This is a genomic window from Sphingomonas metalli, assembly GCF_014641735.1.
GTDB classification, from domain to species: domain Bacteria; phylum Pseudomonadota; class Alphaproteobacteria; order Sphingomonadales; family Sphingomonadaceae; genus Sphingomonas; species Sphingomonas metalli.
On record NZ_BMIH01000003.1, the window covers coordinates 449,099 to 555,657 of the forward strand.

At 68.8% G+C, this 106,559-nt stretch carries 127 protein-coding genes, 3 tRNA genes and 2 other RNA genes (2 of these 132 running past the window's edge); 46 read left to right on the top strand and 86 right to left on the bottom strand.

Annotation, left to right across the window (positions count from 1 at the left end; all coding sequences use genetic code 11):
* From nuoG to IEX18_RS12455, 16 genes are all read right to left on the bottom strand, one after another.
* Positions 1–555, bottom strand: partial view of an NADH-quinone oxidoreductase subunit NuoG gene (gene nuoG, locus IEX18_RS12380; protein WP_188659069.1) — the 5' end (the start) only. Its footprint begins 1,440 nt before the window's first position; only the first 555 of its 1,995 coding nucleotides appear in the window; it begins with the start codon at positions 553–555; its stop codon lies off the left edge, out of view.
* Positions 555–1,859: an NADH-quinone oxidoreductase subunit NuoF gene (nuoF, locus tag IEX18_RS12385; RefSeq protein WP_188659070.1), complete on the bottom strand. Its 1,305-nt coding sequence runs from the start codon at positions 1,857–1,859 to the stop codon at positions 555–557. The genes nuoG and nuoF overlap by 1 nt, the downstream gene beginning before the upstream one ends.
* The gene (locus tag IEX18_RS12390) at positions 1,856–2,557 is read right to left on the bottom strand and encodes a complex I 24 kDa subunit family protein (RefSeq protein ID WP_188659071.1); all 702 of its coding nucleotides are present in this window, start codon (positions 2,555–2,557) and stop codon (positions 1,856–1,858) included. The genes nuoF and IEX18_RS12390 overlap by 4 nt, the downstream gene beginning before the upstream one ends.
* A complete protein-coding gene (locus IEX18_RS12395) occupies positions 2,550–2,765 on the bottom strand; it encodes a hypothetical protein (RefSeq protein WP_188659072.1) in 216 nt (71 codons plus the stop codon). The genes IEX18_RS12390 and IEX18_RS12395 overlap by 8 nt, the downstream gene beginning before the upstream one ends.
* Positions 2,762–3,997, bottom strand: coding sequence for an NADH-quinone oxidoreductase subunit D (locus tag IEX18_RS12400; RefSeq protein WP_188659428.1), 1,236 nt, complete (start codon positions 3,995–3,997; stop codon positions 2,762–2,764). Before IEX18_RS12400 ends, IEX18_RS12395 begins: the two co-directional genes overlap by 4 nt.
* Positions 3,998–4,041: 44 nt before the next feature.
* The gene (locus tag IEX18_RS12405; RefSeq protein WP_188659073.1) at positions 4,042–4,902 is read right to left on the bottom strand and encodes an NADH-quinone oxidoreductase subunit C; all 861 of its coding nucleotides are present in this window, start codon (positions 4,900–4,902) and stop codon (positions 4,042–4,044) included.
* A complete protein-coding gene (locus IEX18_RS12410; RefSeq protein ID WP_373284556.1) occupies positions 4,902–5,468 on the bottom strand; it encodes a NuoB/complex I 20 kDa subunit family protein in 567 nt (188 codons plus the stop codon). The genes IEX18_RS12405 and IEX18_RS12410 overlap by 1 nt, the downstream gene beginning before the upstream one ends.
* Positions 5,459–5,833 (bottom strand): NADH-quinone oxidoreductase subunit A, encoded by a 375-nt coding sequence (ndhC, locus tag IEX18_RS12415; RefSeq protein WP_188659074.1) that lies wholly within the window; start codon positions 5,831–5,833, stop codon positions 5,459–5,461. Before ndhC ends, IEX18_RS12410 begins: the two co-directional genes overlap by 10 nt.
* A gap of 221 nt (positions 5,834–6,054) precedes the next feature.
* A complete protein-coding gene (locus IEX18_RS12420) occupies positions 6,055–6,867 on the bottom strand; it encodes an inositol monophosphatase family protein (RefSeq protein WP_188659075.1) in 813 nt (270 codons plus the stop codon).
* 145 nt (positions 6,868–7,012) lie between these two features.
* Positions 7,013–7,576 carry an elongation factor P gene (gene efp / locus IEX18_RS12425; RefSeq protein WP_188659076.1) on the bottom strand — a complete coding sequence of 188 codons (564 nt, stop codon included), beginning with the start codon at positions 7,574–7,576 and terminating at the stop codon, positions 7,013–7,015.
* 59 nt (positions 7,577–7,635) lie between these two features.
* Entirely contained in the window at positions 7,636–8,232 is a 597-nt protein-coding gene (locus tag IEX18_RS12430) for a M23 family metallopeptidase (protein ID WP_188659077.1), read from the bottom strand.
* 4 nt (positions 8,233–8,236) lie between these two features.
* Positions 8,237–9,232 (bottom strand): L,D-transpeptidase family protein, encoded by a 996-nt coding sequence (locus IEX18_RS12435; protein ID WP_188659078.1) that lies wholly within the window; start codon positions 9,230–9,232, stop codon positions 8,237–8,239.
* A 68-nt stretch (positions 9,233–9,300) separates the two neighbouring features.
* Positions 9,301–9,987, bottom strand: coding sequence for a thiamine phosphate synthase (thiE, locus tag IEX18_RS12440; protein WP_188659079.1), 687 nt, complete (start codon positions 9,985–9,987; stop codon positions 9,301–9,303).
* 55 nt (positions 9,988–10,042) lie between these two features.
* Complete coding sequence (locus IEX18_RS12445; protein ID WP_188659080.1) at positions 10,043–10,951, bottom strand: class I fructose-bisphosphate aldolase; 909 nt, start codon at positions 10,949–10,951, stop codon at positions 10,043–10,045.
* Positions 10,952–10,976: 25 nt separating this feature from the next.
* On the bottom strand, positions 10,977–11,306 hold the full coding sequence (locus IEX18_RS12450; protein WP_229664548.1) for a type II toxin-antitoxin system PemK/MazF family toxin: 330 nt from the start codon (positions 11,304–11,306) through the stop codon (positions 10,977–10,979).
* A complete protein-coding gene (locus tag IEX18_RS12455) occupies positions 11,297–11,533 on the bottom strand; it encodes a ribbon-helix-helix protein, CopG family (protein ID WP_188659081.1) in 237 nt (78 codons plus the stop codon). Before IEX18_RS12455 ends, IEX18_RS12450 begins: the two co-directional genes overlap by 10 nt.
* 194 nt (positions 11,534–11,727) lie before the next feature.
* Here IEX18_RS12455 and IEX18_RS12460 point away from each other — a divergent pair, with 194 nt between their 5' ends.
* The gene (locus IEX18_RS12460; protein WP_373284557.1) at positions 11,728–12,219 is read left to right on the top strand and encodes a TlpA disulfide reductase family protein; all 492 of its coding nucleotides are present in this window, start codon (positions 11,728–11,730) and stop codon (positions 12,217–12,219) included.
* A gap of 15 nt (positions 12,220–12,234) precedes the next feature.
* Here the strand turns inward: IEX18_RS12460 and IEX18_RS12465 are convergent, their stop codons facing one another.
* The 3 genes from IEX18_RS12465 to gap all read right to left on the bottom strand — a co-directional run bounded on the left by IEX18_RS12465 (position 12,235) and on the right by gap (position 14,973).
* Entirely contained in the window at positions 12,235–13,422 is a 1,188-nt protein-coding gene (locus IEX18_RS12465) for a phosphoglycerate kinase (RefSeq protein WP_188659082.1), read from the bottom strand.
* Positions 13,419–13,832, bottom strand: coding sequence for an MOSC domain-containing protein (locus IEX18_RS12470; RefSeq protein ID WP_188659083.1), 414 nt, complete (start codon positions 13,830–13,832; stop codon positions 13,419–13,421). Before IEX18_RS12470 ends, IEX18_RS12465 begins: the two co-directional genes overlap by 4 nt.
* Positions 13,833–13,962: 130 nt before the next feature.
* On the bottom strand, positions 13,963–14,973 hold the full coding sequence (gene gap, locus IEX18_RS12475) for a type I glyceraldehyde-3-phosphate dehydrogenase (RefSeq protein WP_188659084.1): 1,011 nt from the start codon (positions 14,971–14,973) through the stop codon (positions 13,963–13,965).
* Positions 14,974–15,109: 136 nt separating this feature from the next.
* Between gap and IEX18_RS12480 the strand changes: the two genes are divergently transcribed.
* The 4 genes from IEX18_RS12480 to IEX18_RS12495 all read left to right on the top strand — a co-directional run bounded on the left by IEX18_RS12480 (position 15,110) and on the right by IEX18_RS12495 (position 16,535).
* Positions 15,110–15,292, top strand: coding sequence for a hypothetical protein (locus IEX18_RS12480; RefSeq protein WP_188659085.1), 183 nt, complete (start codon positions 15,110–15,112; stop codon positions 15,290–15,292).
* Positions 15,292–15,597, top strand: a complete 306-nt coding sequence (locus IEX18_RS12485) for a cell division protein ZapA (RefSeq protein ID WP_188659086.1) — start codon at positions 15,292–15,294, stop codon at positions 15,595–15,597. Before IEX18_RS12480 ends, IEX18_RS12485 begins: the two co-directional genes overlap by 1 nt.
* A 183-nt stretch (positions 15,598–15,780) precedes the next feature.
* Complete coding sequence (locus IEX18_RS12490) at positions 15,781–16,320, top strand: 5-formyltetrahydrofolate cyclo-ligase (RefSeq protein WP_188659087.1); 540 nt, start codon at positions 15,781–15,783, stop codon at positions 16,318–16,320.
* Complete coding sequence (locus tag IEX18_RS12495; protein WP_229664549.1) at positions 16,317–16,535, top strand: DUF2842 domain-containing protein; 219 nt, start codon at positions 16,317–16,319, stop codon at positions 16,533–16,535. The genes IEX18_RS12490 and IEX18_RS12495 overlap by 4 nt, the downstream gene beginning before the upstream one ends.
* Before the next feature lie 57 nt (positions 16,536–16,592).
* Here the strand turns inward: IEX18_RS12495 and IEX18_RS12500 are convergent.
* The 3 genes from IEX18_RS12500 to IEX18_RS12510 form a co-directional block, all read right to left on the bottom strand.
* Positions 16,593–16,669: transfer RNA gene (locus IEX18_RS12500), tRNA-Asp, on the bottom strand.
* Between the two features lie 63 nt (positions 16,670–16,732).
* Positions 16,733–17,956: an AI-2E family transporter gene (locus IEX18_RS12505; RefSeq protein ID WP_188659089.1), complete on the bottom strand. Its 1,224-nt coding sequence runs from the start codon at positions 17,954–17,956 to the stop codon at positions 16,733–16,735.
* A gap of 53 nt (positions 17,957–18,009) precedes the next feature.
* The gene (locus IEX18_RS12510) at positions 18,010–18,351 is read right to left on the bottom strand and encodes a WYL domain-containing protein (RefSeq protein ID WP_188659090.1); all 342 of its coding nucleotides are present in this window, start codon (positions 18,349–18,351) and stop codon (positions 18,010–18,012) included.
* A gap of 110 nt (positions 18,352–18,461) precedes the next feature.
* Between IEX18_RS12510 and IEX18_RS12515 the strand changes: the two genes are divergently transcribed.
* Entirely contained in the window at positions 18,462–18,956 is a 495-nt protein-coding gene (locus IEX18_RS12515; protein ID WP_188659091.1) for a DUF5872 domain-containing protein, read from the top strand.
* A 51-nt stretch (positions 18,957–19,007) separates the two neighbouring features.
* On the opposite strand, the gene IEX18_RS12520 is transcribed toward IEX18_RS12515, so the two are convergent.
* Positions 19,008–21,131, bottom strand: a complete 2,124-nt coding sequence (locus tag IEX18_RS12520; protein WP_188659092.1) for a prolyl oligopeptidase family serine peptidase — start codon at positions 21,129–21,131, stop codon at positions 19,008–19,010.
* Between the two features lie 111 nt (positions 21,132–21,242).
* Between IEX18_RS12520 and IEX18_RS12525 the strand changes: the two genes are divergently transcribed.
* Positions 21,243–22,637: an MFS transporter gene (locus IEX18_RS12525; protein ID WP_188659093.1), complete on the top strand. Its 1,395-nt coding sequence runs from the start codon at positions 21,243–21,245 to the stop codon at positions 22,635–22,637.
* 7 nt (positions 22,638–22,644) lie between these two features.
* Here the strand turns inward: IEX18_RS12525 and IEX18_RS12530 are convergent, their stop codons facing one another.
* Entirely contained in the window at positions 22,645–24,399 is a 1,755-nt protein-coding gene (locus IEX18_RS12530) for a DUF885 domain-containing protein (protein ID WP_188659094.1), read from the bottom strand.
* Positions 24,400–24,505: 106 nt separating this feature from the next.
* Here IEX18_RS12530 and IEX18_RS12535 point away from each other — a divergent pair, with 106 nt between their 5' ends.
* The gene (locus IEX18_RS12535) at positions 24,506–25,333 is read left to right on the top strand and encodes an alpha/beta fold hydrolase (protein WP_188659095.1); all 828 of its coding nucleotides are present in this window, start codon (positions 24,506–24,508) and stop codon (positions 25,331–25,333) included.
* An 86-nt stretch (positions 25,334–25,419) separates the two neighbouring features.
* On the opposite strand, the gene IEX18_RS12540 is transcribed toward IEX18_RS12535, so the two are convergent.
* Together IEX18_RS12540 and eno are read right to left on the bottom strand one after the other, a co-directional pair.
* On the bottom strand, positions 25,420–25,746 hold the full coding sequence (locus IEX18_RS12540; protein WP_229664550.1) for an FtsB family cell division protein: 327 nt from the start codon (positions 25,744–25,746) through the stop codon (positions 25,420–25,422).
* The gene (eno, locus tag IEX18_RS12545; RefSeq protein ID WP_188659096.1) at positions 25,746–27,026 is read right to left on the bottom strand and encodes a phosphopyruvate hydratase; all 1,281 of its coding nucleotides are present in this window, start codon (positions 27,024–27,026) and stop codon (positions 25,746–25,748) included. The genes IEX18_RS12540 and eno overlap by 1 nt, the downstream gene beginning before the upstream one ends.
* Positions 27,027–27,162: 136 nt before the next feature.
* Between eno and IEX18_RS12550 the strand changes: the two genes are divergently transcribed.
* The 5 genes from IEX18_RS12550 to IEX18_RS12570 all read left to right on the top strand — a co-directional run bounded on the left by IEX18_RS12550 (position 27,163) and on the right by IEX18_RS12570 (position 29,078).
* Complete coding sequence (locus IEX18_RS12550; protein WP_229664551.1) at positions 27,163–27,684, top strand: hypothetical protein; 522 nt, start codon at positions 27,163–27,165, stop codon at positions 27,682–27,684.
* Positions 27,685–27,691: 7 nt separating this feature from the next.
* Complete coding sequence (locus tag IEX18_RS12555; RefSeq protein ID WP_188659097.1) at positions 27,692–28,033, top strand: phage holin family protein; 342 nt, start codon at positions 27,692–27,694, stop codon at positions 28,031–28,033.
* Positions 28,030–28,323, top strand: coding sequence for a DUF3618 domain-containing protein (locus IEX18_RS12560; RefSeq protein ID WP_188659098.1), 294 nt, complete (start codon positions 28,030–28,032; stop codon positions 28,321–28,323). Before IEX18_RS12555 ends, IEX18_RS12560 begins: the two co-directional genes overlap by 4 nt.
* A 4-nt stretch (positions 28,324–28,327) precedes the next feature.
* Positions 28,328–28,762 carry a hypothetical protein gene (locus IEX18_RS12565; protein WP_188659099.1) on the top strand — a complete coding sequence of 145 codons (435 nt, stop codon included), beginning with the start codon at positions 28,328–28,330 and terminating at the stop codon, positions 28,760–28,762.
* A gap of 94 nt (positions 28,763–28,856) precedes the next feature.
* The gene (locus IEX18_RS12570; RefSeq protein ID WP_188659100.1) at positions 28,857–29,078 is read left to right on the top strand and encodes a DUF4170 domain-containing protein; all 222 of its coding nucleotides are present in this window, start codon (positions 28,857–28,859) and stop codon (positions 29,076–29,078) included.
* A 64-nt stretch (positions 29,079–29,142) separates the two neighbouring features.
* Here the strand turns inward: IEX18_RS12570 and IEX18_RS12575 are convergent, their stop codons facing one another.
* The 5 genes from IEX18_RS12575 to carA all read right to left on the bottom strand — a co-directional run bounded on the left by IEX18_RS12575 (position 29,143) and on the right by carA (position 35,190).
* The gene (locus IEX18_RS12575) at positions 29,143–29,778 is read right to left on the bottom strand and encodes a rhomboid family intramembrane serine protease (protein WP_308419345.1); all 636 of its coding nucleotides are present in this window, start codon (positions 29,776–29,778) and stop codon (positions 29,143–29,145) included.
* Position 29,779: 1 nt separating this feature from the next.
* On the bottom strand, positions 29,780–30,256 hold the full coding sequence (greA, locus tag IEX18_RS12580; RefSeq protein ID WP_188659101.1) for a transcription elongation factor GreA: 477 nt from the start codon (positions 30,254–30,256) through the stop codon (positions 29,780–29,782).
* A gap of 77 nt (positions 30,257–30,333) precedes the next feature.
* A complete protein-coding gene (gene carB, locus IEX18_RS12585; protein WP_188659102.1) occupies positions 30,334–33,681 on the bottom strand; it encodes a carbamoyl-phosphate synthase large subunit in 3,348 nt (1,115 codons plus the stop codon).
* 1 nt (position 33,682) lies between these two features.
* Positions 33,683–34,003, bottom strand: a complete 321-nt coding sequence (locus IEX18_RS12590; protein ID WP_188659103.1) for a ribonuclease E inhibitor RraB — start codon at positions 34,001–34,003, stop codon at positions 33,683–33,685.
* Entirely contained in the window at positions 34,000–35,190 is a 1,191-nt protein-coding gene (gene carA, locus IEX18_RS12595) for a glutamine-hydrolyzing carbamoyl-phosphate synthase small subunit (protein ID WP_188659104.1), read from the bottom strand. The genes IEX18_RS12590 and carA overlap by 4 nt, the downstream gene beginning before the upstream one ends.
* A 145-nt stretch (positions 35,191–35,335) precedes the next feature.
* On the opposite strand from carA, the gene IEX18_RS12600 reads away from it, so the two are divergent.
* From IEX18_RS12600 to rpoD, 3 genes are all read left to right on the top strand, one after another.
* A complete protein-coding gene (locus IEX18_RS12600) occupies positions 35,336–35,788 on the top strand; it encodes a GatB/YqeY domain-containing protein (RefSeq protein WP_188659105.1) in 453 nt (150 codons plus the stop codon).
* 99 nt (positions 35,789–35,887) lie between these two features.
* Positions 35,888–37,759, top strand: a complete 1,872-nt coding sequence (gene dnaG / locus IEX18_RS12605; RefSeq protein WP_188659106.1) for a DNA primase — start codon at positions 35,888–35,890, stop codon at positions 37,757–37,759.
* Positions 37,759–39,783 carry an RNA polymerase sigma factor RpoD gene (rpoD, locus tag IEX18_RS12610; protein ID WP_188659107.1) on the top strand — a complete coding sequence of 675 codons (2,025 nt, stop codon included), beginning with the start codon at positions 37,759–37,761 and terminating at the stop codon, positions 39,781–39,783. The genes dnaG and rpoD overlap by 1 nt, the downstream gene beginning before the upstream one ends.
* A 23-nt stretch (positions 39,784–39,806) precedes the next feature.
* Here the strand turns inward: rpoD and IEX18_RS12615 are convergent, their stop codons facing one another.
* The 4 genes from IEX18_RS12615 to IEX18_RS12630 form a co-directional block, all read right to left on the bottom strand.
* The gene (locus IEX18_RS12615; RefSeq protein ID WP_188659108.1) at positions 39,807–40,364 is read right to left on the bottom strand and encodes a putative antibiotic biosynthesis monooxygenase; all 558 of its coding nucleotides are present in this window, start codon (positions 40,362–40,364) and stop codon (positions 39,807–39,809) included.
* A gap of 98 nt (positions 40,365–40,462) precedes the next feature.
* Positions 40,463–40,855 (bottom strand): 50S ribosomal protein L19, encoded by a 393-nt coding sequence (gene rplS, locus IEX18_RS12620; protein ID WP_188659109.1) that lies wholly within the window; start codon positions 40,853–40,855, stop codon positions 40,463–40,465.
* The gene (gene trmD / locus IEX18_RS12625) at positions 40,852–41,586 is read right to left on the bottom strand and encodes a tRNA (guanosine(37)-N1)-methyltransferase TrmD (RefSeq protein WP_188659110.1); all 735 of its coding nucleotides are present in this window, start codon (positions 41,584–41,586) and stop codon (positions 40,852–40,854) included. The genes rplS and trmD overlap by 4 nt, the downstream gene beginning before the upstream one ends.
* Positions 41,583–43,070, bottom strand: coding sequence for a serine hydrolase domain-containing protein (locus tag IEX18_RS12630; protein WP_188659111.1), 1,488 nt, complete (start codon positions 43,068–43,070; stop codon positions 41,583–41,585). Before IEX18_RS12630 ends, trmD begins: the two co-directional genes overlap by 4 nt.
* Positions 43,071–43,142: 72 nt before the next feature.
* Here IEX18_RS12630 and IEX18_RS12635 point away from each other — a divergent pair, with 72 nt between their 5' ends.
* The gene (locus IEX18_RS12635) at positions 43,143–44,048 is read left to right on the top strand and encodes an NAD(P)/FAD-dependent oxidoreductase (RefSeq protein WP_188659435.1); all 906 of its coding nucleotides are present in this window, start codon (positions 43,143–43,145) and stop codon (positions 44,046–44,048) included.
* A 3-nt stretch (positions 44,049–44,051) separates the two neighbouring features.
* Here the strand turns inward: IEX18_RS12635 and rimM are convergent, their stop codons facing one another.
* The 3 genes from rimM to ffh all read right to left on the bottom strand — a co-directional run bounded on the left by rimM (position 44,052) and on the right by ffh (position 46,736).
* Positions 44,052–44,558: a ribosome maturation factor RimM gene (gene rimM / locus IEX18_RS12640; RefSeq protein WP_188659112.1), complete on the bottom strand. Its 507-nt coding sequence runs from the start codon at positions 44,556–44,558 to the stop codon at positions 44,052–44,054.
* 171 nt (positions 44,559–44,729) lie between these two features.
* A complete protein-coding gene (gene rpsP, locus IEX18_RS12645) occupies positions 44,730–45,140 on the bottom strand; it encodes a 30S ribosomal protein S16 (RefSeq protein ID WP_188659113.1) in 411 nt (136 codons plus the stop codon).
* Between the two features lie 96 nt (positions 45,141–45,236).
* Positions 45,237–46,736, bottom strand: a complete 1,500-nt coding sequence (ffh, locus tag IEX18_RS12650) for a signal recognition particle protein (protein ID WP_188659114.1) — start codon at positions 46,734–46,736, stop codon at positions 45,237–45,239.
* A 239-nt stretch (positions 46,737–46,975) separates the two neighbouring features.
* Here ffh and mtaB point away from each other — a divergent pair, with 239 nt between their 5' ends.
* Genes mtaB through IEX18_RS12665 form a run of 3 tightly spaced genes read left to right on the top strand, consistent with a single transcriptional unit; the run spans position 46,976 to position 49,781 of the window.
* Positions 46,976–48,169 (top strand): tRNA (N(6)-L-threonylcarbamoyladenosine(37)-C(2))-methylthiotransferase MtaB, encoded by a 1,194-nt coding sequence (gene mtaB, locus IEX18_RS12655; protein ID WP_188659115.1) that lies wholly within the window; start codon positions 46,976–46,978, stop codon positions 48,167–48,169.
* A complete protein-coding gene (gene ftsY, locus IEX18_RS12660) occupies positions 48,166–49,101 on the top strand; it encodes a signal recognition particle-docking protein FtsY (RefSeq protein ID WP_188659116.1) in 936 nt (311 codons plus the stop codon). The genes mtaB and ftsY overlap by 4 nt, the downstream gene beginning before the upstream one ends.
* A gap of 35 nt (positions 49,102–49,136) precedes the next feature.
* Positions 49,137–49,781, top strand: a complete 645-nt coding sequence (locus tag IEX18_RS12665; protein ID WP_188659436.1) for an inner membrane-spanning protein YciB — start codon at positions 49,137–49,139, stop codon at positions 49,779–49,781.
* Between the two features lie 197 nt (positions 49,782–49,978).
* On the opposite strand, the gene IEX18_RS12670 is transcribed toward IEX18_RS12665, so the two are convergent.
* Entirely contained in the window at positions 49,979–50,590 is a 612-nt protein-coding gene (locus tag IEX18_RS12670) for a superoxide dismutase (protein ID WP_188659117.1), read from the bottom strand.
* Positions 50,591–50,656: 66 nt separating this feature from the next.
* Positions 50,657–51,700: a phage shock protein operon transcriptional activator gene (gene pspF, locus IEX18_RS12675; protein WP_188659118.1), complete on the bottom strand. Its 1,044-nt coding sequence runs from the start codon at positions 51,698–51,700 to the stop codon at positions 50,657–50,659.
* A 167-nt stretch (positions 51,701–51,867) separates the two neighbouring features.
* Here pspF and IEX18_RS12680 point away from each other — a divergent pair, with 167 nt between their 5' ends.
* Genes IEX18_RS12680 through IEX18_RS12725 form a run of 10 tightly spaced genes read left to right on the top strand, consistent with a single transcriptional unit; the run spans position 51,868 to position 55,342 of the window.
* A complete protein-coding gene (locus tag IEX18_RS12680; protein ID WP_188659119.1) occupies positions 51,868–52,011 on the top strand; it encodes a hypothetical protein in 144 nt (47 codons plus the stop codon).
* A 37-nt stretch (positions 52,012–52,048) separates the two neighbouring features.
* On the top strand, positions 52,049–52,720 hold the full coding sequence (pspA, locus tag IEX18_RS12685; RefSeq protein ID WP_188659437.1) for a phage shock protein PspA: 672 nt from the start codon (positions 52,049–52,051) through the stop codon (positions 52,718–52,720).
* A 4-nt stretch (positions 52,721–52,724) separates the two neighbouring features.
* On the top strand, positions 52,725–53,009 hold the full coding sequence (gene pspB / locus IEX18_RS12690) for an envelope stress response membrane protein PspB (RefSeq protein ID WP_188659120.1): 285 nt from the start codon (positions 52,725–52,727) through the stop codon (positions 53,007–53,009).
* A 1-nt stretch (position 53,010) separates the two neighbouring features.
* On the top strand, positions 53,011–53,391 hold the full coding sequence (pspC, locus tag IEX18_RS12695; protein WP_188659121.1) for an envelope stress response membrane protein PspC: 381 nt from the start codon (positions 53,011–53,013) through the stop codon (positions 53,389–53,391).
* A gap of 35 nt (positions 53,392–53,426) precedes the next feature.
* Positions 53,427–53,711 carry a hypothetical protein gene (locus IEX18_RS12700; RefSeq protein WP_188659122.1) on the top strand — a complete coding sequence of 95 codons (285 nt, stop codon included), beginning with the start codon at positions 53,427–53,429 and terminating at the stop codon, positions 53,709–53,711.
* Positions 53,712–53,734: 23 nt separating this feature from the next.
* Positions 53,735–54,061 (top strand): hypothetical protein, encoded by a 327-nt coding sequence (locus IEX18_RS12705; RefSeq protein WP_188659123.1) that lies wholly within the window; start codon positions 53,735–53,737, stop codon positions 54,059–54,061.
* Between the two features lie 11 nt (positions 54,062–54,072).
* Positions 54,073–54,363, top strand: a complete 291-nt coding sequence (locus IEX18_RS12710; protein ID WP_188659124.1) for a hypothetical protein — start codon at positions 54,073–54,075, stop codon at positions 54,361–54,363.
* A 34-nt stretch (positions 54,364–54,397) separates the two neighbouring features.
* Complete coding sequence (locus tag IEX18_RS12715) at positions 54,398–54,640, top strand: hypothetical protein (RefSeq protein ID WP_188659125.1); 243 nt, start codon at positions 54,398–54,400, stop codon at positions 54,638–54,640.
* A gap of 14 nt (positions 54,641–54,654) precedes the next feature.
* Positions 54,655–54,888, top strand: coding sequence for a hypothetical protein (locus IEX18_RS12720; protein ID WP_188659126.1), 234 nt, complete (start codon positions 54,655–54,657; stop codon positions 54,886–54,888).
* 49 nt (positions 54,889–54,937) lie between these two features.
* A complete protein-coding gene (locus tag IEX18_RS12725) occupies positions 54,938–55,342 on the top strand; it encodes a SufE family protein (RefSeq protein ID WP_188659127.1) in 405 nt (134 codons plus the stop codon).
* A gap of 38 nt (positions 55,343–55,380) precedes the next feature.
* Here IEX18_RS12725 and IEX18_RS12730 read toward each other — a convergent pair whose 3' ends face one another.
* Both IEX18_RS12730 and IEX18_RS12735 read right to left on the bottom strand, forming a co-directional pair.
* Positions 55,381–55,686, bottom strand: a complete 306-nt coding sequence (locus IEX18_RS12730) for a (2Fe-2S) ferredoxin domain-containing protein (RefSeq protein ID WP_188659128.1) — start codon at positions 55,684–55,686, stop codon at positions 55,381–55,383.
* Positions 55,683–56,213 carry a J domain-containing protein gene (locus tag IEX18_RS12735; RefSeq protein WP_188659129.1) on the bottom strand — a complete coding sequence of 177 codons (531 nt, stop codon included), beginning with the start codon at positions 56,211–56,213 and terminating at the stop codon, positions 55,683–55,685. The genes IEX18_RS12730 and IEX18_RS12735 overlap by 4 nt, the downstream gene beginning before the upstream one ends.
* 184 nt (positions 56,214–56,397) lie before the next feature.
* On the opposite strand from IEX18_RS12735, the gene IEX18_RS12740 reads away from it, so the two are divergent.
* A complete protein-coding gene (locus IEX18_RS12740; protein ID WP_188659130.1) occupies positions 56,398–57,978 on the top strand; it encodes a SulP family inorganic anion transporter in 1,581 nt (526 codons plus the stop codon).
* A complete protein-coding gene (locus tag IEX18_RS12745) occupies positions 57,975–58,610 on the top strand; it encodes a carbonic anhydrase (protein WP_188659131.1) in 636 nt (211 codons plus the stop codon). Before IEX18_RS12740 ends, IEX18_RS12745 begins: the two co-directional genes overlap by 4 nt.
* Before the next feature lie 21 nt (positions 58,611–58,631).
* On the opposite strand, the gene IEX18_RS12750 is transcribed toward IEX18_RS12745, so the two are convergent.
* The 10 genes from IEX18_RS12750 to IEX18_RS12795 form a co-directional block, all read right to left on the bottom strand.
* A complete protein-coding gene (locus IEX18_RS12750) occupies positions 58,632–60,620 on the bottom strand; it encodes an energy transducer TonB (RefSeq protein ID WP_188659132.1) in 1,989 nt (662 codons plus the stop codon).
* A gap of 50 nt (positions 60,621–60,670) precedes the next feature.
* An RNA gene (gene rnpB / locus IEX18_RS12755) (RNase P RNA component class A) lies at positions 60,671–61,060 on the bottom strand.
* A 12-nt stretch (positions 61,061–61,072) separates the two neighbouring features.
* Entirely contained in the window at positions 61,073–61,762 is a 690-nt protein-coding gene (locus tag IEX18_RS12760; RefSeq protein WP_188659133.1) for an N-acetylmuramoyl-L-alanine amidase, read from the bottom strand.
* 69 nt (positions 61,763–61,831) lie between these two features.
* Positions 61,832–62,689 carry a CheR family methyltransferase gene (locus tag IEX18_RS12765; protein ID WP_188659134.1) on the bottom strand — a complete coding sequence of 286 codons (858 nt, stop codon included), beginning with the start codon at positions 62,687–62,689 and terminating at the stop codon, positions 61,832–61,834.
* Complete coding sequence (locus IEX18_RS12770) at positions 62,686–63,762, bottom strand: chemotaxis protein CheB (protein WP_188659135.1); 1,077 nt, start codon at positions 63,760–63,762, stop codon at positions 62,686–62,688. Before IEX18_RS12770 ends, IEX18_RS12765 begins: the two co-directional genes overlap by 4 nt.
* 26 nt (positions 63,763–63,788) lie before the next feature.
* Positions 63,789–64,154: a response regulator gene (locus IEX18_RS12775; protein WP_188659136.1), complete on the bottom strand. Its 366-nt coding sequence runs from the start codon at positions 64,152–64,154 to the stop codon at positions 63,789–63,791.
* A 102-nt stretch (positions 64,155–64,256) separates the two neighbouring features.
* Positions 64,257–64,685 carry a chemotaxis protein CheW gene (locus IEX18_RS12780; protein WP_188659137.1) on the bottom strand — a complete coding sequence of 143 codons (429 nt, stop codon included), beginning with the start codon at positions 64,683–64,685 and terminating at the stop codon, positions 64,257–64,259.
* Positions 64,682–66,976 carry a chemotaxis protein CheA gene (locus tag IEX18_RS12785; protein ID WP_188659138.1) on the bottom strand — a complete coding sequence of 765 codons (2,295 nt, stop codon included), beginning with the start codon at positions 66,974–66,976 and terminating at the stop codon, positions 64,682–64,684. Before IEX18_RS12785 ends, IEX18_RS12780 begins: the two co-directional genes overlap by 4 nt.
* Positions 66,977–67,058: 82 nt before the next feature.
* A complete protein-coding gene (locus IEX18_RS12790; RefSeq protein WP_188659139.1) occupies positions 67,059–67,715 on the bottom strand; it encodes a histidine phosphotransferase family protein in 657 nt (218 codons plus the stop codon).
* A complete protein-coding gene (locus IEX18_RS12795; protein ID WP_188659140.1) occupies positions 67,712–68,164 on the bottom strand; it encodes a M67 family metallopeptidase in 453 nt (150 codons plus the stop codon). Before IEX18_RS12795 ends, IEX18_RS12790 begins: the two co-directional genes overlap by 4 nt.
* A 9-nt stretch (positions 68,165–68,173) precedes the next feature.
* Between IEX18_RS12795 and IEX18_RS12800 the strand changes: the two genes are divergently transcribed.
* From IEX18_RS12800 to IEX18_RS12820, 5 genes are read left to right on the top strand one after another with little or no spacing between them, the layout of a single operon-like run.
* Positions 68,174–69,124, top strand: coding sequence for an RluA family pseudouridine synthase (locus IEX18_RS12800; protein WP_188659141.1), 951 nt, complete (start codon positions 68,174–68,176; stop codon positions 69,122–69,124).
* Between the two features lie 54 nt (positions 69,125–69,178).
* On the top strand, positions 69,179–70,084 hold the full coding sequence (rpoH, locus tag IEX18_RS12805; RefSeq protein ID WP_188659142.1) for an RNA polymerase sigma factor RpoH: 906 nt from the start codon (positions 69,179–69,181) through the stop codon (positions 70,082–70,084).
* Between the two features lie 7 nt (positions 70,085–70,091).
* Positions 70,092–71,321, top strand: coding sequence for a flavin monoamine oxidase family protein (locus IEX18_RS12810; RefSeq protein WP_188659143.1), 1,230 nt, complete (start codon positions 70,092–70,094; stop codon positions 71,319–71,321).
* A gap of 12 nt (positions 71,322–71,333) precedes the next feature.
* Entirely contained in the window at positions 71,334–72,005 is a 672-nt protein-coding gene (mtgA, locus tag IEX18_RS12815; RefSeq protein ID WP_188659144.1) for a monofunctional biosynthetic peptidoglycan transglycosylase, read from the top strand.
* Positions 71,993–72,595: a CAP domain-containing protein gene (locus IEX18_RS12820; protein WP_188659145.1), complete on the top strand. Its 603-nt coding sequence runs from the start codon at positions 71,993–71,995 to the stop codon at positions 72,593–72,595. The genes mtgA and IEX18_RS12820 overlap by 13 nt, the downstream gene beginning before the upstream one ends.
* 33 nt (positions 72,596–72,628) lie before the next feature.
* Here the strand turns inward: IEX18_RS12820 and IEX18_RS12825 are convergent, their stop codons facing one another.
* The 8 genes from IEX18_RS12825 to IEX18_RS12860 form a co-directional block, all read right to left on the bottom strand.
* Positions 72,629–72,874 (bottom strand): hypothetical protein, encoded by a 246-nt coding sequence (locus IEX18_RS12825; RefSeq protein ID WP_188659146.1) that lies wholly within the window; start codon positions 72,872–72,874, stop codon positions 72,629–72,631.
* Between the two features lie 101 nt (positions 72,875–72,975).
* Positions 72,976–73,299: a YbaB/EbfC family nucleoid-associated protein gene (locus IEX18_RS12830; protein ID WP_188659147.1), complete on the bottom strand. Its 324-nt coding sequence runs from the start codon at positions 73,297–73,299 to the stop codon at positions 72,976–72,978.
* Positions 73,296–74,945 carry a DNA polymerase III subunit gamma/tau gene (locus tag IEX18_RS12835; protein ID WP_188659148.1) on the bottom strand — a complete coding sequence of 550 codons (1,650 nt, stop codon included), beginning with the start codon at positions 74,943–74,945 and terminating at the stop codon, positions 73,296–73,298. Before IEX18_RS12835 ends, IEX18_RS12830 begins: the two co-directional genes overlap by 4 nt.
* Before the next feature lie 157 nt (positions 74,946–75,102).
* Positions 75,103–75,197: signal recognition particle sRNA small type (ffs, locus tag IEX18_RS12840), an RNA gene on the bottom strand.
* A 40-nt stretch (positions 75,198–75,237) separates the two neighbouring features.
* Positions 75,238–75,531: a hypothetical protein gene (locus IEX18_RS12845; RefSeq protein WP_188659149.1), complete on the bottom strand. Its 294-nt coding sequence runs from the start codon at positions 75,529–75,531 to the stop codon at positions 75,238–75,240.
* Positions 75,532–75,634: 103 nt separating this feature from the next.
* On the bottom strand, positions 75,635–75,877 hold the full coding sequence (locus IEX18_RS12850) for a 2Fe-2S iron-sulfur cluster-binding protein (protein WP_308419346.1): 243 nt from the start codon (positions 75,875–75,877) through the stop codon (positions 75,635–75,637).
* A 59-nt stretch (positions 75,878–75,936) separates the two neighbouring features.
* Positions 75,937–76,989: a cysteine desulfurase family protein gene (locus tag IEX18_RS12855; protein WP_188659151.1), complete on the bottom strand. Its 1,053-nt coding sequence runs from the start codon at positions 76,987–76,989 to the stop codon at positions 75,937–75,939.
* Positions 76,986–78,068, bottom strand: a complete 1,083-nt coding sequence (locus IEX18_RS12860; RefSeq protein ID WP_188659152.1) for a cysteine desulfurase family protein — start codon at positions 78,066–78,068, stop codon at positions 76,986–76,988. Before IEX18_RS12860 ends, IEX18_RS12855 begins: the two co-directional genes overlap by 4 nt.
* Before the next feature lie 108 nt (positions 78,069–78,176).
* Here IEX18_RS12860 and IEX18_RS12865 point away from each other — a divergent pair, with 108 nt between their 5' ends.
* The gene (locus tag IEX18_RS12865; protein WP_188659153.1) at positions 78,177–78,833 is read left to right on the top strand and encodes an alpha/beta hydrolase; all 657 of its coding nucleotides are present in this window, start codon (positions 78,177–78,179) and stop codon (positions 78,831–78,833) included.
* 165 nt (positions 78,834–78,998) lie between these two features.
* Here IEX18_RS12865 and IEX18_RS12870 read toward each other — a convergent pair whose 3' ends face one another.
* Together IEX18_RS12870 and IEX18_RS12875 are read right to left on the bottom strand one after the other, a co-directional pair.
* Positions 78,999–79,166 carry a hypothetical protein gene (locus tag IEX18_RS12870; protein WP_188659476.1) on the bottom strand — a complete coding sequence of 56 codons (168 nt, stop codon included), beginning with the start codon at positions 79,164–79,166 and terminating at the stop codon, positions 78,999–79,001.
* Positions 79,163–80,125: a threonine ammonia-lyase gene (locus tag IEX18_RS12875; RefSeq protein ID WP_188659154.1), complete on the bottom strand. Its 963-nt coding sequence runs from the start codon at positions 80,123–80,125 to the stop codon at positions 79,163–79,165. The genes IEX18_RS12870 and IEX18_RS12875 overlap by 4 nt, the downstream gene beginning before the upstream one ends.
* A gap of 140 nt (positions 80,126–80,265) precedes the next feature.
* Between IEX18_RS12875 and IEX18_RS12880 the strand changes: the two genes are divergently transcribed.
* From IEX18_RS12880 to IEX18_RS12890, 3 genes are all read left to right on the top strand, one after another.
* Entirely contained in the window at positions 80,266–81,513 is a 1,248-nt protein-coding gene (locus IEX18_RS12880) for a type III PLP-dependent enzyme domain-containing protein (RefSeq protein WP_188659155.1), read from the top strand.
* Positions 81,514–81,628: 115 nt separating this feature from the next.
* Positions 81,629–82,711 carry a 1,9-bis(guanidino)-5-aza-nonane synthase gene (locus IEX18_RS12885; protein ID WP_188659156.1) on the top strand — a complete coding sequence of 361 codons (1,083 nt, stop codon included), beginning with the start codon at positions 81,629–81,631 and terminating at the stop codon, positions 82,709–82,711.
* 118 nt (positions 82,712–82,829) lie between these two features.
* Complete coding sequence (locus tag IEX18_RS12890) at positions 82,830–83,258, top strand: MAPEG family protein (protein ID WP_188659157.1); 429 nt, start codon at positions 82,830–82,832, stop codon at positions 83,256–83,258.
* A 135-nt stretch (positions 83,259–83,393) separates the two neighbouring features.
* On the opposite strand, the gene IEX18_RS12895 is transcribed toward IEX18_RS12890, so the two are convergent.
* Together IEX18_RS12895 and IEX18_RS12900 are read right to left on the bottom strand one after the other, a co-directional pair.
* Positions 83,394–84,605: a pyridoxal-dependent decarboxylase, exosortase A system-associated gene (locus IEX18_RS12895; RefSeq protein WP_188659158.1), complete on the bottom strand. Its 1,212-nt coding sequence runs from the start codon at positions 84,603–84,605 to the stop codon at positions 83,394–83,396.
* Positions 84,602–86,104, bottom strand: a complete 1,503-nt coding sequence (locus IEX18_RS12900) for an acyl-CoA ligase (AMP-forming), exosortase A system-associated (RefSeq protein ID WP_188659159.1) — start codon at positions 86,102–86,104, stop codon at positions 84,602–84,604. Before IEX18_RS12900 ends, IEX18_RS12895 begins: the two co-directional genes overlap by 4 nt.
* A gap of 82 nt (positions 86,105–86,186) precedes the next feature.
* Between IEX18_RS12900 and IEX18_RS12905 the strand changes: the two genes are divergently transcribed.
* On the top strand, positions 86,187–86,459 hold the full coding sequence (locus IEX18_RS12905; RefSeq protein ID WP_373284560.1) for an acyl carrier protein: 273 nt from the start codon (positions 86,187–86,189) through the stop codon (positions 86,457–86,459).
* Positions 86,460–86,479: 20 nt separating this feature from the next.
* On the opposite strand, the gene trxB is transcribed toward IEX18_RS12905, so the two are convergent.
* Positions 86,480–87,448, bottom strand: a complete 969-nt coding sequence (gene trxB / locus IEX18_RS12910; RefSeq protein WP_188659161.1) for a thioredoxin-disulfide reductase — start codon at positions 87,446–87,448, stop codon at positions 86,480–86,482.
* A 128-nt stretch (positions 87,449–87,576) separates the two neighbouring features.
* Here trxB and IEX18_RS12915 point away from each other — a divergent pair, with 128 nt between their 5' ends.
* From IEX18_RS12915 to fdhD, 3 genes are all read left to right on the top strand, one after another.
* Positions 87,577–89,871, top strand: coding sequence for an FdhF/YdeP family oxidoreductase (locus IEX18_RS12915; RefSeq protein ID WP_188659162.1), 2,295 nt, complete (start codon positions 87,577–87,579; stop codon positions 89,869–89,871).
* Positions 89,868–90,401: a molybdenum cofactor guanylyltransferase gene (gene mobA, locus IEX18_RS12920; RefSeq protein ID WP_188659163.1), complete on the top strand. Its 534-nt coding sequence runs from the start codon at positions 89,868–89,870 to the stop codon at positions 90,399–90,401. The genes IEX18_RS12915 and mobA overlap by 4 nt, the downstream gene beginning before the upstream one ends.
* A 122-nt stretch (positions 90,402–90,523) precedes the next feature.
* Positions 90,524–91,231, top strand: coding sequence for a formate dehydrogenase accessory sulfurtransferase FdhD (fdhD, locus tag IEX18_RS12925; protein WP_229664601.1), 708 nt, complete (start codon positions 90,524–90,526; stop codon positions 91,229–91,231).
* On the opposite strand, the gene IEX18_RS12930 is transcribed toward fdhD, so the two are convergent.
* The 3 genes from IEX18_RS12930 to IEX18_RS12940 form a co-directional block, all read right to left on the bottom strand.
* Positions 91,191–91,264 (bottom strand) — tRNA-Met (locus tag IEX18_RS12930). The genes fdhD and IEX18_RS12930 overlap by 41 nt on opposite strands.
* 45 nt (positions 91,265–91,309) lie before the next feature.
* A complete protein-coding gene (locus IEX18_RS12935) occupies positions 91,310–91,837 on the bottom strand; it encodes a 2'-5' RNA ligase family protein (RefSeq protein WP_188659164.1) in 528 nt (175 codons plus the stop codon).
* Positions 91,834–93,741, bottom strand: coding sequence for a potassium transporter Kup (locus tag IEX18_RS12940; protein WP_188659439.1), 1,908 nt, complete (start codon positions 93,739–93,741; stop codon positions 91,834–91,836). The genes IEX18_RS12935 and IEX18_RS12940 overlap by 4 nt, the downstream gene beginning before the upstream one ends.
* Before the next feature lie 233 nt (positions 93,742–93,974).
* Between IEX18_RS12940 and IEX18_RS12945 the strand changes: the two genes are divergently transcribed.
* Positions 93,975–94,187, top strand: a complete 213-nt coding sequence (locus tag IEX18_RS12945) for a DUF3072 domain-containing protein (protein ID WP_188659440.1) — start codon at positions 93,975–93,977, stop codon at positions 94,185–94,187.
* A gap of 129 nt (positions 94,188–94,316) precedes the next feature.
* Here the strand turns inward: IEX18_RS12945 and IEX18_RS12950 are convergent, their stop codons facing one another.
* The 18 genes from IEX18_RS12950 to gspF form a co-directional block, all read right to left on the bottom strand.
* Positions 94,317–94,940 carry a tetratricopeptide repeat protein gene (locus IEX18_RS12950; RefSeq protein ID WP_188659165.1) on the bottom strand — a complete coding sequence of 208 codons (624 nt, stop codon included), beginning with the start codon at positions 94,938–94,940 and terminating at the stop codon, positions 94,317–94,319.
* Complete coding sequence (locus tag IEX18_RS12955) at positions 94,940–95,326, bottom strand: cytochrome c-type biogenesis protein (RefSeq protein ID WP_188659441.1); 387 nt, start codon at positions 95,324–95,326, stop codon at positions 94,940–94,942. Before IEX18_RS12955 ends, IEX18_RS12950 begins: the two co-directional genes overlap by 1 nt.
* Positions 95,326–95,853 (bottom strand): redoxin family protein, encoded by a 528-nt coding sequence (locus tag IEX18_RS12960; protein ID WP_188659166.1) that lies wholly within the window; start codon positions 95,851–95,853, stop codon positions 95,326–95,328. The genes IEX18_RS12955 and IEX18_RS12960 overlap by 1 nt, the downstream gene beginning before the upstream one ends.
* Complete coding sequence (locus IEX18_RS12965) at positions 95,850–97,760, bottom strand: heme lyase CcmF/NrfE family subunit (protein ID WP_188659167.1); 1,911 nt, start codon at positions 97,758–97,760, stop codon at positions 95,850–95,852. Before IEX18_RS12965 ends, IEX18_RS12960 begins: the two co-directional genes overlap by 4 nt.
* Positions 97,757–98,191 carry a cytochrome c maturation protein CcmE gene (ccmE, locus tag IEX18_RS12970; protein WP_188659168.1) on the bottom strand — a complete coding sequence of 145 codons (435 nt, stop codon included), beginning with the start codon at positions 98,189–98,191 and terminating at the stop codon, positions 97,757–97,759. The genes IEX18_RS12965 and ccmE overlap by 4 nt, the downstream gene beginning before the upstream one ends.
* Positions 98,188–98,295 carry a heme exporter protein CcmD gene (ccmD, locus tag IEX18_RS12975; RefSeq protein ID WP_188659169.1) on the bottom strand — a complete coding sequence of 36 codons (108 nt, stop codon included), beginning with the start codon at positions 98,293–98,295 and terminating at the stop codon, positions 98,188–98,190. The genes ccmE and ccmD overlap by 4 nt, the downstream gene beginning before the upstream one ends.
* Entirely contained in the window at positions 98,292–99,038 is a 747-nt protein-coding gene (gene ccmC / locus IEX18_RS12980) for a heme ABC transporter permease CcmC (RefSeq protein WP_229664553.1), read from the bottom strand. The genes ccmD and ccmC overlap by 4 nt, the downstream gene beginning before the upstream one ends.
* A 97-nt stretch (positions 99,039–99,135) precedes the next feature.
* Entirely contained in the window at positions 99,136–100,200 is a 1,065-nt protein-coding gene (locus tag IEX18_RS12985) for a Leu/Phe/Val dehydrogenase (RefSeq protein WP_188659170.1), read from the bottom strand.
* Between the two features lie 82 nt (positions 100,201–100,282).
* Positions 100,283–100,359 (bottom strand) — tRNA-His (locus IEX18_RS12990).
* Between the two features lie 48 nt (positions 100,360–100,407).
* Complete coding sequence (gspN, locus tag IEX18_RS12995; RefSeq protein ID WP_188659171.1) at positions 100,408–101,133, bottom strand: type II secretion system protein N; 726 nt, start codon at positions 101,131–101,133, stop codon at positions 100,408–100,410.
* Positions 101,130–101,606 (bottom strand): type II secretion system protein GspM, encoded by a 477-nt coding sequence (gene gspM / locus IEX18_RS13000; RefSeq protein WP_188659172.1) that lies wholly within the window; start codon positions 101,604–101,606, stop codon positions 101,130–101,132. Before gspM ends, gspN begins: the two co-directional genes overlap by 4 nt.
* Positions 101,603–102,685, bottom strand: a complete 1,083-nt coding sequence (gene gspL / locus IEX18_RS13005) for a type II secretion system protein GspL (protein ID WP_188659173.1) — start codon at positions 102,683–102,685, stop codon at positions 101,603–101,605. The genes gspM and gspL overlap by 4 nt, the downstream gene beginning before the upstream one ends.
* A complete protein-coding gene (gene gspK / locus IEX18_RS13010) occupies positions 102,682–103,659 on the bottom strand; it encodes a type II secretion system minor pseudopilin GspK (RefSeq protein WP_188659174.1) in 978 nt (325 codons plus the stop codon). Before gspK ends, gspL begins: the two co-directional genes overlap by 4 nt.
* A complete protein-coding gene (gspJ, locus tag IEX18_RS13015; protein ID WP_188659175.1) occupies positions 103,649–104,275 on the bottom strand; it encodes a type II secretion system minor pseudopilin GspJ in 627 nt (208 codons plus the stop codon). Before gspJ ends, gspK begins: the two co-directional genes overlap by 11 nt.
* The gene (gene gspI, locus IEX18_RS13020) at positions 104,272–104,709 is read right to left on the bottom strand and encodes a type II secretion system minor pseudopilin GspI (protein ID WP_188659176.1); all 438 of its coding nucleotides are present in this window, start codon (positions 104,707–104,709) and stop codon (positions 104,272–104,274) included. Before gspI ends, gspJ begins: the two co-directional genes overlap by 4 nt.
* Entirely contained in the window at positions 104,699–105,202 is a 504-nt protein-coding gene (locus IEX18_RS13025) for a GspH/FimT family pseudopilin (protein ID WP_268234950.1), read from the bottom strand. Before IEX18_RS13025 ends, gspI begins: the two co-directional genes overlap by 11 nt.
* A 1-nt stretch (position 105,203) precedes the next feature.
* Complete coding sequence (gene gspG, locus IEX18_RS13030; protein WP_188659178.1) at positions 105,204–105,647, bottom strand: type II secretion system major pseudopilin GspG; 444 nt, start codon at positions 105,645–105,647, stop codon at positions 105,204–105,206.
* A gap of 11 nt (positions 105,648–105,658) precedes the next feature.
* Positions 105,659–106,559 carry the 3' portion of a type II secretion system inner membrane protein GspF gene (gene gspF, locus IEX18_RS13035; RefSeq protein ID WP_188659179.1) on the bottom strand. The gene runs 323 nt beyond the window's last position, so the window shows 901 of its 1,224 coding nt (coding positions 324–1,224); its start codon lies off the right edge, out of view — the gene reads right to left on this strand; it ends in the stop codon at positions 105,659–105,661.

The window sequence follows — 106,559 nt, forward strand, 5'->3', positions numbered from 1 at the left end:
CACCGCCTCTTCGAGATAGGAGGTGATCTGCATGTTCTCGCCGCGATAGATCGCGCCGATCTCCTCCACGCCCGCCACCTCTTCGGCGAAGCGGACGCAGCGAGTGCACTGGATGCAGCGGGTCATGATCGTCTTGACGATCGGGCCCATATATTTCTCGGTCACCGCCCGCTTGTTCTCGGCGAAGCGCGACGCGCCGCGGCCATAGGCGACCGACTGGTCCTGCAGGTCGCACTCGCCGCCCTGATCGCAGATCGGACAGTCGAGCGGATGGTTGATCAGCAGGAATTCCATGATGCCCTCGCGGGCATGCTTCACCATCGGCGAGGTGGTGAACACCTCCTGATTGTCCGCCGCGGGCAGCGCGCACGAGGCCTGGGGCTTTGGCGGCCCCGGCTTCACCTCGACGAGGCACATGCGGCAGTTGCCGGCGATCGACAGCCGCTCGTGATAGCAGAAGCGCGGGATCTCCTTGCCCGCGGCTTCGCATGCCTGGAGCACCGTGGCGCCCTGCGGCACCTCGACCTCGATCCCGTCTACCTTCAGCTTGGGCATTACTCGGCTGCTTCCTGCATCGGCGCCAGATCGCCACCACGTTCACGAATGCGCCGCTCCAGCTCGGGGCGGAAATGGCGGATCAGGCCCTGGATCGGCCAGGCCGCCGCGTCGCCCAGCGCGCAGATCGAATGGCCCTCGACCTGCTTGGTCACCTGCTGGAGCATGTCGATCTCGCCGATCTCGGCGTCACCGGTGCGCAGACGCTCCATCACGCGCCACATCCAGCCGGTGCCCTCGCGGCACGGCGTGCACTGGCCACAGCTTTCGTGCTTGTAGAAATAGGACAGGCGGCTGATCGCGCGGACGACGTCGGTCGACTTGTCCATCACGATAACCGCGGCGGTGCCGAGGCCCGAGCCCACCGCCTTGAGCCCGTCGAAATCCATCGGCGCGTCGATGATCTGCGACGCCGGGACGAGCGGCACCGAGGAGCCGCCGGGGATCACCGCGAGCAGATTGTCCCAACCGCCACGGATGCCGCCGCAATGCTTCTCGATCAGCTCGCGGAAGGGGATGCTCATCGCCTCCTCGACCACGCACGGCTTGTTCACATGGCCGCTGATCTGGAAGAGCTTGGTGCCGCGATTGTTCTCCGCGCCGAAGCTGGAGAACCATTCCGCGCCACGCCGCAGGATCGTCGGCGCGACCGCGATGCTCTCGACATTGTTGACGGTGGTCGGGCAGCCATAGAGGCCCGCCCCGGCCGGGAAGGGCGGCTTGAGGCGCGGCTGGCCCTTCTTGCCCTCCAGGCTCTCGAGCATCGCGGTCTCTTCGCCGCAGATATAGGCGCCGGCGCCGCGATGGACGAAGACGTCGAAGTCATAGCCCGAGCCGCAGGCGTTCTTGCCGACCAGCCCGGCCTCATAGGCCTCGGCCACGGCGGCGAACAGCGTCTCCGCCTCGCGGATATATTCGCCGCGGATGTAGATATAGGCGGCGCGTGCGCGCATCGCGAAGCCGGCGACCAGCGCGCCTTCGATCAGCTTGTGCGGATCATGGCGGATGATCTCGCGGTCCTTGCACGAGCCGGGCTCGGACTCGTCGGCGTTGATGACGAGGAAGCTCGGCCGCTCGGGCGACGGCGCCTTGGGCATGAAGCTCCACTTCATGCCGGTCGGGAAGCCCGCCCCGCCGCGGCCGCGCAGGCCCGACGCCTTGATGACGTCGATGATCTTGTCCTGGCCGAGGTCCAGCAGCGCCTTGGTATTGTCCCAGTCGCCGCGCACCCGCGCCGCATCGAGCCGCCAAGACTGGTAGCCGTAGACGTTGGTGAAGATGCGGTCCTTGTCGGAAAGGCTCATGCGCCCGCCCCCTCCACGGCCGGGGCCGAGCCCCATTCGCCGCGATAATCGTGATTCTCGCTCACCATCGCGGTCAGCGTGGTCGGCCCGCCGACCGGCTCGACCGTGTGGCGGCCGGGCTCCTGCGTGCCGGGCTTGGGCGTCTCGCCCCGCTCGAGCGCGTCGAGGATCGCGATCGTCCGGTCGTAGTCGAGATCCTCGAAATTATCGTCGTTGATCTGGACCATCGGAGCCGAGGCGCAATTGCCCATGCACTCGACCTCGGTCAGCGTGAACAGGCCGTCGGGCGTGGTCTTGCCCTTGATCAGCCCCTTGTTCTTGCACGCCGCGAACACATCGTCCGACCCGCGCAGCATGCACGGCGTCGTGCCGCAGACCTGCACGTGATAGCGGCCGACCGGCGCCAGGTTGAACATCGTGTAGAAGGTCGCGACCTCGTACACGCGCATATAGGGCACGCCGATATAGCGGGCGACGAACTCGATCACCGGCACGGGCAGCCAGCCCTGTGTATGCGTCTCCTCGCCGACCTGGCGCTGGGCGAGATCGAGCAACGGGATCGAGCCCGACTGTTCGCGCCCGGCGGGATAGCGGCCGAGCACTTCCTTCGCCTTGCGCTCGTTCGCCTCGGTCCAGGCGAACGCGCCCCAGCGCGCGCGGACCTCGGCCTCGTCGGGGATCTGTACGGCGTCAGCCATTCTTGACCTCTTGCGTATCGCGGTCGCGCTTGGTCCACATTTGCCAGCTGAGCCAAATCAAGTTTGCAATACTGAGCAGGCCACCGACCTGCGGCACCCAATCCGGTACACCGGAAAGCCAATCCAGCCGCAAGGACGTGGCAAACAGCACCACTATTGCAGTTACCGCCAGTGCAGCGTGTAGCGAGTTGCGGGTGTCCTGAGTCACCGGTCGCACTCCCCGAACACGATATCCATCGCGCCCAGGATCGCGGTCGTATCCGCGAGCATGTGCCCGCGGCTCATGAAGTCCATCGCCTGGAGGTGCGAGAAGGCGGTCGGGCGGATCTTGCAGCGATAGGGCTTGTTGGTGCCGTCCGAGACCAGATAGACGCCGAATTCGCCCTTGGGGCTTTCGGTCGCGACATAGACCTCGCCGGCGGGGACGTGGAAACCCTCGGTATAGAGCTTGAAGTGGTGGATCAGCGCTTCCATCGAACGCTTCATCTCGGCGCGCTTGGGCGGCACCACCTTGCGGTCGTCCGACGCGATCGGGCCTTCCGGCATCTCGGCCAGGCACTGCTTCATGATCCGCGCCGATTGGCGGACCTCCTCCACACGCACCATGAACCGGTCGTAGCAGTCACCGCGGGTGCCGACCGGCACCTCGAAGTCCATCTTCGCATAGACATCATAGGGCTGCTGCTTGCGCAGGTCCCAGGGGATGCCCGCGGCGCGGATCATCGGCCCGGAGAAGCCCCAGGCGATCGCATCCTCGCGGCTGACGATCGCGATATCGACGTTGCGCTGTTTGAAGATGCGGTTGTCGGCGACGAGGCTGATCGCATCCTCGAACAAGCGCGGCAGGCGGGTGTCGAGCCAGTCGGCGATGTCGGTCAGCAGCTTGAGCGGCACGTCCTGATGGACGCCGCCCGGCCGCATGTAATTGTGGTGCATCCGCGCCCCCGAGGCCCGCTCGAGGAAGTTCATGCAATCCTCGCGGATCTCGAACAGCCACAGGTTCGGCGTCATCGCGCCGACGTCCATCACATGGCTGCCGAGGTTGAGCATGTGATTGCAGATGCGGGTCAGCTCGGCGAAGAACACGCGCAGATATTGCGCGCGGATCGGCACCTCCAGGTCCAGCAGCTTCTCGACCGCCAGCACCCAGCTATGCTCCATGCACATGGGCGAACAGTAATCGAGCCGATCGAAATAGGGCAGCGCCTGGATATAGGTCTTGTACTCGATCAGCTTCTCGGTGCCGCGATGCAGCAGGCCGACATGCGGGTCAATCCGCTCCACGACCTCGCCGTCGAGCTCCATGACGAGGCGCAGCACGCCATGCGCCGCGGGATGCTGAGGCCCGAAGTTGATCGTGTAGTTCTGGATGGTCACGTCACCCTCGGTCGGGTGCGCCGGCGTTTCGATACCCAGCACCTCCTCAACATGAGGGTCCATGGCGGTGGTGGCGGGCGCCATCGTCGGGGCGTCGTCGTGAGCGCTCACTGGTTCTGCCCTGCCTGCTTCGAGGGAATCACGTCGGGATCAGCCGGCTTGGGCGTTGCGTCGGTCTCCGCCTTGCCCTTGCCGGTATCCGCGGTGCTGTCGGCGGTCGTCTTGGCATAGGGCTCGCTCGACGCCTTCGGTGGCGTCTTGCCGGCCTCGCTCGTGCCCGCCTTCTGGATCGTATCGGCAGAGAGCGGGGTCTGCGCGCCCTTCTCCTGCGGCAGGGCCGCGCCGGGGGCCGCCTTCTCGTCGCCTGGCAGCGCGTATTCGGCGCCTTCCCAGGGGCTCATGAAGTCGAAGGTGCGGAAGTCCTGGGCCAGGCTGACCGGCTGGGTGACGACCCGCTTCTCCTCCTCGGAATAGCGAAGCTCGGTATAGCCGGTCATCGGGAAGTCCTTGCGGAGCGGATGGCCGCGAAAGCCATAGTCCGTCAGGATGCGGCGCAGGTCGCGATTGCCCTCGAAGATGACGCCGTAGAGGTCGAACACCTCACGCTCGAGCCAGCCGGCGACCGGCCAGATATCGGTGACGGACGGGATCGGATGATCCTCGTCGGTCGCGACATGGACCTGGATGCGGTGGTTCCGGGTCAGCGACAGGAGATTGTAGACGACGTCGAACCGCTCGGCCTGCGCCGGATAGTCGACGCCGGCGATCTCCATCAGCTGCTGATATTCAAGCCCCGGCGTGTCGCGCAGCGCGGTGAGCGCCGCGACGATGCCGTCGCGATGGACGTAGAGCTGGACCTCGCCGACGCGGATCTGCGCGTCGATCAGCGCGGAGCCGATCGCGGCACGCGCCGCGTCGACGGTCGCGTCGTTGAGGTTCGTGGCCCAGGCGGGCGCAGGTGCCAGCATTAGCGTTCGATGCTCCCGGAGCGGCGGATCTTCCGCTGCAACTGCATGATCCCGTACAGCAGCGCCTCGGCGGTCGGCGGACAGCCGGGCACGTAGATGTCGACCGGCACGATCCGGTCGCAGCCGCGCACCACCGAATAGCTGTAATGATAGTAGCCGCCGCCATTGGCGCAGCTTCCCATCGAGATGACGTATTTCGGCTCCGACATCTGGTCGTAGACGCGGCGCAGCGCCGGGGCCATCTTGTTGCACAGCGTACCGGCGACGATCATCACGTCCGACTGGCGCGGCGACGCGCGCGGCGCGGCGCCGAACCGTTCGAGGTCGTAGCGCGGCATGTTGACGTGGATCATCTCCACCGCGCAGCATGCGAGGCCGAAGGTCATCCACCAGAGCGAGCCGGTGCGCGCCCACTGGAACAGTTCCTCGGTCGAGGTGACGAGGAAACCCTTATCGGTCAGTTCGCCGTTGAGGCTGTCGAAAAAGCCCTGATCGGGCGGCACCACCGAGGCGGCGCCCGCCGAGCGAGCCAGTTCGACCGGACCGGAGTGAAGCTCTACTCCCAATCCAACGCTCCCTTCTTCCACGCATAGACGAGGCCAAGCGCCAGCTCGCCGATAAAGATCATCATCCCGATCCACGCCGTCCAGCCGAGCGAGAACACGCTGACCGCCCAGGGGTAGATGAACGCCGCCTCAAGATCGAAGACGATGAACAGGATCGCCACCAGGTAGAAGCGCACGTCATACTGGCTGCGCGGATCCTCGAAGGCGGGGAAACCGCACTCATATTCGGCCAGCTTCTGCTCGTTGGGCTTGTGGGAGCCGGTCAGCCGGCCCACCGCCATCGGCAGGAAGACGAAGGCCGAGGACAGGACGATGGCCACGCCCAGGAACAGCAGGATCGGCAGATATTGCGACAGGTCTACCAAGGTCTCTCTCGCAGGTGCGAACGGATGGGGGACGCTTTAGGCCCGCGCGGCTGACCCGGCAAGGTTTGCGGGCTGTGAGAATAACTCGCAATTAGCCGGTGTTATCCAGCGCCTTCAAAGGCGCCTGACGCGCGATGCCCTCCCCTTCGGGATATGGGCACGCGTGCGCCGCTATACCACTCATCAGCCTCGGTTTTTTCGAGGCGCCGACACGGGCGCGATCAGCGCAGCGCGCCGGCCACCAGCTTGTGCAGCTTGGAGTGGAGCCCGTCATTGGCCGCCAGGTATTCGGCGCGCTCCAGCGCGCGGTCGGCGCCCCGGTAATCGGTGACGAAGCCGCCCGCCTCCTTGACCAGTAGCACGCCGGCCGCGGCATCCCACGGCTTCAGCCCCGATTCCCAGAAGCCGTCAAAGCGACCCGCCGCGACCCAGGCCAGATCGAGTGCCGCCGAGCCGAAGCGGCGGATGCCGGCGACCTGGGGCGCGACCGCACCGAAGATGCGGCTCCACTCGACGAAATCGCCATGGCCGAGGAAGGGGATGCCGGTGGCGATCAGCGCCTCCGACAGGTCGCGCCGCGACGAGACGCGCAGCCGCCCGTCCTGCAGCCAGGCCCCCCGCCCCTTCTCCGCCCAGAAGCTCTCGTCGGTCATCGGCTGGTAGACGAGGGCGGTGGTGATCTCGCGCTTGCCCGAGGGCAGCGGCTCCTCGACCGCGATCGAGATGGCGAAGTGCGGAATGCCGTGAAGGAAGTTGCTGGTGCCGTCGAGCGGATCGATGATGAAACGTGGCTTGCTCGGGTCGCCCGCGACCTCGCCGCCCTCCTCCATCAGAAAGCCCCAGTCCGGCCGGGCCTTGCGCAGCTCCTCGAACAGCGTCTGCTCGGCGCGCTTGTCGGCGATCGACACGAAGTCCGCAGGCCCCTTGCGGCTGACCTGGAGGTTCTGGACCTCGTTGAAGTCCCGCCGCAGCCGCGGCCCCGCCTTGCGGGCGGCGCGTTCGATGACGGTGAAGAGACCGGAATGGGAGGGCATGATGCTTTCCATAACCCCTCTCCTGTGAGGAGAGGGAGGGGCCCGCCGCCGTCAGGCGGTGGGAGGGTGAGGACGGGACGGGCAACTGCCCTCACCCGACCTCGCTTTGCTCGGCCACCCTCTCCCGGAGGGAGAGGGTTGAAGGTCAATCTGCGCGGCGGACGTAGGTCTGTTCGTAGACGTCGACGACGATCCGCGTGCCGCTGGCGATATGCGGCGGCACCATCACACGCACGCCGTTGTCGAGCACCGCGGGCTTGTAGCTCGAGGAAGCGGTCTGCCCCTTCACCACGGCATCGGCCTCGACGATGGTCGCCTCGATCGTGTCGGGCAGCTGCACGCTGATCGCCTCCTCGTCGTACAGCTCCATCACCACGTCCATGCCGTCCTGCAGGAAGGCGGCGGCATCGCCGAGAAGATCGCGGGGCAGGGTCACCTGGTCATAGGTGTCCTTGTCCATGAAGACGAGGCCGTCGCCCTCGGCGAACAGGAACTGGAAGTCCTTGGTGTCGAGGCGCACGCGCTCCACCGTCTCGGCCGAACGGAAGCGGACGTTGTTCTTGCGGCCGTCGCGCAGGTTCTTCAGCTCCACCTGCATATAGGCGCCGCCCTTGCCGGGCTGGGTGTGCTGGATCTTCACGGCGCGCCAGATGCCGCCTTCATACTCGATGATGTTGCCGGGACGGATGTCCACGCCGCTGATCTTCATGGGATAACCCTGTAGGAAAGAGCCGTGGAGCCGCAGCGCGGCTCCGATGCGGAGGCGATCTAGCGGCGCGGCGCGCTTCCGGCAAGCAGCGGGTAGGGATTGACCGGCCGGCCGCCCTCCCACCCGTCGTCGTCCGCCATGCGCGACAGGCCGAAATGGAGATGGTAATTTCCGGCTCCCGCATTGCCGCTGTCGCCGACCCGGCCGATCGTCTCCCCCGCCCTCACCTGCTGGCCTTCGTGGAGGCCGGGCGCATAGCCGGCGAGATGGGCGTAATAATAGCTCCAGCGGCCGTCGGGCGAGCGGACATAGATGGTGGTGCCGCCCGCATGGCTCTCGAAGAGCTTCTCGACCCGGCCTGATGCCGCCGCGACAACGGGGGTACCGCCGGCCGCCATGATGTCGATGCCATGGTGGCTGCGCGCGCCGCCGTCGCGCGGATCGCCGTAATTGTCGGCCACCGCTGTCCGTGCGACGCCGGCGACCGGGACGGCCAGCATGCCGGTCGGTGGAGGCGCGCTCTCCGCCGATCGCGACGCGAGCAGCGTGCTGCGAAGCCGCGGCGTCCCGTGGCCGCCACCGAAACTCGTCATCATCGCGAAGACAGTGCCGACCGCAAGGATCAGGCCCAGCACCACCCAGCCGACCCGGCTCATCGCGTCACGCTTGGAAGATGACCGGCGTACCCGGCTTGACCATCATCGCCAGCCGCGCGGCGTTCCAATTGGCCAGCCGGACGCAGCCGTGGCTCTCGGTCCGGCCGATCAGCGCCGGCTCGGGCGTACCGTGGATCCCGTAGTGCGGCTTGGAGATGTCGATCCACACCACGCCGACCGGTCCGTTCGGCCCGGGCGGCAGCATCGCCTTGTCCGCATCCTTCTTCGCATCCCAGAACAGGTCGGGATTGAAGTGGAATTTGGGATTATAGTCGCTGCCGTTCACCTTCCACGTGCCGAGTGGCAGCGGGTCGTGCTCCGACCCGGTCGTGACCTGGAACTGCGCCACGAGCCTGCCGCCCTCGTCATAGGCGCGCAGCACCTTGTCGGATTTGTCGACGACGATCTTCGCCGCCTGAGGCTGGACGGCATCCACGTTCAGCATGTTGAGCGTGGCGCGCCAGCCCTCCTCCAGCTTGGGATCATAGGAGCGGCTCGTCGGCAATACGTTCGGGAACTCGACCTTGGTGCCGGGCCGCAGATAGGTTTGCGGGCTGTTGAGGGCGACGAGCACCTGCGGCGTGGTATGGAACATCTCCGCCAACTTCTCGAGCGGGCTGCGATAGAAGAGGCCGGGGAGCCTAGCCTGCTGATCCTCGTCCTTGGGAATCGGATTGACATAGGGTCCGGCGAGCACGCGTTCGTTGAGCGTCAGGACCTTCGTCCCCTCGGTTCCCCAATAGGGCCGCAGCGCCTGCATCGTCGCCGCGTCGGGCTCGCCGGTGACCGGCAGGTCGCGCGCCGTCTGGAAGCCCTTGATCGCCGCGGTCAGCGACATGCCGCGACGCCCGTCGATCACGCCCGGCGAGAAGCCCAGGCGATCGAGCACGACCTGCAGCTTGATCAGGTTGCGATCGATCTGCGGCTGCGAGGGTGCCGGCGTCTGGGCGCTGCCGGCAACGGCGACTCCGGCGGCGGCGAAAGCAAGAAGGCGGAGCATGGCATCCCTCATCCGAACTGTTACGCTGTCGGATCGAACGAACGGCTTCCGGCTTTTCTCCCTTGCCATCAGCGCTCCAGCAGCGCGGCAAACGCCTCGACGGCCGCCGCCTCGTCACCGTTCCAGACCGCGCCCGACACGGCGAGAAAGTCCGCGCCCGCCTCCACCAGCGGCCGCGCATTGGCGGGGGTGATGCCGCCGATGGCGACGCAGGGCAGCTCGAACAGGGCGGACCACCAGGACAGGATCACCGGCTCGGGATGGTGCCGCACTTCCTTGGTCGTCGTCGGGTAGAAACTGCCGAAGGCGACATAATCGGCACCCGCCTCGCCCGCGTCCATCGCGAGGTGGCGGCTGTCGTGGCAGGTGACGCCGATCTGTACCGACGGACCGAGCAGCGAGCGCGCCTCGCGCGGGTCGCCATCCTCCTGGCCGAGATGGACGCCGTCCGCACCGATCCGCTTGGCGAGCGAAACCGAATCATTGACGATGAAGGCGACCTCGCGATCGGCGCAGAGCCGCTGGAGCGGCTCGGCAAGCCGCGCCGCCTCATGCTTGTCAACCTGCTTGACCCGGAACTGGAACGCCGCGACCGGCCCGGCGTCGAGCGCGCGGGCCAGCCGCTCCGGGAAAGTCCCGCCGACGTCGAGCGGCGAGATTAGATAGAGCTGGCAGGGCGGCCGGCGCACGTCGCGCTCGAAGGCGGCGGCGAAATCAGGGTCGAGGGGGCCGAGCGGGTCGATGTCGTCGATCATCGCCTTCCCCTAACCGCTGCGGCCGGCCTTGCACAACCGGCCGCAGCGGCGCCGGTCAGGCCTCGCCCTTGTAGATCGCGACGATCCTGTCGAGCATCGCGAGCGCCTCGTCGCGCGGGCGCTGGAAGGTGTTGCGACCGATGATCGAGCCGTTGCCGCCGCCCGCCAGAATGTCGCGCGCGTCCTGATAGACCGCGTCCGACCCCTTGGTGGCGCCGCCCGAGAAGACGACGATGCGGCGGCCGGCGAAGCTCGCCTGGACGACGTGCTTGACCCGATCGGCCTGTGCCGACCAGTCGGTGCCCTCATAGGCCTTTTGCGCGTCCTTCTGCTCGACATGCGCCGTCGGCAGCTTCACCTTGATGATGTGCGCGCCGAGCAGCGCCGCCATGTGCGCGGCATAGGCGCCGACATCGAGCGCCAGCTCGCCGTCCTTGGACAGGTTGCCGCCGCGCGGGTAGCTCCAGATCACCGTGGCGAGACCGGCCGCCGCCGCTTCCTCGCGCAGCGCGCGGATCTGCTCCATCGCGTCGAAGATGCCGTCCGAACCGGGATAGATGGTGAAGCCGATCGCGGCGCAGCCGAGGCGCAGCGCATCCTCGACACTGCCCGTCTGCGCCTGCGCGATCGAGGTGGCCCAGCTGTTCGAACTGTTCACCTTGAGGATCGTCGGGATCTGCCCGGCGAAGCTGTCGGCCCCCGCCTCCAGCATCCCCAGCGGCGCGGCATAGGCGGACAGGCCGGCATCGATCGCGAGCTGATAGTGGTAATGGGGGTCGTAGGCCGGCGGGTTGATCGCGAAGCTGCGCGCCGGGCCGTGCTCGAATCCCTGGTCGACCGGCAGGATCACGAGCTTGCCGGTGCCGCCCAGGCGACCCTGCATCAGGATGCGGGCGAGATTCGCCTTCACCGCCGGGCTGGTGCCTTCATATTTGTCGAGGATCGCCTTCACGGTCGGGGTCATGATCGTCTCCAGAGAAAGATTCGGGTCAAAGGGCCAGCCAGCGGCGCAGCGCCTGATCGACCTGCTCCATGCGGGTTGCAGAGGCGTGACCGATCACGTCGATGATGCGCTCGCGGCGGACCGACGTGATGCGGTCGACCTGCACCTCGCACTCGACCGGCAGGCCGGTATGCTCCTGCGGCGAGATGGCGACGCGGAACAGCGCCTCTCCGCCCACCACGGTGGTCAGGGGGCAGAGCGTGATCGTGCCATGAGCGGCGTTGAAAAGGTCGGCCTGGACGACGACCGCCGGCCGCGGCGCGCCGGTGCCGTCGGGCGAGGTGACGAGCACGATCGCGCCCTGCGCTATTTCCACGCCGCGTCCTCCCGCTCGATGGTCTCCCAGAAAGCATAGTCCGCAGCGACCTCGCGTCGCGAGGCGCGGACCGACTGGCGGCGAGCCTCGCGCCGATAGGCTTCGTCGTAGAGGTCGACATAGCGGCGCACCGCCTCGCGCGCGATGTCGCTCTTGCTCCGGCCCTGGGTGCGCGCGACCGCCGCCAGCCGCTCCTCCAGTTCCGAATCGAGCCTGACGCCGAGCAAACCAACCTCCGTTAAACGTGTTAAACAAAGTAGCAGCAGTGTTCGGCCAACTCAAGAGGCGGATCGCTTCGCCTGTCCATTTGCGGGGCATCGCCGGGACTTGCCGGCTGAGTGTCGGATCCGCGTCGCGGCTCCGCGGGCATCGGCTTGACCATGGCCGCGGCGAGGCGCAGCCTTGCTATCGGGGGACGATAATGATGCGCAGACTGGGACGGGGAATGGCAGTGGCGATGATGTTCGCCGCGCCGGTGCACAGCGGCAGCCTGAAGCTCGACAAGCCCGCGCCCGATGCGGAGCTGACGCTGATCGAGGGCGAGAAGGTTCGCCTGGCCGATTTGAAGGGCCAGGTCGTGATCCTGAACTTCTGGGCGACCTGGTGCGTGCCCTGCCGCAAGGAGCTGCCCCTGCTCGACGGCATCTACCGCCGGCTTCAGCCGCACGGCCTGCGTGTTTTCGCGATCACTACCGAGGATTCGGTGCCGGCCAGCAAGCTCAAGCCGCTGTTCCAGGCGATGGCCATACCGTCCGTGCGGCGGGTCAAGGGTTTCTCGACGATGGTGGAGGCCGTGCCCACCAACTACGTCATCGACCGCAGGGGTGTCGTGCGCCACACCAAGGCGGGCGCCTTCGACATCGACGATATCAACCGGATCATCATCCCGCTCCTCAACGAGGATGCGGGATGACGACCGGCTGGCGGATCAGCGGGCCAGCGCGGCGACCCCGGGCAGTTCGCGCCCTTCCATCCACTCGAGAAACGCGCCGCCGGCGGTCGAGACGAAGGTGAAGTCGCCCGCCACGCCCGCATGATTGAGCGCCGCGACCGTATCGCCGCCGCCCGCGACCGACACGAGGCTGCCGTCCTTGGTCAGCGCCGCCGCGATGCGGGCGAGCGCGACCGTCGCGGTGTCGAAGGGCGTCATCTCGAACGCGCCGAGCGGACCGTTCCACACCAGCGTGCGGCAGTTCTTCAGCGCATCGCCCAGCGACTCGACCGCGGCGGGACCGACATCGAGGATCATCTCGTCGGCCGCGACTTCATGGACATTGACGGTGCGGGTGGGCGGATCAGCCCGGAACTCCTTCGCGACGACCACGTCATAGGGAAGATGCACGGTGCAGCCCGCCGCATCGGCCGCGTCGAGGATCGCCTCTGCCGTCCCCTTCAGGTCGTGCTCGCACAGTGACTTGCCGACATCGACCCCGCGCGCGGCAAGGAAGGTGTTGGCCATGCCGCCGCCGATGATCAGGTGATCGACCTTCGCCACCAAATGCTGGAGAACGTCGAGCTTGGTCGAGACCTTCGCCCCGCCGACCACCGCCGCGACCGGATGCTCCGGATTTCCGAGTGCCTTTTCCAGCGCGCCGAGTTCCGCCTCCATAGCGCGGCCGGCAAAGGCGGGCAGCGCATGTGCCAGCCCTTCGGTCGAGGCATGGGCGCGGTGCGCGGCGGAGAAGGCGTCGTTGACATAGAGGTCGCCCAGCGCGGCGAAGCGCTCCACCACCTCGGGCGCATTCTTCTCCTCGCCGCCGAAGAAGCGGGTATTCTCCAGCACGGCGATGTCGCCGGGCTGCAAGGTGGCGATCGCCGCCTCCGCGCCTTCCCAGTCGATGTAGCGCACCGGCCGGCCGAGCACATGCTCATAGGGCTTGGTCACCATCGCCAGCGACATGTCGGGATGGGGCTGCCCCTTGGGACGGCCGTAATGGGCGAGGACCAGCACGATCGCGCCCCGGTCGGCCAGCTCGCCGACGGTCGGCACGGTGGCGCGCAGGCGCGTGTCGTCGGTCACCGCGCCGTCCTGCATCGGCACGTTCAGGTCCTCGCGGACCAGCACGCGCTTGCCGTGGATGTCGCCCATGTCGTCCAGCGTCTTGTAAGCGGTCATGCTCGATCCTCGATGATGATGGGGTCGCCGACGGCGATGGTGCCGCCCTGCAGAACGCGCGCGCATGCACCGCCGCGCCAATCGGGTGTCAGCGCCGCGCGCAGGCCGGGGGCGAGCGCCTCCATGCGTTCGCAGGGATTGCACTCGCGGGTCACCTCGATCAGCACCGTCGCACCGATCCGCAGGCGCACACCGTCCGCCTGGGGCAGGTCGAGCCCCTCGACCAGCAGGTTGGCGCGCCGCTCCTGCCAGGCGATGTTGCGCCCGACCTCGGCCATCGCGGCCTCCCAGTCGATCCGCTCGATCAACGTCACCTGACGGCGACCGCGGCCGCCGGGCTTCACGGCGCCGCGGAAATCGCCCTGTATTCCCCCGTCGACCGACACCGTCACCGTCTCGACGGTCTCCATGGGACCCTTGGGGATGCCGTGGCGGGCGATACCCGCCAGCGTACCGGCTGCACGCGACGGCGCTGCAACGGAACGGGAGTCCCGCGGGCGATCGCCTTCGGTCGATCCCGTCACCGTGCCGCTCGCCGCCCTAGAGGAACTTCGCGATCGCGGTCGCGGTATCGACCATGCGGTTCGAGAAGCCCCACTCATTGTCGTACCAGCTGACGACGCGGACCAGCTTGCCGTCGAGCACCGCCGTCTCCAGGCTGTCGACCGTGGAGGAGGCCGGCGTGTGCTGGATGTCGATCGAGACCAGCGGATCCTCCGAATATTCAAGGACGCCCTTGAGCGGGCCGCTCTCGGTAGCGGCCTTCAGGATCTGGTTCACCTCGTCACGGGTCGTGTCGCGCTTGGGGGTGAAGGTCAGGTCGATCAGGCTGCCGTCCGGCACCGGCACGCGCACGGCCGACCCGTCCAGCTTGCCCTTCAGCTCGGGCAGAACCTCGCCCACCGCGCGGGCCGCGCCGGTGGTGGTGGGGATGATCGACATCGCCGCCGCGCGGGCGCGGCGCAGGTCCGGATGGATCTGGTCGAGGATCTTCTGGTCGTTGGTATAGGCGTGGACGGTGGTCATCAGGCCGCGCTCGATCCCGATCGCGTCGTTCAGCACCTTGGCGACGGGCGCCAGGCAATTGGTGGTGCACGAGGCGTTGGAGATGATTGTGTGCCCGGCCTCAATCTTGTCGTGGTTGACGCCATAGACGACGGTCAGGTCGACATTCTTGCCCGGCGCGGAGATCAGCACCTTCTTGGCGCCGGCGTCGAGATGCTTCTGGCACGAGGCGCGATCGGTGAAGAAGCCGGTGCATTCGAGCACCAGATCGACGCCCAGTTCGGCATGCGGCAGATTGGCCGGATCGCGCTCCGCGGTGACGCGGATGCGCTTGCCGTCGACGACCAGATCGCTGCCCTCGGCCGTCACCGTGCCGGGCCAGCGGCCATGGACGCTGTCGCGGCTGAACAGCCAGGCGTTCGACTTGGCATCGGCCAGGTCGTTGATCGCGACCAGTTCCAGCGCATCGCCGCCCCGCTCCAGCATCGCCCGGGCGACCAGGCGGCCGATCCGACCGAAACCGTTGATTGCAACCTTCACCGTCATCGCTGGGTCTCCCGAGAATGGCGCGCCCTTCAAGGGCAAAGCCGGGTTGCGGCGGCTCTTGCGGGGGGCGATGCCATCCTGTCAACCGCCCGGAAACGCCTTGCCGCCCGCAGGCGTCGTGCCTATCCGGGGCAAAATGAGCGAGACTCCTCCTGCCGTTGAGCGGATCGAACGCGCGATCGCGCGAATCGAGCGCGCGGTCTTGGCCCGCGCGGCCGAGGCCGAGTCGCTGGCACGCCGCCACGCCACGCTGAAGACGCGGATGGCCGAGGCGGTGGCGGCGCTCGACGAAGTGATCGCGCGGACGGGAAGCCGCTGATGGCGACGGTGACCATCCAGGTCGGCGGGCGCCCGCACACGATTGCCTGCCGGCCCGGCGAGGAGGCGCGGGTGCAATTGCTCGGCCGGATGCTCGACCAGCGCTGGAGCGCTGCCGATCGCGCCGCGGCGGGCCAGCCCGAACGGGCGATGCTGTTCGTCGCGCTGATGCTCGCCGACGCGCTGGAGGAAGCCGAGTCGCGCCCGCCGGTCGGCGCCGCGATCGGCGAGGCGGCGCTGGAGCGGCTGGCGGACCGGCTCGAAAAGCTGGCGGAGACCCTTGAGCAAGCGCCGCCCGCGCCCTAAGTCTGTCGGCGGCGGGTACTGCCCGGTGCGAGCCTTTTTTATCCCTGAGGCTATTCATCATCCATGGGGGCTGTCCCTGCGCAGATCCTGGTCTGACGTACATGGTCCCCACCTGACGTACTGGGCGTCAGTGGATACAATGGCCAACGGCCATGGCGGTCCCGCCACCCGCCCCTCCCTGCCATGAGCGACAAGCGCCTGCTCCGCGCCCGGCTTCGGGCCGCGCGTGCCGAGATGGTCGAACGGCACCCCGCCCGGCCGCTGGACGTGCCGGACGCCTTCATCCTCGCCCTGCGACCCGGACTCGTCGTCGCCAGCTATGTTCCGCTCGGCGGCGAGGCCGATCCCGCATCGCTGGAGGCGGCGGCTTGGGCACAGGGATGTGAAATCGCCCTGCCTTTCGTCGTCGACCGGGCCACGCCGATCCGCTTTCTGGCGGCGGAAGCCGGGCTGGTGGACGGGCCCTTCGGCCTGCGCCAGCCGCCGGCAGACGCCGCCGCGCGTATCCCGGACATCATCCTCACCCCGCTGGTCGGCTTCGACCGGCGCGGCAACCGATTGGGCCAAGGAGCGGGCCATTACGATCGCGCCTTCGCCGAGCATCCGCACGCCTGGCGCGTGGGCATCGCCTGGAGCGTCCAGGAAGTGCCGGCGCTCACCCCCGATCCGTGGGACGTACCGCTCCACGCGATCCTCACCGAATGCGAATGGATCACGCCATGACCCCCGAAGACCCGAGCTGGCGCAAGCCCGTGGGCGCGCTCGCCATCCTGGCCCTCATCGCCTTGTGGGTGGTGGCGGTAACCAGCCTGTCGGGCCTGGTGGGAAGCTGGCACTGGGCCTTGCAGCTCGCCTTCTACGTCGTCACCGGGATCGTCTGGATCACCCCGACGCGGCCGCTGCTGCAATGGATGGAGACCGGGCGCTGGCGCCCGTAGGCGGGCCGCCGGACGACAGGATCTGGGGCGATTTCGCGGCCATTCCGACAAGGGGAATGGCGCGAGTGACGGGGCTCGAACCCGCGACCTCCGGCGTGACAGGCCGGCGCTCTAACCAACTGAGCTACACCCGCTTGGAAGCGAGGCCGGCCAACTAGGCGAGGGTTCGGGGGGTGTCAACGACCCAATGAAGTTTTTTACCCCTCGCCCCCGCCCCGCTGCCCGCGACGTCCCCTTTGCTGGTGGACGAGCGTGCCGTGCTCGAACAGGAAGCCGGCGATGTCGGGCTTGCCGGCGGCGCCCAGCACGGTCTGGATGATGATCAGGAGCGGCACCGCCAGCAGCGCGCCCAGCGTGCCCCAGACCCATCCCCAGAAGCTCAGCGAGACGAGGATCAAGAGCGGGCTGATCGTCAGCCTGTGCCCGACCACGAAGGGCGTGATGGCGTTCGCTTCGATCAGGTGCAGGCCGTACATGATCGCCGGCGGCAACAGCGCCATCCAGATGTCCGAGAATGTCATCAGTCCGCCCAGCGCCAGCAGGAAGGCGCCGATCACCGGCCCGAAATAGGGGATGTAGTTGAGCAGCGCGACGATCCCGCCCCACATGGCGGGATAGGGCATGCCGATCGCCCAGAGCGCCGTGCCGGTGACGAGGCCCAGCGTGGCGTTGATGATGGTGATCGTGCCCAGATAGGCCGACACGTCGTCGACCACGTCCTGGATCACCCGGGCGGTCGCCATCGCGCCGTCGAAACTGGTGCGGCCGGTGATCGTCCGCTGGCGCATGCGCGTCCAGCCCGACAGGAAGAAGAAGACGATCAGGATGCCGAACAGCACCTGCACGATGACCGCCGGCGCCGAGGTCGCGGCGAGTTCGAGGATCGAGCCCGGCGCCGCGACCGCGGCGGTGCGCGGCTGGCGGATCGGCGTGGAGGCGATCTGCCGCAGCGTACGGTTCACATAGGCTTCGAGCGACGAATAGAGATCGAGCAGCGGCGCGAGATTGTTCTGGATCCGGTCGAGGCGCGTCGGCAGCAGCCGGAAGAAGTCGGTCGCGGGGACGACGATCGCGGCGATGGCGATGTTGGCGAGCAGCAGGAAGACGAACAGGCAGATGAGTGCGGCCAGCGCCGACGGCACGCGCCGCCGCTCGAGCCATTCGAGCACCGGCACCAGGGCGACGGCGATGACCAGCGCCGTGGTGAGCGGCAGGAAGAACTCGGCCCCCGCCTTCAGCGCGAAGGGCAGCGCCACGGCGAGACCGACGCCGGCGGTGAGCGTCAGCGCAGCGAGCAGCCGGTCGCGGCGCATCGCGATGCGCATCGCATCGTCGGCATCCACCCCGACCGGCAGTCCGAGGATATTGTCCCCCGGAACGGGATTCTGCGTCGCGTTCGGGTGGTTATCTGCATCCGCCATGCCGCGGAGCGTAGAGCGGAGGCCCGCCGGCAGCAACGACGAACGCGCGGGGATCAGCCCTGTTCGACCGCCATCAGCAATGTGCCCTCATACCGCTTGTCCTTCGGGTCGAACAGCGCGCTGGGCGTGAAGCGACGCGGCGTGATCCGCAGCCCCGCCAGGCCGGACAGCTTGAAGGCGCCCAGCTTCTCCTCTTTGGGCGGACGACCGTCGCGATCGAGGGTGATCGCATCGACATAGATCTCGTCGTGCCGCGTATAGATGACGTGGGGGGCCAGCGTCACCTCGCCGCGATTGTAGCTGGCGGCGACAGCCTGCTGCTTCACAATCGCCTCGAAGATCGTCGCCGGCGAGGGCGGCGGACCCGAGCGGGCCGTTTCGACGGGGGAACTCATCTCGTTCATCCTGATCCCTGTGCCACCCTCTCCCGCATTGCAGCAAGAACGATGTTAGCACCGCAGCGTTTCGTGCCGGAACGTCCGACAGCAAATTCCGTTGGCGGCAGATGAGCGAGACAGCCGAGCGCAGCGACCCTGCCCTGTGGGACAAGGTCAAGGCCGAGATCACCGCGGGCGCCAAGGGCGGCCGCAAGGGCGAATGGTCCGCGCGCAAGGCGCAGATGGCGGTGACCGAGTACAAGAAGCGCGGCGGCGGCTATCGCGGCGAGAAGGCCGAGGACAACTCGCTGCATCAATGGACCGAGGAGGACTGGGGCACGAAGTCGGGAGCGAAAAGCGGCGACACGCATGAGCGCTACCTCCCGAAAAAGGCGCGCGAAGCGCTGAGCGATGCGGAATACAAGCGGACCACCGCCAAGAAGCGGGCCGATAGCCGCAAGGGCAAGCAGTTCTCCGCCCAGCCGGACGATGTCGCGCGGAAGACGGCGCCCTTCCGGGACCACAAGACCCGCGCGCAGCTCTATGCGGAAGCCAGGCGGCGGAACATCGCCGGCCGTTCGAAGATGACGAAGGCCGAGCTCGAAAAGGCCCTGCATTCCTGACGACCCGCCTGGCCACGGCGCCCTTGCGACGCCGTGACCCGGACGGACCTGTTACTTCGCGGCGGTCTGCGAAGCCGTCGACGGTCCCATCAGCTTCTGCGCGAAATAGGTCATCTGCAGGGCATCCAGCTTTGCCCGCTGGGCGATGTCGGCATCGCCCGAATGGCCGCCGGCCGTGTCCTCGTAGAAGAAATAGGGCATGCCATATTCCTTCATCCGCGCGGCGAACTTGCGGGCGTGCTGCGGCCCGACCCGATCGTCCTTCGTCGTCGTCCAGATATAGGGCTCGGGATAGACCGCGCCCTTCTTCAGATTGGCATAGGGCGAGATGCGGCGCAGGAAGGCCGCCTCCGCGGGCTTGTCGATCGAGCCATATTCGTCCTCCCAGGACGCGCCTGCGGCGATCTGCTGGTAGCGGACCATGTCGAGGAGCGGAACGCCGATCGAGACCGCCTTCCAGAGGTCCGGCTGCTGGGTCATCTCGACCCCCATCAGCAGGCCGCCGTTCGAGCCGCCATAGATGCCGAGCTTCTGCGCGCTCGTGATCTTGCGGGCGAACAGGTCGCGCGCCACCGAGGCGAAATCGTCGTAGATCACCTGCCGCTTGGTCTTGCGACCAGCATCGTGCCAGGCGGGGCCGAATTCGCCGCCGCCCCGGATATTGGCCAGCACGAACGCGCCGCCATTCTCCAGCCACAGCTTGCCCGTCGCGCCGAGATAGGTCGGCAGGCGCGAGATCTCGAAGCCGCCATAGGCGGTCATGATCGTCGGCGTGCTGCCGTCGAGCGGGCGGTCGCGCCGGTGGACGACGAAGTAGGGCACCCTGGTGCCGTCGGTCGACGTCGCCTCGAACTGCTCGACGACCTGTCCGGTCGCATCGAAGCGCGCCGGCAGCGCCTTCACCGTGCGGGGCGCGGCGGTTCCGGCGGCGTCGATCGTCTGGAGCATGGTGGGCGTGACGAACCCGGTGACGGTCATATAGGCGGTGTTGCTGCGGTCGGTGGTGCTGGCGAAGCCGACCGCCATGTTGTCGGCGACCGGCACGTCGCGCGACGTCCATCCCGCGCCGCCGGGAGCGAAGATCGACACGCGGCCGCGGACATTGTCGGTATAGGACACCAGCACCCGGTCGCGGGTCAGTGCCACGCCCTGTACCGCCTGGCGCGGCGTCGGCTTGAACAGCAGCCTGGGGTTCGCCTCGCCGCGCTGGATCTCGGCGACCGGCACCCAGGCGATCGCGCCGGCCGGGATCGGTCCCCACGGATCGCTCGTCTCGAAGATCACCCGCCCCTCGACCAGCCCGACCGGCTGGGCGCGCGGCGGGATCGCCAGCGTCTTCGTGCCCTGCGGCGTCCACACCAGCGTGTCCCCGCCGAAGAAGGTCTGGCGGCGGCCGATCAGCACGACGCGGTTGCCCTTCGCATCGGTCAGCGTGCGGGCGTAGCTGCCGAGCTGGTCGGTTACCGCGCCGCGGAAGACCTCAGTCGCCGCAGCGAGCGGCTGGCCGCGCTTCACCATCTTCACGACGAAGGGATAGCTGGAGTTGGTCATCGTCCCCTGCCCCCAGTCGCGGCTGACCAGGAGCGTGTCGCGATCGATCCAGGTCGCACCCTGCTTGCTCTTCGGGAGGGCGAAGCCATCGGGCACGAACCGGCCGGTCTGAAGGTCGAATTCGCGCATCGACTCTGCGTCCTCGCCGCCCTCCGACAGCTGGACGAGGCAATAGCGCTCCTCGGGCGGCAGGCAGGTGGCGCCGTGCCAGACCCATTGCTTGCCTTCCGCCTTGCCGAGCGCGTCGACATCGAGCGCGACGGTCCATTTCGGGTTGGCGGACGCATAGTCGGCCTCGCTCGTCCAGCGCCACAGCCCGCGCGGATGCTCGGCGTCGCGCCAAAAATTGTAGATACGCCCGAAGGTCTGTTCCGGCATCGGGATCCGATCGGTCGCGGAGGCGATCGCCAGCGCCTGCTGGTAGAAGGTCGCGTAGCGCGGGTCGCTCTGCAGCCGGGACAGGGTGCGGGCATTCTCGCCCTCGACCCAGGCCAGCGGCCTGGCGCCATCCTTGTCCTCCAGCCAGATATAGGGATCGTCGGTCATGGCCGCGGTCTGCGCCAGCGCCCCGCTCCCCGCAAGGATCGCCGCCGCCGCTACCAGCCACCGTGTCTTCGCCCGCATGCAAGTATCTCCTGTGATCCCCCGGTTCTAGGGACATGGAGCCGGGCCGATCAACCCGCGCCGGCCCGGCGGAACGGACCCGGAAGGCCGGTCGCGCCGTTTTGCGCAGCCATGACCGACGGACTTCCCAAGCCGCGCCGCCTGATCGCGATCGCCGCCATTTCCGCAGGCACCGCGCTGGTGGTGGTCGATGGCGCGATCGCCACCGTGGCGCTGCCGACGATCGCGCGCGACCTGCACGTCCCCGCCAGTGCGGCCGTGGCGGTCGTCACCGTCTACCAGCTGGTTCTGGTCATGACGCTGCTACCCTTTTCGGGGCTGGGCGACCGGGTGGGGCTGAAGCGGCTGTACCAATGGGGGCAGCTGCTCTTCACCGTCTCGACCGCGCTATGCTTCTTCGCCAACAGCCTGCCCTTCCTGCTGATCGTGCGCGCGGCGCAAGCCCTGGGCGCGGCGATGGCGCTCAGCGTGTCGTCGGCGCTGCTCCGCTCCATCTATCCCGCCAAGCAACTCGGCCGCGGGCTCGGCATCAACTCCGTCGTCGTGTCGAGCTCCGCGGCGCTGGCACCGACGCTGGGCGGCGTCATCCTCGGCCTCGCATCCTGGCCCTGGGTCTTCGCCAGCGCGGTGCCCTTCGCGATCGCAAGCCTGCTCCTCGGCCGCGCCCTGCCCGACGTTCCGACGCGCGAAGGGCGGTTCGACGTGCCCGGCGCCGTCATGTGCGCGGCGATGTTCGGCCTGGTGATCGGCGGACTCGAGACTGCGGTGCATGGCGACAGCCCGGTCGTGTCGGCCGCCATCGTGTTGGTCGGCGCGATCGTCGGCTGGATCTTCGTGCGCCGCGAGCAGGGCGAGACGGCGCCGATCCTGCCAGTCGACCTGCTGGGGCGGCCGGTGCTCGCCCTGTCCACGCTGGGCGCCTTCACCGCCTTCATCGCGACGATGACGCTGCTTCTGTCCCTGCCCTTCCGCCTCCAGACCGAATTCGGTTTCTCGCCGGGCGGCGTCGGCGCGGCGATCGCGCCCTGGCCGCTGACCACGATGGTGGTGGCGCCGATCGCGGGCTGGCTGTCCGACCGCTATCCGGCGGGCCTGCTCGGCGGGATCGGCATGGCCGTGGCGATCGGCGGACTGATCGCGCTGGCGCTGCTGCCGTCCGGGGCGGGCTATGGCGATATCGCATGGCGCATGGCGGTCACCGGGAGCGGCTTCGGCCTGTTCCTGTCGCCCAACGCGCGGCTGATCATCGGCTCCGCGCCGCGCGAGCGGGCGGCGGCGGCGGGTGGCCTGATCTCGACGACGCGTATGGTCGGGCAGACCACCGGAGCGACCCTCGTCGCCGCGCTGCTTGCGCTCGGCCTGGGTTCGGGCCGGATGCCGGCGCTGCTGGCCGCCGGCCTCGCCCTGATCGCCGGACTGTGCAGCCTCGCCCGGCTCAATCCGGCGATCCGCAATCCCCCGCGCGACGAAGCAGCAGACGCGCAGCCCGGCGCGCAGGTGCGGTGACGCGCGATCAGAAGACCGCGCGCGCCGTCGGCTCACCCATCATCGCCTGCCGTACCAGCGGGATCGGCGGACCACCGAAGCTGAGGAAGCGATCGTGGAACGCCTTCCAGCCGGCGCGGCCGCCGTGCCCGGCGGTCCAGTCCGCCCGCAGGCGGCGGATCATGAGCTTGCCCATCGCATAGTTGAGATAGCCGGGATCGTAGGTTCCCCGCGCCGCCTGCTGCCGGGCATTGCCCTCGTCCTGGAAGCATTGCTCGACGAACAATCGGCGCGACTGATCCTGGGTCATCCCGCCAGTGTGCAGTCCGATCGCCGACAGGAAGCGGCAGTCGCGCAGCAGCGCGTTGGACAGCTGGCCGATATGGACCTCCGGATCGCCATGGCCGAGCCCTGCCTCCCACATCATCTCCTCCGCATAATGCGCCCAACCTTCGGCGAAGGCATAGCCGACGAAGATGCGCCCGAAGAGCGACGGCGAACGGTTGGCGTGCAGGAACTGGAGAAAATGTCCCGGCATCACCTCGTGCACCGAGGTGAAGAGGAGATTGTCCCTGCCGACGACGAAGCCGTCGCGCGTCTTCTGGTCCCAGCTCGGATCGGGCGGCGCGATATAGTAGATGGACGGGATGTTCTTCTCGAACGGCCCGGGCGGATCGAGATAGGCGGCGTTCTGCCGCATATAGGGCGGCGCCTCCTCGACCAGCGCCTTCTCGGTGCCGGGGATGGTGACGAGATCCTGATCCACGACGAACTGGCGCAGGACCGGGATCTGGCGCCGTGCCTCCGCGACCGGGCCGCCGGCGGGCTTGTTCGCGTTCATCCTGTCGACGCAGGCCGGCACCGTGGCGCCGGGGGCGAACTGCGCGCAGGCGGCGACCAGCGCGGCCCGGTTGCGGGCCAGGTCGGCGCGGCCGATCCGCTCCAGCTCGGCGATCGGCGTATCGACGCCCTCGGTGGCAAGCAGCATCCGCTGGAAGCGCGGCGCACCGAGCGCGAAGCTGCCTCCGGCGGACTTCCCCTCCTGACGCAGCCATCCACCCAGCGACCGCATCGCAGCCGCGGCACTGGCGGCCGTCGCCTTCAGCTCGGCCTGCAGGGCCGGGTCGCGGACGGCGGCGAAGGCCCGGACCGCGTCGCCCTCATAGTAGTCGGCAAAGCCGTCGAAGGTCACCGCGCCATAGCTCGACAGGGCGAGCGGCATCGGCATCGCGAGATTGGCGCGGATCTGGGCGGCGCCGGCGGGAACGGCGCGAAAGAAGCGGATCAGCGCCAGCGCCCGGGTCGGCGCATCCGCATAGTCGCGGGCGACATAGACGTTCGGATCGAGGCCGGCGGTCGCATACCATTGCGGGTTGCGATGGGGCTGGTCGGCATCCTCCAGCCAGAACAGCCGGCCTTCGCTGACCTTGATCAGGTAATCGCGTTCGAACCGGTCCTGCCCGGCCAGTCCGGTCATGGCGCGGGCACTGGTAATCGCGCGGCGATAGAAGTCGCCGAGCCGCTTCAGACCGGACGGGCTCCAGTCCTGCAACCGGCCGTCGAGATCGTGCCGGCCCTGATACACCGCGAAGCCGGGATCCAGACGGAACAGCTCCTCGACATAGGCGTCGCGAAATGTGGCCCAAGCAATGCTCCCGGCCGACGCGGGGGACGCCGTCGCCCGGGTCGACGACGCCCGGGTCGCCGACGCTGTCGGCGCAGTCGCCGCGCCCGGCGCCGCCATGAGCAGTGCCGCCACCGTCGCCACGATCGCTCTGGTCATGTTCACCCCCCTCATGGCCCGGCACCGTACCCTGGCATTTCGTATACCATCGACGGGAACGCTCATAAGGTCAAGCCGTTGACCGGCCTCAGCCACGGAGAGCGTCATGCCCTATATCAAGACCCGCGACGGCACGGACATCTATGTCAAGGATTGGGGCAGCGGCCGCCCGGTCATCCTGCTGCATGGATGGCCGCTCAATGCCGACAGCTGGGACGCGCAGGCCATGGCGCTCGCCGATGCGGGCTTCCGCGCTATCGCCTATGACCGGCGTGGCTTCGGGCGGTCCGGTCAGCCTTGGTCGGGATACGACTATGACACGCTCGCCGACGACCTCGCCGACGTGATGAAGGAAGCCGGCGCCGACCAGGATGCGGCGGTGATCGGCTTCTCGATGGGTGGCGGCGAAGTGGCGCGCTATATGAGCCGCCATGACGGCCGCGGCGTCGCGGCCGCCGGGCTGATCGCCTCGGTCGTGCCCTACATGCTGAAGACCGAGGACAATCCCGACGGCACGCCGCAGTCGACCTTCGACCAGATCGGCGACGGGATCCTGAAGGATCGGGCCAAATTCTTCCGGCACACCTTCACGCCGCAATTCTACGGCGTCGGCTATATTTCGCATCCGGTCAGCGACGACGTGCTGGACTGGTCGACCGCACTGGCGATGCAGGCCGGGCTGAAGCCGACCCTCGCCTGCGCGCAGGCGTTCAGCCATACCGATTTCCGTCCCGACCTTCCCGCCTTCCGCGTGCCGACGCTGATCGTCCACGGGACGGGCGACCAGACCGTGCCGATCGACGCTTCGGCGCGCGCCGCGGCGGCCGGGATCGGGAACAGCCAGTTGGTGGAATATGACGGCGCGCCGCACGGGCTCAACGTCACGCATTCGGACCGGCTGACGCAGGACCTGCTGACCTTCCTTGGCCGGTAGGAGCGGTTTGCCCGTCAGGGCGTCAGGAATGCCAGCACCGGATCGCACGCCATCGCCCCGTTATGCGGGCGGTGGCGTTGCGGCGGCTATTTGCGGTCGAGCGGCACGATCACCTCGTCGGGATGCGTGACGTTCAGTTCCTTGCGGACCATCTCGTCGACCATGTCCGGATTGGCATGGTCGGGGTCGAGCAGCGCCACGCGATTGCGCAGCACCGCCCGCTTGCGGTCGAGCGCGGCATAGTCCTGCTCGCGCTTGACCAGCTGGCGCTTATAGTCCCCCAGCGCCAGCAGCCCGTTCGGACCCAGCACCGCATAGCCGCCGAAGAACGCCATCACCGTCACGACCAGCGCCGGCAGCGCGGCGCGGCGCAGCGTCTGGCGGAACGCCGATGGCTTCTTCCTGGCGGCCATCAGGCGCCGATCAGCACGTCGCGCCCGGCATAGCGCGCGGCATCGCCCAGTTCTTCCTCGATCCGGATCAGCTGGTTGTACTTGGCGAGCCGGTCCGAGCGGGCGAGCGAGCCGGTCTTGATCTGACCGCAATTGGTCGCGACCGCCAGGTCGGCGATCGTCGCATCCTCGGTCTCGCCCGAACGGTGGCTCATCACCGCGGTATAGCGCGCCCGCTGCGCCATCGAAACCGCCTCCAGCGTCTCTGTCAGCGTGCCGATCTGGTTGACCTTCACCAGCAACGAATTGGCGAGCCCGTCCTTGATCCCCTGCCGCAGACGCTTGGGGTTGGTGACGAACAGGTCGTCGCCGACCAGCTGGACCTTGTCGCCGATCAGGTCGGTCAGCGCCTTCCAGCCCTCAAAATCGTCCTCGGCCATCCCGTCCTCGATCGACAGGATCGGATAGCGAAGGGTCAGGTCGGCCAGGTATTCGGCCATTTCGTGGCTGGAGAGGATCCGGCCCTCGCCAGAGATGTCGTAGCGGCCGTCCTTGAAGAATTCGGACGCGGCGCAGTCGAGCGCGAGCATCACGTCGTCGCCGGGACGATAGCCTGCCGTCTCCACCGCCTTCATGATGAAATCGAGCGCGTCGGTCGTCGAGGCGATGTTGGGGGCGAAGCCGCCCTCGTCGCCGACGCCAGTCGCCAGCCCCTGCTCGTGCAGCGCCTTCTTGAGGGTGTGGAAGATCTCGGAGCCGCAGCGAACCGCCTCGACGATGCTCGACGCACCGACGGGCATGATCATGAATTCCTGGAAGTCGATCGGATTGTCGGCATGCTCGCCGCCGTTGATGATGTTCATCATCGGCACCGGCAGCAGGTGCGCGGCGACTCCGCCGACATAGCGGTAGAGCGGCAGGCCGCGGGCATCCGCCGCCGCCTTCGCCACGGCCAGGCTGACGCCGAGGATCGCATTGGCGCCAAGGCGGCCCTTGTTCTCGGTGCCGTCCAGCTCGATCATCGCCGCGTCGATATCGGCCTGATCCTCGGCATCCAGGCCGACGATCTTCTCGACGATCTCGCCGTTGACCGCCTCGACCGCCTGCTCGACGCCCTTGCCGCCCCAGCGGCTCTTGTCGCCGTCGCGCTTCTCGACCGCTTCATGCGCGCCGGTCGATGCGCCCGACGGCACGGCGGCGCGGCCGAAGCTGCCATCCTCCAGCAGGACGTCGACCTCGACGGTCGGATTGCCGCGGCTGTCGAGGATCTGGCGGGCATGAATGTCGATGATCGCGGTCAACTGGCTGCTCCGTAACTTGCTGCGCTGCGCCCTGTATAGCGCGCCAAGGCGGCGGGCAATCGATAGCGGCCGTTGCGCGGGTGGAACCGTCCCCGTTAAGGCTGGTTGACGCCGCGAACAGCCGAGGAATTGGACCATGGCCGATAACGAGCTTAAACCCCTGAACGACGGCGATATCACGCCGCCCCCTGCAACCACCGAGTTCCAGCCGGCCGCGCCGCTGAAGGATCAGGGCGTCGATTTCGCCGCCGAGTCTACGGCATCCGAGACCGGTTCGGGCCGGACCGCGGACGCCAAGCAGGCGATCCGCGATGGCGCCGGCAAGGTGACCCAGCAGGCCGGCGAGCGCATCCGCGCCTTCGCCGACGACGGCAAGGCGCGGGCCGGCTCCGCGCTCGACCAGCTGTCGCAGATGCTCACCGACGCGGCGGCGCAGGTCGACGAGAAGCTGGGCGGCCAATATGGCGACTATGCCCGCTCGGCCGCCGGCCAGGTGCAGGGCTTCTCCGACACGATCCGCAACAAGGACGTGGACGAGCTGCTCGAGGACGCCCGCCAGCTCGTGAAGGCGAGTCCCGCCGTCGCGGTCGGCGTCGCCGCTGCGCTCGGCTTCGTCGTTGCGCGCCTGGTACAGTCCGGCCTCGAAAACCGGGACTGATCGGCGGATGCCCGTAACCGTCGAACCTGATCCCGTCGTGACGGACGGGGTCGCGTCGCTCGTCGGCCAGCTGGTCGAGGACGGCCGGTCGCTCGTGTCCGCCGAGATCGCGCTCTATCGCGCCAAGGCCGGCGAGCGGATCGCCGCCTATCGCACGGCGGCGATTTTCTTCGGTGCGGCGGCCGTTCTGGGCCTCGCGGCCCTGATCGCATTGCTGGTCGGGCTGATCTTCGCGCTCGCACCGGCGGTCGGACCCTGGCTGGCTACGGCGATCGTCGTCGGTGTGGTGCTCGTGCTGGCGGCCGTGCTCGCACTGGTCGGCAAGTCGAAACTCGGAGGTTCGGCATGACGGATGCGCGTGCCAATCTCGCCGCGGCCGAGGCCCGCGCGGCAGAGGCGCGCGCGCGCCTGTCCGGCACCGTCGCGCGACTGCAGGCCCGGCTCGATCCCAAGATGCTGGCCGAAGACGCCAAGCAGGCAGGCATCCATGCCGCGCGAGCAGGTGTCGACAGCGCCCGTCGGAACCCCGGCATGGTCACGGCGGCCGTCGCCGTCGCGGGACTGTTCCTGGGGCGGCATCGCATCTTCGCGCTTTTCTCCCGGTCTGACCGGGATCATCCTGTTTCCAAGAAGGATTGAGATCATGACCACGCCCCATGCCGATCCCGCCACCGGTTCGGACAGCAGCTACGAAAAGGTGCGCGCGAGCGCGACCCGCGGGCTCCACGACGCGCGCGAAAAGGCGGCGGACGCCGCGCAGAAGACCGCTTCCGCGATCGAGACGAATCCGCTCGCCATCCTGGTCGGCGGCGCGGCGATCGGTGCACTGGCCGGCGCGCTGATCCCGCGCTCGGCGCGCGAGAAGGAGTTGCTGGCGCCGCTCGGCTCGCGGCTGGGCGCGACGGCCAAGCAGGCCTTTGCCGCCGCCCGCGAGGCCGGCAAGCAGGAACTCAGCAATGCCGGGCTGACAGCCGATGCGGCGAAGGAGCGCGGGCGGTCGCTGCTCGACGGTTTCGGCAAGGCGCTGGCCAGCGCGGGCAGCGCCGCGGCCGACAGCGCCAAGCGCGGATCGAACTGACGGCAGGCGGCGGCGTTTCGGCGCCGCCGCCACCTGTACATGCTGCGGGTGCGAACCATTGCGAGCGGCTCACGCGACGCCTAGAAGCGCGGCTATGAGCAAACTCCATCTCGTATTCGGCGGCCGGGTCCGCGACCCGCAGACGCTCGACTTCGTCGACCCGAGCCAGCTCGAGGTCGTCGGCATCTTCCCGGATTACGCCAGCGCGGAAAAGGCGTGGCGCGCGGCCGCACAGCGGACCGTGGACGATGCGGAAATGCGCTTCGTCGTCGTCCATCTCCATCGGCTGCTCGAGCCCGACCAGCCGATCGGATGAGCCTGATCGCCGCCCCGGGTCGATCGCCCGGGGTCGGCGGGGGCCCGTCACCGCGATCGGCCTATCAGGCGCGGCGGTAGCGCCAGCGGAGCAGCGGCCGGGCGAGGATCAGGCCCACGACGAAGCCGCCGATATGCGCGCCGATCGCGATGTTGAGCCCGCCCAGCCCGGCCAGTCCGGTAAGCAGCTGGATGCCGATCCAGGCCGCCGCCAGCCAGAGCACGTGCAGCACGTGGCTCGACACCGGGCCCCAGCCGCGCGGACGGCGCTCGGCGAAAAGGATGGCATAGGCCCCGATCACGGCCGCGATCGCGCCGCTCGCTCCGATCATCGGCACGCTCGACGCGGGATCGGTGCCATATTGCGCGGCAGCGGCCGCATAGGCGCCCAGCACATAGACGAGCGCCGTAGAGCCGCCTCCCAAGGCGCGCTCCAGCCGCGGTCCGCAGAAGCACAGGACGACGAGGTTGAGCGCCAGATGCGCGAAGCCGCCATGGATCAGCGTCGCGGTCAGCGGGGTCAGCGCATTGGGGACCGCCACCGGATCGCTCTCGCCGACCGCAGCCAGCAGCCGGACCGGGATGAAGCCGCCGGTCGCGGCCGCCCATGGCACCAGCCCGGTGAGGATCAGCAGGATGGAGACGATCGCGGTCGCGCCCGCGATCGCGACAATCACCGGCGTGTCGCGCAGCTCGCCCACGTCAGATGAATTCGATCTTCGACACGACGTAATAGCGATCGCCGGCGGGCACCGACACCTCGACCTCGTCGTCGACCCGGCGGCCGATCAGCGCGCGGCCCAGCGGCGAGTTATAGCTGATCCGACCGGTCTTCGCGTCCGCCTCGGTCTGGCCGACGATCTGGTACTTGACCGGCTTGTCGTCCTCGTCGAGCAGCGTCACCGTCGCGCCGAAGACGATCTTGTCGCCCGACAGGTCGCGCGGGTCGATGATCTGGGCGCGGCTCAGCTTGTCCTCGATATCGGCGATCGACGCCTCGATCTGGCCCTGCCGCTCCTTGGCCGCATGATATTCGGCATTTTCGGACAGGTCGCCATGCGCGCGGGCTTCCTCGATCGCGTCGACGATCTGCGGCCGTTCTACTTTCAGACGCTTCAGGTCTGCGCTGAGCTTGTCATGGCCCTCTTGCAGCATCGGCATCTTTTCGACGGTCGCCATTATTTTGTCCCCAAATCGATCACCCGAACGGCCCCGTCGTTCCGGGGCCGCCCGCACAGCACCTGTCGTTGTCGGGATCAGTTGTGCGATTGCGAATAATAGGCCTGCAAGGGTCGCACTTCAAGAAGCCCGCTGCCGGAGCGATCCGCCGCGGCCGCCGCGATCGCCTTGGCAGCCTCCAGACTGGCCGGTGCCGTGGTGAAATAGGGGATCTTGCCGGACAGCGCCGCCTGCCGGATCGGCGTCGAGTCCTTCAGGCTCTGCCAGCCTTCGGTGGTGTTGAAGATCAGGTCGATCCCCTTGTCCATGATCCGGTCGACGATATGGGGGCGGCCCTGCGCGACCTTGTTGATCCGCTCGACCGGCAGGCCCGCGGCAGCAAGATGGTCCGCGGTGCCGCCGGTGGCGACGATCGCGAACCCCGCCTCGGCCAGCAGCCGGGCGGCGGGGACGATATGATCCTTGTCCGTGTCCTTGACGCTGACGAACACCGCGCCGCCGGTCGGCAGCACCGTGCCGGCGCCGAGCTGCGACTTCATGAAGGCCTGGGTAAAGTCGGGAGCGATGCCCATGACTTCGCCGGTGGACTTCATCTCGGGTGACAGGACCGGATCGACGCCGGGGAAGCGGTTGAACGGGAAGACGGCTTCCTTGACCGCGTAATAGGCGATATCGCGGTCGATCGCCGGCAGGTTGCGGAGCTTCTCGCCGGCCATCACGCGCGCGGCGATCTTGGCGATGGGCGTGCCGATCGCCTTGGCGACGAACGGCACGGTGCGGCTGGCGCGCGGGTTCACCTCGATCAGATAGACCTTGCCGTCCTTCACCGCGAACTGGATGTTCATCAGCCCGCGCACGCCGAGCCCGCGGGCCAGGGCCTCGGCCTGGCGCTCGATCTCTTCGACGATCTCGTGCGGCAGGCTGTAGGGCGGGATCGAGCAGGCGCTGTCGCCCGAATGGACCCCCGCCTCCTCGATATGCTGGAGGATGCCGGCGACCACCACGTCGTCCCCGTCGCACAGCGCATCGACATCGACCTCAATCGCATCGCGCAGATACTGGTCGATCAGAACCGGTGCCTCGCCAGACACCTGCACCGCGGTCTGGATATAGTCCTCGAGCTGCGAAGGACCGTCGACGATCTCCATCGCGCGGCCGCCCAGCACGAAGCTGGGCCGCATCAGCACCGGATAGCCGACGCGGTCGGCGACGATCAGCGCCTCCTCGCGGCTGCGGGCGATGCCGTTCTTGGGCTGGAGCAGCCGCAGCCGGTCGACCAAAGCCGCGAACTGCTCGCGGTCCTCGGCCAGATCGATCGCGGCAGGGCTGGTGCCGAGGATCGGGATCCCCGCCGCCTCCAGCGCCCGTGCGAGGTTCAGCGGCGTCTGCCCACCGAACTGGACGATCACGCCGACCAGCTCGCCCCGGCTCTTCTCGACGTCGAGGATCGCCAGCACGTCTTCCGCGGTCAGCGGCTCGAAATAGAGGCGGTCGGACGTGTCATAGTCGGTGCTCACCGTCTCCGGATTGCAGTTGACCATGATCGTCTCATAGCCGGCGTCGGCCAGCGCGAAGCAGGCATGGCAGCAGCAATAGTCGAACTCGATGCCCTGCCCGATCCGGTTGGGCCCGCCGCCCAGGATCACGACCTTGCGCCGGTCGCTCGGCTGCGCCTCGTCCTCGGGCTCGCCGAAGCTCGGCCCCTCATAGGTCGAGTACATATAGGGCGTCCTGGCGTCGAACTCGGCGGCGCAGGTGTCGATCCGCTTGAAGACGGGACGCACGCCCAGCTTCAGCCGGTGCGCGCGCACCTCGTCCTCGGTGACGCCGCCGGTCATCATCTTGACGACCTCGTGGATCAGGCCCGAGCCGCGCGCGATGCCGCGATCCATGCCGCGCAGGTTCGCCGACTGGAGCGCGAGCCACGCCAGCCGCTTGTCGGAAAAGCCCATCGCCTTCAGCCGGCGCATCCCCGCCGCGTCCTGCGGCAGGCCGTTCGCCATCACCTCATTTTCGGCGGCGACGATCTCGGCGATCCGCTCGAGGAACCAGGGATCGTATTTTGCGATCGCATGCACCTCGGCAACGGTGAAGCCCTCGCGCAGCGCCTGCGCCGCGATCAGCAGCCGGTCGGGCGTCGGGCGCGCCAGCGCCGCCTCGATCTCCGCGCGCGGCGCGCCCACCAGCCGCTCGACATGGTTGAAGCCGGACAGGCCGGTCTCCAGCCCGCGCAGCGCCTTCTGCATCGATTCGTGGATGTTGCGGCCGATCGCCATCACCTCGCCGACCGACTTCATCGCGGTGCCGAGGATTGGCTCCGAGCCCTTGAACTTCTCGAAGGCGAAGCGCGGGATCTTGGTGACGACATAGTCGATCGTCGGCTCGAAGCTGGCGGGCGTCGCGCCGGTGATGTCGTTCTCGATCTCGTCGAGCGTGTAGCCGACCGCCAGCTTGGCGGCGACCTTGGCGATCGGGAAGCCGGTCGCCTTGGACGCGAGCGCCGACGAGCGCGACACGCGCGGATTCATCTCGATGACGATCAAGCGGCCGTCCTTCGGATTGACCGCGAACTGTACGTTCGAACCGCCCGTTTCGACGCCGATTTCCCGGAGTACCGCGATCGATGCGTTGCGCATGATCTGATATTCCTTGTCGGTCAGCGTCAGCGCCGGCGCGACGGTGATCGAGTCGCCCGTATGGACGCCCATCGGGTCGATATTTTCAATCGAGCAGATGATGATGGCATTGTCGGCGCGATCGCGCACGACCTCCATCTCATATTCCTTCCAGCCGAGCAGCGACTCCTCGATCAGCACCTCGGTGGTCGGCGAGGCGTCCAGCCCCTTGCGCACGATCTCGAGGAATTCGGCGCGGTTATAGGCGACGCCGCCGCCGGTGCCGCCCAGCGTGAAGCTGGGCCGGATGATCGCCGGCAGCCCGACCTTCTCCAGCCCCTCCAGCGCCTCGGCCTCGGTATGCGCGATCGCGGAGCGGGCGGATTCGAGCCCGATCTTGTCCATCGCATCGCGGAACTTCAGCCGGTCCTCGGCCTTGTCGATCGCCTCGGCATCGGCACCGATCATCTGGACGCCGAACTTCTCCAGCGTGCCGTCGCGGAACAGCGCCAGCGCGGTGTTGAGCGCGGTCTGGCCGCCCATCGTCGGCAGGACGGCGTCGGGCCGCTCCTTCTCGATGATCCGCGCGACGACCGCGGGCGTGATCGGCTCGACATAGGTCGCGTCGGCAAGCTCCGGATCGGTCATGATCGTGGCCGGGTTGGAGTTGACGAGGACGATGCGATAGCCCTCCTCCTTCAACGCCTTGATCGCCTGCGTGCCCGAATAGTCGAACTCGCACGCCTGCCCGATGACGATCGGCCCCGCGCCGATGACGAGGATGGAGGAGATGTCGGTGCGTTTTGGCATGTCAGTTCGGCTTCTCGATTGACGTTTCCCAGCCATCGTAGGTGACGTTCAGGCCCGACAGGGCCTGTTCGACATCGGCCATCATTTCGGAAACTGAGTTATCCAAGAGATCGGTGATTTTCGTCGCGACTAGCCGAAAATCATCCGCTCCCCGTGCGAGTTCAACTTCCTGCCAGCCTGGCCTCTCCAGCCGTTCGGCAACATCGTAAAGTTCGGCCCTGTCACCGTAGAAAAAATGCATGACAGGGCGCGGAACCGCAGGATGATCGCCGTGCTCTTTAAGCTGACTAAGAACTGATCGATCAGCGCCACTTACGGTCATTTCCGGAGAAACCCCACAAACCGCTCGAACAGATACAGGCTGTCCTGCGGCCCCGGGCTGGCCTCGGGATGATATTGCACGCTGAAGGCCGACCGGTCGGTCAGCTCCAGTCCCGCGTTCGAACCGTCGAACAGCGACACATGCGTCTCGCGCGCGTTGGCGGGCAGCGAGTCCCGCTCGACCGCGAAGCCATGGTTCATGCTGGTGATTTCGACCGCGCCGTCGGACAGGCGCTTGACCGGATGGTTGGCGCCGCGATGGCCCTGAAACATCTTGGTCGTGCGCGCGCCGACCGCCAGCGCCAGGAGCTGGTGGCCGAGGCAGATGCCGAACAACGGGATGCCCGCGTCCAGCACCTGCCGGATCACCGGTACCGCATATTCGCCCGTCGCCGCCGGATCGCCGGGGCCGTTCGACAGGAACACGCCCGCCGGCTTCAGCGCCGCGATCTGATCAAAGGTCGCAGTTGCCGGCAGCACCGTCACCTTCGCTCCCGCGAGAGCAAGGTTGCGGAAGATGTTGCGCTTGCTGCCATAATCGATCGCGACGACATGCGGCCGATCGCTGTCGTCGACGCGATCGTCATAGCCGAAGCCGAGCCGCCAGATGCCGCCCTGCCAGCCATAATGCGTCTCGGTGGAGACGGTCCTGGCGAGGTCCATCCCCTCCAGCCCCGGCCAGCTGCGCGCCATGTCATGGAGCAGGTCGAGGTCGAACTCGCCCTTGGCCGAATGGGCGATCACGCCGTTCGGGGCGCCGCCCTCGCGGATGCGGCGGGTCAGCGCGCGGGTGTCGATGCCGGCAAGGCCGATGCGGGCGTGGCGCTGCATCCAGCCGTCCAGCCGTTCCATCGCCCGGAAGTTGGAGGGTTCGGTCGGCACCTCGCGCACGATCATGCCCAGCGCATGGGGGCCGTCCGCCTCGATATCGTCGGGGTTCGCGCCGACATTGCCGATATGCGGAAAGGTGAAGGCGATCATCTGCCCCGCGAAGCTGGGGTCGGTCATGATCTCCTGATAGCCGGTCATCGCGGTGTGGAAGCACACCTCGCCTACCGCCTCGCCCTCGGCGCCGAAACCATGGCCCCAGATCACCTCGCCGCTGGCAAGGACCAGGCAGCCGGTGGCCCCGTCCGGGCGGGCCGGTGCGGGCTTTTCGGGCACGGCAATGGGTGTGGCGTCGGCCATGATGCGGCGGGCACTCCTGTCAGTTCGTCGGCGATGTCGCTAAGTGCCGCCCGCTAGACCCCCGACCCCCGCAGGTCAACCGGTGTACGCACCCGCGCGCGTCCGCTAGAGCAGCGCTTTTCCGCTCAGACCACGGGACCGTTCGATGATCCGCGACGATATCAAGGCCGCGCAGCTGGCCGCCATGAAGGCCGGCGACAAGGAGGCGCGCGCCGCCATCTCCCTGATCCAGGCCGCGATCAAGAACCGCGATATCGAGGCGCGCACCGGCTCCGCTCCCGCCGACGACGACACGCTGGTGGTCGAGGTGCTGCAGAAGATGGTGAAGCAGCGCCGCGAGTCGATCACCATGTACGAACAGGGCGGCCGCCCCGAACTCGCCGAGGCCGAGGCGCGCGAGGTCGCCGTGATCGAACGCTTCCTGCCCCAGCAGATGAGCGAGGACGAGACGCGGGCGGCGATCGAGGCGATCAAGGGCGAACTCGGCGCGACCGGGATGAAGGACATGGGCCGGGTGATGGCCGAGCTGAAGGCGCGCCACGCAGCGACGCTCGACATGAGCAAGGCGAGCGGGCTGGTGAAGGCGGCTCTGGCGTAAGTGGGACACGAGGGCGTTCCGCGCCCCTTCCGCGATCGGGAGGGGACCTAGGGATATTGCCATTTTCGGTCACCCGCGGCATGGGCATATAATCGCGCGATGAGTCTCTCGCCCGCCTTCCTCGACGAGCTGCGTGCACGCACCTCGCTGTCGGCGCTGGTGGGCAAGACGGTGAAGCTGCACAAGGCGGGGCGCGAGCACAAGGGCTGCTGCCCCTTTCACAACGAGAAGACGCCCAGCTTCTACGTCAACGACGACAAGGGCTTCTACCATTGCTTCGGCTGCTCCGCGCATGGCGACGCCATCCGCTGGATGACCGACCAGCGCGGCCTGCCCTTCATCGACGCGGTCAAGGAACTGGCGCAGGCTGCCGGCCTGGACATGCCGGCCATGGACAAGCGCGCCGCCGCCAAGGCCGAGCGCACCAAGGGGCTGGTCGAGGCGATGGCCGATGCCGCCGCCTTCTTCACCGAGCAGCTACATGGCCTTGGCGGGCAGGACGCGCGGCGGATGCTGGAGCGGCGCGGCGTTTCGGCGGAGACCGCCAAGGCGTTCGGCATGGGCTTCGCCCCCGACTCGCGCCGCGCGCTGCGGACCGCCCTTGCCGAATATGGCGACGCGATGCTGGTCGAGGCGGGGCTGCTGATCCAGGTCGAGGGCAAGGAGCCCTATGACCGGTTCCGCGGCCGGCTGATGATCCCGATCCGCGACGCGCGTGGCCGCGTGATCGCATTCGGCGGGCGCATCCTCGACCAGGGCGAGCCCAAATATCTCAACAGCCCGGACACGCCGCTCTTCGACAAGGGGCGGACGCTCTACAATCTCGACCGCGCCGCCCCCGCCGCCCGCAAGTCGGGCCGGCTGCTGGTGGTCGAGGGCTATATGGACGTCATCGCCCTCGCCCAGGCCGGCATTCACGAGGCGGTGGCGCCGCTCGGCACCGCGCTGACCGAGCATCAGCTCGAACGGCTGTGGCGGATGGTCGAGGTGCCGGTGCTCTGCTTCGACGGCGACGGCGCGGGGCAGAAGGCCGCGGTCCGTGCCGCGCACCGCGCGCTGCCGATGCTGGCGCCGGGGCGCTCGCTGCGCTTCGTCACGCTGCCGGCGGGGCAGGATCCGGACGATCTGGTCAAGTCCGGCGGTGCAGGCGCCATGGAAGCCTTGCTCGCCGCCACCGAGCCGCTGGTCGATCGTGTCTGGGCGCATGAGCTGGCCGCGGAACCGCTCGATACGCCCGAGCAGCGCGCGGGGCTGAAGCGCCGGCTGGGCGAGCTGGCGGCGACGATCGCAGATCCGGCCGTCCGGTCGGAATATCAGGCCGAGTTCCGCCGCCGCTTCGACGCGCACTTCCTGCCACAGCGCAAGCCTTTCCGGCCGATGGGCAACGGCCGCCAGCCCTGGCGCCCCCCCGTGCCGGTGACCGAGGACGCCAAGGCGCTGCGCGCCGCGGGGATCGACCGGGTTCTCGCCAAGGCGGTACTCGCCGGGCTGATCCGCCATCCGGCCGAGATCGCACGGCATATGGAGGTGCTGGGCAGCCTTCGGCTCGCCGACGGGGCTCTCGGCCGCCTGTTCGAGGCGGTGGTCGATGTGGCGCTGGAGGATGCCGGCGGCAGCCATGGCGCGCTTGATAGCGGCCGCCTCGTCACCATATTGGCACGGTCCGGTTTCGAGGGGATTGCCAGCGATCTCCTGCGGGCGGACGCGATGCCTTATTCGTTCACCATGGCCGGCGGCGATCCGGCGCGGGCGCGCGAGGATCTGGACGAGGCGATCGCCATCCTGATCGCGCGGCCCGAGGTCGATGCCCAGCTCGCCGCCGCGACGCGGGCGATGCAGGCGCGCTTCACCGACGAGGCGTTCGAGCGGCAGGTGGCTTTGGTGAAAGAGCGGCAGGCGTTGGAAATGCGCCTTGCCAACCTATGTCAGGCGCATGAAGACGCGCGAGCGTTGGGATCCGAGGGTAATTAATGGCTAAGAACATGGCGGACACGGCGGAGGCTCCGGACTCGGGCGACGCGCCGCTGATCGATCTCAACGATGCGTCGATCAAGAAGGTGATCGCCCGCGCCAAGAAGCGCGGCTACATCACCTATGATCAGCTCAACGAAGCCTTGCCGCAGGGCGAGATGTCGTCCGACCAGATCGAGGACATCACCTCGGCGCTGAGCGAGATGGGCATCAACATCGTCGAGAACGAGGAAGCCGGCGAGGACGGCGAGGCGGAGGAGCGCGCCGACGACGGCGACGAGGCCGAGACGAGCGAGACCGACTCCGATACGCCGCTGCCGGAGAAGAAGAAGGAGACGGTCGATCGCACCGACGATCCCGTCCGCATGTACCTGCGCGAGATGGGGGCGGTCGAGCTGCTGTCGCGCGAGGGCGAGATCGCGATCGCCAAGCGGATTGAGGCCGGCCGCGACACGATGATTCTGGGCCTGTGCGAATCGCCCATCACCTTCAACGCGATCATCGACTGGTCTACCGCGCTGAACGAGGGGACGATGCAGCTGCGCGAGATCCTCGATCTCGACGCGATGCTCTCCAAGGGCCCGTCGGCCGAGCAGGTCGAGGGCGCCGAGGACGAGGGCGACGAGATCAGTGAGAAGAGCGCCGGCCCGTCCTACAAGGAAGAAGAGGACATCAAGGAAGAGGCGTCGGACGACGAGGACGACGAGCTGACCGAGCGTCGCGCGCCGCGTCCGTCGGATGACGACGACGAGGACAACACGCTCAGCCTCGCCCAGATGGAAGAGCAGCTCAAGCCGCAGGCGCTGGAGCGGTTCGCCAACATCACCGGCCTCTACAAGAAGTTCGCCAAGCTCCAGCAGAGCCGGCTCGACGCGATGGCGGCGGGCGGCGAGCTGACCGCGGCGGACGAGAAGAAGTATCAGAAGCTGCGCGAGGAGTTGACCGCGGAGGTCGAGAGCGTCCAGTTCCACAATGCCAAGATCGAATATCTGGTCGACCAGCTCTATGCCTTCAACCGGCGCCTGACCGCGCTGGGCGGGCAGATGCTGCGCCTCGCCGAGCGGCACAAGGTCAGCCGCAAGGACTTCCTCGACCGCTATGTCGGGCACGAGCTGGACGACACCTGGCTCCAGACGGTCGGCAAGCTCGACAAGAAGTGGACGGCGTTCGCGACCAACGAGGCCGCGACGGTCGACCGCATCCGCACCGAGATCGGCGAGATCGCCCAGCAGACCGGCATGGCGCTGACCGAGTTCCGCCGCATCGTGAACATGGTGCAGAAGGGCGAGCGCGAAGCCCGCATCGCCAAGAAGGAGATGGTGGAGGCGAACCTGCGCCTCGTCATCTCCATCGCCAAGAAGTACACGAACCGCGGATTGCAGTTCCTCGACCTTATCCAGGAAGGCAATATCGGCCTGATGAAGGCGGTCGACAAGTTCGAGTATCGCCGCGGCTACAAGTTCTCGACCTACGCCACCTGGTGGATTCGGCAGGCGATCACCCGCTCGATCGCCGACCAGGCGCGGACGATCCGCATCCCGGTCCATATGATCGAGACGATCAACAAGCTGGTCCGCACCAGCCGCCAGTTCCTCCACGAGCAGGGCCGCGAGCCCACGCCCGAGGAGATGGCGGAGCGCCTCTCCATGCCGCTGGAGAAGGTGCGCAAGGTGATGAAGATCGCCAAGGAGCCGATCTCCCTCGAGACGCCGATCGGCGACGAGGAGGATTCGCACCTCGGCGACTTCATCGAGGACAAGAATGCGGTGATCCCGGTCGATGCCGCGATCCAGGCCAATCTGAAGGAAACGGTCACCCGCGTCCTCGCCAGCCTGACCCCGCGCGAGGAGCGCGTGCTGCGCATGCGCTTCGGGATCGGTATGAACACCGATCACACGCTGGAAGAGGTCGGTCAGCAGTTCAGCGTGACGCGCGAGCGCATCCGCCAGATCGAGGCCAAGGCGCTACGCAAGCTCAAGCATCCCAGCCGCAGCCGCAAGATGCGCAGCTTCCTCGACCAGTAATCCCCTGCTCCCGCCCCGGCCTCTCATGCCGGGCGAGAGCGGGCCTTTCCGTCCGGATCGGACAGCGTCCATGGCCGCGCGAAGCGCTGGACGCGCGGCAGGATCACGAACTGCAGCAGCGCCGACAGCATCAGCGACGAGAACAGGAGCTGGATCGGCTGGGGCAGGCTCGACGCGACGCTGCGCACCAGCGTGCTCAGCACGAGCAGCACCGGAAATACCGCAAGCCAGGTCGTGATGAAGGTCCGTTTGGGATCCGCCGCGGACTCGCTCGGCACGACGAGGTGCGCGCGCCGCCCGTCCACGCACTGGCGCCGTTCGACGGGGAAGCGCTCGGCCCGGCGAAGGAGGTGGTGGTAGTCGGATGCCTCCAGCCAGCGATCGCGATCGCCGCTACTGCCGAACTGGTGGATCAGATGGAACAATCCGCCCGCCTGTTCCAGCCTGAGGCTGCTGACATGTCCGGCCGCTCGCGCCGCCGCGTCATCGAAGGCATCGGCCCAGACGCGGAATTCAGGCAGCATCCGGGCAGGGACGATGCGGGTCGTGACCAGCGTGGCGATTTTGGGGGCGGGCTGCATGCCGGCTCAACGCGAACGGAACCGGAAGAGGCGCGGCGGCACGAAAAAGGGCGCCGGGAAAGTCCCGACGCCCTCTTCTCGCAGGATCTGTCCGCGCCTTACTCGGCCGCGGCGGTGTCCTTGGCCGGACGAGTGTCGCGGCGCTCGGCGATACGCGCCGACTTGCCGGTGCGGCCCCGCAGATAATAGAGCTTCGCGCGACGCACGGCGCCCTTGCGGACCACCTCGATCGAATCGATGTTCGGCGAATAGAGCGGGAACACGCGCTCGACGCCCTCGCCGAAGCTGATCTTGCGCACGGTGAACGACGAGCCCATGCCCTTGTTCGAGCGCGCGATGCACACGCCTTCATAGGCCTGGACGCGGGTCCGCTCGCCTTCGACGACCTTCACGCCGACCTTCAGCGTATCGCCGGGGCGGAACTCGGGGATCGCGCGCTGCGCGGTCAGCTTCTGGATCTGCTCGGCTTCGAGCTGCTGGATCAGGTTCATCTCGGTCCATCCTTGTCACGCCGCGCGCCAGAGGGCGACAGACCCGCAGCGCCCCCGTGGCGCTCCCAAAGGTCCGGCCGCCTTAGCCGTGTATCGGTCTCGGCCATCTGCTTGCGCCAGGCCGCGATCCTCGCATGATCCCCCGATCGCAGCACTTCGGGGATCGTGCGCCCTTCCCATTCCACAGGTCGGGTATATTGCGGGTATTCGAGAAGGCCGCTTTCGAAGCTTTCCTCGTCCCCGCTGGAAGCCGCGCCCATTACGCCGGGAAGCAGCCGAACGCAAGCGTCGAGCAGCACCAGCGCACCCATCTCGCCGCCCGAGAGCACATAGTCGCCGATCGAGACCGGCTCGATCGCCCGCGCCTCGAACAGCCGTTCGTCAAAGCCCTCGAAACGGCCGCACAGGATCGTCGCCCCCTCGCCTGCCGCCAGTGCGCGGACGCGCGCCTGGGTCAGCGGCGCGCCGCGCGGCGTCATCGCCAGCACCGGCCGGGTGTCGGCGACGCTGTCGACCGCCGCGGCCAGCACATCGGCGCGCAGCACCATGCCCGCGCCACCACCCGCGGGCGTATCGTCGACCGAGCGGTGGCGGTCGGTCGCGAAGTCGCGGATCTGCACCGTCTCCAGCGTCCAGCGCTCCTCGCGCAGCGCGCGCCCGGCGATCGACAGGCCGAGCGGTCCGGGAAACATCTCCGGGTAGAGCGTCAGGACCGTGACGCGAAAGGTCATGGCTGCGACGCCCGGAAGTCGAGCACCTGAAGGCTGAGCACCGGGGTCGGCGCGCGCTGGACACGGCCGGCCACCTTGCCCTTTGCGCAGGTCCAGATGAAATATCCCTCCATGGCCGAAACGGGGATAACGGGCTCGGTCATCGGGCAGTCGCCCGCATCGGCCTTGGCTGCCGCGATCTCGGCGCGACGGCGCGCCGCATTGCGATCGAGCAGGACGTTGCCCGCCAGCGGGGCGCGCTCGGCATCGCCTGCACGCCACGCAGTACGGGCGGCGTCATAGGCTGCGGCCAGGCCGGTCGACACCGGCACGGCCCGGTCTGGGGTCGCGCCCTCGCGGCGCAGCGCCAGCAGGGCCTGCATCACCGGCAGAGTCGGCGCGGCATAGGTCCGGTTGGCGAAGGCGAAGATGCCGATGCCCGCATCCGGCAACAGCATCACCACCGAGCCAAAGCCCGGATAGCCGCCGGTGTGCGTCACCACTCGCCCGAGATCGCAGTCGTTGATGGTGAACCAGGCCATGCCATAGGACGCGGCCTGACGACACGGCTCGAGCCCCGCCGCGCGATCGCGCGCGGTGACGAAGCCGCCCTCGACGATCCTGCGCACGGTCGCCCGACCGACCGGCCCCATTTCCGCTCCGTCGCGCGCCGGCCAGGCTGACAGGAGGAAGCCGACCCAGCGCGCATAGTCCCGCGCCGTCGTCTGGAGCCCGCCCATTGCGCCGAACGCCCCATCGGCCATGTCCGGCTCACGCACCCAGCCGCCGTCCTGCCAGCGATAGCCCAGCGCCCGCTGCGTCTGATCGCCCGCCAGCACGTCATAGCCCGTCGCGGTCATGCCGAGCGGGGTCAGGATCTGCCGGCCGATCCATTGCTGATAGGGGGCACCCCCGACGTTCGAGACGATCCGGCCCAGCGTCGCATAGCCGAAGTTGGAATATTCCATGGTGACGCCCGGCCCATTGGCGAACGGAACGCCGGCCCGCAGCATCGCGGTGAAGGCAGCCTCGCCGAGCGGCTGCTGCCGGTCGCCCCAGGGATTGTCCTCGACGAAGCCGGCATCGTGGTGGAGCAGGTCGGCGACGGTGATGCGGCGGGAATCGCTGGTGGGATAGCGCCAGCCCTTCATCTCCGGCACATAGCGCTCGGCCGGCGCCTCCAGCGACAGCCGCCCGGCATCGGCGAGCTTGAGGATCGCCATCGCCGTGAACGCCTTCGACATGGAGGCGATGCGGAACCGGCTGTCGGCGGTCACCGGCCGGCGTGTATCGAGATCCTGCACGCCCAGGCCGCGCACGAAGACGAGCCGACCGTCCTTGACCACGCCCCAGACGAGGCCGGGGACGTGCTGCGCCTCCATCCACGCCGCGAACACGGGCTCCAGCGCGGCGATCCGCGCCTCGACCGGTGGCGGAGGCGGCGTCTGGCCGGCAGCGCTGACCGGCGCGGCGACGAGTGCGAGAAGGGCGAGAAGGCGTGTCATGGCGGTGTGTCTAGGCACCCGCCACGCCATTTGCATCAGGAACCGGCATCGGCCGTGCGCGCTTCAGCCGGCATGGACGATTGCATCATCATCGGCGCGGGGCCGGCCGGGCTGACCGCGGCCATCTATCTCGCCCGGTTCCGCCTGAAGATCCGGCTGTTCGATTCGGGCGACAGCCGGGCCGCCTGGATCCCGCGCACGCACAATCATGCCGGGTTTCCCGAGGGTATCGCCGGAACCGAACTGCTGGCGCGGATGCTGGACCAGGCCGAGCGCTACGGCGCGGTGCGGGAGTTGGCGGAGGTCACCGCGATCGAGCCGATGGTAGGGGGCTTCGAGGTTCGGCTGGGCGAGCGGATCGCGCTGGGGCGCACGGTGCTGCTCGCGACCGGCGTGGTGAACAATCGGCCGGCCATGGATGCCGATCTGCACCGCCAAGCGCTGGCGGCGGGTCGGCTGCGCTACTGCCCGATCTGCGACGGCTATGAAGTCACGGACCGGCGGGTCGGCGTGATCGGCCGCGGGCAGCATGGCACCAGGGAAGCACTGTTCCTGCGCAGCTACACGCGGGACGTGACGCTGATCAGCCCGGACGGCGACCTGTGTCTCGACGCCGGCTGCGTCGCAGCGCTGGACGATGCCGGGATCGCGCGGGTCGAGGGACCGTGCGGCGGCTTCGCGATCGAGGGGGAGCGATTCGCCTTCGATACCGCGGCGGGTCGCCTGGCGTTCGACAGCGTCTATCCCGCCATGGGCTCGGTCATCCGGTCACAGCTGGCGATCGCCGCCGGCGCACGGGCGAGCGGCGACGGATGCCTGGAGCTGGACGATCATCAGCGCACCTCCCTGCCCGGCCTGTTCGCGGCCGGCGACGTGGTCAAGGGACTGGACCAGATCAGCCACGCCATGGGAGAGGCCGGCGTGGCCGCCACGACCATCCGCAACACGCTCAACGAACAGCGTCCGATCCGGCGCTGACCGCTATTCGACGAAGGCGGGATCGACCACCAGTCGCGTCGCGTCCCACTCCGGCACCGCCTCCGGACGCATCGGCACCATGAAGCGCTTGCCGGTCGGCCGCTCGATCTCGATCACGTCGCCGGCCCCGAAATTGTCGACTGCGACGACCATGCCGAGCGGATCGCCCGCGCTCGTCTCGACCGCCAGGCCCAACAGGTCGGCATGATAATATTCGCCGTCACCGAGCGGCGGCAGAGCCGAGCGCGGAACGGTCAGCGTGGTTCCGCGCAGACTCTCCGCCGTCGTACGGTCGCCAACTTCGGCAAAGCGGGCGATCGCACCATTGCTGCCGGCCCGAAGCGACACGAGGGTCAGTGCGCCGTCATTGAACATGCGGTGCGACCCGAGATCGTCGGCGAAGACCTTCAGACGCACTTCGCCCGCCACGCCGTGCGCGCCGATCACGGCGGCCAGCGTGACGGGCGGCGAAACGCGCTCGTTGCCGGGTTCAGCCTTGGGGGGAGCCATCGCTGGGTGCTGGGTCCTGATCGCTGCCCTCGGCAGGCTCTTGGGTCGACCGCCCCTGATTGGTCGCGTCCTCGGCGTCGTCGGGGGCTGTGCGGGGGTCCGGATCCTGGGTCATCATACGCTCTCTTCGCTGTCGAACAGAAGAAAACGCACGACGACCCAAAGGGCTGCTTACTCGGCGGTGGCGTCCGCCGGGGCTTCCTCTGCCGGGGCGGCCGAAGCGGCGGCGGCGGCCTCTTCCTGCGCCTTCAGCTTCTCGGCCCGCTCCTCGGCGCGCTCCTTCGCCTTGTCGCCCGGCTGACCCTTGTTGGGGTTGCTGCGGGCTGCGCGCTCGCGCACGCCGGCGACGTCGAGGAAGCGCGCGACGCGATCGGTCGGCTGCGCGCCGCTGGCCAGCCAGTACTTGGCGCGCTCGCCGTCGAGCACCACGCGCTTCTCGTCGTCCTTGGCGAGCAGCGGGTTGTAGTTGCCGATCTTCTCGATGAACTTGCCGTCACGCGGGCTGCGCGCATCGGCCACGACGATGCGGTAATAGGGGCGCTTCTTGGAGCCGCCACGCGACAGTCGGATGCTGAGTGCCATAATCTTGTCCTTGCCTTCTTGATCGTCACCCCGGCGAAGGCCGGGGTCATTTCTGTTGATGTTGCGCCCTTGCCGCAGGCGGCGTCGGGCAGATCGTCATTTCTTCTTGATGAAGTTCTCGAAACCGGGCGGCAGCTGGGGCGGTCCCCCGGCCCCGCCGCCAAGACCCGGCAGGCCCTGTCCGCCGGCCTTGCCCATCAGGTCGCCCAGCCCCGGTCCGCCCAGTGCGTTGCCGATGCCGGCCATGCCGCCCGCCGGTCCGCCCTTGCCGAGCAACGCCATCAGGCCCTTGATGCCGCCCATCTTCTTGAGCTTCTTCATGGCCGTAGACATTTCCTGATGCATCTTCAGGAGCTTGTTCACGTCCTGCACCGTGGTGCCCGAACCCTTGGCGATGCGGATCTTGCGCTTGGCGTTGATCAGCTCGGGCTTCGACCGCTCCTTGACGGTCATTGAGCCGATCATCGCATCCATATGGATCAGCACCTTGTCGCCGCCGGCCTGCTGCAGCGCGCCCTGCGCCTTCTTCATGCCCGGCATCATGCCGGCGAGCGCGCCGAGGCCGCCCATGCGGCGCATCTGCGCCAGCTGGCCGCGCAGGTCGTTCATGTCGAACTGACCCTTGGCCATCTTGGCGGCCATGCGCTCGGCGTCTTCCTGCTGGATCGACTCCGCCGCCCGCTCGACCAGCGAGACGACGTCGCCCATCCCCAGGATGCGGCCCGCGACCCGCTCGGGATGGAAGGCTTCGAGCGCGTCCATCTTCTCGCCGGTGCCGGCGAACTTGATCGGCTTGCCGGTGACCGCGCGCATCGACAGCGCCGCGCCGCCGCGCGCATCGCCGTCCATCCGGGTCAGCACGACGCCGGTCAGCGGCACCTGATCGGAGAAGTTCTGCGCGACGTTGACCGCGTCCTGACCGGTCAGCGAGTCGACGACGAGCAGGATCTCGGCGGGATCGGCGATGTCGGCGACCGCCTTCATCTCGTCCATCAGAGCCTGATCGACATGCAGGCGCCCGGCCGTGTCGAGCATCAGGACGTCATAGCCCTGCAGCTTGGCGGCTTGGAGCGCGCGGCGGGCGATATCCACGGGCTGCTGGCCCGCGATGATCGGCAATGTCGCCACCTCGACCTGGGTGCCGAGCGTCGCCAGCTGCTCCTGCGCCGCGGGGCGATTGACGTCGAGCGACGCCATCAGCACCTTTTTGCGGTCGCGGCCCGACAGACGCCTGGCGATCTTCGCCGTCGTCGTCGTCTTGCCCGAGCCCTGCAGCCCGACCATCATCACCACCGCAGGCGGCGTGACGTCGAGCAGCAGCTCGCTCTCGTCCGCACCCAGGATCGCGACCAGCGCGTCATGGACGATCTTGACGACCTGCTGGCCCGGCGTGACCGAGCGCAGCACGTTGTGGCCGACGGCCTGTTCGGTGACGCGGTCGACGAAGTCGCGTGCGACCGGCAGCGCAACGTCCGCCTCGAGCAGCGCGACCCGCACCTCGCGCATCGCCGCGCGGACATCGGCCTCGGTCAGCGCGCCGCGACCGCGCAGGCGGTCGAACACGCCGCCAAGCCGATCACTCAGGCTGTCAAACATCGCGCCACTCCAAATCTCGTGCCGCCAAACGCAAAAGACGCCGGCGGACGAAACCTCGTCGGCCAGCGCACACTTCCGCGCACGGCGGCGAGTGCTTTATCCAGAGCGTTCGAAGACGAACGTGGCGGGGCCTATAGGCGCATGCTGCCGACAGCACAAGTGCCGCGCGAACGGCCATTCGAGCCGTGCCAACAACCCCGCGCGTGACTTGCGCGGCGTCCATCCCTAGATCGCCCGCCATGTCACCTCCGACGCCCGAGGTCGTCAGCCTCGGCTGCCGGCTCAACATCGCCGAAAGCGAGACGATCCGCGCGATGATCGCCGGGCGGGACATGGTCGTCGTGAACAGCTGCGCGGTGACCGGAGAAGCGGTGAAGCAGAGCCGTGCCGCCGTCCGCCGCGCGCGTCGCGAGCATCCCGGTGCCGAGATCGTGGTGACCGGCTGCGCGGCGACGATCGACCCGCAGGGCTTTTCCGCCATGGCCGAGGTCGCCCGGGTCGTCCCGAACGGGGCCAAGCTCGCCCCCGCCAGCTGGCAGGCCGACGCGGTGCCGCCGGTGGCCTTTTCGGGCCATGCCCGCGCCTTTGTCGAGGTGCAGAACGGCTGCGATCATGCCTGTACCTTCTGCATCATTCCGCTTGGGCGCGGCGCGAGCCGGTCGAGCCCTGCCGGCGCGGTCATCGACCGCATCCGTGCGCTGGTGGCGGCCGGCCACCGCGAGGTGGTGCTGACCGGAGTCGATCTGACCAGCTACGGACCCGACCTGCCCGGCGCCCCGACGCTGGGGCAGCTTGTCGAGCGGATCCTGACGCTGGTGCCCCAAATGGAGCGGCTGCGCCTCTCGTCGCTCGACTCGGTCGAGATCGATGAACGGCTGTTCGACCTGATCGCGCACGAGCCGCGCGTGATGCCGCATCTGCATTTGTCGCTGCAGGCGGGCAACGATCTGATCCTCAAGCGCATGAAGCGCCGCCATTCACGGCAACAGTCCGTCGCGCTGGTCGAACGCCTGCTGGCGGCGCGACCGGACCTCGCGATCGGCGCCGACTTGATCGCCGGCTTCCCGACCGAGGACGAGTCGATGTTTGCGGAAACGCTGGCGCTGATCGACGATGCGCACATCGTGCACGCGCATATCTTCCCCTACTCGCCGCGTGCCGGCACCCCCGCGGCGCGGATGCCGCAGGTCGCCCCGGCGGTCCGGCGCGAGCGCGCGGCACGCCTGCGCGAGGCGGCGGCGCGGCGGCGCCAGGCATGGCTCGCCTCGATGATCGGCAGCGAGCAGGCGGTGCTCGTCGAACGGCCGGGCACCCGCGGTCATGCCGGCAATTTCGCCGACGTCCATCTTGCCGCGCCGGCGGAACCCGGCGCGATCGTGCGCGTCCGGATCGACGCGGCCATGCCCCATCATCTCATCGGAACACGGATATGAGTACGACACCATCGTGGCATGAGAAGCTACTCGGCGGCTTTCGCCGCACTTCGGACCGGCTGATCGGCAATCTGGCGGGGCTCGGCGGCGCGCGGCTGGACGACGACACGCTCGACGAGATCGAGGAGGCCCTGATCGCCTCCGACCTTGGTCCGGAGACCGCAGGGCATATCCGCACGCGCCTGTCGGAAGGGACGTTCGGTCGCGACATGGAGGAACTGGGCATCCGCCTCGTCGTCGCGGAGGAGGTGGAAAAGGCGCTGGCCAAGGTCGCGACCCCGCTCGAGATCGATGCCTTCCCCCGGCCGCAGGTGATCCTGGTCATCGGGGTCAACGGATCGGGCAAGACGACGACGATCGCCAAGCTCGCGCACCTGTTCATGGAGCAGGACTATGGCGTGATGCTCGCCGCGGGCGACACCTTCCGCGCGGCGGCGATCGGGCAGCTGCGGACCTGGGCCGAGCGGGTCGGCGTGCCGATCGTCACCGGCAAGGAAGGCGGCGACGCCGCCGGCATCGTCTACGAGGCGGTGAAGCAGGCTACGGCGACGGGCATCGACGTGCTGATCGTCGATACGGCGGGGCGCCTGCAGAACAAGCGCGAACTGATGGACGAACTCGCCAAGATCCGCCGCGTGCTCGGCCGCCTCAATCCGGAGGCACCGCATGACGTGGTCCTCGTGCTCGATGCGACGACCGGGCAGAATGCGCTGAACCAGATCGAGGTGTTCAAGGACGTGGCGGGCGTGACCGGGCTGGTGATGACCAAGCTCGACGGCACCGCGCGCGGCGGCGTGCTGGTCGCGGCCGCGGAGCGCTACGGCCTGCCGATCCATGCGATCGGGGTCGGCGAGGGCATGACCGACCTACGACCGTTCGACGCCAGCGAAGTGAGCCGGATCATCGCCGGCGTCGAAAGCGCCCGCAAGTGAACGCCCCATCCGCAAAGGGCTCGCCCGGTCTGCGCATGGCGGTGGACTACGCTCCGCTGCTGGTCTTCTTCGCGGTCAACTTCTTCGCGCCCGCCGAGCCGATGATGCGGCTGGTCGCGGGGTTCAGCGGCATGCTGTCCGACATGGACCGGCTCGGCGCGCTGGTGATCGCGCGGGTGATCTGCGCGACGACGGCCTTCGTCCTCGCGACGATCGTCGCAATCGTCGTGTCGCGGGTGAAGCTCGGCCACGTGTCGCCCATGTTGTGGATCTCGGGCGTGCTCGTCGTCGTGTTCGGGGGCCTGACGGTCTATTTCCACGACCCGCGCTTCATCCAGATGAAGCCGACCATCGTCTATGCGACCTTCGCCGGGGTCCTGCTATTCGGCCTGCTGACCGGCCGGCCGCTCTTGGAAGGGCTGCTCGGCACCGCCTATCCCGGCCTGACGGCGGAGGGGTGGCGGAAGCTGACGCGCAACTGGACGCTGTTCTTCATCGGCATGGCGGTGCTGAATGAGCTGGTCTGGCGCTCGGCGACGTGGGACTTCTGGGTCGGGTTCAAGCTGTGGGGCGCGATCCCGCTGACGCTGGGATTCGCGATGGCGAATATCCCGATGCTGATGCGGCACGGCCTGACGGCAGCCGACGGTGCGGTGGAGAAGGAATTGCCGCCGGAGTGAAGGCGCGGCCGGCTGTTTTCGCGCGCCGCTGCAACTTATCGTCACCCCGGACCTGTTCCGGGGTCCACGGCGCCGCACACTCGATCGCCTGATCCTTGGCGGCCCCGTGGATGCCGGGACAAGCCCGGCATGACGGAGCTGTAATAGCTTAGACGTAAAATAAGGGGCGGACCGTTCGACCCGCCCCCCTCCACCTCTTACTTAGCGACCGCGTCGTAGCGCTGGCCGACCGTGTCCCAGTCGACCACATCCCACCACGCCTTCAGATAGGCGGCGCGGTCGTTCTTGTAGGTGAGGTAATAGGCGTGTTCCCACACGTCATTGCCGAGCAGCGGCGTGCCGCGCTCCTGCACCACGTCCATCAGCGGGTTGTCCTGGTTCGGGGTCGACGTGACCTTCAGCTTGCCCGACTCGTCGGCGATCAGCCACGCCCAGCCCGAGCCGAACTGGCCCGCGCCCTTGGTGTTGAACTCGTCCTTCAGCTTCTCGAGGCCGCCGAAATCGCGCTCGATCGCCTCGGCGAGCTTGCCCGAGGGCTGACCGCCACCGGCCTTCATCGACTTCCAGAAGAAGTCGTGGTTCCAATAGCCGCCACCATTGTTGCGGACCAGCGGCGGCTGCGACGAGATGTTCGAGAGGATTTCCTCGATCGTCTTGCCCTGCAGCGACGGGTCCTTCTCGACGCCCTCGTTCAGCTTGTCGGTATAGGCCTTGTGATGCTTGTCGTGGTGGAACGTCATCGTCTCCTTGGAGATCGTCGGCTCCAGCGCGTCATAATCATAGGGCAGCGGGGGCAGTTCGAAAGCCATGGGGCATCTCCTAATGGGGTCGCGCGGAGAAACGCGCGCCGACCCCGATTGGTCCAGCCGCCCGCGTTACGCAACCGTTCCGATCAGGTCGTGCCGCCGCAACGCGTGGCGCAGCTGATCGTAGGACAGGCCCAGCGCCTCCGCGGTATGCCGCTGGTTGAAGCGATGCTCGGCCAGGCTCCTGGCCAGCAGCTCCCGCTCGAAGCGCGCGACGCGCGACTTGAAGTCCGACGGGCCCACCTCGCAGGCCGCGACCTCGTCATGGTCGTCGCCCGCCGCCGGTTCCGGTGCCTCCGGCTGGGCTGCACGGGCGGCAGCGGGAGACTGGGCCTGCGGACGATAGGGGGAGGCGAAGGGGTCGATCTCGATCCGGTCGATCGGCCCACCCTCTTCCCAGCGGTACACGGCCCGCTCGACGACGTTGCGCAGCTCGCGGACGTTGCCGGGCCAGCGATAGCCGGTCAGTGCCTCGACGGCATTGGGCCCGAAGCCGTACCAGCGATCGCGCCCGAGTTCGGCGGCCATGCGGCGGCCGAAATGGTCGGCGAGGATCGGGATGTCGCCCTTGCGGCTGCGCAGCGGCGGCAGCGTCACCACCTCGAAGGACAGCCGGTCGAGCAGGTCGGCGCGGAATTCGTGCCGGTCGACCTTGTCGGGCAGATGCTCGTTGGTCGCCGCGACGATACGGACGTCGACGCGCACCGGGCGCGACGAGCCGATCCGGGTGATCTCGCCATATTCGACCGCCCGCAAAAGGCGCTCCTGCGCGCCCATCGACAGGGTGCCGAGCTCGTCGAGGAACAGCGTGCCGCCGTCCGCCTCCTCGAAACGGCCGGTGCGCGCCTTGGTCGCGCCGGTGAAGGCGCCCGCCTCGTGGCCGAAAAGCTCCGCCTCGATCAGCGTCTCGGGCAGGGCGGCGCAGTTCATCACCACTAGGGGCTGATCCCAGCGCGGGGACAGGCGGTGGAGTCGCTCGGCGACGAGTTCCTTGCCCGTCCCGCGCTCGCCGATGACGAGGACGGGACGGTCCAGCGCGGCGGCGCGACTGGCGCGTTCGAGGGCATCCAGGAACGCCCCCGACTGACCGATAACCTGGCTCGTCCGTTCCATTCCCAAGGATTGGCGCAAAATCCCAATGTTGCGCAAGCCGCCAATCGATCGCAGCGACCATTTTCCGTCGAATAGCACGGAAATCCGCCATTTCCGGCACTTGGCACGCACCGTGCAAAGCCTTGGACATACCGCCACGGCGGACAACAAGGATCACGGAGGAAATCATGTTCAAGGATCTCGCCACCAAGTTCGCCGCCCTCGCCCTGACCGTCGTCACCAGCGCCACGCTGGTCATCGGCGCGGTCGGACCGGCGCAGGCGGGTGCGGGCAAGACCGCAGTCGCCATGGCGACCCGGATCGTGGCATAGTCGCATGGACATCGCTTCCGCCCCTCAGGAGTTCATGATGGGAATCTTCAGCCGAACCCGCGACATCGTCGCCGCCAATTTCGCCGATCTGCTCGACAAGGCAGAAGACCCGGCGAAGATGATCCGGATGATCATCCTCGAAATGGAGGAGACCCTGGTCGAGGTCCGGGCCTCGGCGGCGCGGACCATCGCCGACCAGAAGGAGATGCGCCGGCACATCGCCAAGCTGGAGCAGCTTCAGACGAGCTGGACCGAGAAGGCGGAGCTGGCGCTGTCGAAGGATCGCGAGGATCTGGCCAAGGCCGCGCTGGTCGAGCGGCAGAAGGCGACCGACATGGCGGACCAGCTGACCGCCGAGGTACAGGTGCTCGACGACGCGCTGCGCGCTTCGGAGGAGGACATCGCCAAGTTGCAGGCCCGCCTGCGCGAGGCGCGCAACAAGCAGTCCAACATCCAGACCCGCATCGAGAGCGCGAACAACCGCTATCGCCTGCGCGACATGTACGCCGGGCCGAAAACGCAGGAAGCGTTCAGCCGCTTCGGCGAACTGGAACGCCGGGCCGACGAGGCGGAGGGCCGCGCGGAAGCGCTGGGCCTGGGCGTCACCAAGTCGCTGGAGGACGAGATCGCCGAGCTGCGGCAGAGCGATCGGGTCGACGCCGAACTGGCCGCGCTGAAGGCGCGCCTGTCCGGCAAGACGGAGGGCTGATCCGATGGAAGACGTGCTGGTTCCGATCGGGGTCGTCGGCATGCTGTTCATCGGCCTGCCCTGGATCGTCCTTCACTATGTCACCAAGTGGCGCGCCGCTCCGAAGATCACCGAGGAGGACGAGCGGATGCTGGACGAGATGTACAATCTCGCCCGCCGCCTGGAGGATCGCCTCAACACCGTCGAGCGGATCGTCGCCGCCGACAATCCCGACTGGCGCCCCGGGCTGAACGCCCCGCAGACGCCGACCCAATACAGCCTCGACCGCACCCATAGCCGGAGCAACTGAGATGGCCGCCCGCACACAATTCTACCTCAACAAGCAGGATGCCCAGTGGAAGGGCGTCTGCGCCGGGATCTCCGACTATACCGGGATCGACGTCCTCTGGGTCCGACTGGCGGCCGTGCTGCTGACGGTCACCGGCGCTGGCTTTCCCTGGGTGCCGATCAGCTACTTCGTGATCGCCTATTTCGCCAAGACCAAGCCGATCGGCCTCTACCAGTCCGACGAGGACCAGAAATTCTGGCAGGGCGTGCGCACCAATCCGAAGCGCTCGACCGCCGAGGTCCGCTCCAAGCTGCGCGACATCGACCGCCGGTTGGCCGACATGGAAACCCACTTCACCAGCCGCAACACCGCGCTGGCTGACGAGATCGACGCGCTGCGCTGAATCCGCGCCGTCCAACAGAACAGGGGAGACGAACGATGAGCTGGGGAGGACCGGGTTTCGTCATCGCGATCATCGCGATCTCGACCTTCGGCATTGTCATCAACAACTGGATCCGGACCCGGCACGGCTATGCGCCGACCGACAACCGGGGCGGCCAGGACGCCGGTCCCGATGCGGACCGCAAGATCCGGCTACTGACCACCGACAATGAGAAGCTCGCCGGGCAGGTCGGCCGGCTGGAGGAGCGGATCGCGGTGCTGGAACGCATCGTCACCGACCCCGCCCACCGCACCGCCCGCGAAATCGACAGCCTGCGCTGACGGGCCGACGAAGGAGATCTGGAATGAACCCGGACACACTCGAAATCATCCGCATGCTGTTCCCGCTGATCGCGGTCATCATGCTCTTCGCGGTCGGCGGCTGGGTGCTGACGACCTGGATGCGGATCAAGAACGGCTATCCGCTCGACGGCGCCTGGGGCCAGGCCATCTACCCCCGCAAGGACGAGGAGTCGGTCGAACGGATCAAGCTCCTCAGCCAGGAGAACGCCCAGCTGCGGGCCGAACTCGGCTCGGTCAAGGACCGACTGGCCAATGTCGAGCGCATCGTCACCGATGGCGGCACCCTGCTGAGCCACGAGATCGATCGCCTGCGCACCGCGTCGAACTGAGGAGCCGGATCATGGACAAGCCCCTTTTCGTCATCGCCTTCTTCATGATCGTCGTGGGACTGCCGATCATCCTCGGCGTGGGCGGCGACATGTTCAAGCGCTGGCTGAAGCACAAGGAGACGATGTCGGCGGCGCTCAACGCGCAGACCGCGGAACGGGCGGCGCAATATGCCGCCCAGACCGAGCGGCTGGAGCAGAGGGTGCGGGTGCTGGAGCGGATCGTGACCGACCGTGGGCATGACCTTTCCCAGGAAATCGAGCGACTGCGCGGCGACGAGCCATCGACGCCGCGGATCAACTGACAAATATAACAACACATAGAGGGAGTTATAACCGATGGGCCCGTTCTCGATGGTCGTCATGATCGTGCTGATCGTGACGATCGGGAAGGTGCTGGCACCGCGCTACAGGATGCGCGGCATGCAGCAGGACTATCACCTCCAGCATGCCGAGGCGCAGCGCGCGCAGGACGAGATCCGCCAGCTCAAGGAGCGGGTCGCGGTGCTGGAACGTGTCGTGACCGACAATCATGGCAGCATCGACCTCGATCGCGAGATCGAGCGGCTGCGCGACCGCTGAAAGGAGGCGGCAAAATGACCGATCCCTTCGTTACCGTCACCCTCTCGCTATCGGGTCTCGCCGGACTGGCGATGGTCGTCACCGGCGGCCTTGCCGGCTGGCGCGGCTGGCTCCAGCTCAAGCGCACCGAGCTGGACCGGGTCTCGACCGGCAATGCCGGCGCCCCCGCCGGCGCCCGCATCGAGATCGCCGACCTCAAGGAGCGCATCCGCAAGCTGGAGGCGATCGCCGCCGGGGTGGAGCTGTAGGTACCGGGGCATTGCTCCCCCCCGCCCCAGCCTGTACCGCCGCCGCGCAATGCAGAGCCTGGACGATATCCGCGAGGAATATGACTTCCTCGATCCCGACGACCGCTACCGCCTGCTGATCGATCTCGGCCGCGCGCTGGAGCCGATGCCGGAGGCGCTGAAGACCGAGGCGACGCTGGTGCGCGGCTGCTCCGCCTCGGTATGGGTCTATCCGACCCGCGCGGCGGACGGCACGCTCCACTTCCTCGCCGACTCGAACGCCGCGATCACCAAGGGTATCATCGCGCTGGTGCTGCATGCGGTGCAGGATCGGACCGCGGCGGCGATACTGGCGACGGATGTGGCGGCAGCGCTGCAGCCCTTCGACCTGTCGCGCCAGCTCAGTTCCAACCGTACGCAGGGTATTCCGAACATGATCGCGCTGATCCGGGAAACCGCGGCGCGTTACGCATAGGCCAAAGGGCACTACCGCTCGGATTGCCGGCCGGGGATTTACTCAGCCGGCCCGATCCCCAGTTGCACGGCCAATGCCTCGATCGGCTCGCCCGGCGGCACGACCAGCCACTCGGCCGGGCGGCGGCTGTCCACGACCGTCACCGCATGTTTCGGGCAAAGCTTCAGGCATCGCGTCTCGACCACGCCGACACGCGCCTTCCGTCCCTTCCCGGACATGCGTCGCAGCGCCTTGACGAGGGTCTGATCCTCGTCCGGGCCAAAGCTGCGCCCGACCTTCCTGGAGCATTTGCCGCAGACCAGCACGACGTTGGCCCAGCCGCTCTTCTTCGCGATGCGGGTCACGCCGCCCGCCGCTCCTCGGCGGCGCGCAGCACCTCATAGGCGGCCTGCACCGCCTGGAATTTCACTGCCGCATCGGGATCGTTCGGCCGCACGTCCGGATGATTTTCCTTGGCAAGCCGCCGCCATGCCATCCGCACCGCCTCGAAGTCGGCATCCACGTCCAGCCCCAATGCGGTCAGCGCCCGCTGTTCGTCGCGCGAGCGGGTGCCGTCGCCGGAGCCTCCCCAGGCATAGTGGCGCGCCTGTTCATAGCCCCGCGCGCCGCGCGACTCGTCCGCCTCGCGCGCCGCCGCCTCTTCGGCGGACAGGCCCTGAAAATAGTCCCAGCCGCGATTATACTCGGCGGCGTGGTCCTGGCAGAAATACCAGCGATCGGGATTGTTGGGGGATTTCGGTGCCGGGCAGTCGCCGGGGCGACCGCAGCCGTCGCGATCGCAGAGCCGCACGGGCTTCGCCTCGCGCCCCGAGCCATAGCCTCGCCAGCGGGGGAAACCCCAGTCGTTCGAACGTGTCGGCCGGTACGCCATCGCTCCCGACATAAGCCGAGACACGCGTCGCGCAACTGCTCCGCTCGACCCGGACGAACCGGAAGCGATCTGCGTAACGCCCGCACGACACCTCTTTTCTTCGCACGCTGAACATGACACTTACGTCATCTAATCTTCATGGCCGGTTCGGTACGATGAAGCGAATCGAGCATAGGAGCCGCGTTTGACCGCCCAACGATCGTTCCTCTCCAGCGCCCGGGCGGACATTCCCGCCTCGATCGTGGTCGCGCTGGTCGCGCTCCCCCTGTGCCTGGGCGTGGCCCTGGCGTCGGGCGCGCCGCTCTTCTCGGGGATCATCGCGGGCGTGGTCGGCGGCATCGTCGTCGGCAGCCTGTCGAAATCGCCGCTGTCGGTCAGCGGCCCCGCGGCCGGTCTGACGGTCATCGTCCTCGCCGCCATCGAAAGCCTGCCGACCTTCCAGGCCTTCACGCTGGCGGTGATGCTCGCCGGCGTGTTGCAGCTCGCCTTCTCCTTCACCCGCGCCGGCATCCTGGCCGAGTTCGTGCCCTCCTCCGTCATCACCGGCATGCTGGCCGCGATCGGGCTGATCCTGATCCTGAAGCAGATCCCGCATGCGGTCGGCTATGACGCCGAGGCGGAGGGGATATTCGAGTTCTCGACGGCCGACGGGCTCAACACGCTGACCCGGTTGACCGAGAGCGTCTCGGGCCGCCTCACGCCGGGCGCGGTGCTGATCGCCGCCATCAGCCTCGTCTTCCTCTTCTGGTGGGATCATGCGCGCCCCAAACAGGGGCCGCTGCGCTTCCTTCCCGGCCCGTTGGTCGTGGTGGTGATCGGGGTGGTCGGCAACATGCTGCTCGGCGTCGTCCGCCCGGACTGGCAGCTGACCGCCAAGCACCTCGTTCAGGTGCCGATCGCGGGGGCCCCGAGCGAGTTCGTCAAGCTCTTCTCGCTGCCCGACTTCAGCGCGATCGGCATGGGTGCGGTGTGGAGCACGGCGGTGACGCTGGCGATCGTCGCGAGCCTCGAGTCGCTGCTGTCGGTCAAGGCGATCGACGAGATCGATCCGAAGCGCCGCACGACCGACAAGAACTGGGAGCTGATGGCGCAGGGCGGCGGCAATATCGTGTCGGGGCTGATCGGGGGCCTGCCCGTCACCTCGGTGATCGTCCGCTCGTCCGCCAATGTCGACTCCGGCGCGGACAGCAAGCTGTCGACGATCCTCCACGGCATCTGGCTGCTCGTCTCGGTCGCGCTGATCCCGGCGGTGCTCAACATGATCCCCCTGTCGGCGCTGGCCGCCGTGCTAATCGCGACCGGCTACAAGCTCACCAAGCCCAAGCTGTTCGCCGAGCGCTTCAAGCAGGGCTGGTCGCAGTTCGTGCCGCTGGTCGCGACCGTCGTCGCGATCCTGTTCACCGACCTGCTCGAAGGGATCATGATCGGCATGGCGGTCGGCTTCGTCTTCGTCATCGCGCGCAACTTCCGCACCGCGATCACCGTGGCGCATGCCGGCGACGACTGGCTGGTCCGGGCCCGCCGCAACCTCTACTTTATCCACAAGTACGAATTGCAGAAGAGCCTGGTGAAGGTGCCCGACGGGGCGAACCTGATGATTGACCTCACCTCGACCAACTTCGTCGATCTCGACAATGTCGACATCATCAACGCCTTCATCAAGAACGCCGCGTTCCGCGACATCCGCGTCATCCTGCGCGGCGACATCGCCGAGAAGACGGCCCCCAAGATCAACGCCCCTCTCGCCGAGGTCCGCTACGCATGAAGATCGCCAAGCAACTGCTCCTCGCCAATCGTGCCTGGGCGGCCGAGCTGACCGACGAGAATGCGGACTTCTTCAGCCGGCAGGTGGCGGGGCAGAAGCCGCAGTTCCTCTGGATCGGCTGTTCGGACAGCCGCGTCAGTCCCGAACAGAAGACCCAGTCGCTGCCCGGCCTGATGTTCATCCATCGGAACATCGCCAACCTGGTCCATGCCGACGATCTCAACCTGCTGTCTGTGCTGCAATATGCGGTCGACGTGCTGGAGGTGCCGAACATCGTGATCTGCGGCCATCACGGCTGCGGCGGGATCAAGGCGACGCTCGCAGGGAATACGACCGGGCCGGTCGACACCTGGCTGGCGAACGCCCGCGATGTCGCCCATGCCCATGCCGACGAACTGGCCGCGGTGCCCGAGGCCCAGCGGGTCGACCGGCTGGTCGAGATGAACGTTCGCGACCAGCTCATCAACCTGGCGCGGACGGAGACGGTGCAGAAGGCATTCGCCGCCGGCCGCGAACTGACGCTGCACGGCTGGGTCTATGATATCCGCGACGGGCTGCTCAAGCCGCTGATGGAGATCGACCGCGACACGCGCCTCGAAGAGGTCGGGCGGCCCGAGGCGGTACTGGTCTGAGCGAAACCGGCTTTCGGCGGGTCAGCCGTTCGGCAGCCGGAACAGGACGCGCTGCTTCGATCCGCCGCAGCCGAGACCGCCATCGGGCCGGAAGGTCTTCTCGAACCTGGCCTGGGTCGCGACGTCGCTGGCGGCCTTCGAAAAGACGAAGGCCGGGTAGCTCAGCAGCGTACGGACATTGTCCGTGCGGCCGTCGGCCCGGATGTCGTACTGGACCTGAGTCCAGCCCTCGAAGCCCCATTGCTGCGCCTCCCGCGGAAAGGCGTCCGATCCGGGCAGGTTGAGGAGCTTCGGCGCGGAATCGAGGACCGCGCACTGATCCGCGCTCAGGCCCGATGCGGCGAAGCTCGTCCGCGCGGCGGCGAGGTCTCCGGCGCGTTGCTCCGCCGAGGCGATCCGCACCAGCGCACCTACCCGGTACGAGTCGGTCTTCGCCAGGCGGGCGTCGGCTGCGATCGGCCGCAGCCAGTCGAGCATGGCCCGGGTGCGACCGCTGCCGACGGGCAGATAGTCGGTCCCGATCATCCGGATCGCGGCCTGGGCCTGCGCATCGCCGCTATAGTCGGGCTCGGCGAGCATCCGGGTGAGGAGCGCGAGCATCTCCCGCATCTTCGACGGATCGACCTGCCCGGTGACCCGCGCCGGCAGATCGAGCGCCAGCCGGACCATGACCGGTGCCTTGCGCTGCACGGCCACGGCGAGCGCCTGTTGGTACAGGCGGGTGCGCTCTTCCCGGGGAAGCGTCGGATTGTTGGCCAGCGTCCAGGCCGCGCGCAGCGTTTGCAGCGACTGCGGGTCCTTCGCCGCCGCCTGCGTCAACGCCTGCTGCTCGCCCGGCCGGGTGGCGGCGGTCTGGTCTGCCGGAACCTCGGTGTCGAGGCCCTGATCGGTCAGCCATCGCGCGATTCCCCCGTCGAGCGTCGCGTATATGGAAGGACGCGAGAAGGCGGTCGAGCACCGCATCTCGACCCGTACATTGTACCGATAGAAGGCCGGTATGCTGGCCAGCTCTTCCGGCGACCAGTACCAGCTGCGCACCGCCCGGGCGAATTCCAGGGCGACCCTGCCGCCCCCGGCCGCATAGACCGGCTCGACCATGCCTACGGTGCCGTCGTCGCGGATGCTGAACTGGACCACCGCAACATCGGCAGGCTTCAGCTCCGCCTCGCCGCCGCAGTCGGGGACCGTGACCTGCTCGCCGGGACCGAAGCCGCCCTTCAGCTGCCGGCCGGCCCCCGTCATCGCCATATATTCCCGCGCCTTGTCGCGCTGCCCGAGCAGGATCAGCGCCAGCGCCGCGTCGCCCCTGGCTTCGACATCGTCGATGCTCGTCCGCTCGGTCAGGCCGCCCATGGCAGCCACCGATGCCAGGGCGCTGGTCCGCGCCGCGGCGAAATCGCCCGTGTTGAGCGCCAGCAGCGTCCGCCGCCGCGCGACGACGGCGGAAACCTGCTTGTCGACCTTGCCCAGGCCAGCGACATAGCCGTCCGTCCGCTGGAGCGCGCGGGCTGCGGCGGCGGGATCGACAAAGGCCTGAACCTGAACCAGCGCCAGCGCGGCGCGCAGCTTGTCGACCGGGTCCTGGGCCGCCGCCTCGGACTTCTCGAACTCGCTCGCTGCGCCCGCATAGTCGAGGGTCGAGTGCGCGACCGTGCCGAGCAGGAGATAGGCCAATGCCCGATCATGCGCGAGCGAGGCGTCGCCGGTCGGCAGCGCGCCCAACCCGCGGCGCAGGGCGGCGTCGGCATCCTCGACCTTGCCCGCGCGAAACAGCGCGCCGCCCTTGCGGACCATTACGATCGCCTGACTGCGGCTGCCCGGCTTGACCCGCGCCTCGAGCGCCGTCCAGGCGGCCACGGCGGCATCGGCGTCCTTGCCCGCGTCGAGCGCGGCGGCGGCGTCGAAGGCCTGCTGCACGGTCGGGGCTGCGGACGGCGCCGGCGCCTGCGCGCCCGCCATCGTCGCCGCGACCGCGATCGCCGCGCCCGCCATCCATTCGCTCACCCGCATCGCACGCTCTCCTGGACTCGCCGGTTGCGAACCTAGACGCGGGCGGGGAAAAGGCCAGAGGGTCTGTAAGCCGGGTTCTGTCCCCCTCGTGGCGAGCCACGAGGATGGGCGACCATTCCTCTACGACGACGCTTGCGCGCCGCCTCCAGCAATCAACCCGGGCGGCGGGCGGGAACACGCCCCGGACCTGCGGACAGGCCCATGCCACCCCTATTCGATCTTGCTCCCGGTGGGGTTTGCCATGCCGCTTCCGTTACCGGCCGCGCGGTGCGCTCTTGCCGCACCCTTTCACCGTGGCGAGGCCGAAGCCCGCGCCGTCTGCTCTCTGTGGCACTGTCCCTGGGGTCGCCCCCGCCGGGCGTTACCCGGCACCGTCGTTCCGCGGAGCCCGGACTTTCCTCGCGCGGGGTTACCCCGCCCGCGGTCGCCCGACCCTCTGGCCGGAACCGCCCTTACGCATCTCCCTGCGGCTTGGGAAGCAGCAGCGCGAGGAGGATCATCCGGCACTCGGCATCGATCTCGCCGTCGATCATCTCCGGGCGGAACCGGCGCTGGAAGGCCATGATCGCCGCCATGCGGTCGCTGACGTCATAGCCGAAGCGCTCGAGGGCGAGGCAGAAGCCGGCCTCCGTCCAGCCCGGGTCCATCAGGTTGCGCGTCGGGCGCGGCAGGGCCAGGCGCAACCGGGCGAGCGCGCCCCAGGGGAAGAGCTCGCCCGGATCGCGCTTGCGCGCCGGGGCGACATCGGAGTGACCCACGATGTCGCCGCGGGTGATCCCGTGCCGGTCCTTGATGTCGGCGACCAGTGCGATCACCGCCTCCATCTGCGCCGCCGGAAAGTCGCGATAGCCCCAGTCGTGACCGGGATTGACGATCTCGATCCCGATGCTCGCCGAGTTGACGTCATCGATGCTGCGCCAGTGCGACGCGCCGGCGTGCCATGCGCGGTTCGCCTCGTCGACCAGACGATGGATCCGGCCATCCTCCTCGACGACATAATGGGCCGAGACCTTGGCGGCCGGGTCGCACAGCCGCGCGATCGCGCCCTCCGCATCGGGCATGCCGGTATAGTGGAGCACGATCATCGATATGGGCAGCGTGCGCGCGTCCCAGTTGGGCGACGGGGTGTCGATGAACTTCATGTCGCTCCACGACTGACGCAAGTACCCGGCGACGGCAAGGGCCTGGCGTTCCGGCGAGTGGTCAGCGGGTCAGGCGCCGGTCCTGACATAGAGGCCGCGGAGCGTCTTGCTCGGCTCGAACAGGCCGGTCTGGCCGATCACCGTCTCGCCGGCCCCCAGGACCAGCAGCCCCCCGGGAGCGAGGGCGCTGGCGAGCCGCGCGAACACCTGCGCCTTCGTCGCAGGCGAGAGGTAGAGGAGCACGTTACGGCACAGGATGGCATCGAACCGTCCGGCCGGCGGCCCCTCGGCCACGAGGTTGAGGCGACGATACTGGATCATCCGCAACAGTTGGGGCTGGGCGACCCAGTCCGCCTCGTCGGCGGTGAACCAGCGCATCATGCGACGGATCGGCAGGCCCCGCTGGATCTCGAACTGGTTGTAGCGGGCGGCCCGCGCCCGTGCCAGCGAGGCCTCGGAAATATCGGTCGCGACGATGTCCGGCGGCGTTTCGCCCGAACTTTCCGCACGCTCGGCGAACATCATCGCCAGCGACAGCGGCTCCTGCCCGGTGGCGCATCCGGCGCACCAGATCCTCGTCCGGCCGCGACGCCGTTCGACACCGCTCAGCCCCTCGGCGATCAGATCGAAGACGGGCTGGTCGCGGAAGAAGCTGGTCTCGCCGTTGACCAGCGCATCGACGATCCGGTCGCCGATTGTCTTGTCCTGTCCGTCGAGCAGCTGCACGACGAGCTGATCGAGCGTCTCGAGCCCACGGGCGCGCAGCAGGGGCTTGAGGGCGGTGTCGAGCCGCCACGACCGATAGGAGGCGAGCTGCTGGCCGGTGCGGACCTCCAGCAGCGTCGACAGGACCGCCAGGGCGTTGGCCGAGCAGGCCGGTGCGGGCGACGCGTCGGGGCGGCAGGGAGCGGTCGTGCGCACGCTCATGCCCGGCGCCCCGAGATCATCAGCCGCCCGATGGCCGCCGGCGGCATGATCGCGTCGGCGAGCCCGGCCACGACGACGGCGCCCGGCATGCCCCAGACGGTCGAGCTGGCCTGATCCTGCACCACCACGCTTCCTCCCGCTTCGCGAACCAGTCGGGCGCCCTCCGCCCCGTCGCGCCCCATGCCGCTCAGGATGACCGCCAGGACCCGCGGTCCGTACACCATCGCCGCCGATGCCAGCATCGGATCGACCGAGGGCAGACAGCCGCTCGGCACCCGTTCGTCGGTCAACCGGATCGCCGCGCCGCCGTCGGGCAGCGCGACGCAGCGGGCATGGGCGTTGCCCGGCGCAATGACGATCCGCCCCGGCCGCAGGCGCATCCGCTCCTCGGCGACGTCGCACGGGCGCCCGGCGATCGCCGCGAGCTGGGCGGCGAAATAGGGAACGAAGGCGGGGGGCAGATGCTGGGTGATCAGGATCGGCCGGACGAAGGCGGCGGGCAGGTTCTGCAGCATCGCGCCCAGCGCGTGGATACCGCCCGTCGACGCGCCGATCGCCACCATGTCGAAGGCGGTGCCATCGGCCGCGACCGGTGCCTGCGCCGGAAGGTTCGCCCGCCGTATCGGCGGCAGCTCGGGCGCGCGACCGTCCATCAGCCGCGACAGCCGGGCCAGCAGTGCCTGGGCGAACCGCCCGGTCATCGCACCGGCTTCCGGCTTGGCGATCGTGTCCGCCGCGCCCAGGGCGAGTGCCCGCACGGTCTCCGCGGCGCCGTCATGGGTCGAGGAGGAGACGATGACGATCCGGGCCTTGCCCCCCAGCCCGATCAGCTCCGGCAGGGCGCTGAGCCCGTCCATGCCGGGCATGGCGAGGTCGAGCAGGATGAAGTCGACCTGCTCGCGGGTCAGGAACTGCATCGCGGCCAGTGCCGACCCTGCGAGACCCGCGACGACGAAGCGGCCGCTCGTCTCGATCACGCGTGCGATCACCGTGCGCGCGACGACCGAATCGTCGACGATCAGCACCCGCGGCAGCGGCAGGCCGGGATCGGGAAGGAACGGCGAGGTTGCCATGGTGGCGGAATGCCGCCGACCGGCGTTCAGGCGAGGCCGACGATCTGGAGCTTGCTCTCCAGCGTGTCCCGGTCGAACGGCTTCATGACATATTCGTCCGCACCCGCCTCGATCGCGGCGCGAATATAGGACATGCCGTTCTCCGTGGTGCAGAACACGACCTTGGGACGCGACGCGATGTCGGACGCCCGGAGCGCCTGCAGGAACTCCATCCCGCTCATGACGGGCATGTTCCAGTCGAGCAGGATCACGTCGGGCGCCGACTCCAGGCAGGCATCGAGTGCTTCCCGCCCGTCACAGGCCTCGCGAACCGAAAAGTCCAGCGTTTCGAGGATATGGCGCGCGACCTTCCGGATCACCTTCGAATCGTCCACCACCAGACACGTCTTCATCGATCCGCCTTCTCTTTGCTCCGCACCCGACTCCCTAGCGATCCAACGGTAAGCGCCGTCTTAACTCGCGAGAGCGCCTTGGCTTTTGTACGGTATTGGCCGTCAGGCCGCCTGTGCGAGCCCGCTCGGCACGAGGCAGCTCAGGTCCAGCACCAGCAAGGGCTCGCCCTCGCGCTCGACGATGCCGGTGGCGCAGGCTGTCCACTGCCCCTCCATGCCGAGGCCGGGCGACAGCGGCTGGCGTTCGAGCGCGAACACGTCGTCGAGCGCATCGATCAGCAGGGCATAGTGATGGCCCTGCACCTCGGCGATCACCGCCCGAGTGACGGGCTCGGTGGGCGGACCGCCCAGGGAGACCGCCGTGTCGATCACCGTGACGACCCGGCTGCGCAGCGCCGCAAGGCCGCGCACCGCCGCCGGCGCGCGCGGTACCGCGACGATGCCGCTGATATCGACCGCCGATTTCACCTCGGTCGCGGGCAGCGCGACCCAGCGGCCTGCGATCGACACGATCAGGAACAGCTCGGTCATGCCCGCGCCTCCATGGTAGCCGCGACCGCGGCGATCAGCGCCGCGCGGTCGTAGCGATAGATGCCCCTCGCCCCCGGCTGGCGGCTGAGCTGCAGGATCGGCGCGCCGGTCGCCGCCGGCGCCGCTTCGTCGGCGAGGGTCAGCGTCACGCCGGCCACCTCACCCTCACCCAGCCGGGTCGCGCACCGATAGCCTGCGGCTTCGAGGACCGGACGCAGGAAGGTTTCCATCCAACCGGAACCGTCGCACTGGAGCAGGCAGAGCGGCCGTGCCGCCGGCGGCGCCAGCTCGCCCGCGAACAGCGCGTGCACATCGATCAGCTCGACCTGCTCGCCACCGATCATCGCCACCCCGGCGATGCCCGGCCGCCCGCTCGCAGGCGCGATCTCGGCCGGCAACGCGACGATCTCCTGCGCTTCCTCGACCAGATAGCCATATTCGCTGCACCCGTCGGTGAGCCGCACTACGGCGACCCGGCCGGTCATCGGCAGCTCGCCCACCGCGACGACCGGGATCACGGTCTCCTCGAGCGAAAGATGCAGGCGGCCGCCGGTGCGCCGGACCGCCCCGCACGACACCGTCTCGACCCGGTCGACCGCGGCGAGCGGCACCGCGCGGCGCATGCCGTCCAGATCGTCGAACAACAGGGCGGTGATGCCGGCAATCTGGGCGTCGGCGTGCGTCGCGGCCGCTTGCGCGGCCGGCATGAAGCGCAGACCTGCCGCGGCCGCGACGCCGGCGCCGTCGAGCAGCAGTAGCGGCCGCCCGTTGTCGGGCAGCGTCTGCCCGGCATAGAGGCCCGACGCCATGACCGCAGGCGCCACGGGCTTGACCACCAGCTCCTCGGTATCGAGCACCTCACCGATGCCGAGGGCATAATGACCGTCGCGGGTCGCGACGATGGCGATCGCGGTGATCTGCGCATCGGGGATGCCCAGCAGCGTATCGAGCTCGACCATCGGCAGCCGGCGGCCGCGCACGGTCGCGACCATGGCATCGCCCAGGGCGTCGACCCGCACCGCATGACCGCGCAGCGCCACGATCTCCTCGATCGACTGGCGCGGCAGGGCGAAGCGCTGCTCGCCGACCGCGACCAGGATGGTCGGAATGATCGACAGGGTCAGCGGCACCTGCAATTCGATCGTCAGCCCGCGACCCGGCCGGTTGCGCAACGCCACGCGGCCGCCGATCCGCTCGATATTGGCGCGAACCACGTCCATGCCGACGCCGCGGCCGGAGATGCTCGTCACCGCATCCCGGCTGGACAGACCCGGCTCGAAGATCAGGTCCAGCCGCTCGCCGTCCGACATGCTGCCGAGCCGGCGCTCGCTATGCAGCCCGGCCAGCCGCGCCTTCTCCACCAGCCGGTCGACGTCGATGCCGCGGCCGTCGTCGCCGATTTCGAGGACGATCTGGTTGCCCGTCTGCCGCGCCACGACCAGCAGATGGCCCGACTCCACCTTGCCGGCGGCGCGGCGCTCGACCGGGCTTTCGATCCCGTGATCGACGGCGTTGCGGATGATGTGGACCAGCGGATCGCGCAGCAGCTCGATCATCTCGCGGTCGAGCTCGACATCGGCACCCTCGATGTCGAGAGTCACGATCTTGCCGAGCGAGGTCGCGGTGTCGCGCACCATCCGCGGCAGCGCCGCGAACAGTGCGCTGATCCGCTGCATGCGGGTACGGGTCACGGTGTCGCGCATCTCGCCGACGGTGAGCGACAGGCGCTCGAGCGCTCCCTCGACCCGCGGATCGAGTTCGTGCTCGCGCAGCCGACGGGCCAGCTCGTTGCGGGCCAGCACCATTTCCGACATGCCGATCATCATGCGGTCGAGCAGGTCGACCCCGAGGCGGACGCTGCTGGCGGCGACCCGCGCCTGCGCGGCCGCGGTGTCGCTCGTCCCCGCGGCGGTCGCCGGGCGCGCGTCCTCGGCCAGGGCGGCGATGAGCAGATCGTCGGCCATGCCGTCGAGCGGCAGCCCCCCGGCGATCGCCTCGGTCAACTCCCCGATGCGATCGACGATCGCCAGGACCGCGCTGACCAGCCCGGTGTCGGGCACGCGCCGGCCGTCGCGCACCGCCGCGAGCACGTCCTCGGCCGCATGGGCGAGCCGCCCGAGCCTGGGCAGATCAAGAAAGCTGCAGCTTCCCTTGACCGTGTGCACGAAGCGGAAGATCGCGTCGAGCCGGGCGCGGTCGGCCGGGCTTGCCTCCCACAGCACGATCTCGCCGGAAAGCGCCTCCAGCGTCTCGCGGGTCTCGGCAATGAATTCCTGGAGCAGGTCGTCCATGGGCCTCCGGGGCGCGTCTGGTCATCGCCCTTCGGTCAGCGCCATGCCCGGCAAGGAGTTAAGGCCGGCTTTACCCGGCACGTTATCCCTGATCGGGAAATCGCATCAGCGCGCCGAGCATCATCACGCCCTCCGCCGGCTCGGACACCATCACAGCGCCGCCGGCCTGGGTGGCGAGGGTGTGGACGAGGAAGGCGGCGGCGCCGCGCGCGCCGATCTCGTCGTTCACCGGCCCCTCGACCAGCATGGTGCGGATCGAGGGATCGAGGAGGATGCGCGGACCCGCGATCCGCACGACGATCTCCAGCGCGCCTTCCGCCCCCGCCTCGGCGCCGACATCGAGCGAACCGCCGCGGACCAGCGCTTCGTTGGCGATCAGGACCAGGTTCAGCAACGCCTTCACCGACGCCTTCGGCAGCAGCGGCGCCTCGACCAGCCAGCCGAGCGTCGTGCGCCTCGCGTCGGATAGCAGCCCCTCGATCGCCTGGCGCGCCTCGCCGGGGTCGAGCATTTCGCCAAGGCCGCCGCCGGCACCGAAGGCGAGACGATAGAATTTAAGCTTGTTGGCCGAGGTGCGCGCACTGTCCGCCAGCAGCGTCATGCACCGTTCGCGCATCGCCGGGTCGGTCTCGTCGGCGAGCAGCTCCAGCCCGTTGTTGAGCGCGCCCACCGGCGAGAGCAGGTCGTGGCAGAGGCGCGAACAGAGCAGGCTGGCGAAGTCGACCGGGCTGATCGTCATGATATGTCCTTATGGCGAACGCCCGTGATGGCCTCTCCCGTGACGCAGCGCAACGTCACCGGGTCGAACCGGCCGTGCACCGCGCCGTCCGGCACCGCGCGCCAGGCCGTCACGACGCTGCCCGCCGCGATCAGCCACAGACCGGAATCGGGAGCGGCATCGGCGGCATCGCGCGGCGACGGTGCGGCATATCCGTTCGGGTGCGAGTGGTAGCAGCCGATCACCCTCGCATCCCCCGCGCGGGCGGCTCGATGCGCCGCCAGCAGCGCGACGGGATTGATCTCGAACCGGGTCGCCGGATCGTCCGCGACATTCGCGCACGGCCGTGCCTCGAGGATGGCGTCGTCCGTCCCCAGCAAGAGACCACAGGCCTCGCGTTCCGGATCGGCGGCCGTTTCGGCTACGATCCGATCCAGCGCCTCCCTTGCAATAACAGCGATCGTCACCATCTTTCCAACATGGACCGGGGGGTCTCCATTATCCAGGCGACGATCGCATCGACAGCGGATGGCTGGCGGCTCGATCGCGCGCTGGCGGACGCGGTGCCGACGCTGTCGCGCGAGCGGCTGAAGGTGCTGATCGCCGGCGGCCAGGTCGAGCGCGAGGGCGTGCTGGTGCGCGATCCCGCGCGCAAGGTAGCCCTTGGCGAGACCTTCGCCATCGCCCTGCCCGATCCCACGCCCGCGCACAACGCGGCACAGGATATCCCGCTCGTCATCGCCTATGAGGACGAGCATCTGATCGTGGTCGACAAGCCCGCCGGGCTGGTCGTTCATCCGGCCGCCGGCAATCTCGACGGCACGCTGGTCAACGCGCTTCTCCACCATTGCCACGGCTCGCTGTCGGGCATCGGCGGAGTAGCCCGGCCTGGGATCGTCCATCGCATCGACAAAGACACGTCTGGGCTGATGGTCGCCGCCAAGACCGACCGCACGCATGAGGGGCTGGCGAAGCAGTTCGCCGCCCACTCGATCGACCGCCGCTATCATGCGATCGTGGCGGGCGTGCCGCGCCAGTTGGAGGGGAGCGTCGACGCGCCGTTGGCGCGCAGCCCGCAGAACCGCAAGAAGATGGCGATCGTGCAGGGCGGCAAGCGCGCCGTCACCCATTGGCGGGTGATGGAGCGACTGCGCGAGGCCGCGCTGGTCGAGTGCCGGCTCGAAACGGGCCGCACCCATCAGGTGCGCGTCCACATGGCCTCGCTGGGCCATGGCCTGCTCGGCGATCCGGTCTATGGCCGCGCGCCCGCCGGTCGCACCCGGCAAGTGCTGGAAAGTCTGGGTTTCCGGCGGCAGGCCTTGCATGCCGCACGGCTCGGCTTCATCCATCCGATCCGCCAGCAACCCATGTCGTTCGACAGCGTCATGCCGCCCGACATGCAGGAACTGTTCACCACGCTTCACGTATAGAACACAAGAAGGCATGCCGCGGTGCGGCGACGCCTTTCGAGGAAAGGGACGATCATGGCAAAAGGCAGCAACGTTCCGGCGACGATCCCGGCCCTGGGCGGGGAGCAAAGCCTGAATCGCTACCTCGCCGAAATCCGCAAGTTTCCGCTGCTGGAGCCCGAGCAGGAATATATGCTCGCCAAGCGGTTTCAGGAACATGGCGATACCGAGGCCGCGGCGCAGCTGGTCACCAGCCATTTGCGGCTCGTGGCCAAGATCGCGATGGGCTATCGCGGCTATGGCCTGCCCACGTCCGAGCTGATCTCCGAGGGCAATATCGGCCTTATGCAGGGCGTGAAGAAGTTCGAGCCCGATCGCGGCTTCCGCCTCGCGACCTATGCCATGTGGTGGATCCGCGCCTCGATCCAGGAATATATCCTGCGGTCGTGGAGCCTGGTGAAGATGGGCACCACTGCGGCGCAGAAGAAGCTGTTCTTCAACCTGCGCCGGATGAAGTCGAAGCTCGACGCGTTCGAGGACGGCGATCTTCGGCCGGAGGACGTGACTAAGATCGCGACCGATCTCGGCGTCGCCGAGGCGGACGTGGTCAGCATGAACCGCCGCATGGCGATGGGCGGCGACACCTCGCTGAACGTGCCGATGCGCGAGGATGGCGAGGGTCAGTGGCAGGACTGGCTTGCCGACGACTCGCCGCTCCAGGACTCGGTCGTCGCCGACCAGCAGGAAGCGGACGTCCGCCACGACATGCTGGTCAGCGCGATGGACGACCTCAACGACCGCGAGAAGCATATCCTGACCGAGCGGCGCCTGACCGACGATCCCAAGACGCTCGAGGAACTGTCCCAGGTCTATGGCGTCAGCCGCGAGCGTGTCCGCCAGATCGAGGTGCGCGCGTTCGAAAAGCTCCAGAAGGCGATGATGCGACTCGCCGGCGAGAAGCGGCTGCTCGCCGCCGCCTGAGCCGGAGATGCCCGCCACGGTCGTGATCGGCGGCGGAGCGGCGGGCATTGCCGCTGCCCGACGGCTGCACGATGCAGGCGAGGCGGTGGTGCTGATCGAGGCGCGCGATCGCCTCGGCGGCCGGGCCTGGACCTGGCATCTGGATCTGGCCGACGGCGCCGCTGCGGTCGATGCGGGCTGTGGCTGGCTCCACTCCGCGCGGCGCAATCCGTGGACGACAATCGCCGAACGGTCTGGAATTGCAATCGACCGCTCTTCGCCGAATTGGGACGTTCAGTGGCGCGACCTCGGCTATGCTCCCGAGGAGCAGCAGGCGTTCGGCGCCGCCTGGGACCGATGGGAGCGCGACGCCCATGCGGCCCTTCACGGCCCCGACCGACCTCTCTCGGACTTCATCGCCGACGACGATCCCTGGCGGCCGGCGATCGATGCGATCTCGGGCTATGCGAACGGTGCGCCCTTGTCGGCCGTGTCCCTCCAGGATTGGGCCGCGTACGAGGATGCCGCGACGGACGACAATTGGGCGCTGCCCGGTGGCTATGGCACGCTGATCACCGGGCATGCCGCCGGTGTGCCCTGCCGCCTCGGCGTAACGGTGGAGCAGATCGACCATAGCGGTCGATCGCTGCGGATCGACACCGATGCCGGCACGATCACCGCGGACCGGGCGATCCTCTGCATCCCGACCAGCGCCTATGCCGCCATCCGCTTCGAACCGGCGCTTGCCGACAAGCAGGACGCGGCCGCGAACCTGCCGCTGGGCCTGGCCGACAAGGTCTTTCTGGCCGTCGACGATCCCGAATGGCCGGCGCACGCCCATCTGATCGGCGATCCCCACAGCGCCTGTACCGCCAGCCATCGGATGTCGCCGTTCGGCCGCCCGGTGATCGAAAGCTTCTTCGGCGGCGCCTGCGCCGAGGCGATGCCCGATCGCGACGCCGCGACCGCGTTCGCCATCGGGGAACTCGTGGCGCTGCTCGGGTCCGACTGGCGGCGTCGGCTGCATCCGCTGGGTGCCACCCGCTGGCGGGACGAGCCCTTCATCCACGGCAGCTACAGCCATGCGCGGATCGGCCAGTCCGCGGCGCGCCGGGTCCTGCGGGAGCCGATCGATGACCGCCTCTTCTTCGCCGGCGAGGCCTGTTCGCCGCACGACTTCTCGACCGCGCACGGGGCCTATGCGACGGGCATCGCCGCAGCGGAGGCAGTTCTGGCGCATCGAGGCGGCGCCCGGTAAGACGGCGGCGCAATGCTGATCCTGCGCTGGTTCCTGAAGGCCGTCCTCGTCTTCGTCGCGGTCACCGTCCTCTGGGTCGGCCTCTACCGCTTCGTCCCGCCGCCCTTCACCTTCACCATGATGGGAGACCTGCTCGGCGGGCGCAGCGTGACCAAGGACTGGATGCCCCTGTCCGCCATGGACCCGAACATGCCCCGCGCCGCCATCGCCGGCGAGGACGCGCGCTTCTGCTCGCATCACGGCTTCGACTGGCGCGGCATCGCCAGCGCCGCCTATAGCAATGCGAAGGGCCGCCGGCTGCGGGGCGGCTCGACGATCAGCCAGCAGACCGCGAAGAACGCCTTCCTCTTCCAGCGAGGCGGCTATGTCCGCAAGGCGTTCGAGGCCTATTTCACCGTGCTGATCGAGGCGCTCTGGCCGAAGCGGCGGATCATGGAAGTCTATCTCAATCTCGCCGAGACGGGGATCGGCACCTATGGCGCCAATGCCGGTGCGATCCGCTATTTCCGTCATGACGCCAGTCGTCTGACGCCGACGGAAGCGGCGCGGATCGCCGCGGTGCTTCCCCTTCCCAAGAAGCGCGCGGCGATCGATCCGCACGGATTCGTGCGCAGCCACGGCAACCGGCTGGCGCGCTATGTCGGCGTCGTGCGGCGCGCGGGGCTCGATTCATGCCTGCGCTGATCCTCGCGCTCGCCGCCGCCGCGCCGGATACCGTCGAGGTGCTCGACGTGCTCAACGCGGCGCGCGCCCGCCCCTCGGCCTATGCGGACTTCCTGCGGGAGGTCGGCCGCGACTATGCCGAGGGCGCCTATCGCGAGAATGACGGCTCGCTCCATGCCACGATCGAGGGCGAACGCGCGGTCGAGGAGGCCGCCGATGCGCTCGATGCCGGCAAGGCCGTGACGCAGCTGACGCTCGATCCGATCCTGACGGCGGCCGCCCGCGACCATGTCGAGGCGCAGGGCCGGACCGCGTCGATCGACCATGCCAGCAGCGCCGGTGCCACCCCCGGCATCCGGGTGCGGCAGCGCGGCGGCGACATCTATGTGGTCGAGGCGGTGAGCTATGGCATGCGCACCGCCGAGGGCGTGGTGCGGCAGTGGATCGTCGACGACGGCGTCGCGACGCGCGGGCACCGCAAGACCGTGCTGTCGCCAGCCTATCGCTACGCCGGCATCTGGTGCGGCCCGCACGCAGGACGCGGCACGATGTGCGTCATCGATCTCGCCGCCACCCTGGGCGGCAGGCCGAACATTCCGCCCCAGCGATAGCGCGCCCCGCCCTGGTCGAGGCGCGCCCGCGACTCACTTGCCGTCGCCGCCCACCGCGTCACCGACCTTGTCGGCGGCGCCGCCGACGCTCTTCGCCGCCGAGGTGATCGCCGCGTCCTTGCGGTTCTCCGCACCCTGTCGGCCGAACAGGTAGAAGCCGCCGACGACGACGGCGATCAGCAGGACGATCGCGATCAGCACGCCGCCGCCGCCGCCGCGCCGTTCGATGATCGTGGTCTGGGGGTGCCCATCGGTAGTGGTGATACGCTCTTCGACCATCGCATTGCCTCCTCTCGATTTTCTCGGGAGCAGCAACGCCGGTCGGGCGCAAACCGTTCCGGGCGGGCAACGACCCGCCCGTCCCGATCCGGGCCGAACCCTCAGAACGGCAGCTTGAAGCCCGGCGGCAGCGGCAGGCCGCTCGTCATCTTCGACATCTCGGCGCCCGACACCGCGTCGGCCTTGGCGCGCGCGTCGTTGAAGGCGGCGGCGAGCAGATCCTCGAGCATCTGCTTCTCCGAAACCTGGAGCAGCGAATCGTCGATCTGAATACCGATGATCCGCCCCTTGGCCGAGGCCTTGACCTTCACCAGCCCGCCGCCCGACGCGCCCTCGACCTCGAGCGTGTCGAGATTGGCCTGCGCCTTCTCCAGCTCGGCCTGGACGTTCTGCGCCATGGCCAGGATCTCGTCGATATTCTTCATGCGTTGCTCCTCTTGCCGGGCCACTCGATCAGTTCGGCCTCGGGAAATGCCTCGCGCGCCGCGCGGACCAGCGGCGACTCCCAGGCCGCCTGCCGCTTCGCCGCATCCGCTGCGTCGTCCTGCTCCTTCAGAGTCGGTGTGCCCGGCACATCCTCGAAGGTGATGCGCCATTGCGCCCGGGTCAGACCCTTGAGCGCAACGACCAGCTCGCCCACCGTATCCGCCGCCATCGGCCGGCTGCCGCTCAGCACCAGTTCGGGCGCGGCATAGCGCACGACCCGCGCGCCGTTGCGCAGCCGTGCCGCCAGCGCCAGATGGCCGCCCTGATCGAGCAGGTCGACCATCGCTTCGAACCGATCCGGCAGCGCGTCCGCTGCTACAGGCTGCGCGGATGCGGCGACCGGAGCGGCCGGCGGCGATGCGGCCCGGGCCGCCGCGACAGGGCCGCCGCCCTCGGCCAGCCGTCGCGCCAGATCGGACGGGTCGGGAAGCTGGGAGGCATGGACGATGCGGAGCAGCGCCATCTCCGCCGCCTCGATCGGCAAGGCCGCATGCGCGACCTCGTCATGGCCCTTCAGGACGAGCTGCCACAGGCGATGCAGCACGGGGAAGGACAGCCGCGCCGCCCAGTCGGCGCGCGCGGCGCGCTCTTCCACCGGCTGGGCCGGATCGTCCGCGGTGCCGACCTTCGCAAGCGTCACGCCGTGTACCGTCTCGAGCAGCGCGCGCAGCACCGCGACCGGATCGACGCCATAATCATATTGGCGCCGCAGCGAGGCGAGCGCGGCCGGCCCGTCACCGGCGAGCAGCATCCCGAACAGGTCGCGCACCGCCCCGCGATCGGACAGGCCGAGCATCTGCCGCACCGCCTCGGCCGCGACCCCGCCGCCGTCGAGCCCGGCATGGGCGATCGCCTGGTCGAGGATCGAGAGGCCGTCGCGCGCCGATCCTTCCGCCGCCCGCGCGATCAGCGCCAGCGCCTCGGTCTCGGCCGTCACCCCCTCCAGCTCGCACACCCGCGCGAAATGGTCGGCCAGCCGGTCCGCGGGAATGCGGCGCAGGTCGAAGCGCTGACAACGCGACAGCACCGTGATCGGCACCTTGTTCACCTCGGTGGTGGCGAACAGGAACTTCACGTGTGCGGGCGGCTCTTCCAGCGTCTTCAACAGGGCGTTGAAGGCGTTCTTGGAGAGCATGTGGACCTCGTCCACGATATAGATCTTGAAGCGCGCCGATACGGCGGCGTAGCGCGAAGCCTCGATGATCTCGCGGACGTCGTCGACGCCGGTATGGCTGGCGGCGTCCATCTCGATCACGTCGATATGGCGCCCCTCGGCGATCGCGCGGCACGGCTCGCACCGGCCGCACGGATCGATGGTCGGCCCGCCCTGCCCGTCCGGCCCGATGCAGTTGAGCGCCTTGGCGATCAGGCGCGCGGTCGAGGTCTTGCCGACCCCGCGCACCCCGGTCATCAGAAAGGCGTGCGCCAGCCGCCCGCGCTCGATCGCATTACCGAGGGTGCGGACCATCGGCTCCTGGCCGATCAGCTCGGAAAAGGTACGCGGCCGGTACTTGCGCGCGAGGACGCGATAGCCCTCCGACTGGGGCGCGGCGGGCGGCGCGCCGAGATCGAGGCCGTCAGCCACGGGCGGAACTGTCGAAAGGATGGAGCGTCACGATACACCCAACATAGGTGGTCCGCGGCGTCGCGTCACGGGTGCGAATCGACCCGGTCTGCGCGCTATCGATCGTGCGGAAGCAAAGGGCGTTCGAAGCCGAGAGCGATGCCGCCCCGGGCCGTTCGCGGTGAGAGCCGGACGACCCGTGGGGAAATCGTTGTGGCTGCTTCCGTCAGGACCTGACCAAGTTGGCGACGACCACGTCCGCCCGACTCTCGCGCGCCATATGGCGGAGCCGGGCGGCACGATCAAGCCCGCGTCAGCGACGGACCTGGAAGCAGCGGCGGACCGGGCCGTAATAGCTCCGCTGGACGCGGCAAACGGTACGGTAGCGCGGACGGTAGCGGCCATAGTCGCCGCGCCAGCCGCGATCCCCGCGCCAGCCCCGGCGTTCGCCGCGCCAGCCGCGATCGTCGCGGTAGCCGCGATCGCCGTGCCAGCCCCGATCGCCATATCCGTATCCATAGCCATAGCCGGGCTGCGCCGCAGCGGGGGCAGCGGCGAAACCGGTGACGGCAAGCAATCCGGCACCGATGGCAGCGATGATCTTCATGACCTTCGACTCCTCTACGCACCCGCAAGAACAGGCGGGATGGCAGAGGCTTAAACGCACGAGCGTGGATCGGTGCTGAACCGGCCGTTGTAGAACAGACAGGTTAGGGAAGCCGGACCGTCAGGCCGTCCAGCGCCTCGGTCAACCGGATCTGGCAAGAGAGCCGGCTCGTCCGCACCGCGTCGGGCACGAGGTCGAGCATGTCCTCTTCCTCGGCGGTCGGCGGTGGCACCCGGCTCGCATCCGAGGGATCGAGGATCAGGTGACAGGTCGCACAGGCGAGCGCGCCGTCGCACGTCCCCTCGAGCGGCAGGCCCTCGCCCCGCGCGAGATCGAGCAGGCGCATCCCCCGCTCTCCTTTCGCCGCGAGGATCCCGCCGGGCGTGACAAAGTGCACGGTCACCGTCATTGCCGGTCCGCCGCCGCGACGATCTGCGCAAGGGCCGCCTGCAACTCGTCCTCGCGCGTGTAGCGTCCCCACCCCAGCCGGATCGAGGCGCGCGCCTCCGCCTCCGACAGGCCGATCGCGCGCAGCACGTGGCTCGCCCGCCCGGACCCGCTGGCGCAGGCCGAGCCTGCCGAGAAGGCGACGTCGCGGCAATCGCTCATCAACCGCGCGACATCGAGTCCGGGGCGGCGGACGTTGAGATTGCCGCGATAGCGGTCCGTGGTCGAACCGTTGATGGTCCAGCCCGCCAGCATGTCGGTCGCCACCTGCCACAAGCGCCCGATATGGGCTGCATCCTCGGCGGCCCGCGCCGCCATCGCCGCGGCGGCCGCGCCGAAGCCCGCGCACAGGGCGGGCGAGAGCGTGCCCGATCGACCCCGTTCCTGATCGCCGCCATGGAGCAGGGGCGTCAGGGTCACGCCGTCGCGGATCCACAGCGCGCCAATGCCCTTGGGTCCGTAGATCTTGTGCGCGGACAGGGCGACCAGATCGACGGCGTAGGGGATCGGCACGCGGCCGTAGCCCTGCACCGCGTCGCACAGAAACAGTGCACCCGCCGCGTGCGCCGCCTCGGCCATGCGTGCAACAGGCTGGATGGTCCCGATCTCGTTGTTCACCAGCATCGTCGCAACGAGGCCGATTCCGTCCGGAATGTCGGCGTTGCACCGCCCGTCAGAATCGACGGGCAGGACAGTCAGCCCGCGGGCGGCCTCGGCGCGCGCGGTGTCGAGGACCGCGGCATGCTCGATCGCGGTGGTGGCGATCGCCCCGCGCGTCCCCTTGATCGCCCAGTTGAGCGCCTCGGTCGCACCGCTCGTGAAGACGACGCGCCCGCCCCTGGGCAGCAGCGCCGCGATCTGGTCCCGCGCGACCTCGACCGCCGCCCTCGCCTGCCGACCGGCGCGATGGGGCGAGTGCGGGTTGCCGTGCTGGTCGCGCAGCCAGGGCAGCATCGCGTCCAGCGCTTCCGGCGCGAGCGGAGTCGTTGCCTGATAATCGAGATAGATCAAGCCGCGACGCGCCGCGCCGAGCGCGCGACCTCGCGCCAGGCGGCGATGAAGGCATCCACCTCCGCCTCGGACGTCGTGCGGCCGAAGCTGACCCGCACCACCTCGCGCCCCGCATCCTCGCTCCAGCCGAGCGCGGCGAGGACATGGCTGGGCTTCATGCTCCCGCTGGCGCAGGCGCTTCCCGCCGATACGGCGAAGCCGGCGAGGTCGAGGCGGATGAGCTGCGCCGTGCCGGCAAGGCCGGGCAGCCGATAGGACCCGATCGCCGGATGGCGCGGCGCGTCCTCCGCCACTACGACCCCGCCCGACCGGCGGATCGCATCGTCGAGCCGCACGCGCAGGGGTTCCAGCCGGGCGACATCCTCCGCCTCGGCCAGCGCCGCGGCATAGCCCATCGCGCCCGGCACATTCTCGGTACCCGGCCGATAGCCGCGCTCCTGCCCCCCGGTCGGCGACAGCGTCGCCAGGTCGCGGACCAGCAAGGCGCCGATCCCCGGTGGGCCGCCGCGTTTGTGGGCTGAGAGCGCGACGAAGTCCACCAGTCCGGCAAGGGCTTCGTCATGGCCCGCCGGCGCCTGAGCGGCATCGACCAGCAACAGACCGCCCGCCGCCCGGACCTGCGCCGCGATCGGTTCCAGCGGCTGCCGCACGCCGGTTTCGCTGTTGCACCACTGCACGGCGAGCAGCGGCCGTGGCCCCGCCTCCGCCAGCCATGTGCGGAGCGCATCTTGGTCCAGGCCACCGTCGGCACCGACCGGAAGCACGCGCGCCGCGCCCGCTGCGCGCAACACGGCATCATGCTCCACCGCACTGACCGCCAGGCGAACGCCGATCGCCCGCGCCAAGACCATCGCCAGCGCCTCGCTGGCGCCGCTGGTGAACAGCGTCTCGCCGGCCCAGCCATAGGCGCGCGCGACCGCGGCGCGCGCACCCTCCAGCGCCGCCCGCGCCGCGCGCCCCTCGCCATGCGGGGAGGAAGGGTTGGCCCAGATCGCCATGCCCTCCGCCATCGCCGCGCGCGCGGCCGGGATCATCGGGGTGGTGGCGGCATGATCCAGATAGATGCGGGTGTTCGCCATGGCGCTGCGTCGGGTCCGGGTCGTTTCGATTGCGGAAAAAGGGCTGACGCCTATATAGCGCCGCATCGAGCGCGCTCCACCCGGAGCCTGTCCATCTGGCGAGTTTCCATGCCCGAAGTCATCTTTCCCGGCCCCGAAGGCCGTCTGGAGGGGCGTTTCGCCCCCGCCCCCCGCCCCCGCGCGCCTGTCGCGATGATCCTGCATCCGCATCCGTCGGCGGGCGGCACGATGAACAACCGCATCGTGCAGGAACTGTACAGGACCTTCCAGCGCCGCGGGTTCGCGACGCTCCGCTTCAACTTCCGCGGCGTCGGCAAGAGCCAGGGCGTGTTCGACAACGGGATCGGCGAACTGTCCGATGCCGCCTCGGCCCTCGACTGGGTGCAGAGCTTCCATCCCGAGGCATCGCAGACCTGGATCGCCGGTTCGGGTTTCGGCGCGTGGATCGGCATGCAGCTGCTGATGCGCCGGCCGGAGATCCGCGGCTTCATCTCGATCGCGCCGCCGGCGAACATGTTCGACTTCACCTTCCTCGCCCCCTGCCCCTCTTCGGGGATCATCATCCAGGGCGAGAATGACGAGGTGGTGACCCCCTCGGCGGTGCAGAAGCTGGTCGACAAGCTGCGCACCCAGAAGCACATCACCATCCACCACGACACCATCCCGAAGGCGAACCACTTCTTCGAGCACGAGATGGACGAGCTGATGGGTTCGGTGAATCGCTATCTCGACATGCGGCTCGATCCCAAATGCCCGATCAAGTGAGGCGTGGCTGAGCCGGCTGCGGCTCAGGCGAAACCTCTCCGAAAGTCTTCCGTTCGCCCCGGCAAAGGGTGGTGACCGACCGACTGCGGCAGAGGTCTCGAACGGGCGCGTGCCGAGCTTTCAGGAGCGGGTCCGGCCGCCGAGGCGACAGGTCAGGCGAACGCCTCACATCGTCCACACCAGCACATTCCCCACCAGCACGGCGGCCATCACCAGCATCAGCACGCCCTTGAACCGTTCCCGGCCGCGGCGAATAAGTACGCCGCCGCCGATGGCGCAGGCGAAGGCGGCCAGCATCGCGAGCGCCGGGGCCGCCTGACCGATCCCGCTCACGCGGCGAGCGCCCGGGCATAGGCGGCCAGATCGACATTGCCGCCGGAGAGGATGACGAGCATCCCGGGCTCCATCGTCACCTTGCGCGCCAGGATCGCCGCCAGTGCCACCGCGCCGCCGGGCTCCACCACCAGCCGCAGGCGCTCGGCTGCGAAGCGCTGGGCCGCAGCGACTTCGGCCTCGCTCACCGCAACGCCCTCCGCGCCGCGTCGCGCCAGCACGTCGAAGGTCAGCGGGGATACCCGCTGCGTCTGGAGTGAATCGCAGGCGGTCGGGGGCGGCGAATCGCCGACCGGTTCGATCCAGCCGGCCTCCAGGCTGCGACGCATGTCGTCCCATCCTTCGGGCTCGACCACTGTCAGGCGCGCGTCGCGCAGCGCGAGCGCCAGCCCTGCGGCAAGGCCCCCACCGCCGCACGGGACGACGACATGGGACGGCGCGGCAAGGCCCAGCGCCTGCATCTGCGCCGCCGCCTCGATCCCGGCCGAACCCTGGCCCTCGATCACCCAGGGATCGTCGAAGCTCGGCACCAGCGTACTGCCCCGCGCTTCGGCCAGCCGGCCGGCGATCGCCTCGCGGCTCTCGGTGGCGCGATCATAATCCACCACCTCCGCCCCCAGCGCCAGCGTCGCCTCGCGCTTCACCCGCGGCGCATCCGCCGGCATCACGATCGTCGCGGGGATGCCGAGTCGCTTTGCAGCCCAGGCGATGCCCTGCGCGTGGTTGCCGCTGGAGAAGGCGACGACCCCGCGCCGGCGCTGGTCCTCGTCCAATGCCGTCAGCCGGTGCCAGGCCCCGCGCACCTTGAACGCCCCGACGGGCTGCAACGACTCGACCTTAAGAGCAACGACGAAGCCATTGATCTGCAACGGAATTACCGGGGTCGGCGAAAGGATCCTCGCGATCTTTTCGGCGGCATCCCGCACGCCCGCGGCCGTTGGCTGTCGCAAAATCGTCACAAACTGCCTCTCTTCGCATCCAGCCACTTTACATTGGAGTTCGGCGACCCTAACTCGCGCCTCCGCTGCCCCATGGGACTTCCAACCGCAAGGCAGCTTCTGTCGTCGTCATGCCGAAAGGCAATTGGAGGTCCCTTGAGTTGCACAAGCATCATAGCGCGCTGGGGCTAGCTGCCCGCTCGACTGCCCGTACCGTCGCGGGCCTCGACATCGCCAAGCGCAAGCCGGTCGATCCGGTGACGCTCGTCCGCCCGCACGCCGCTGCGCGCGCCGCCCGATTCTTCGTCGAGAAGTTTCCGGGTCGCTCGATGTATGCGGTGAAGGCGAACCCGTCGCCCGACCTGCTGCGCGTCCTGTGGGACAATGGCATCACGCATTACGATACCGCCTCGATCGCCGAGGTGCGGCTCGTCAAGGCAACCCTGCCCGGGGCGACCTGCTGCTTCATGCATCCGGTCAAGTCGGTCGAGGCGATCGGCGAGGCGTATTTCGTCCATGGCGTCCGCACCTTCTCGCTCGATAGCCTCGAGGAGCTGGCGAAGATCGTCGCGGCCACGACGCAGGACGATGGCAGTCCCGCCACCGACCTGACGCTGTGCGTGCGCATGCGCGTGTCGTCCGAATATGCGCAGCTGAGCCTCGGCGCGAAGTTCGGCGTGGGCGTGGAGGAATCGCGCGAGCTGCTGATCGCGACCCGCCAGGTCGCCGACGCGCTCGGCATCTGCTTCCATGTCGGCAGCCAGACCATGTCGCCCGACGCCTATTCCAACGCGATGGAGCGGGTGCGCGCCGCCATCGTCGGCGCGGCGGTGACGGTGGACGTGATCGACGTGGGCGGCGGCTTCCCGTCGGCCTATCCCGGCATGACCCCGCCGCCGCTGGAGCGTTTCTTCGAGACGATCCACCGCGCCTTCGAGAGCCTGCCTGTCTCCTATTCGGCCGAACTCTGGGCCGAGCCGGGCCGCGCCCTGTCGGCGGAATATGCCAGCGTCGTGGTGCGCGTCGAGCGTCGCCGCGGGGCCGAGCTGTTCATCAACGACGGCGCCTATGGCACGCTATTCGACGCGGCGCATATCGGCTGGACCTATCCCGTCCAGCTGCTGCGCCAGCCCGATAGCGAGGCGCGGGACATGGACTTCAGCTTCTGGGGTCCGACCTGCGACGACCTCGATCACATGAAGGGTCCCTTCCCGCTGCCGGCCGACACCCGGGCCGGCGACTATTTCGAGATCGGGATGCTCGGCGCCTATGGCTCGGCGATGCGGACCGGCTTCAACGGGTTCGGCACCGGCGACACGGTGATCGCGACCGACGAGCCGATGCTGTCCGTCTATGGCGAGGACCGGGACGTCGCAGCCGGGCGGACGGGCAACGTCGTCAAGCTGTAACGCACCATTTCTACTGGATTGCGAGATCCCCTTCCGCTTCGGCGGAAGGGGCCGCTGTGGGTTTCCGCGTCCCCTTTTCCAATGACGACGGGTTCTGGATAGCCAAGGGCGAACCATGACCGACACGCTGACCAAGACCGCGAGCGCCAACGCGCCGATCAACGACACCCGCAAGGCCGAACTGCTGTCGAAGCAGGTCAAGCATATCGACATCAAGAGCTTCGACGCGCGCCCGATCGTCGACGCCATGGCGGACATGAGCTTCACCAGCCGCGATCTCGGCCGCGCGACCAAGATCTACAACCAGATGCTGGCCGATCGCGACTGCTCGATCTTCCTCGTCATCGCGGGTTCGACCTCCGCCGGCGGCTGCATGGACCTCTATGCGGAGCTGGTACGCAACAACATGGTCGACGGCATCGTCGCGACCGGTGCGACCATCGTCGACATGGATTTCTTCGAGGGCCTCGGCCACAAGCACTATCAGGCGCTCGAGATCCCCGACGACGATACGCTGCGCTCGCTCTATATCGACCGCATCTACGACACCTATATCGACGAGGAAGCGCTACAGCACGTCGACCACACGATCTTCGAGATCGCCGAGTCGCTGCCGGCCGGGCCCTACAGCTCGCGCGCCTTCATCCGCGAGATGGGCAAGTATCTGGTCGAGCACGGCAAGAAGGAGAACAGCCTCGTCAAGCTCGCCTATGAGCATGACGTGCCGATCTTCTGCCCGGCCTTCGTCGACTCGTCGGCGGGCTTCGGCCTCGTCAAGCACCAGGTCGACGCCGCCAAGGCGGGCAAGCCCTATGTGATGATCGACGCGGTGGCCGACTTCCGCGAGCTGACCGAGATCAAGATCGCGGCGGGCACCACGGGCCTGCTGATGATCGGCGGCGGCGTGCCGAAGAACTTCATCCAGGACACGGTCGTCTGCGCCGAGATCCTCGGCCATGACGACGTGCAGGTGCACAAATATGCGGTGCAGATCACCGTCGCCGACGTGCGCGACGGCGCCTGCTCCTCGTCGACGCTGCAGGAGGCGGCGAGCTGGGGCAAGGTGAACACCGGCATCGAACAGATGGTGTTCGCGGAAGCGGGCTCGGTCATGCCGCTGCTCGCCTCGGACGCCTATCACCGCGGCCTGTGGAAGGACCGCCCGGTCCACCGCTGGGGCAAGCTGTTCGACAAGTAGGCCGCTGGAAGCCCTCGGTTCCGCCGGACCGGGGTCCCTTTTCTTTGCCCCGTCGCGTCGGTTGCGCGCGCTGTACGAGTCGTCCATCCCTGATCGGCATAAGAACGGGGGTGCACTCATGCACAATGCCATTCTGCAACCCATAGTCGTGCTGATCGGCTGGACGCTGGTCATGCTGGCATGGGCGATCGCCACGCGGCTGCCGGCGATGCGCGCTGCCGGGGTCGACCTTGGCAGGCTGGTCGGCACCACCGCGGCCGACGCCGATCGCGCCCTGCCCAAGGCGGTGCAGTGGAAGGCGCACAACTACAATCATCTGACCGAACAGCCGACGCTGTTCTACGCCGTCTGCACCGTCATCGCGCTGACCGGCACGGGCAACGGCGTCAACGCCTGGATCGCCTGGGTCTATGTGGCGCTGCGAATCGTCCACAGCCTCGTTCAGGCCACGGTGAACCGGGTCCAGCCGCGCTTCATCCTGTTCCTCTTATCGACCCTCGCGCTGGTCGCGCTGACGCTCCACGCGGCGATGGCCGTCTTCCGCTAGAGCTGACAAATTAGGGTCATCCCACGCCCCAACCGTTCGCCCTGAGCGAAGTCGAAGGGCCTGTGACTCACCAGTGCTTCGACTTCGCTCAGCACGAACGGGTCGGGTGATGGCCGCCGATTCTCGATAGGTATGTCAGACCACCATTTCCGCCGCCGGCGGATGGCCCAGAAAGGCCGTCGGGCTCGCAGTCGCGCCATAGGCTCCGGCGAGGAACACCGCGATCACGTCGCCCACCTCCGCTCGCGGCAGTGCCACCCGGTCCCCCAATCGGTCCAGCGGCGTGCAGAGCGGGCCGACCACGCTGACCGTCTCCTCGGCCGGCTCGCCCATCCGGTGCGCCACCGCCAGCGGGTAGTTGCGGCGCACGACGGTGCCGAAATTGCCCGAGGCCGCCAACTGGTGGTTGAGCCCGCCGTCGAGGATCAGGAAGGTCTCGCCGCCGCTGTCCTTGCGGTCGACGATCCGCGCCAGATACACGCCCGCCTCCGCGACAAGCCAGCGCCCCAGCTCGATCGCGAAGCGGCTGTCGCGCAGGATCGCGGGCCGCTCCGCCAGCGCCGTCGCCAGCCGGGCACCGACCGCCTCGACGTCGAGCGGCATGTCGCCAGCGAAATAGGGCACGCCGAATCCGCCCCCCAGATTGACGAGGGGCGGCGCCTGCCCGGCTTCCTCCGCCAGCCGCGCGGCCAGCGCCAGCGTCGCCGCCTGCGTGTCCGCTACGGCTTCGGCGGACAGCGCCTGACTGCCCGCATAGACATGAAAGCCGCGCCAGTCGGCGCCGCTCGCGACCAGCCGCCGGACCAGCGCCGGGACCCGCGCCGCATCGATCCCGAAGGGTGATGGCCGCCCCCCCATCTTCATCCCCGAACCCTTCAACTCGATATCGGGATTGACCCGCACGGCGAGCCGGGGCCGAATGCCGAGCCGCGCGGCGGTCGCCAGCGCCCGCGTCGCCTCGCCTTCGGATTCGATATTCAGCGTCACGCCTGCGGCGATCGCCGCCTCCAGCTCGGCATCCCGCTTGCCGGGTCCGGCAAAGCTGATCGTCGCTGCCTCCCGCACCGCCAGGGCGCGCGACAGTTCGCCGGCCGAGGCGACGTCCAGACCATCGACCAGCGGCGCGACCGCAGCGAGCAGGTCGGGGTGCGGGTTCGCCTTGATCGCATAGTGAAGGTCGATCCCCGGCATCGCCGCCCGGAACCGCGCGACGCGGCGTGCGACGATCGCGCTGTCATAAACGAAAGCGGGCGTCTGCTCCGCCCAATCGCTCGCCGGACGGCCGCCGATCGTCAGCATGCCGCGTTGATCGGCGAACTCGGGCGGCAGGGGTCCCATCGGCTTCATCGCAGCATCTCCGCACGCAGGCCCGCCCGGTCGAGCTTGCCGTTCGCGTTGCGCGGCAGGGCGTCGCGCCAGACATAGCGGGCAGGCTGCATGTAGGACGGCAATTCGCGCTTCAGCCGTTCGGCCAGCGCCCCCTCGCCTGCCGGATCGCCGGCGGCCACCACCAGGATCGACTGGCCCAGCCGTTCGTCGGGCAGGCCGATCGCTACCGCTTCGCGCGTCTCGGGACCCGCCATGACCGCCTCCTCGACCTCCTGCGGACTGATCCGGTGCCCGGCCGACTTGATCATCTCGTCGTCGCGTCCCACGAAGCGGAGCAGGCCGTGTTCGTCCGCGATCACGGTATCGCCCGACCAGATGGCCATGCCGCCCGAGCTGGAAAAGCGGGGTGCGAGCCGAAAACGGGCTGCGGTGCGCTCCGCATCCTGCCAATAGCCCTGGGCGACGAGCGGCCCGGCATGGACCAGTTCGCCCGGCTCCCCCGCCGCGGCCCTGCTGCCGTCCGGCCGCACCACCATCACCTCCGCGAAGGGAATCGCGGAGCCGATCGATTCCGGATGCGCATCGACCAGCGAAGGTTCGAGATAGGTCGAGCGGAACGCCTCGGTCAGCCCGTACATCGGATAGAGGTCGGCGCTCGGAAACCGGGTGCGCAACACGCGCACCAGCTTCACGGTCAATGCCCCGCCCGAATTGGTCAGTCGCTTCAGCCGCGCTGCCGTCTCCGCCGGCCATTCCGTTTCCAGCAGGTGGATCCACAAGGGGGGCACACCCGCCAGCGTGGTGATCGCGAAGCGCTCGACGGCCTTCACCACGTCCCTGGGGGTCAGATAGTCGAGCGGCGTCACCGCGGCCCCGGCCGCCCAACTCGACAGCAACTGGCTCTGCCCATAGTCGAAGCCGAGCGGCAGCACCGCCAGCACGCGGTCCTCCGGCGCGATCCGCAGATAATGGGCGACCGAAATCGCGCCGAGCCACAGATTGGCATGGCTCAGCATCACCCCCTTGGGCTGCCCCGTCGAACCCGAGGTATAGAGGATGGCGACCAGTTCGGCGGGATCGCGGGTCGATGGTGCGAGCCCGGGGCCCCGCATTGCGACCTCCGTGTCCGCCACGACCCGGCAGGCGGCCGGGACCTCATCGCCCGGCAGCGTCGCCGCCCGCGCGGGCTGGGTCACCAGCAGCCGCGCGCCGCTGTCCGCCAGGATGTGTGCGATTTGCGCATGGCGCAGCGCCGGATTGGCGGGCACATGGACGAGCCCGGCCCGGGCCGCCGCAAGCGGCAGGATGCAGGCGATCCGCGTCTTGGGCAGCCAGCTGGCCACCCGGTCGCCCGGCACCAGCCCCTGCGCCGCCAGCCAGGCCGCTGCCGCCCCGACCGCCGTCTCCAGCCCCGCGAAGTCCATCACCCCCGCCCTATCGATCAGCGCAGGCGCGGCCGGATCGCCGCGCAGCGCCAGCCTGTCCAGTGTCCGGGGGACGGGGTCGAGCGCGATCATCGTACCGCCATAGCAGGGCCGTTGCCGTTTTCACCCATGCGGGCTAGGGCCACCCGCGATAATGACAGGCGGGGGCAACAGCTTGGATCCGGAAGCCGACGGCGCCATCGCCGATCAGGTGCGCAAGGTGCTGGTCGAGGAACTCGGGCTCGATCCCGTCCGTGCCGCCGCGTTCGATGCGGACACGCCGCTGTTCGGCGCGCTGCCCGAACTCGACTCCATGGCGGTCGCCAGCGTGCTCACCGCGCTCGAGGACCAGCTCGGCATCGTCATCGACGACGACGAGGTCGACGGCGACATGCTGGAAACCTTCGGCGCGCTGGTCGCCTTCGCCACCGGCAAGCTCGCCGACTGATCGCCGCGGGCGGCGACGGATCACTCCGCCGCCTGCGCCATCTCCTCGAACTCCGCCGCCGCCAGGAAGCGCTCGGCATCCAGCGCGGCCATGCAGCCCGTGCCCGCCGCCGTCACCGCCTGGCGATAGACCTTGTCGGCGACATCGCCACAGGCGAACACGCCGGGCACCGAAGTGCGCGTCGACCCCGTCTCCACCGCGATATAGCCGTCATCGTCGAGCGCCAGATGGCCGCGAAACAGCTCGGTCGCCGGATGGTGGCCGATCGCGACGAAGCCGCCCTCCACGTCCAGCATCGAATGCGCGCCAGTGACCGTGTCCTCCAGCTCCAGCGCGACCAGACCGGCGTTGCCGCCGCCATCGACGAACCGACGGACCTCCTTGTTCCACAGCACCGTGATGGCCGGATGCGCGAACAGTCGCTCCTGCAGGATACGCTCGGCCCGCAGCGAGTCGCGGCGATGGATCAGGGTCACGTCGGGCGAATGGTTGGTCAGGTAGAGCGCCTCCTCGACCGCGGTGTTGCCGCCACCGATCACCGCCACCTTCTTGCCGCGGTAGAAGAAGCCGTCGCAGGTCGCGCAGGCGGACACGCCCTTGCCCTTCATCGCCTCCTCGCTCTCCAGCCCCAGCCATTTGGCCTGCGCGCCGGTCGCGATCACCAGCACCTCGCCCTCGTACACGTCGCCGCCGTCGCCGATCAGGCGGAACGGGCGCCGGGTCAGGTCGACCTCGACGATCGTGTCCCACATCAGGGTCGTGCCGACATGTTCGGCCTGCTTCTGCATCTGCTCCATCAGCCAGGGCCCCTGGATGACGTCGGCAAAGCCCGGATAATTCTCGACATCGGTGGTCGTGGTCAGCTGGCCGCCGGGCTGGATGCCCTGCACCACGATCGGCTTCATGCCCGCCCGCGCGCCGTAGATGGCGGCCGACAGGCCGGCGGGACCGGAGCCGAGAACGAGCATGCGGGTGGAATGGGTGGCCATGAGATGATCCTGTGTGAACTTATCCGCTCATCTAGTCGCGCCGCGCGCGAATTTGAACCGGAACCGATGCCCGTTGCGGGCACTCGAAGCCGTCCGCTTCGTTGAGCGATCGAGCGGAGAGGTTTGCGATGCGCGACGACGAGACGGGCGAAGAGATCATCATCAGGGATTACAAGGGCCCGGCCGGCGGCTGGGGCTCGATGAAGGGCATGGCGCGTGTCCTGCCGGCCGAGCATCCCGGGCCGGAGATGCTCGATACGCTGCGTCGCCAGAACAAGCCGCACGGCTTCATGTGCGTGTCCTGCGCCTGGGGTAAGCCCGCCAAGCCGCATGCGGCGGAGTTTTGCGAGAACGGCGCCAAGGCGACCGCCTGGGAAATGTCGAGCGCGCGCGTGACGCCCGACTTCTTCCAGCGCTACACGGTTACCGAGCTGGAGGGATGGCAGGATCACGACCTGGAGCAGGCCGGCCGGCTGACCCATCCGATGCGCTACGATCGCGCCACCGACAAATATGTCGCGGCCAGCTGGGACGAGGCGTTCGCCGCGATCGGGGCGAAGCTCAAGTCCTGCGATCCGAAGAAGGTCGTGCTCTACGCCTCCGGCCGGGCAAGCCTCGAGACGTCCTTCATGTACGCGCTGTTCGCGCGGATGTGGGGACAGCAGAATCTGCCGGATTCGTCCAACATGTGCCACGAGACGACCTCGGTCGGACTTAAGAACGCGATCGGCTCGCCGGTCGCAACGATCCAGCTCGAGGATTACGAGAAGTGCGACGCGATCTTCTGCTTCGGCCAAAATGTCGGCGTGAACAGCCCGCGCATGCTCCACACGCTGAAAGATTGCCGCGACCGGGGTGTCGAGATCGTCACCTTCAATCCGCTGCGCGAGCGCGGCTGGGAGGCGTTCGCCGATCCGCAGAACCCGCTCCAGATGGCAAAGGTGCAGAAGCCGACGATCATCTCGACCCAATATCATCAGGTCAAGGCGGGCGGCGACATCGCCGCGCTGCTCGGCATGTGCAAGCTGGTGCTGGAGGCAGACGAACGCGCCAGGGCAGAGGGCGGCGAGAGGGTCGTCGACCAGCATTTCATCGAGCAGCACACCGTCCGCTTCGAGGAGTTCGCCGCCTTCTGCCGCAAGGCCGAATGGGACGACATCGTTCGGGAAAGCGGCCTGACGCGCGACGCGATCGAGGCGGCGGCGCGCGTCTATATGCGGGCCAAGGCGGTGATCGTCGTCTACGGCATGGGTATCACCCAGCACCGCTATGGCATGGACAGCCTGTACATGCTGGTGAACTTCCTGATGCTGCGTGGCAATATCGGCCGCGAGGGGGCCGGGCCCGGCCCGGTGCGCGGGCATAGCAACGTGCAGGGCCAGCGCACCGTCGGCATCACCGAGAAGACCGAGCTTGCGCCGGTCGAGCGGCTTAAAGCGCTTTTCCAGTTCGATCCGCCGACCGAGAAGGGCTGGGATACGGTCGAGTCCTGCCGCCAGATCATCGCGGGGACCTGCCAGGGGTTCGTCCAGCTCGGCGGCAACTTCCTCCGTGCGACGCCAGAACATGCCAAGATGCAGGCGGCCTGGCGCAAGCTGCCGATCACGGTCCATGTCGCGACCAAGCTCAACAAGAGCCACCTCTATCCCGGCGAGGAAAGCTGGATCCTGCCCTGTCTCGGCCGCTCGGAGCGCGACGAGCAGGCGTCCGGTCCGCAGGCCGTGTCGATGGAGGACTCGTTCAGCCACATCTACGGTTCGGTCGGCAAGGGGACGCCGGCGTCCGACGTCCTGCTGTCCGAACCCGCCATCGTCGCCGGTGTCGCTAAGGCGGTGCTGCCGCCCAATCCCAATGTTCCCTGGGATGCTTGGGTCGGCGACTACAGCCTGGTCCGCAAGGCGATCGAGGATTGCTATCCCGACAAGTTCGCCAATTTCAACGAGCGTCTGTTCGAACCCGGCGGCTTCTGGAAGGGCAATCCGGCCTCGCACCGGAAATGGGAGACGGAGAGCGGCAAGGCGGAATTCAACGTGCCGCGTGCGCTCAACGCCGCTGGCTTTGCCGATGCGGAGGGTCGCTTCCGCCTCATCACCCTGCGCTCCAACGACCAGTTCAATACGACCATCTACGGCTATGACGACCGCTTTCGCGGCATTCGCGGAACGCGTATGGTGGTGATGATGAACCGCGCGGACATGGCGAGGCTGGGGGTCGCGGCGGGCGACAAGGTCGCACTCGAAAGCGATGCCGAAGATGGCGAGGAGCGCGTGGTCGAAGGGCTGCGCGTGGTCGAGTACAATATTCCCGAAGGCTGTCTCGGCGGCTATTATCCCGAACTCAACTATCTGATCCCGCTCGAACATCACGCGCTCGACAGTCACGTCCCGGCGGGCAAGTCCGTACCGGTCAGGGTGAGGGCATGACCGGCATATTGGGCGCTGTACTGGCCGGAGGACGATCGAGCCGGTTCGGCTCGGACAAGGCGGCTGCGCGACTGGGTGGCTGGACGCTTGCGGAGCTTTCCAGCGACGTGATCGCACCGCATGTCGACGAGGTCGTGCTGATCGGCCGGGAACATGGCGTGCCGGATCTGCCGCGGGACGGGCTCGGGCCGCTCGGCGGGATCGCCGCGGCGCTCGATTACGCGGCGACGCATGGCTATCGCTGCGTGATGACGATCGGCTGCGACATGCCCGTGGTGCCGCCCGTGGTGATCGAGGCGCTGCTCCGCCGGGCGCCGGCCTATTGCCTCGACGCGCCGATCCTTGGCGTCTGGCCGGCCGCGCTCGGCGCGCATCTCCTGTCCTATCTCGAAGTGACGGCCGAACGCTCGGTCATGGGCTGGGCGCGCAGCATCGGTGCCTTGCCGGTGGCGGCGGACGGGCCGGTGCCCAACGTCAACACGCCGCAGGACCTTGCCCGCCTCGCGGACAGCCTCCTCGTCGAGTCGTGACGGCCCGCGATACGCCCACCGTCATCCTCCGACCCAACGGCGCTGCCGACACCGGTGCGCGGGCACTCGCCGTCGAGGCACCGGTCGCGATCGAGGTCGACGGCATCGGCTATGCGGTGATGATGGCCACGCCGGCGGAGCTGACGGATTTCGCGACCGGCTTCATGCTGACCGAGCGGCTGGCGGACACGGCCGCGGATGTCCGCGACATCGATGTCTTCGAAGGCGAAGCCGGCTGGATCGTGCGGGTCTCGCTCGCCGCCCATTGCCGCGGGCGGATCCACGACCGGGTCCGCCATCGCTCGAGCGATACGGGATGCGGGCTGTGCGGGCTATCGGGTCTCGAGCAGGTGCGCCGTCCCGTCGCCGGGCGGCCGCCCCGCCCCGTCGCAGCTGCGCCGGCCCTGTTCGCCGCGGCCGCCGCGTTGCGCGGTTCCCAGCCACTCAACCGCCTGACCGGCGCGGTGCACGCCGCCGCCGCCTGCGACGCCGGCGGCGCGATCCTGGCGGTGCGCGAGGATGTCGGCCGCCACAATGCACTCGACAAGCTGGCAGGCGCGCTTGCGCGCACGGGCGACGGGCCGCAGGGCTTCCTCCTCGTCACCTCGCGCATCAGCTTCGAGATGGTGGACAAGGCGCTGGTGATCGGCGCGCCGCTGCTGGTCGGCGTCTCCGCCCCGACGACGATGGCGGTCGACCATGCCCGCGAATACGGCCTGACGCTCGTCGCGCTGGCCCGTGCCGACGCGATGCTGGTGGTCAACGATCCGTGGAACATCTTCAACGCGGTAGCGGAGGAGGGACTTGAACCCCCGACCCCAGGATTATGATTCCCGTGCTCTAACCAGCTGAGCTACTCCGCCCGACCGCGTTGGAGGGGGGCCTATAGGTGCGGTCCGCCGCCCGCGTCAAGCGAACATATGGCGCGACAGCGGTTCCGACGGACCGCCGCGATACCACCAGGTCCCCAGCCCTGCGACCTCGACCGATCGGGGGCGAAACTCGCGCGACAATCCCTCCATCAGCAGCTTCGCGACGGATGGCTGGACCTTGTTCTGGATGGTGACATGCGGCCGCCAGCCGCCGGCGTCCTGCGGCGTGAGCAACCCGACGAACGCTTCGGCCAGTCGGGCCCGGATCGCGGCCAGCTCGACCGAATCGATCCGGTAAGCGACACCGCGCCCCAGCGACATCAGTCCTGCCACCCGCGCCAGCGGCGCGCGCACGCCGCGCGTCTCCTCGGCCAGGCGATGCTTCAGCTCGTCGGCCGTCGATGGCGGCAAATGGTGGAACAGGGTGCAGTGCGCCGCGAGCAGGTTGCGCTCCGGCGGAAAATGGGCCGCGCGCTGCGCGTCGAACCAACCCTGATCCTGTCGCCCGAACAGGGCGGTGACGATGATCGGCACCGGTCCCGAACCCGGACCTGCGCCGCTCAAATCTCCACCTGGCTGCCGAGTTCGACGACGCGGTTCGAGGGCAGGCGGAAGAACTCCATCGCGCTTTCGGCGTTGCGCAGCATCCAGGCGAACAGCTTCTCGCGCCACAGCGCCATGCCGGGCCTATCGGACGCGATCAGGGTCTGGCGCGACAGGAAGAAGCTGGTGTCCATCATCTTGTAGGCGGGCCCGGATCCCTGGGCGAGCTTCAGCGCGGCGGGCACGTTCGGCTCCTCCATAAACCCGAAGCGCAGCACGACGCGGTAGAAGCCATGGCCGAGATCCTCGCGCTTCACGCGATTGCTCTCGGGCCAAAAGGGCTGGTCGGCGATCGCCACCGTCAACAGCACGATCCGCTCGTGCAGCACCTTGTTGTGCTTGAGGTTGTGCAGCAGGGCATGCGGCACGCCTTCGGCGGTCGAGGTCATGAACACCGCGGTGCCGGGTACCCGGCTGGCCGAGGTGGCGGCGCTGGCGATGAACACCTTGATCGGCATCGCCGCCTCGCGCAGCCGGTCGATCATCAGCTTGCGCCCCTTCGACCAGGTGGTCAGCACGGTGAAGACGATCGCGCCGACCAGCAGCGGGAACCAGCCGCCATCGGGGATCTTGGTGACGTTCGAGAAGAAATAGGCGCCGTCGATCAACAGGAAGCTGCCCTCGAACAGCCCGACCGCCCACCACGACCATTGCCAGACGCGGCGGATCAGGACGCCGACCATCAAGGTGCTGATGAACATCGTACCGGTCACCGCGATGCCATAGGCCGCGGCCAGGTTGGACGATTCCTTGAACCCGAAGATGAGCAGCAGCACCATCGTCATCAGCGCCCAGTTGACGACGGGGATATAGATCTGCCCCGCCTCGGCCGCGCTGGTATGCTCGATGCGCAGCCGCGGCATCAGGCCGAGCTGCACCGCCTGCTGCACCACGCTGAACGCGCCGGTGATCACCGCCTGGCTGGCGATCACCGTCGCCATCGTCGCCAGGATCACCAGCGGCAGGCGCCAGTCCTCCGACGCCATGAGGAAGAAGGGATTCTGCGCCGCCTCCGGCTGATCGAGCAGCAGCGCGCCCTGCCCCAGATAGTTCACCATCAGCGCCGGGAAGACGAGATAGAGCCACGCCACCTCGATCGGGCGGCGGCCGAAATGGCCCATGTCGGCATAGAGCGCTTCCGCCCCGGTCACGGCCAGCACGACCGATCCCAGCGCAAGAAAGGCCAGCGTGCCGTCGGCCGCGGCGAAGCGGAAGGCCCAGCGCGGATCGATCGCCTGCAGGATGTCGGGCCGGTCGGCGATGTTGATCGCACCGAGCACCGTCAGCACCAAGAAATAGACCAGCATGATCGGGCCGAACAGCTTGCCGATCCCGCCGGTGCCGCGCGCCTGCAGGTAGAAGAGCGCCACCAGGATCGCGACCGAGATCGGGATGACGAACGCGCCGAAGCCCTGTTCGACCGTCGCCAGCCCCTCGACCGCGGACAATACCGACACGGCGGGCGTGATCATGCAGTCGCCGAAGAACAGCGCCGTCGCGAGCACGCCCAGGATGACGAGGCTCGGGCCCCAGCGCCCCTTGGCGCCCCCCGTGCGGCGCTGGATCAGGGCCAGCAGCGCCAGGCTGCCGCCCTCGCCGTTATTGTCCGCCCGCAGCACCAGCAGGACGTATTTGAACGTCACGATCAGGAGCAGCGACCAGAAGATCAGGCTGACCACGCCGAATATGTGGAGCTGGTCGACCACCAGCTTGTGGTGTCCGACGAACACCTCCTTCATCGCGTAGAGCGGGCTGGTGCCGATATCGCCATAGACGACGCCGATCGCGCCCAGCGCCAATCGCGCGAGCCCCTGTTTGGGATGATGGGGGAGCGCCGGGTCGTCGGAACCGGTCGCCTCGGGCATCGACGATGCCCGTTCCGTGCTCACGACCACGTGATCTCAGCACGATAGGGGCACAGCCGCCCGCTCACGCCCCTGTCCGTCATGACGCGGCCCGTACACCCGCCGCGCGGCGCGCGCAACGGGCCTTGGCGGGCTCCGCATGCGGTATCAGGACAGGCGTGGCGCAGGCGCATCGGCATGGAACACAATGGGAACGCAGGGGTTGTCCCGCAAGACCCTTCGAGGAAACCATGATGACCGACAATCCGAAGACCGAACCCTTTTCCAATGCCGAGAAGGACCCGGACGACTGGACGACCGGCGACGAGCCAATGACCGGTGCGCAGGCCAGCTACCTCAAGACGCTGAGCGAAGAGGCGCATGAGCCGTTCGACGACAGTCTGAGCAAAGCGGACGCATCCAAACGGATCGATGCGCTTCAGGCCAAGACCGGACGCGGCGCCTGACCGACAGGGCCTGATCCGTTCAATTGCGATCGCACTCCGTTCCGGCGACGGTCGTGATCGACGCCGGGAGACAGTCAGCTCGGGTGGATCTGACGATCAAGCATGATCCACTTGGCCTGGCATCGCAGACTACCGGTCCAGCGTGGCGCGAAGCTGGCGCAGCATGAACAGCCGGCGTGCGATGTCGTCGCGATAGGCGGCGTCGACCGGCGTCAGCGCCAGCGCGCGCTGCCAGGCCTGCTCGGCGCCGGCGAAGTCGTTCATCCGGACGAGCGCCAGACCGCGGAAGAAGGGCGGTCCGGGGTTGCGGGGATCGAGCTGAGCGGCCCGGTCGAAGGCGAGCTGCGCCGCCGGCGACAATTGGCGGTCGTGCCGCGCCAGGGCATCGCCCAACGCGGTCCAAAGCTGGACGCTGCGGCCGTCCCGGCGGATCCCCCCGAGGATCGCCTGGACCTCGTAGCGCGACGAGCCGGACCGGGCGAGTGCATCCGCCGCGGTCAGATAGGCACCGTCGATGCCGAACCGCCCGAACATCCGCGCACGCAGGTCGATCAGCCCCTCGTCGGCGACGAGCGCGTCACGCCCCGGCTGCGCGAGGCTGGCGGGCTGGCCGGGGCTGCCTTGCCATGCATAGCCGGCGGCCGCGAGCATCAGCGCCGCACCGACCATCGACCACAAGGCCCGGGGTACCTTCAGCAGCACCAGCGCTGCAAAGGCGCAGACCGCCAGCAGGAGCAGGACGATCCAGCCCATCAGCGCCGCCGTCGGAAGCTGCCGCGGGCCAGCCACGCGCCGACCGCCAGCAGCGCCAGCGGCGCGAGCCAGAGCGGCCAGGTCACCGCGCCGAGCGGCGGATCGTAGCTGATATAATCGCCATAGCGCGAGATCAGCCATTGCCGGATCGCGGCGGGCGGTTCGCCGGCACGGATGCGGCTGCGGACCAGCGCGCGCATGTCGCCCGCCATCGTCGCGTCGCTGTCGGCGATCGACTGGCCCTGACAGACGACGCAGCGCAGCGTCTCCATCAGCGCCTTGGCCTGCGCTTCCTGCCGCGGATCGGACAGCTGGGCGTCCGCCAGCGGCGCGGGCGCGTCGACCTGCGCGGTCAGCAGCAACGCGAAGGGGAGCCAGCGTCGCATCATTGCGCCGCCCGCCAGTCGGCGATGACCGAGTCGACCTGATCGGCGCGGATGTCGCCGACATATTGGCGCACGATGCGGCCCTGCGCATCGATCAGGAAGGTCTCGGGCACACCCGAGGACCCGAGCGCCAGCTGCACCGCGCTGCGCTGATCGTCGCCGATCCGTCGATAGGGATCGCCGTTGCGCGCGAGGAACGCGGCCACGGCCGGCCCGGTATCGCGGATCGCGATGGCGTCGATGGGCACGCCTGCCGCCCTGAGGCGCATCAGTTGCGGCGCCTCGGCGATGCAGGGCAGGCACCAGCTGCCGAAGATGTTGAGCAGCCGCGGCCCCTGCCCGGTCATGTCCTCGCGCGACAGGCCGGGTTTGCCCGGCACGAGCGCCGGCAGCGTGAACGCCGGCAGCGGCTGGCCGACCAGCTGCGATCGCACCGTGCGGTCGGCCGGGCGAAACAACGCCACCGCCACGATCGCGAACAGCAGGGCGAAGCCGGCGAGCGGCATCCAGAGACGAGGTCGCGTCATGCCATCGCCTCTCGGCGTCGGCGGACCAGCCGCCCGGCCAGAGCCAGGGCTCCGCCCAAAGCGACCAGCGCCCCGCCGAGCCAGATGAGGGTCACGAACGGCTTCCACCACAGCCTCAGCTGCCAGCGCCCCTGCCCGTCCGGCTTGCCGAGCACGGTATAGAGCTGGCCGTCGAGCCGGGTCGCGATCGCGGACTCGCTCGTCGTGGTCGGCGGATCGGTGAAGGTCCGCGACTGGGGTCGAAGGCGAAGCACCGCGCCATCGCGTTCCGCAGTCAGCTGCGCCTGCAAGGCAGACCAGTTCTCGTCGACGACCGGAGCGATCCCGTCCAGCGTCACGCGGAAGGGGCCTACCCGCGTCGCCTCGCCGGGCAACAGCGCCACCAGCCGTTCAGACGTGAAGGCGGCATCGCACGCCATGCCGGCGAGCGAGACCCCGATCCCCAGATGCGCGACGACCATGCCCCAGACGAACAGCGGCGTACGGCGCAGGTTGCGCCGGACCAGCGGCAGCACGCTTGCGACCGCCAGCCCCGCCGCCAGGCTGAGCCCGAGCAACGGCAGCACTCCGATGGGCATGGCGAACACGACGAGCAGCGCGAAGGCGCCTCCGCTCACCGCCACGGGCACCATCAGCCGCTCGGGCAGCAGGCCGGCCTCGTCACGCCGCCAGCGCAACAGCGGCCCTATGGCCATCAGCACGATCAGCGCGAGGGCGATCGGCCCCGCGGCCTTGTTGAAGAAGGGCGGCCCGACCGACAGCTGCACGCCGAAACCCGCCGCCACGATCGGGTAGAGCGTGCCGATCAGCACGACGCCCAGGATCACCGACAGGAGCAGGTTGTTCGCGACCAGCCCGCCCTCGCGACTGACCGGATCGAAGATCCGCCCTTGGCGCACCGTGCCGATGCGCAGCCCGAACAGCGCCAGCGCGCCGCCGATATAGAGCGCGAGCAGGACGAGGATGAATGCCCCTCGTCTGGGATCGACGGCGAAGGCGTGCACGCTGGTGAGGATGCCCGAGCGGACCAGGAAGGTGCCCAGCATCGACATGGAAAAGGCGACCACCGCCAGCATCACCGTCCAGGCGCGCAGCCCGTCGCGCGTCGCCAGCACCGTCACCGAATGGAGCAGCGCCGTCGCCGCCAGCCATGGCATCAGCGAGGCGTTCTCCACCGGATCCCAGAACCACCAGCCGCCCCAGCCGAGTTCGTAATAGGCCCAGTAGCTGCCGGCGGTGATGCCCAGCGTCAGGAAGATCCAGGCGCCCAGCACCCAGGGCCGCATCGCACTGGCGAAATCGCGGCCGACGTCGCGCGTCACCAGCGCCCCGACCGCGAAGGAGAAGGCGACCGACAGGCCGACATAGCCGGCATAGAGGGTCGGCGGATGGAAGGCGAGGCCGGGATCCTGCAGCAGCGGGTTGAGCCCCGCCCCGTCCGCCGGCGGCTCGGCCAGCCGTGCGAAGGGATTGGACGCGAAGAGGAGGAAGGCGTAGAATCCCAGCGCGATCCCCGCCTGCGCACCCAGCGTCGCGACCAGCGTCGGCTCCGCCAGCCGGCGCTCGGCCAGCGCCACCGCCCCGCCCGCCAGCCCCAGGATGGTGACCCAGAGCAGCATCGAGCCTTCATGGTTTCCCCAGGCGCCGGTGACCTTGTAGAGCCAGGGCTTGGCCGAATGGCTGTTCTCCGCGACCAGCTTCACCGACATGTCGGACTGCTGGAACAGGAGGATCAGTGCCGCCATCGCCAGCAGCGCGGTCACGCCCTGGACGATCGCGACCGCGCGGACCGAGCCGCCGACCGCCGCGACGCCCAGCCGCCGCAGGCCGAGCGCGGCAAGGGCGATCTGGAGCAGCGCCAGGGCGGCGGCGATCCACAGCGCGGCAAGACCCGCCTCGGCGATCACTGTTCGAGCGACTTCGTCTCGTGCATGGCCCCGGCGACTTCGGGCGGCATGTATTTCTCGTCGTGCTTGGCGAGCAGGTTGGTGGCGACGAACAGGCCCGAGGGCTGGAACTGCCCCTCCGCGACCACGCCCGACCGCTCGCGGAACAGGTCCGGGACGATGCCGGCAAAGGTGACGGGCGTCGTGGCGCGGCCGTCCGTGACGGTGAAGCGCACCGTCACGCCGTCGGCGGCGCGGCGCACCGATCCCGCCGCGACCATCCCGCCGAGCCGCACCGCGCGCCCGAGCGGCAGGCCCTCGCGCGCGACGTCGGACGGCGCATAGAAGAACGCGGCCTGGTCCTTGAGCGCCGACAGCGCGAGCAGCGCCGCCGCAGCGACCGCCGCGAGGGCGAGCAGGACGAGGACCAGCCGCTGCCGCTTGGCGGTCACGGCCGCTCCGCCCGGCGCATCGCGCGCCAGCTGAGAAGGGCCAGCACCCCGAAGCCGGCCAGGGTCACGCCATAGGCGGCCAGGACGAAGGGCCAGGGGTTCATGCGCGCGCCATTCGGCGCATCCGCGCCTCGGCCTTGGCGAGCGCCAGCATGGCGCGCATCCGCATCAGCACGATCGCCGCGAACAGCAGCGAGAAGCCGGCCAGCATGATGGGGAGTGGCCAGAGGATCGCCGGATCGATCGTCGACCGGGTCAGGCCGATGCTCGGCCCCTGATGCAGCGTGTTCCACCAGACCACCGAATAGCGGATGATCGGCAGCAGTACGGTTCCCGCGATGCCGAACACCGCCGGAATGCGTCCGTCCCCGCCCCGCTCCGCATCGGCCCGCGCCAGCGCGATGAAGGCGCAATAGACGAAGAAGAGGAGCAGCATCGAGGTCAGCCGACCGTCCCACTGCCACCATGTCCCCCAGGTCGGCCGCCCCCAGATCGATCCGGTGACGAGGCACAGCGCCGCGAAGGTCGCCCCCGGCAGCGCGATGGCGCGCGCCGCGATCGCCGCCAGCGGATGGCGCCACACCAGCAGCGCGATCGACGCGATGGCGATGCCGCTCCACCCACCCATAGCGAGCCAGGCCGCGGGGACGTGGATATAGAGGATACGCACGGTCTCGCCCTGCAGATAGTCGGGCGGCGTCCGGGTCAGTCCCGCCCAGCAGCCCACCAGCACCAGCGCCGCGCCCAGCCAGAACAGCCCGGGGGTCAGCGGCCGGGCGATCTTCAGGAAACGCTGTGGGTTGGCTAGGGCATGAAGGCTCGGCACGATGGCGCAGCCATAGGTCATGTCGAACGCTTCGTCACCTGTCGCCGTAGGGGACGGCGCGACCGTTGGTCGCGCGCCCCCCCATTTAAGAGTCCGCGCGGGAGTCGAGCCTCTGCCCTCAGCCCCGTCCGATCAGCCGCTGCGCCATCCGGTCCGCGACCGTGGCGGCGGACTCGCCGGTGCGGGCGCTCTCGTCCCACACCTCGTCGAGACGGCCGGGGATGCGCGCGATGCGCTCCATCACCTCGGCCTCGTCGCCATGGCCGAGATATTCGAGGCCGACATTGATGATGCCGCCCGCGTTGATCACATAGTCGGGCGCGTAGACGATGCCGGCATCGTGGATGCGCTGCCCGTCCGCCGGGGTCGCCAGCTGGTTGTTGGCGCCGCCCGCGACCACCTTCGCCTTCAGCGTCGGGATCGTCTCGGCCGTCAGGATCGCGCCGAGCGCGTTCGGGCTGACCAGATCGACGCCCTGGGTCAGGATCTGGTCGGCCGGCACCGCCGTGCCACCCAGCTCGGCCGCGAGCGCCTGTGCCCGTCCCGCATCGACGTCGGCCAGCGTCAGGATCGCGCCGTCCCGGGCGAGTAGCCGGGCAAGCCCGCCGCCGACCGAACCCACGCCCTGGATCGCAACGCGCACGCCCTTCATGTCGGTCGCACCCAGGCCCCGGGCCGCAGCGGCCTTGACACCCAGCCACACGCCATGCGCGGTATAGGGTCCGGGATCGCCGCCCGCCGCGCCGCTCGCGACCGGCAGGCCGGAGACGTAGCGCGTCTCTCCCGCGATCACCTTCATCCGCGCCTCGGACATGCCGACATCCTCGGCGGTCACATAGCGGCCACCCAGCGACTCGACCGCGCGTCCGAACGCCTTGAGCTGCGCCTCGCTGATCACCGCGCCCGGCTCCGGCGCGAGCACGACGCCCTTGCCGCCGCCCAGTTCCAGCCCGGCCATCGCGTTCTTGAAGCTCATGCCCCGCGACAGGCGCAGCGCGTCGGTCAGCGCGCGTTCGTCGGTCGCATAGTGCCAGAAGCGGACACCGCCCGCCGCCGGCCCCAGCTTGGTCGAATGGATGGCGACGACCGCCCGCAGCCCCGATTCGGGGTCGGTGAAGAAATGGACCCCTTCATGCTGGTCGAAATCCGGGAATTCCCACACCGCCGCCATCATCGTCTCCATCGCCGCAATTTCGTTGCCGCGACGCGAAATATTATTTTCCGATCGACTTGACCAGAAAGAAAGCGTTGGCGGCGAAGAAAGGTGGGGCGACCGACGGGACTTGAACCCGCAACTTCCGGCATCACAAGCCGGCGCTCTAACCAATTGAACTACGGTCGCCGCGAAGAGCCGCGCCCCTAGCGTCGGGATGCGGCTGCCGTCAAGCTATCAGAAGCGACCCTCGATCGAAAGCCCGTAACCGCCATTGGTGCGGTTGAAGCCCGCCGCCTCCAGCCGTTGCGCCGCGACCGGGTCCGCCGGACGCAACGACAATTCGGCGCGATAGCGGCCGGCTCCCTCGATCCGCAGCGTCACCGCCTCGGCGCCGGAGGGACTGGTCAGCGGCAGCAACAGCGCACCCGCATCGCAGCGCGCCGTTCCGCTGACCGACGGTGGCACGCCGATCCCCGCGAATTCGCCCGCCAGTGCCGCCCTCACCTGCCCCTCGGCGGCAACGCATTGATCGTCCTGGAAGCGGACGCTCAGCGTGTCGAGGTCGAGCCCCGTCACCGGCAGCGGATCGAAGGCGTGGCCGGTCGCGATGCGCCCCGTCATCTTCCCCACGCCGAAGCCATGGCGGCTGACGAACGCCGTCCCCGACAAGGGAGGCGCGCCCGCCGCGCCGGGTCCCTCCAGCGAGAGGGCGGCGCGGCCGGTCACCAGGGGCAGCGGCAGCAGGCTCGCGCGCAGGTCGCCGACCGCCAGATCGCCGAACTGCGCCTCGCTCAGCGTCGCGCCCCAGATCGTGCCGGTCACGGCACGGGCCCGCAGCCCTTCCTCGCCGGCGCCGGCCCAACCCAGCACCAGGCGCATCGGCAGAAAGACGATCAGCGCGACGAGCAGCATCACGCCGAACAGCGCGGCGGGACCGGTGGACAGGCGGATACGCCTCATGCCGCGCGGCTTCTCAGGACGAGGCGCGCCGCGACGGTGCGGTCGCCATTGTCGGTCAAGGTGGCCGATTCGACGAGGATGCCGTTTCGCTCCAGCCGGGCGAGCCAGGCCGTCAGCGCCGCGCCCCGCGCCGACTGGATCGCGACGCGGACCGCGCCATTGGCGTCCGGGTCGAGGCTGGCGAGGGGGAAGCCGGCTTCCTCGGCACGCAGCCGCACCGTGTCGGCCAGCGTCCCCGACAGGGGCTGCACGCGTCGGCCCCGGGCGATGCGGAGCGCATCGATGCGATCGGCGGTCTCGCCCAGCCGTATCACCGCCGCGGCATGCCGCTCGCGCGCGCTCGACAGCGCATCGCCGAGCGGGCGCAGGATCAGTCCCCAGACAATCGTGACGAACAGCAGCGCGAGCATCGCGAGCAGCATCCGCTGCTCCCGGCGCGAGCGCCCCTCGAACCAGCGCCGCAAGCCGCTCATCGCCGGCTCACCGTCAGCTCGCCCGTCACCCGGCCGCCGGCCGACTGGAAGACGCTGGCCTTCACGTCGAACCCGGCGCGCTCCAGCGCGCGCTTCAGATCGGTCGCCAGCGCCTCCCGCTCCGCGGCCACGGTCAGGCGCAGATTGCCCAGATCGGTGAAGTCGATCGCGGTCACCTCGGTCCCCGGTACGCTGCGCACCGCGGCAAAGGCCGCGGCGGTGGTGGTGGTGAAGCCCAGCCCCGGCCCGATCAGCCGGCGCTGGCGTTCGCCGAGCTGGCGGTCGGGATCATTGACCGTCTCGCCGCGCGGCAGGCCGGTGGCGGCGAGCGCATCGGCCCGTTCCTCGAGCGCGCTCGCGGCAAACTCGTACTTGGCGAGACGGACGAGCGAGATGGCGAAGGAGGTCAGCAGGATCAGTCCGCCCAGCACCGCCAGCCGGCGGATCAGCCGCCAGTCGATCGCGAAGCGCCGGCGGCGGCGCGCGAAGGGCCCCTGCCGCAGGTCGAGCGCCGGCGCCGCGGCGGCGGCGATCAGCGCCTCCTCCAACGGTTCGCGGACGAGCGGCGTTACCGGATGACCCTGGGTGACCAGTTCGGTCAGCCCCTCCTCGTCGGCGAAGCCGCTGTTGCGCCCGCGGATCACCCCCGAGCCCGCCAGCGTCGCGCGGACATAGCCTTCGTCGGGCCGGGGCAGCAGCATCGGCGCGGGCACCAGCGCGACGGGATCGACATTGGCGGCGGCGAGCATGTCGAGCCAGCCGCGCATCGCGCTCGCGCCGACCACCGCGATCGGCCGCTCGCCGGCGGCGTCGCCCTCGCTACCGACCGCGACGTGCAGCTCGGCGGGAGGCGCGGCGCTCGCCTCGGCGGCGAGGATGCGCGCCGCCGCCGTCGCCTGCGCCTGCGACCGGGCGGGCAGCTCCGCCCAATGCAGAGTCACCGCCTCGGCCGGCGCCACCGCGACGACCGGATCGCCGCCGGGCGGCACGCCCTCGCCGCGTGCCATCAGCCCGGTATCGCCGAAGCGGAGCCAGCGTAGGCCGGCGTCGCCGGCAGGGAGGAACAGCAAGGTCGTCATGGTTCCTCCCCCCATTGCCGCGACACGAGCCGGACGGGAAGCCTTGTCGCGTCGATCAGCGCATGTTCCTGGATTTGCGCGCCCGGCAGCGCCACGTCGATGCGCAGCGCGAACCAGCGCGTGGTGATGGCGGTCTGCGAACCCGCCTCGACCGGCGCTGCGGTCCCGGTCCAGATCGCCGACGGCGTCGACCAACCCGCCAGCGGCCGGCGCAGCAGCAGCTGGCGGGCGGCCTCGACCGACAGCGTGTCCGGCGCCAGCATCGCCAGCAGCGGCGCCTGTTCGGGCAGCAGCGTATTGATGTTGATCTGCGCCGGGCTCGCTTGGGGCAAGGTGCAGATCCAGGGCCGCAGCTGCTCGTAGACCCGCGGCGTCATGCCGATCACGGCGCGCATCTCGCTGGGGTCGGCCATCAGCGTGCCGGCCGTGCGATAGGCGAGCTGCTGGCCGGTATAGCGCGCATCCTCCGCCCCGCCGGCCTGCTGGTCCGAATCGGTGTCGATCCAGTCGGCCGCGCCCGCGGCGATCTGGTCGGCGACCTGGCCGGGCACGCCGACGAGCCGCATCAGCCGGGTGAACTGCACCCGCGCCCCCGGATTGCTCGCATAGACACCGGGTGCCACCTGATTGACCAGGCCGTTGAGATTGAAGCAGTTGCCCCCATCGGTCACCCGCGCCGTCGCAAGCCCGCCGCCTTCGAGCGGCATGCCGAACGGCGCGTCGCTCCAGTTGCCGAGCAGGGTCACGCGCTGGCCTGCATTCTGCAGCAGGTCACCGACCCGGATCGTCGCCAGCGCCTCGGTCGCGACGGCGAACGCGCGCGCCTGCTCCATCGCGGCGGCATTCCCCGACAGGCGGGTCGAGAGACGCAGCTTCTCCAGCGCGGTGCCCGCCATCACCGCGATCACCGCGACGAGCATCAGCACCGTCAGCAGGGCCGCGCCGCGCTCATGGCCGGGCGGCTCAGTTCGCATTGCCGGCCTGCAACGGGGCATCGGCGGCATAGCCGGTGCCGACCAGCAGCATCGCCCGGTACTGCCGCCCGTCGGCGCGCGCCAACCGCAGTTCGAGCGCCTGCGGCAGCGCGACGCCCAGCGCACCGTCCCACCGGTCGCTCCACGCGCCCGCGAAACGATAGCGCAGCGTCATCGCCCGCACTTCGGACAGCATCGGGGTAGCCGGCAGGGGCTGCGCTCCGTCCAGCCGTGGCCAGGCGATGCGCACCAGATTGCCGTTGTTGATGGCCCACAGGATCTTCTGAGCACTGGCGCGCGGCGCCGCATCGATATTGCTCCAGCCGCCCCGGACCAGCGTCAGCTGCGTCGTCTCGCCGACAAAGGCAGGCCGCGGCGTGCCGGCCTCGTCACGGGTCTGGCGCGGCAGCGCCTGCGCGAGGTCGGCGGACAGCACCGACAACGTCCGCGCCAGCGCCGCGCCGTCGTCCAGTCGCTCACCCGTCGCGGCCTGGGCACGGATGCTGAACGACAGGATGGCGACGCCGGCGGCCGCGATCAGGCCGAAGATCATCAGCGCGACCATGACCTCGACCAGGGTGAAGCCTGCCTCGGCCGAACGACGCGCCCGGGTCATCGCCGGCCTCCAGGCGGGGTCGACGTGGCATTCGGCGTCGGGGTCGCGCCCGGCGGCTGCGGCAGGGCGGCAGGCGGGGTCGGCGGCCGGATCATCGTGACGCTGCCCCGGGTCTGGCCGCGCAGATCCTGGACCGCCACGTCGATCCGCACCACCCGGGGATCTCCCGCGGGCGACACGCGCCGCGTCCAGTTCCAGTTGCGCCCGCCATTCGCCTCGCTGCCGGTCACCAGTCCTGCCGGCGGAGGCTCGGCCCCGGTCAACGCGTCGAGCGCGACGTTGCGCGCGACCAGCCCGGCGACCGTCGTCTCCTCGACCAGCCCGGCGCCGCGCGCCGTCGCTCCCTCCAGGCGGACGAGTGCCAGGACGGCGAGGCTGAATACCGCCAGCGCCACCATCACTTCGATCAGGGTGAAGCCGTTCCTATTGGGCATCGGCGCGCGCCTCGCCATCGGCGCCGATCCAGACGAGCGCGGCGGCGCTGCCGCGGGTCAGCCGCAACTCGAGCGGCCGGTCGGTCCCGCCGGTCGGGTCGAAGGTCACGCGGACGCGTCCGCTCGGATCGGCGATCTGCGCCCGCGTCTCGTCCGCCCAGGTCGCGACGCGCAGCGGCTTGTCGACGACGGGCGTCCAGGCGCCGGCGAGCCGCCGGTCGAACCCATAGCCGCCCGATGTCACCCACAGGCTGACCGGGCGCCCCTCGACAACCGCCATGTCGCGCGCGGCCCGCGCCCGCGCCGCGAAGCGCAGGCCTTCGTCGAGGACGCGTCCGCGCGGATCGGGCATGGCGAAGGCGGCGACCGCCGCGGCCAGGCCGATGATCGTGATCACCACCATCAGCTCGATCAGCGTGAAGCCGCCCTGCCCGGCGCGCGCATCCCGGCCCCGCCTCGCAGGCGCATGGAGGCGAGGCGCGCGCCGCGTCACCTTATTGCCAGCTGCCGATATCGGCGTTGATGCCCTCGCCGCCTTCCTTGCCGTCGGCGCCATAGGTCCAGACATCGGCCTCGCCATGCTGGCCGGGCGCGGCGTAGAGATACGGCCTGCCCCAGGGATCGTCGGGCAGTCGCTTCAGATAGCCGCCGCGCTGGTAGCGGGAAGGATCGGCCAGCCCTTCGGGCGCGCTGACCAGCGCCTGCAGGCCCTGCGTCGTGGTCGGATAGTTGACGTTCTGCAGCTTGTAGAGCTCCAGCGCGCCCTCGATCTGGGCGATATCCGCCTTCGCCTTCTGGATGCGCGCGGTGTCGCCGGAGGGCAGCACGTTGAGCGCGACGATCGTCGCCAGCAGGCCGATGATGACGATCACCACCATCAGCTCGACCAGGGTGAAGCCGGCTTGGCGACGGCGCTTCTTCTTCGTTTCGTGGACCATGGGTTTCCTCATCATCCTCCGGCCAGCGTATTGAGCTGGAGGATCGGCAACAGGATGGCGAGCACGATGGTGGCGACGATCCCGCCCATCACCACGATGATCGCCGGCTCCAGCAGCGACAGCGCGGTCGCGGTGAACCGGTCGAACTCACGCTCCAGATAGTCGGCGGCGCGCTCGAGCATCTCGTCCAGCCGCCCCGCCGCCTCGCCGCTGGCGGCAAGATAGGTCAGGAGCGGCGGGAAGACCGCCGCGCGCCGCATCGCGGCCGACAGGCTGCCTCCGCCGCGGATCGCCTCGACGATCTCGTCGGAGGCGGCGCGCAGCCGGCGGTTGTGGATCGTGCCCGCGGTCAACGTCAGGCCTTCGAGCAGCGGGAGGCGGCTCGCCACCATCGTGCCGAGCGTCCGCGCCATCCGCGCCGCGTGCAGGTCGCGCAGCAGCCGCCCCGCGAGCGGCAGGCGCAGCAGCCAGCTGTCGAAGGAGAGGCGGATCGCCGGATCCTTGAGCAGCCGCCAGCCCGCCAGTCCCAGCAGGACGAGGCCGAGGATCAACACCCACCACCAGCCGACGAGGAAGTCGGACAGGGCGATGACCAGACGCGTCAGCAACGGCAGCTCCTGTCCGACCGTGTCGAACTGCTCGACGACCTGCGGCACCACGAACATCATCAGCGCGGTCACCACCCCCATCGCCACGACAGCGAGGATCGCGGGATAGGCGAGTGCGGTCACCAGCTTGCCGCGGATCTCCGCCTGGCGTTCGAGCAGCGCCGCCAGCCGGTCGAGGATCGTCGGCAGCGTGCCCGAGCTCTCGCCCGCCGCCACCATCGCGCGGTAGAGCGGCGGGAAGCTCTTGGGCTCGCGCGCCATCGCATCGGCCAGCCGCCGCCCCTCGACCACCCCCGAATGGACG

What these genes read in the sequence shown, in the direction of transcription:
- IEX18_RS12800 (WP_188659141.1), top strand. Translation starts at nt 68,174, where the DNA reads ATGGACCGGGGGGTCTCCATTATCCAGGCGACGATCGCATCGACAGCG.
- IEX18_RS12405 (WP_188659073.1), bottom strand. Translation starts at nt 4,902, where the DNA reads ATGCTGGCACCTGCGCCCGCCTGGGCCACGAACCTCAACGACGCGACC.
- gap (WP_188659084.1), bottom strand. Translation starts at nt 14,973, where the DNA reads ATGACGGTGAAGGTTGCAATCAACGGTTTCGGTCGGATCGGCCGCCTG.
- IEX18_RS12470 (WP_188659083.1), bottom strand. Translation starts at nt 13,832, where the DNA reads ATGGAGACCGTCGAGACGGTGACGGTGTCGGTCGACGGGGGAATACAG.
- IEX18_RS12795 (WP_188659140.1), bottom strand. Translation starts at nt 68,164, where the DNA reads ATGGTGACGATCGCTGTTATTGCAAGGGAGGCGCTGGATCGGATCGTA.
- ffh (WP_188659114.1), bottom strand. Translation starts at nt 46,736, where the DNA reads ATGTTTGACAGCCTGAGTGATCGGCTTGGCGGCGTGTTCGACCGCCTG.
- pspA (WP_188659437.1), top strand. Translation starts at nt 52,049, where the DNA reads ATGGGAATCTTCAGCCGAACCCGCGACATCGTCGCCGCCAATTTCGCC.
- gspG (WP_188659178.1), bottom strand. Translation starts at nt 105,647, where the DNA reads ATGGTCCACGAAACGAAGAAGAAGCGCCGTCGCCAAGCCGGCTTCACC.
- IEX18_RS12590 (WP_188659103.1), bottom strand. Translation starts at nt 34,003, where the DNA reads ATGACCGTAAGTGGCGCTGATCGATCAGTTCTTAGTCAGCTTAAAGAG.
- gspL (WP_188659173.1), bottom strand. Translation starts at nt 102,685, where the DNA reads ATGACGACCTTGCTGTTCCTCCCTGCCGGCGACGCCGGCCTACGCTGG.
- greA (WP_188659101.1), bottom strand. Translation starts at nt 30,256, where the DNA reads ATGGCGACCGTCGAAAAGATGCCGATGCTGCAAGAGGGCCATGACAAG.
- IEX18_RS12460 (WP_373284557.1), top strand. Translation starts at nt 11,728, where the DNA reads ATGATGCGCAGACTGGGACGGGGAATGGCAGTGGCGATGATGTTCGCC.
- dnaG (WP_188659106.1), top strand. Translation starts at nt 35,888, where the DNA reads ATGAGTCTCTCGCCCGCCTTCCTCGACGAGCTGCGTGCACGCACCTCG.
- IEX18_RS12820 (WP_188659145.1), top strand. Translation starts at nt 71,993, where the DNA reads ATGCCTGCGCTGATCCTCGCGCTCGCCGCCGCCGCGCCGGATACCGTC.
- mtgA (WP_188659144.1), top strand. Translation starts at nt 71,334, where the DNA reads ATGCTGATCCTGCGCTGGTTCCTGAAGGCCGTCCTCGTCTTCGTCGCG.
- IEX18_RS12750 (WP_188659132.1), bottom strand. Translation starts at nt 60,620, where the DNA reads ATGCGGGTGAGCGAATGGATGGCGGGCGCGGCGATCGCGGTCGCGGCG.
- fdhD (WP_229664601.1), top strand. Translation starts at nt 90,524, where the DNA reads ATGGCCACGCCGGCGGAGCTGACGGATTTCGCGACCGGCTTCATGCTG.
- IEX18_RS12895 (WP_188659158.1), bottom strand. Translation starts at nt 84,605, where the DNA reads ATGAAGCCGATGGGACCCCTGCCGCCCGAGTTCGCCGATCAACGCGGC.
- ccmC (WP_229664553.1), bottom strand. Translation starts at nt 99,038, where the DNA reads ATGACCTATGGCTGCGCCATCGTGCCGAGCCTTCATGCCCTAGCCAAC.
- nuoF (WP_188659070.1), bottom strand. Translation starts at nt 1,859, where the DNA reads ATGAGCCTTTCCGACAAGGACCGCATCTTCACCAACGTCTACGGCTAC.
- IEX18_RS12615 (WP_188659108.1), bottom strand. Translation starts at nt 40,364, where the DNA reads ATGCAGCCCGCCCCCAAAATCGCCACGCTGGTCACGACCCGCATCGTC.
- IEX18_RS12960 (WP_188659166.1), bottom strand. Translation starts at nt 95,853, where the DNA reads ATGACGCGACCTCGTCTCTGGATGCCGCTCGCCGGCTTCGCCCTGCTG.
- IEX18_RS12555 (WP_188659097.1), top strand. Translation starts at nt 27,692, where the DNA reads ATGCCCGTAACCGTCGAACCTGATCCCGTCGTGACGGACGGGGTCGCG.
- gspI (WP_188659176.1), bottom strand. Translation starts at nt 104,709, where the DNA reads ATGCCCAATAGGAACGGCTTCACCCTGATCGAAGTGATGGTGGCGCTG.
- IEX18_RS12760 (WP_188659133.1), bottom strand. Translation starts at nt 61,762, where the DNA reads ATGAAGTTCATCGACACCCCGTCGCCCAACTGGGACGCGCGCACGCTG.
- ccmD (WP_188659169.1), bottom strand. Translation starts at nt 98,295, where the DNA reads ATGAACCCCTGGCCCTTCGTCCTGGCCGCCTATGGCGTGACCCTGGCC.
- pspF (WP_188659118.1), bottom strand. Translation starts at nt 51,700, where the DNA reads ATGGAACGGACGAGCCAGGTTATCGGTCAGTCGGGGGCGTTCCTGGAT.
- IEX18_RS12515 (WP_188659091.1), top strand. Translation starts at nt 18,462, where the DNA reads ATGAGCGAGACAGCCGAGCGCAGCGACCCTGCCCTGTGGGACAAGGTC.
- pspB (WP_188659120.1), top strand. Translation starts at nt 52,725, where the DNA reads ATGGAAGACGTGCTGGTTCCGATCGGGGTCGTCGGCATGCTGTTCATC.
- IEX18_RS12785 (WP_188659138.1), bottom strand. Translation starts at nt 66,976, where the DNA reads ATGGACGACCTGCTCCAGGAATTCATTGCCGAGACCCGCGAGACGCTG.
- mtaB (WP_188659115.1), top strand. Translation starts at nt 46,976, where the DNA reads ATGTCACCTCCGACGCCCGAGGTCGTCAGCCTCGGCTGCCGGCTCAAC.
- trmD (WP_188659110.1), bottom strand. Translation starts at nt 41,586, where the DNA reads ATGACCTTTCGCGTCACGGTCCTGACGCTCTACCCGGAGATGTTTCCC.
- IEX18_RS12825 (WP_188659146.1), bottom strand. Translation starts at nt 72,874, where the DNA reads ATGGTCGAAGAGCGTATCACCACTACCGATGGGCACCCCCAGACCACG.
- IEX18_RS12550 (WP_229664551.1), top strand. Translation starts at nt 27,163, where the DNA reads ATGGCCGATAACGAGCTTAAACCCCTGAACGACGGCGATATCACGCCG.
- IEX18_RS12430 (WP_188659077.1), bottom strand. Translation starts at nt 8,232, where the DNA reads ATGAGCCGGGTCGGCTGGGTGGTGCTGGGCCTGATCCTTGCGGTCGGC.
- IEX18_RS12955 (WP_188659441.1), bottom strand. Translation starts at nt 95,326, where the DNA reads ATGCGACGCTGGCTCCCCTTCGCGTTGCTGCTGACCGCGCAGGTCGAC.
- IEX18_RS12775 (WP_188659136.1), bottom strand. Translation starts at nt 64,154, where the DNA reads ATGAAGACGTGTCTGGTGGTGGACGATTCGAAGGTGATCCGGAAGGTC.
- IEX18_RS12705 (WP_188659123.1), top strand. Translation starts at nt 53,735, where the DNA reads ATGAACCCGGACACACTCGAAATCATCCGCATGCTGTTCCCGCTGATC.
- IEX18_RS12765 (WP_188659134.1), bottom strand. Translation starts at nt 62,689, where the DNA reads ATGAGCGTGCGCACGACCGCTCCCTGCCGCCCCGACGCGTCGCCCGCA.
- IEX18_RS12700 (WP_188659122.1), top strand. Translation starts at nt 53,427, where the DNA reads ATGAGCTGGGGAGGACCGGGTTTCGTCATCGCGATCATCGCGATCTCG.
- IEX18_RS12530 (WP_188659094.1), bottom strand. Translation starts at nt 24,399, where the DNA reads ATGACCAGAGCGATCGTGGCGACGGTGGCGGCACTGCTCATGGCGGCG.
- IEX18_RS12725 (WP_188659127.1), top strand. Translation starts at nt 54,938, where the DNA reads ATGCAGAGCCTGGACGATATCCGCGAGGAATATGACTTCCTCGATCCC.
- IEX18_RS12485 (WP_188659086.1), top strand. Translation starts at nt 15,292, where the DNA reads ATGGCGACGGTGACCATCCAGGTCGGCGGGCGCCCGCACACGATTGCC.
- thiE (WP_188659079.1), bottom strand. Translation starts at nt 9,987, where the DNA reads ATGATCGACGACATCGACCCGCTCGGCCCCCTCGACCCTGATTTCGCC.
- IEX18_RS12505 (WP_188659089.1), bottom strand. Translation starts at nt 17,956, where the DNA reads ATGGCGGATGCAGATAACCACCCGAACGCGACGCAGAATCCCGTTCCG.
- mobA (WP_188659163.1), top strand. Translation starts at nt 89,868, where the DNA reads ATGACCGGCATATTGGGCGCTGTACTGGCCGGAGGACGATCGAGCCGG.
- IEX18_RS12570 (WP_188659100.1), top strand. Translation starts at nt 28,857, where the DNA reads ATGAGCAAACTCCATCTCGTATTCGGCGGCCGGGTCCGCGACCCGCAG.
- IEX18_RS12435 (WP_188659078.1), bottom strand. Translation starts at nt 9,232, where the DNA reads ATGCTCCGCCTTCTTGCTTTCGCCGCCGCCGGAGTCGCCGTTGCCGGC.
- IEX18_RS12885 (WP_188659156.1), top strand. Translation starts at nt 81,629, where the DNA reads ATGACCGACACGCTGACCAAGACCGCGAGCGCCAACGCGCCGATCAAC.
- gspK (WP_188659174.1), bottom strand. Translation starts at nt 103,659, where the DNA reads ATGCGAACTGAGCCGCCCGGCCATGAGCGCGGCGCGGCCCTGCTGACG.
- IEX18_RS12745 (WP_188659131.1), top strand. Translation starts at nt 57,975, where the DNA reads ATGAAGATCGCCAAGCAACTGCTCCTCGCCAATCGTGCCTGGGCGGCC.
- gspJ (WP_188659175.1), bottom strand. Translation starts at nt 104,275, where the DNA reads ATGACCCGGGCGCGTCGTTCGGCCGAGGCAGGCTTCACCCTGGTCGAG.
- IEX18_RS12790 (WP_188659139.1), bottom strand. Translation starts at nt 67,715, where the DNA reads ATGACGATCAGCCCGGTCGACTTCGCCAGCCTGCTCTGTTCGCGCCTC.
- IEX18_RS12860 (WP_188659152.1), bottom strand. Translation starts at nt 78,068, where the DNA reads ATGGCGAACACCCGCATCTATCTGGATCATGCCGCCACCACCCCGATG.
- IEX18_RS12940 (WP_188659439.1), bottom strand. Translation starts at nt 93,741, where the DNA reads ATGCCCGAGGCGACCGGTTCCGACGACCCGGCGCTCCCCCATCATCCC.
- gspM (WP_188659172.1), bottom strand. Translation starts at nt 101,606, where the DNA reads ATGAGCGGCTTGCGGCGCTGGTTCGAGGGGCGCTCGCGCCGGGAGCAG.
- IEX18_RS12950 (WP_188659165.1), bottom strand. Translation starts at nt 94,940, where the DNA reads ATGGGCTGGATCGTCCTGCTCCTGCTGGCGGTCTGCGCCTTTGCAGCG.
- IEX18_RS12540 (WP_229664550.1), bottom strand. Translation starts at nt 25,746, where the DNA reads ATGGCCGCCAGGAAGAAGCCATCGGCGTTCCGCCAGACGCTGCGCCGC.
- IEX18_RS12510 (WP_188659090.1), bottom strand. Translation starts at nt 18,351, where the DNA reads ATGAGTTCCCCCGTCGAAACGGCCCGCTCGGGTCCGCCGCCCTCGCCG.
- IEX18_RS12780 (WP_188659137.1), bottom strand. Translation starts at nt 64,685, where the DNA reads ATGACCGAGCTGTTCCTGATCGTGTCGATCGCAGGCCGCTGGGTCGCG.
- IEX18_RS12810 (WP_188659143.1), top strand. Translation starts at nt 70,092, where the DNA reads ATGCCCGCCACGGTCGTGATCGGCGGCGGAGCGGCGGGCATTGCCGCT.
- IEX18_RS12830 (WP_188659147.1), bottom strand. Translation starts at nt 73,299, where the DNA reads ATGAAGAATATCGACGAGATCCTGGCCATGGCGCAGAACGTCCAGGCC.
- IEX18_RS12670 (WP_188659117.1), bottom strand. Translation starts at nt 50,590, where the DNA reads ATGGCTTTCGAACTGCCCCCGCTGCCCTATGATTATGACGCGCTGGAG.
- IEX18_RS12535 (WP_188659095.1), top strand. Translation starts at nt 24,506, where the DNA reads ATGCCCTATATCAAGACCCGCGACGGCACGGACATCTATGTCAAGGAT.
- IEX18_RS12420 (WP_188659075.1), bottom strand. Translation starts at nt 6,867, where the DNA reads ATGCCCTCCCATTCCGGTCTCTTCACCGTCATCGAACGCGCCGCCCGC.
- IEX18_RS12720 (WP_188659126.1), top strand. Translation starts at nt 54,655, where the DNA reads ATGACCGATCCCTTCGTTACCGTCACCCTCTCGCTATCGGGTCTCGCC.
- IEX18_RS12850 (WP_308419346.1), bottom strand. Translation starts at nt 75,877, where the DNA reads ATGCGCCTGCTCGATCTCGCGCGGGGCGAGGGCCTGCCGCTCGAGGGG.
- efp (WP_188659076.1), bottom strand. Translation starts at nt 7,576, where the DNA reads ATGAAGATCAGCGGCGTGGACATCCGTCCCGGCAACATCATCGAGTAT.
- IEX18_RS12600 (WP_188659105.1), top strand. Translation starts at nt 35,336, where the DNA reads ATGATCCGCGACGATATCAAGGCCGCGCAGCTGGCCGCCATGAAGGCC.
- rpoH (WP_188659142.1), top strand. Translation starts at nt 69,179, where the DNA reads ATGGCAAAAGGCAGCAACGTTCCGGCGACGATCCCGGCCCTGGGCGGG.
- IEX18_RS12390 (WP_188659071.1), bottom strand. Translation starts at nt 2,557, where the DNA reads ATGGCTGACGCCGTACAGATCCCCGACGAGGCCGAGGTCCGCGCGCGC.
- gspN (WP_188659171.1), bottom strand. Translation starts at nt 101,133, where the DNA reads ATGAGGCGTATCCGCCTGTCCACCGGTCCCGCCGCGCTGTTCGGCGTG.
- IEX18_RS12495 (WP_229664549.1), top strand. Translation starts at nt 16,317, where the DNA reads ATGACCCCCGAAGACCCGAGCTGGCGCAAGCCCGTGGGCGCGCTCGCC.
- IEX18_RS12715 (WP_188659125.1), top strand. Translation starts at nt 54,398, where the DNA reads ATGGGCCCGTTCTCGATGGTCGTCATGATCGTGCTGATCGTGACGATC.
- IEX18_RS12890 (WP_188659157.1), top strand. Translation starts at nt 82,830, where the DNA reads ATGCACAATGCCATTCTGCAACCCATAGTCGTGCTGATCGGCTGGACG.
- rimM (WP_188659112.1), bottom strand. Translation starts at nt 44,558, where the DNA reads ATGGCTCCCCCCAAGGCTGAACCCGGCAACGAGCGCGTTTCGCCGCCC.
- IEX18_RS12635 (WP_188659435.1), top strand. Translation starts at nt 43,143, where the DNA reads ATGGACGATTGCATCATCATCGGCGCGGGGCCGGCCGGGCTGACCGCG.
- IEX18_RS12770 (WP_188659135.1), bottom strand. Translation starts at nt 63,762, where the DNA reads ATGGCAACCTCGCCGTTCCTTCCCGATCCCGGCCTGCCGCTGCCGCGG.
- rplS (WP_188659109.1), bottom strand. Translation starts at nt 40,855, where the DNA reads ATGAACCTGATCCAGCAGCTCGAAGCCGAGCAGATCCAGAAGCTGACC.
- IEX18_RS12520 (WP_188659092.1), bottom strand. Translation starts at nt 21,131, where the DNA reads ATGCGGGCGAAGACACGGTGGCTGGTAGCGGCGGCGGCGATCCTTGCG.
- IEX18_RS12565 (WP_188659099.1), top strand. Translation starts at nt 28,328, where the DNA reads ATGACCACGCCCCATGCCGATCCCGCCACCGGTTCGGACAGCAGCTAC.
- IEX18_RS12985 (WP_188659170.1), bottom strand. Translation starts at nt 100,200, where the DNA reads ATGGAGACGATGATGGCGGCGGTGTGGGAATTCCCGGATTTCGACCAG.
- IEX18_RS12915 (WP_188659162.1), top strand. Translation starts at nt 87,577, where the DNA reads ATGCGCGACGACGAGACGGGCGAAGAGATCATCATCAGGGATTACAAG.
- IEX18_RS12845 (WP_188659149.1), bottom strand. Translation starts at nt 75,531, where the DNA reads ATGAAGATCATCGCTGCCATCGGTGCCGGATTGCTTGCCGTCACCGGT.
- IEX18_RS12900 (WP_188659159.1), bottom strand. Translation starts at nt 86,104, where the DNA reads ATGATCGCGCTCGACCCCGTCCCCCGGACACTGGACAGGCTGGCGCTG.
- IEX18_RS12865 (WP_188659153.1), top strand. Translation starts at nt 78,177, where the DNA reads ATGCCCGAAGTCATCTTTCCCGGCCCCGAAGGCCGTCTGGAGGGGCGT.
- IEX18_RS12710 (WP_188659124.1), top strand. Translation starts at nt 54,073, where the DNA reads ATGGACAAGCCCCTTTTCGTCATCGCCTTCTTCATGATCGTCGTGGGA.
- IEX18_RS12735 (WP_188659129.1), bottom strand. Translation starts at nt 56,213, where the DNA reads ATGGCGTACCGGCCGACACGTTCGAACGACTGGGGTTTCCCCCGCTGG.
- IEX18_RS12465 (WP_188659082.1), bottom strand. Translation starts at nt 13,422, where the DNA reads ATGACCGCTTACAAGACGCTGGACGACATGGGCGACATCCACGGCAAG.
- pspC (WP_188659121.1), top strand. Translation starts at nt 53,011, where the DNA reads ATGGCCGCCCGCACACAATTCTACCTCAACAAGCAGGATGCCCAGTGG.
- IEX18_RS12445 (WP_188659080.1), bottom strand. Translation starts at nt 10,951, where the DNA reads ATGACCCCGACCGTGAAGGCGATCCTCGACAAATATGAAGGCACCAGC.
- rpoD (WP_188659107.1), top strand. Translation starts at nt 37,759, where the DNA reads ATGGCTAAGAACATGGCGGACACGGCGGAGGCTCCGGACTCGGGCGAC.
- IEX18_RS12525 (WP_188659093.1), top strand. Translation starts at nt 21,243, where the DNA reads ATGACCGACGGACTTCCCAAGCCGCGCCGCCTGATCGCGATCGCCGCC.
- trxB (WP_188659161.1), bottom strand. Translation starts at nt 87,448, where the DNA reads ATGGCCACCCATTCCACCCGCATGCTCGTTCTCGGCTCCGGTCCCGCC.
- IEX18_RS12490 (WP_188659087.1), top strand. Translation starts at nt 15,781, where the DNA reads ATGAGCGACAAGCGCCTGCTCCGCGCCCGGCTTCGGGCCGCGCGTGCC.
- IEX18_RS12665 (WP_188659436.1), top strand. Translation starts at nt 49,137, where the DNA reads ATGGCGGTGGACTACGCTCCGCTGCTGGTCTTCTTCGCGGTCAACTTC.
- IEX18_RS12400 (WP_188659428.1), bottom strand. Translation starts at nt 3,997, where the DNA reads ATGGACCCTCATGTTGAGGAGGTGCTGGGTATCGAAACGCCGGCGCAC.
- IEX18_RS12680 (WP_188659119.1), top strand. Translation starts at nt 51,868, where the DNA reads ATGTTCAAGGATCTCGCCACCAAGTTCGCCGCCCTCGCCCTGACCGTC.
- ftsY (WP_188659116.1), top strand. Translation starts at nt 48,166, where the DNA reads ATGAGTACGACACCATCGTGGCATGAGAAGCTACTCGGCGGCTTTCGC.
- IEX18_RS12560 (WP_188659098.1), top strand. Translation starts at nt 28,030, where the DNA reads ATGACGGATGCGCGTGCCAATCTCGCCGCGGCCGAGGCCCGCGCGGCA.
- carB (WP_188659102.1), bottom strand. Translation starts at nt 33,681, where the DNA reads ATGCCAAAACGCACCGACATCTCCTCCATCCTCGTCATCGGCGCGGGG.
- IEX18_RS12630 (WP_188659111.1), bottom strand. Translation starts at nt 43,070, where the DNA reads ATGACACGCCTTCTCGCCCTTCTCGCACTCGTCGCCGCGCCGGTCAGC.
- rpsP (WP_188659113.1), bottom strand. Translation starts at nt 45,140, where the DNA reads ATGGCACTCAGCATCCGACTGTCGCGTGGCGGCTCCAAGAAGCGCCCC.
- IEX18_RS12480 (WP_188659085.1), top strand. Translation starts at nt 15,110, where the DNA reads ATGAGCGAGACTCCTCCTGCCGTTGAGCGGATCGAACGCGCGATCGCG.
- carA (WP_188659104.1), bottom strand. Translation starts at nt 35,190, where the DNA reads ATGGCCGACGCCACACCCATTGCCGTGCCCGAAAAGCCCGCACCGGCC.
- IEX18_RS12945 (WP_188659440.1), top strand. Translation starts at nt 93,975, where the DNA reads ATGACCGACAATCCGAAGACCGAACCCTTTTCCAATGCCGAGAAGGAC.